We start from the raw sequence: 111505 nt of genomic DNA on the forward strand, positions 1-111505 counted from the left end.
TTCCGGTTGTGTATGCTCAACGCCCATGAAAATCAGGCGAGCTTCTTCATGACCAGAGATAATTTCAATGGAATAGGGGATAACTTCTTTTGCCTGTTGCAGAAATTCTTGTACGTTGGTCGCTTCACGTAAACTATGCGTTCCCACCAAACAGACATTACTTGCGGGAAAACCCTGCAACCGTTCAGCAAACAGAGCGAGGCATTTCAGGCCACGGTTTATGGCATCTGCGCTTAACTCATTTTTACTGTTTAGCCCATCGGCAAGATAAACCCGTTTCTTTAAACGCCCGATAACCTGTAATGCACCGTTGACGATACGGGCGATGACCATGTGAAAGCTATTGGAACCCAAATCAATAGTGGCAATTTCTTGCGGTTTGGGCATTGGCGTGTTGTGTTTCAACGGCATAGATCAGGCTCTTGATTCCGGTTGTTCAAGGTTTTTCAAATAATCATAAACAGCAAGCTGTGCGCGGATTTTACGCTTATTTCCTCGCGGAACATAGCGATTGCTCAATTCCTTATCAATATATCGTGCCTTGACGGTATCACTGAATTGTAGTTCAAGAATATCCATAACTTGTTGTTTTAGTCTGGGGTCGAGCAGACAAACGGCCACTTCAATGCGATAGTCAATGTTACGGGTCATCCAGTCGGCCGAAGAAAGGAAAACTTTTTCATTGCCTTTGTTGATGAAAACATAAACGCGATCATGTTCCAGAAAACGATCCACAATACTGGTGACTTGAATGTTTTCACTAAAGCCAGGTTGATTGGGAACTAAAGAGCACATTCCGCGCACCAGAATGCGGATCTTGACGCCCGCTTCCGAGGCATCATACAGGCGGTCCACCAATTCCTTATCTACCAGATTATTAATTTTCAGCGTGATGCCAGCTAATTCACCGGCTCGTGCATTTTCGATTTCCTGGGTAATCAGTTGATTGAGCATAGCCCGCGAATTTTGCGGCGATACCATTAAATTATCAAATGTGACGGGCCGATAAGGGTTTTCAATAAAGTTAAATACTCGGCGAACTTCATTAGTAACTTCAGGGTTGGCGGTCAGCAGAGAATAATCGGTATAGAGCCGCGCTGTTTTTTCGTTGAAATTTCCTGTACCAATATGGGCATAACGGATAATTTCTTCCCCTTCCAGACGCGAAATGATGAAGAGTTTTGCGTGAATTTTCAGGCCAAGGGCGGAGAAGATAACATGTACACCGGCTTCAGTGAGGCGTTTTGCCCAATGAATATTGGCTTCTTCGTCAAAACGTGCCTGTAACTCGACCACGACAGTCACTTTCTTGCCGTTGTATGCGGCGTGGATCATGGAGTCAATAATGCGAGAGTCTTTTGCGACGCGGTAGATATTAATCTTAATCGAGAGCACACTGGGGTCGAAAGAAGCCTGACGTAGCAATTCCAGCACATGTTCGAATGTGTGATAAGGATAATAAAGCAGAACATCTCTTTCACGGATAGCGTCGAATCCGTTGCGGAAATGGTCGAACCAGGTATGGCGCAGTCGTGGCGTGGGTTTATTCTGGAGATTCCGATTGCCTTCATTGGGAAATTTGATGAAATCTTTAAAGTTATGATAACGGCCACCTGCAATCACCGAGTCATCATTGGATAATCCCAGCTTGCTCCGCAGTAGTTCCACCATTTCATCAGGCATATCACGCTGATAAACAAACCGTACAGGCTCCGCCGTCAGTCTCTGTTTCAGTGTAGAAGACATCAGTTCCAGCAGGCTGGATTCCATCTCTGTTGCCAGATCATATTCGGAATCACGGGTCATTTTCATCGAATAGACGTTTAAGGTATCGTAATCGAAAAATCCTTTGAAAATTTCATCCAGCGTGTAACGCAGAATATTATCAAGTAATATCATTGACTTGCGTTTTTTTGGCATCTCTGGAGGCAAGTTGACGAAACGCGGGACTTTATCTGATGGAATTTCCAACAAAGCATATTGTGTTTCTTGCCCTTGGATAATTTCAACAGCCAAATAGGTGTAATCATCCTTGAGAAATTCAACCAAATTAGTTTCTGGGTTGATGACGATTGGCGTGATATGTGGCCGCAAATGCTGGCGAAAATATTGCCGCATCCAGATCTGTTGATTCGGGGATATCTGCCGTTCATTGATCAAGAAAATCTGGTTACGTGCCATTTCCAGCAGTAAATCGTTATAGAGAGCATCGAACTCTTGATCGATTTTGGCAACCTTAGTCTGAATCTTTTTCAACAATTGGCGGGCAGCGGTGGCTGAACCCCGCTCTTCACTGATAAGAATACGCCGCTTTACATCAGCAAAGCGTACTTTATAAAACTCATCTAAGTTGTTGGAGTAGATCCCTAAAAACCTCATTCTTTCAATCAGCGGGTTACTTTTGTCAGCCGCTTCCTGAAGTACACGTTCGTTGAAAGAGAGCCAACTGAGTTCTTTCTCGTTATAAAGACGATCGTGGGACATTACTACTCCTTTCAACTCCATTGGGTTTTCCACTTAGTTTAATGGCTGGCGTTTAATGAGTCGATGTTGCTGATTTGGGTTTTACGGGTTTTCCTGGCGAAATAGTGGTGCTGGAAAGTACACATCCTGATAGCGGTATGATAAGAGCCGTTTACAAAAAACTCATCGATTAATTCACCTTCAGTATGGAATCCCAATTTATTGTAGATATGAATTGCTTTCGTATTCTCTTTATCAACAACCAGATACAGTTTGTAAAGATTTAAGACAGCAAAAGCGTATTCCATCGCAAGTTTGACGGCTACCGCTGCGTAACCTTGTCCTTGATAAGCCGGAGCGATGATAATCTGAAATTCCGCACGACGGTGGACATAATCAATCTCGACCAGCTCCACCAAACCGACTTTGGAATTCAGGCTTTCGATAATAAAACGGCGCTCACGTTGGTCATGTATATGCTTGTCATAGAGGTCGCATAATTCAACAAAGGCTTCATAAGGCTCTTCAAACCAGTAGCGCATAATACTGGCGTTATTATCGAGTTGATGAACAAAAGGAAGATCTTCTCGTTCAAGAGGACGTAAATTTACCGATGGATTTTCCGAACCACTGGACATTGGATACCTCAGTGTTTTGTAGTGAAATCGATAGGGTATAAATATATTTGATATTGAATAAATAATTATTGCCAGATAAATCAATCCAAAATAGCAACTTACAGCAAAGTCTTACTGGAATATAGCACTTAAAAAACATTATAACAAAATCCGCTAACACAGAGCCGTAAGTTGAAGTCAGCAGGTTAATTATTCTGATGCGTAACCCTGTGGAGGCAGGATCTTGCCATCCATAATGGCGTTACTGCCTTCCATAACCAAACGTTGCTCTAAAAACCAGCCGATGACCAAAGGATAAATACGGTGTTCCTGAGTTTGTACACGCCCGATGATTTCGGCTTCTTTATCTCCCGCAAAAATCGGTACTTTAGCTTGTAAAATAATAGGGCCGCCATCCAATTTTTCAGTAACAAAATGGACGGACGTACCATGTTCTTTATCCCCATTTTCAATGGCCTTCCGATGGGTATGCAGGCCGGGATATTTAGGCAAGAGGGAAGGATGAATATTGAGCAGACGCCCATAGTAGTGCTGGACAAATTCGGGCGATAAGATTTTCATATAACCGGCTAAGACCACTAAATCGGGAGCGTATTGATCAATAGCGCTGAGTAGGGCGATATCATAACTTGTACGATCTGCATAAGTTTTCGGGTTGATAAAGTGGGCAGGGATATCTGCTTGTTCAGCACGTTGCAGGCCATAGGCATCAGCATTATTACTGAAAACCGCAGCAATATATCCATTAATTCGGTTTTGCTGGCAGGCGTCAATAATGGATTGAAGATTGCTGCCATTGCCGGAGACTAAAACGACAATTTTTTTCATAACGGGTTTTCACTGAAGAAATTCATTGATTAATATGCACTTCATTTTTTCAAGCTACAGCTTTATTGGCTGTAACTTGAAATCAATCAGACAAGCTATTTATTTTGTAATAGCTTATTTTGTAATAGCTTATTTTGTAATAGCTTATTTTATAATAACGACAGGTTGCTCATCGGCATTAATTTCAGCAATTGTTCCAATTTGCCATGCATTTTCGCCTGACGCAGTCAGATACGAAATCGCTTGTTCTGCCTGAGACTGAGGAAGTGCGATTATCATACCGACTCCGCAGTTAAATGTGCGGTACATTTCATGCTCGCTGACATTACCGGCTTGCTGTAACCAGGTAAAAATCGCCGGCCATTGCCAACTGTCAGCTTTAATTCTGGCCTGCCTATTTTCTGGCAGAACACGTGGAATATTTTCCCAGAAGCCGCCGCCGGTCAGATGTGCAATCGCATGAACATCCACTTTTTCAATCAGCGCCAGAATGGATTTGACGTAAATTTGGGTTGGGGCAAGTAAGTGATCGGCGAGTGGTTTTCCTTCAAGTTCGGTAGCCTCTGGATCTGTCTGACTTACCTCGAGAATTTTACGGATTAAAGAATAACCATTGGAGTGCGGCCCGCTGGATGCAAGTGCAATCAGGGCATCACCGGTCTGAACCTGACTGCCGTCAATAATTGCCGATTTTTCAACAACACCAACGCAAAAACCCGCGACATCATAATCTTCACCGTGATACATGCCGGGCATTTCTGCCGTTTCACCACCGACTAATGCACAGCCTGCTTGTTTGCAGCCTTCTGCTATGCCCGTGATGACACTGGCGGCTGTGTCGACATCCAGTTTGCCGGTAGCATAGTAATCAAGGAAGAAAAGAGGTTCGGCACCTTGTACAACCAGATCATTGACACACATAGCGACCAAATCAATTCCGATCGTGTCATGGCGTTTCAAGTCCATGGCCAGACGCAGTTTAGTCCCCACGCCATCTGTACCGGAAACTAACACCGGTTCTCGATATTTCTGTGGCAGGGCACATAATGCACCGAAACCACCTAATCCTCCCATCACTTCGGGGCGACGGGTCTGTTTTACGACACCTTTGATACGATTGACTAAGACATTACCGGCATCAATATCGACACCAGCATCTTTATAGCTAAGAGAGGTTTTGTTGGTCACTGCGTAGCTCCCAGGCGGTTGCATTTTTATAAATAAAACAGAACGGCGACAATTCTAACAGCCTAAGCAAACGTTTGCGATAGCTTTATATCGGTTTCCTGTTAGGTCGGGATCGAAGAAAATAACGCGTTAGTGATAAAAATTAATAGATTGGTAGTGGTTTGATACCGAAAAGGAGTTATAATCCCGCGATTTTTTTATCTGCCGGCTATTAGGAGAAACCCATGAAAATCGTTGAGGTTAAACACCCGCTAGTTAAACATAAACTTGGCCTGATGCGAGATCATGATATCAGCACCAAACGCTTTCGTGAACTGGCTTCAGAGGTGGGGAGTCTTCTGACATATGAAGCAACTGCTGATTTGGCAGTCGAGAAAGTGACCATTGACGGATGGTGTGGTCCGGTAGAGATAGATCAGATTAAAGGAAAAAAAATTACGGTAGTCCCTATCCTGCGGGCGGGCCTGGGTATGATGGATGGTGTACTGGAAAATATCCCTAGTGCACGAATCAGTGTTGTTGGTGTATATCGTGATGAAGAAACCCTTGAACCCGTGCCTTATTTTCAGAAATTAGTCTCCGATATTAATGAACGCATGGCATTAGTGGTTGATCCGATGTTGGCAACCGGTGGCTCCATGATCGCTACCATTGATTTGTTGAAAAAAAGCGGGATGCTCTGCCATTAAGGTATTAGTTTTGGTTGCTGCGCCGGAAGGGATCGCAGCACTGGAGAAGGCTCACCCTGATGTTGAACTGTATACCGCTTCAATTGATAACTATCTCAATGAAGATGGCTACATCGTCCCGGGTTTAGGGGATGCGGGTGATAAAATATTTGGCACCAAATAACATTGATAGCCGGCTAATAAGTCGGCTTTTTTGGGTTTCTGGCAAGGTGATATAAGATATAAGAGGATATCAATAATGACCCGTCGGACTATTGGCGTAGAAGAAAGACCGCCTTTGGCACAGATTATTCCTTTAAGTTTGCAGCATCTGTTTGCCATGTTTGGTGCAACCGTTTTGGTTCCCATTTTGTTTAAAGTAAATCCCGCGACAATTTTGTTATTCAATGGCATCGGAACATTGCTGTATTTATTCATTTGCAAAGGAAGAATTCCGGCTTACTTAGGTTCCAGTTTTGCTTTTATTTCTCCTGTATTGTTATTACTGCCTCTGGGATATGAATTGGCATTGGGGGGATTTATTGTCTGTGGTTTGCTGTTTTGTCTGGTGGCCCTGATTGTTAAAGTTGCAGGAAGGGGATGGATCAATGCAATGTTTCCACCGGCCGCGATGGGAGCGATTGTTGCCGTGATCGGCCTGGAATTGGCAGGTGTTGCTGCTGATATGGCGGGATTGCGTCCAGCGGCAGACACTGAAATGAATCTGACCAACCTGACCATATCTATGGTGACGTTAGGTGTGACCATCTTGGGATCGGTGATATTCCGTGGTTTTATGGCGATTATTCCGATTCTGACGGGTGTTTTAGTCGGGTATGCGCTGTCATTTTTTATGGGCGTTGTAGATTTAACGCCAGTCCGTGAAGCACCGTGGTTTGCATTACCGACGTTCTATACGCCGCGTTTTGAATGGTTTGCCATGATGACAATTTTACCTGCGGCGCTGGTGGTTATTGCTGAGCACGTCGGGCATTTAGTGGTAACAGCCAATATTGTGCAGAAAGATTTATTTAAAAACCCCGGTCTGCATCGTTCAATGTTTGCCAATGGTTTTTCAACGATAATTTCGGGTTTCTTTGGTTCAACACCTAACACGACTTATGGTGAAAATATTGGTGTTATGGCGCTGACCCGTGTGTACAGTACATGGGTGATTGGTGGTGCTGCGATAATGGCAATATTGCTTTCTTGTGTCGGTAAATTGTCGGCCGCGATCCAGATGATCCCAGTTCCTGTAATGGGCGGTGTTTCCCTGTTATTGTATGGTGTCATTGGGGCATCAGGTATTCGAGTTTTGATTGATGCGAAGGTGGATTACAGTAAGGCACAAAACCTGATCCTGACTTCCATTATTTTGATTATTGGTGTCAGCGGAGCGAAAATTCAGATCGGTGCGGTAGAATTAAAAGGTATGGCGCTTGCAACGGTTGTGGGGATTGGTTTAAGCCTGTTTTTTAAACTGCTCAACTTTATCCGCCCAGAAGAGCCGTATATTAACTCTTCTGTGGAATCAATCAGAAATGATAAGAAGAGTGAAGTAGTAGAATAAAATACGTCAATGAAAGAAATTGGAAATTTTTTTTAGATTGGAATGTATAAGCAATAAGATCGGCGGCAATTTCCGGTAGAAAACCGGGCTGACGGTGATGTCTTAAATGCTCTATCTGGGGTAAATATTTATTAGAGTCGTTTATGTTTTTTCATAAATATAAACGACTCATAAGCTGACTTAAAAGAAGTTATAGCAAAATCATACTAATATGTCATAATATCCAAATCCAAAATGACAAGGCATAAAGTGAAATGGGTTACAGTCTAGATTTTCGAAAAAGAGTACTGGCATACAAAGATAAGCATTCGTTGACTTTCGAACAAACGAGTGCCCATTTTGAGATTTCTATTCGTACCCTGTTCCGGTGGAGTCATAAAATAGAACCTTGCATGACGCGTGATAAGCCTCCCATGAAAATTCCTGATGAGGTGCTCATCGCGGATGTCCAAAATTTTCCTGATGACTATCAATGGGAAAGAGCAAAGCGCTTAGGGGTCTCACAATCGGCGATTCATTACGCGTTGAAACGGCTTCGCCTCACTCATAAAAAAAACCTTAAAACATCCTCGCGCTGATCCTCAGCTTCGTCAGGCGTTTGTCGAGCGCATCAGCGGCTATAAACAGGAAGGCAAACCGATTGTGTATTTGGATGAAAGTGGTTTCGCGCAGTCAATGCCACGGATATACGGGTATTCAGAGAAAGGGCAGCGTTGTTTTGGTACACAGGATTGGCACGCGAAAGGCCGTATTAACGTGATTGGAGCCATTCTCGAAAATACGTTCATCACCTTAAGCTTATTTACTGGCAACATTAACGCCGATGTCTTTCATGCGTGGGTGACGCAGGATTTATTGCCCAAACTCCCACACGGTGCCGTGATAGTCATGGATAATGCGCGTTTTCATAAACGACTTGATACGATACAAGCGATAGCAGAGAGTCAATATCAATTAGAGTGGCTGCCCGCTTATAGTCCGGACTTGAATCCCATAGAACACAAATGGGGTGGGGCAAAAGCGATAAGAAGACAAAAAAGATGTTCAGTTGATGAGGTGTTCACCGAGCACATCGAGTGTGTCAGGTTATGTTGATTCTGCTATATAAATATAGCAAGAGGTATTAAAATTATTATCGCTATAAAAAAACTTAAAATTTGCTTCACCTGCCATTAAAGAAAAGAATGCTAAGATCATGAATGCTAAATGGGAAATATAACACGCATCCTGAAGTTGGATTGGTAATATTGATTATTGTTGGTCGTAATTTGCTCATTTTATGGGGGCGTGTGCTTTGATGATAATCTCCTGCTTTCACCAAAGCATTCGTTTCATTTATAGAGACTTTTTGTGGTAGACTTAGCACTGTTCGTTATCCATTCTGTTTGAGGTGCTTCTGAATACACCGTCGCAGCTTTCACTACCATTATATTTGCCCGATGATGAAACTTTTGCCAGTTTCTTTGCAGGTGAGAATACTTCCTTATTAGCTGCAATAAAATTGGCCATTAGTCAGTCACACGGTAGTTATATCTATTTCTGGTCCCGCGATGGCGGGGGTAAGAGCCATTTGCTACACGCAGCCTGTGCCGAATTGTCCCAACAGGGAGAAGCTGTAGGGTATGTACCATTGGATAAACGCGCCTATTTTGTCCCTGAAGTCCTTGATGGTATGGAACATTTATCATTAGTGTGCATCGATAATATTGAGTGTATTGCTGGTGATCAGGCATGGGAGATGGCGATTTTCAATCTTTACAACCGCATTGTAGAAATTGGCCGGACTTGTCTTTTGATCACCGGTGATCGTCCTCCTCGGCAAATTAACCTGACACTACCGGATTTGGCATCTCGTCTCGATTGGGGGCAAATTTATAAATTACAACCTCTGTCAGATGATGAGAAAATCCAGGCATTGCAATTACGGGCCAAATTACGGGGTTTTGAATTGCCGGAAGATGTAGGGCGTTTTGTGTTGAAACGACTCGATAGGGAAATGCAAACGTTGTTCAGGACGTTAGATGAACTTGACCGTGCTTCCATTGTGGCGCAACGTAAACTAACGATCCCGTTTGTAAAAGATATCCTTGAGCTTTGAGTCAGTAAAGCAGTAAGGGAATGAGATCAAGATAAAAAAGTGATAGAAATAGGTTCTCTATCACTTTTTTATTGAAAAATATTTACCATAGAATTTCTTTAACTTGTTCAGGGGGACGTCCCAAACGAGCGTTATCACCGACAACAACAATCGGGCGTTCAATTAGTTTAGGGTTTTCAGCCATCGCCTGAAGCAATACGTCTTGGGATAAGGTAGTATCGCCAAGGTTTAATGCCTGGTAGAGATCTTCCTTAGTACGCATCAATTGGCGGGCATCTTTGAACCCCAATTGTTTTAATAGTACGGCAAGTTGTCCTGCTGTCGGAGGGGTATCAAGATAGTGAATGATTTCCGGCGTAATACCCCGCTCTTCAATCAGCTTAAGAGTTTCACGGCTCTTTGAGCAACGGGGATTGTGGTAAAAAGTGACTTTTCGTGCGTCAACATGTTGCATATAAAACCCTTCATTTTTTATATCGTTCATAACTTTGTTGTTGTTGGCGTAATTGATCAATACGGGCATCATATCGTTCTTGTTCATAACTGCCCAGTTTTGCCAATGCACTGGCTTTGCTTAATTGTTCTATCGCGGCGCTAAAATTACCTTGCAATGCCATAACTTCTGCATAGGCGGCGAGTTCATCATTGTTTTTCCCTTGCTCTCCAGCAGTCTTTCTTAACAGTATCCAGCCATTAAGGTCGTCAGGGTAATTAAAGGTATAACGAAACAGAAGTTGTGATGCCAGAAAATACTTTTTATCCATCAAATAGGCATTGGCGAGGTTAATTTGCAATACCCGATGATTTTTCTGTTTCTTAAGTGCATCCTGTAAGCGATTGATAGCATTAGCATACTGTTTTTGCCCGATGTCAATATCCGTCATTGTATCAATAAACCAAATGTTATCTGGTTGTTTATCTAGCAATGGAGAGAGTATAACTCTGGCTTCAGCATACTTTTTATCTTCAGAAAGCAAAATAGCTTGTCCATAGGCCGCCGCAAGCTGTTCTTTGGCCGTTCCCTGACGATATTTCTTTAGCCATTGATCAATATAGGGACGTTGATCAGTTGAATACAGGGTTAAAATACGGATACGGGCGAGCAGAAAATCCTGAGATTCTGGCACCGCTTTCGCTGGATATTGATTTGCCCGATTACGGGCGTCGGCCAAACGGCTGGCAGGGAGTGGGTGAGTATAGAGCATTTCAGGTAGCCTGGAGCTATAGCGAGACTGATCTACCAGTATTTGCATAAAATCAGGCATACCGTTTGGATCAAATCCTGTCCGACTGAGCGTTTGCATTCCGATACGATCAGCTTCTTGCTCATTCGATTGGGTAAAACTGATCATGCCTTGTTGGACGCCTGCCAGTGTACCGCTGAGTGCAGCCATGCCTGCTTGTGGGTTGGCTATCATCAGTAGGATAGAACCCAATGTGCCAGCCCATGCCAGAGGGCTGGTACGTTTTTGTTCTTCCATTGATCGTGCTAAGTGTCGTTGGGTAATGTGGGAAATCTCATGGGCCATGACAGATGCCAGTTCACTTTCATTGTTGCTATAGCGAAACAGGCCTGAATAAAGAACAACATTACCACCGAAAAGTGCAAGGGCATTAATATTAGAGTTATCTAACAGATAGAAATGAAAAGGGGTTTTGACTGCATCGGCATGATTGGCTAGCCTTTGGCCTAATTGATTAATGTATTGAGTCAGCAACGGATCATAAATCAGCGGGGCCTGGCCCCTTATCGAGCGTATATAAAAATCCCCTATAGCCATTTCCTGATTAATGCTGAGGGTGGCCCCTGCTGTGGTGCCGATATCAGGTAGTGAATCTTCAGCCGGTGCAGAGAATACAGGAGAATTCCCCGATAACAACAGGCCGATAAAAAGAGTTATCAAAGATTTTCTGGATGTTTTTCTCATAAAGTGATTCTCATAAAATAGTGTGCTCCGTTTTAGCTATCAATTTCATGAATACTTTTATGATAAAAGAGTACCTTAAAACCATTAATTATAATAAATTTTAGTGAAAAATAATGAAATAAGCCTCTCTCTTCCCCTACACAAAGTGCCGGCGGTCGCTTGGATGTGGGATGACAAAGAGGGTTATGTGAATGGGGCAAGCGTACTCTTAGACGTGGATATAAGCGACATCCTGCCTCAACGTTCACTGGTTAATGGTGCAATAGTAACTGTTTTATCCGCTGAGATCCGGCACAAACGTTGAGTTATGTACTATTGTTAATGTTGTCGTTCCTGTTAAAGTTGTTACTACTATCGTGGTATAGTCGATCAAGAGGAAATTATGAAACGTCTTTTATTGCCCATTTTCCTTACCCCATTCTTCTCATATGCGGCACATGCTAATGCAGATAAGACCGCAGAAACTTATTGTAACTTGTTCGGGAAAGCCTCTGTCGAAGCATTTAAAACCCATGACTCACCCGACACGATAGCGCAAAAGGCGTTCAATGAATTAACTAGCAAGGGATTTGATCTTAAAGAGATCCAAAGCAACAAGGATGAATTTATGACATCCATCAAACAAACGGTCACAGAAGTCAGAAAAAATAAACAAGCCTTTCCAAGCACGCGTCATTTTGACGAATCACTGGATAAATCTGTTGAAGCATGTAAAGTACAAACAAAACATGCTTTATCCGGCAGTACAAAATAGACTCCTGTAGAGCGATTTACTTATGTTGTCGCTCTATTTTTTATTAGTCTTGTTGTCAATAGAGCCGGGCCGGATAGAAACATGACTGTGAAAAAATACAGCATCAACGGATGACTTTTTATCGGGGATGAATTTATTTAAATTAAATCATCCGAAAGGAATTTAATTTCAGCTTATTAATGGCAATGCTATACCGAATATTAAAAACAATAAAAGGACTAAAAAAGTATTTATTAACTCAGAAAAATGATATTGAAACGATAATTTTTTCTCATTGTCCTGGTTAGACTCTGCTTTATCTAACAAGAACTTATTATCCTCAATTTCAGTAAGTATCACTTTTGCGCGTTCTATATCAGCAGAGTGGACAAGCAGTTTAACACCACCAAATGCCTGGGAATACATATAGTTATTCCATACAATGCCTTCATCTATCACGACTGCATAAATATCTTCTGATAATATTCTGCCCAAGACGATGTGAGCATCGATTGGCGATAGAAAATTCGCTAATAACTGCATATTTCCTCTTTGCGGATGACTATTCCACATAAGCACACCATAATCAGATGATTTATAAATCAGTATAGCCTAACACTGCATTGTCCCCCTTCATTATTTAATAGTCAAAAACAACGGGAACCATTAAGCTCCCGTCATCTATTCAGTTAAGTAATTAATTACATATGTGAGATAATTGCATCGCCGAATTCGCTACATTTCAGCAGCTTAGCACCTTCCATTAGACGCTCAAAATCGTAAGTTACGGTCTTGGCAGCAATGGAACCTTCAACACCTTTAACGATTAAGTCAGCAGCCTCGAACCATCCCATGTGGCGTAACAACAGGATACGATGCATATAGTAACTAACTGTATATATTGAGTATTTAAGGTCTGCCACATCGGTTTTATATATATAAAATCACTTAAATAACTTATTGTTTTATATAATCTTAATAAAAGTTTTGCAGAAACAAAAATCTAACCAAATCCACATTAAATCGCTAAAAATCCCAAAAAACACATTGCTAAAATTTCCTGATTTAAAATCGGGGAATCACCACACAGTAGGACTTGAATCCAAGCCCTCTAATAAAGGCACTGGACAAAAAGGATATATTCCTTCTTTTTCAGAATGTTACTTGTGCGCAAGGGGCTGGACAAAACGACTTAATCCCTTGTTTAAAGTCGCTATTTTGAGGGTACCTCTCCATGAATTATCACCTTAATGGGCTTTTAAATCCCATTAACGGAAAGTTTCGCTGAGTGACAGGCCAAACTGAGGATGAATGCAATAATCAATGAGTTAAAAGGGAATAATTATCCTCTTTATGTCACTTTCTGATTTCACTTTGTCATACCAAGCTTTATCAACCATAGGGAAATAGATTTTATTAATTCCCTATCAGCCATTCCGTGCCATCCTAAATCAAGTCGCACTCTCCAGTATTAATGAACCGATTTTATTGATGTTCACAGGCGGAGAAGTCTCCCACCGCCTTCATAACGTTATAAAAACATAATTGGAGGTAATACTATGTATGATTGGTCTGGAGTTGTTCCTGCTAATGCTGAGCAAGGTCAACCTACAGGGCTTTTGCTTAAAGCAGGAGATGTAATATCTGTTGTTGCCAGAGGCTGGATAAAATACGGCTACGGTAATATTAACTGGGCAGCACCTGAAGGTACCATGCCAGTTTACCAACCTGCAAAACCCAGCCTATCTTTAATTGCTAAAATCGCCAACAAAACCTACAAAATAGGAAATGGCGTACTACGCAGAAGAGTCCCCATAGATGGTGAATTGATACTTCTATTTGACGATAGTTCGGACGCATATGGTGATAATTCAGGTGAATTTTCAGTTGATATCATAGTGGAATCTTCCGAGATTTTAAGTTCCCTTGAAGAAATCAATAGATAGATAGCGAAATTACTCAACCCGCAATTTCTGCGGGTTTATTTTACGTTTCAACTTTCTCCTGCCCCGCATTCCACACCGAATCCTCTGGCATCTGGACGCGGACATCTAAGCGACAACCTTCGGGAATGTCGCAGGGTTCGGCATCAGGAGGGTCATTAGACACATGACGCAAATATCGGGTACTGCTCAATCGGGTAGATTGCGCTACCGCCCCGATATCCAATGGCCGGAACAGCCGAAATAAATATAGGGGCTGCGTGCCCCTATTGTTACTTAGGGCTTTAGCCAGTTTAAGAAGCCCTATGCTTCTTAAACATAAAACCACCCGCTATGCGGGTGGAGATCAGGGGGTTATACCAAGAAAAACACCTTTCCGTTACGATATAGATGTTCAAGCTAATATGCGTAACTAAGAAGGAAAGGTGTTTATGGGAATTAAAGCACAAAGCTTGGCCCACACAAAGTGGCTCTGCAAATACCATATCGTCTTTTCGCCGAAATACAGACGTAAAGTTATTTTTGCAAGTTTACGTTCAAGTATAGGTGAGATTTTAAAAAACCTTTGTAAGTACAAAGGGGTAGAAATAATAGAAGGACATTTGATGCCAGATCATGTGCATATGTTGGTGAGTATCCCGCCGAAAATCAGTGTATCGAGTTTCATGGGATATTTGAAAGGTAAAAGTTCACTGATGATATTTGATAAGCACGCGAATCTAAAATACAAATTTGGCAACAGGAAGTTTTGGTCAGAAGGATATTATGTGAGTACAGTAGGACTCAATGAAGCCACGATCCGTAAGTATATCCGAGAGCAGGAAAAGCAAGATTTCATACAGGATAAATTGAGTGCACGTGAGTATGAGGACCCCTTTAAGGGGTAAGCCAAAGAGACAATGACATTTAGCTTGAACAAAGAGAAAGCGGCGTCATTTTGGCGCAGTCGGTAACATGCCCTTATAGGGCGAGAGCAAACCACCCGCTATGCGGGTGGTTTTGATTCTGGCGCTTTAGGCCAGTCGATGTCGGTCATGCTTCCAATCATTAGATTGTTGTAGTAAACTCCCCACTTTTTATTACTGGTGAGATATGGCTAAAGTTGATGTGGTTTGTCGTTACTGTCACAAAGCGGAAGAGGTCAAAGGGCATGGAAAAGGAAGCAGCGGACATCAGCGTTATCACTGTTATGCCTGCCGTAAAACCTTTCAACTGAATTACACCTACCAAGCCTGCAAACCCGGAATGAAAGATCAGATTGTGGATATGGCTGCGAATAATGGCGGTATCAGAGACACCGCTCGTGTCCTGAAGGTGGGTATCAACACCGTTCTTCGTACCCTAAAAAAACTCGAACCCAGACAGGTAACTACACTGCCGCTGGCCGCAAATAATATTCATATTATCTGCGAAATTGATGAACAATGGTCTTTTGTCGGTAACAAGAAGAATCAGCGCTGGCTTTGGTATGCCTGGGAACCGGAGCAAAAGCAAATAATCGCGCACGTATTGGGGGATCGCAGCAGGAAAACACTGAGCAAATTGCTGGCACTTCTGGCTCCTTTCGAAATTCAATTTTTCTGTACCGATAATTATGCCGTTTACGATTGCCTTTCTGAGGAAAAACACTTTAGAGGGAAGAAATTTACTCAACGTATCGAAAGAACCAATCTGACCTTACGTACTCGCATCAAGAGACTGAATCGGAAAACGATCTGTTATTCCAAATCCGAAGAAATGCATGACAAAGTGATAGGCACTTTCATTGAGCGTGAATACTATCTTCCAAAGGTTATCTAACTATTGGGTGCATGACCTTATTTCATCAGGTTTTGAATTAAGATTGGTTTAATACCACTTTTTCGTCTTGTTCAAATACCTCTTTATTCGTTTTTCTCATCAATTGACTAGTGACTGTACCTGCTGTCATAGCGCCATTAACATTTAATGCTGTACGTCCCATATCAATCAGAGGTTCAACAGAAATAAGCAGCGCCGCTAAGGTGACAGGCAGGCCCATAGCTGGTAAAACAATCAGTGCAGCAAATGTTGCGCCACCACCAACACCAGCAACCCCCGCAGAACTGATAGTCACAACGCCCACAAGCGTTGCAATCCATACCGGGTCAAAGGGATCAATACCTACGGTTGGAGCCACCATCACTGCCAACATAGCTGGATAAATGCCGGCACAGCCATTTTGGCCAATAGTCGCGCCAAAAGAAGCGGAGAAACTGGCAATAGACTCAGGCACACCGAGGCGGCGAGTTTGTGTTTCGATATTCAAGGGGATACTTGCAGCGCTTGAACGGCTGGTAAATGCAAATGTCAGTACGGGGCCTGCTTTTTTAAAGAATTTCAGGGGATTGATCCCCGTGAATGCCAAAAGCCCGCCATGTACTACAAACATCAGGCCAAGGGCGATGTAAGAAGCAACAACAAAACTACCTAATTGAGTAATGTCATGGATATTGGAGCTAGCAACAACTTTGGTCATCAAAGCCATTACGCCGTATGGGGTGAGACGCATCACTAATCTAACCAGCTTCATTGCCCATGCTTGCATAGTATCAATGGCAACGAGAGCCAGTTTACCGTGTTCATGATCATCTTTAAGCATTTGTAGCGCAGCGATGCCCAAAAATGTTGCAAAAATTACCACACTAATAATGGAAGTAGGGTGTGCTCCCGTCAAATCAGCAAAGGGATTTTTAGGGATAAAGGAGAGAATGATCTGAGGCACACTCATATCTGCAACTTTGCCAATAAAATTGCTTTCAATTGCTAATAAACGAGCAGTTTCTTGTGTGCCTTGAATAAGTCCTGCTGCACTTAGCCCAAACAAATTGGCAATGACAATGCCAATTAAAGCGGAAATTGCTGTAGTAAACAGTAACGTACCAATGGTAAAAAAACTGATCTTTCCTAGGGAAGATGCTTTATGTAAGCGAGTAACGGCGCTTAGGATAGAAGCAAAAACTAACGGCATGATAACCATTTGTAGTAATTGTACATAACCATTACCAATAATATTGAACCATTTAATTGATTCTTTTACGGTAAGATTATCTGTTCCATAAATGATGTTTAATGCCAACCCAAAAACAACACCTACGACTAGAGCCACAAGAACTTTTTTGGACAAACTCCATTTATTTGAACCCGTTTTTGCTAATAGAATAAGCAGTGCTACAAAAACGAGCACGTTGATGATGAGTGGTAAATTCATCTCTAGTCTCCAAAACTTATATACCGTTATATTTGAGTTGCTGTATGTAGCTTGGATATAGATTTGTCAGTTGTATTTCAATTTGCAATCTATCGTCTACATACCATGAAATGCTTAGGATAGGATATTATCAGTATAATAAGTCTCTTTCTTATAATTAAATAGAATTTAATATAATTATTTTCACTAATTAGTTTGATTGGTTATATCTCCTAATCTATTTCTGTTTTTTGTTCAATTATAACCGTTAATTTTTTATCTTATTGAGTTAACGGTCTTTTTGCAGGCGACAGGAAGTGAATAAAAAATGGTTTATATTTTGCAGATAACCCCATTTTTAAAATGGGGCTACGATATTTGCTGTATGTGAGTAGTGAGCGGTTACTTGTAGAGATTCTGTAGCTTATCGATAGGTAACTTATCAAACTGTATTTTGTTAAATTGTAAGCTGTCGAAATAGCGAGCGAATGAGAAATTGATGTGTTGTGGAAGGATAATAGCGATCACTACTACCAGTACGGCAATAAAACGTTCGGCTTTTTTACGTTCCTTACCTCTAAGAATAGGTAAGCAAAAACGTATTCTTAGCGGCCATAACAGTGGAATACCAGCGGGAGTAAGCATATCAGCAATAAGATGGCTGATATAACCGATAACCATTGCATGGACAAAGTCAGTCGGAATGGGCCAATTAGACGGTATTTCAGTCTGGAATAGAGTAACCCCCACGAGCAGCGCTAATAAACTATGTGTAAATCCACGATGTCCGCATAATCGCGCGATTGGAATGGATATAAAGCGGAACAATCTGCCTAAGGTTGAGCTTGGATGGTCGATATCTGGCAACAATGAAGCCAGAAGTACGCCGGGAAGCATGTGTAACCAATCTCCCTGTGCTATTTCTGGTGTGATTTCTAGCTGGTGAGCCAATACAAGGCTGGCAACGGAAAAAAGAAGATGTCCTTCTGCTGTCATAACGATTTATACTAATTATTTATGCTGATTGCTGTTTATACATACAGTGGGGGAGTATAGAGGGTTTTGCCTGAGGAAGATAGAGGGTAACCAGGAAAATTTTTACATTATGGCTGTGTAGGTTGAGGGGGAGGTTGATATTTGCGCTGCCATATACGAAAAATAGGGCAGCGCGGTGGCTATTAAGTCATATGTTCTATTGTTAATTTTTCCAGAGAATTCAATTTAATGTCAGCTAATGACCAGCGGGGATCATCAAAATGGTGAGAGGCTGGGACGATAATTGAGCGCATTCTTGCTGCTTTGGTTGCTATCATACCGTTAAATGAGTCTTCTAATGTAAGACAGTGAGTTGGGTTGACGCCAAGTTGACTGGCTGCCAGTAAATAAACTTCGGGGTGTGGTTTGCTGTAAGGTAAGTGTGCGGCAGAAACGACAACATCAAAGTAATGTTGTAGGTTAAACAATTCGAGCACTTTTTTGATCATTTCATAGGGTGAGGCGGAGGCCAGGCCAATTTTCAACCCACGTTCACGACAGAGATTTAAAGCATGTTCTACTCCAGGCAGTAAGGGACGGTTTTTTTCAACTGATTGAACTACGTAATCAATGATGCGTTGTCCAACTTCACTTTTAGAGGTGCCTTGCCAGGGGGATGCTTGATACCATAGCTCAACAACGTGATCGATTCGTAACCCCAGTGTATCAGGTAGGTTTTTTGCTAAATTTAAATCTAGCCCTAATTCACTGAATACGCTTTTTTCTCCTTGTTTCCAATAAGGTTCAGAATCAATCAGCAAACCATCCATATCAAAAATAGCCGCTTCCATAGATAAACAAAATGACATCTCAAATCTCTCCGCGATGATAACAGTGATTAAAGAGGTTTGATTGTAACAATTCCAATAAATTAAATCTTGTTATGGGTGATGGCAAACAAAGAGATAGTTTCATCGGTAAGGTAAGATAATGACTCCGTAAATAGGATTAAAGTTGGTTCGTTATGAGCTATTATTGAGTAAAAATAAAATCATTTAGGCCAATGGAGAATGTCATGACGTATCAAGAAGCTAGATATGTTGCTATCGTTAAGCGGATCTTGGGCTGGATTATTTTTATACCCTCCCTGTTGTCGACTTTTGTCTCAGTGATTAATCTGGCCGCAGGGCAGCATGGTATTAAAGGTAATGGTATTAAAGGTGACAGTATCGGGGATGCAGGTATTAACGCCGTATTGAATGATTTTCTTCAGATGATGACAGAAATGATTAAATTCAATACACCATTTTTGGATTTTTTTGGAAGCATTCTCCAACCCCTGAGCGTGTTGCCGGAATTACTGGGGAAAATATCAGTTTTTTTGTCATTTATATGCTGATATTTGTGGGGTTGGCAATGAGTGCGTCTGGTTTGAGAATGTATCGTCAATTTAAATTCATCAAAGAGCGTATTGAAGATCAAATGGTCTTTGAACTCGCGCAGGAAAGTGGAATAACCGAGGAACAATTGAAAGCTAAAATTGCGTTTCCCTCTCATTCTTTATTCAGCCAGATTTTTATTCTTTACATATCACCCATCATTATCGGTGCAATTGCTTGCTTCTTATTCAAACTGTTAGGGTGGTAATGTGAGAGTTAATAACAGCGCAAGGATGCCCAATGTCGCGTTTGGTTTAAAAGGAATTTATATTCTTAATATAATAAATTTTTGAGTGATTGAGCTAAAGTCAATAATTAAATATTAATTTAAGTTATCTTATACCTATTCAGATAAAAGTTTATCAATCATCTTTTGTATTAGAATAAAACTCTCCCCCCCCGAAAAGATTACATCTATTTAATAAATAGTAAAGTTGGTAAATAGGTTGACGTTCAAGGAAATCTTTAGGTAATGGCCAGATACTTTGATAACCGTCAAATATTTGCAAAGGAAGATCTGGGTAAAGTGGCAGCATTGCCAGATCACATTCTCGATCTCCCCAATAGCAGGCAGGATCAAAAGTGACGGCACAATTATCGTTCAATGATGCACAGTTCATAGGCCATAGATCGCCATGCAGAAGAGAGGGTTGAGGGTGATGATTGTGTAGTCTATCGCCGATTACTTGAACAATTTGGTTAATATCTCCAAATACCATTCCTTTATCAGCGGCAAGCTGCAACTGCCATCCGATGCGTTTTTCGGCATAAAAATAATCCCAGCGCTTTTGCCATCCGTTAGGTTGTATGGTAGTTGCCAGCATGTTATCAAAATCAAAACCAAATTTGGGTTGTTCACTCCATTGATGTAACTTCGCAAGGTGTTGACCAAAAAGATATGCACTGTGTGGGGTAAAGGGTTTTATGGGTAAATGCTCCAGCAACAGAAAGCTATAGTTGCGGTCGTGACCTACACCATAAACATCGGGGACACGGGTTGTTTTGCTGCGAGCTAATAATTCCAGTTGTTCTGCTTCTGCTTTAAAAATTGGCAGCATTTCTTTCATGTTGGATTTGATAAAGATATGTTGTTCACCATATCTAATGTGCCAGGCACGGTGAATCTCTCCTCCGGCCAATTCCTCTTTATCGTGAATTTCAGCGTCACCAAAATGCTCACTTAATAGACGGCTCACTGTTTGCCACATGCTTCACCTCATTAAGTTGACAGTTGTCATGTTTATACTACAGACAGATGTAACATTTGAACAGGGTAAAAGGAATTTTAATAGGAATTAATAAGGCCATATCTCAAATTTGATATGGCACTCTATTATTTTTTAATTTGATTTTTCTTGAATTGATGCCTTTTAGTGTGAGATTTTTTCAAACGATCCTTTGTTTGCTTTCTTGTAAGCTAATTTTATTTGGTCATAAGTAAGTGCAATAGTAAAGAAAATTGCCTGAATGATTACGATACAGGGACCTGTTTCACCATCAATATGGAAGCTGATGATTGTTCCAAGTACGCTGGATGATATAGAAGCAACCATTGCCACAATCAGCATGCGGTCAAAACTCCGGCAAAGGATAAAAGCAATAATGCCGGGGGAGATTAACATCGCAATGACCAGAATAATGCCGACGGCCTGCAAAGAGGCAACAATTGTTAGGGCCAGCAGTGATAATAACTCGTAATGGAGAAGTTTCACCGGAAGACCAACAACTCGAGCCTGATTGGGATCGAAGCAGTAGAGCATGAAATCTTTCCTCTTTAGCAGCACAATCGCCAGCGTGATCCCTGCAATGCACAGGGTTTGGAGTAATTCATGCCGGGTAATGCCGAGTATGCTGCCGAATAAAATGTGTGTCAGGTGTTGATCCGTATCTATACGAGTAAACAGAACTAACCCAAATGCAAACATACCTGAGAAAACAATTCCCATGACAGTATCTTCTTTGATTCGGCTATGTTCTTTTAGATACCCGGTAGCGAATGCACAAGATATACCAGAAAGGAAAGCACCTATTGTAAGTGGTATGCCTGTTACAAAAGCGAGCACTATACCTGGCAAAACAGCATGGGAAATGGCATCTCCCATCAATGACCAACCCTTTAAGACTAAGTAACAGGAAAGTACAGCACAAACAGCTCCCACGATAATGGCAGCATAGATAGCTCGTCGCATGAACTCATACATGAAAGGTTCAGTAATTAATTCAATAAATGTGTTCATGAGCGTTGTTCCTGAATCAATGCCAGAGATTCCTTTCTGGCCCGTCTGCGAGAGGCTAACGTGCCATGTTTAGGGGCAAAGAAGAACGCGAGTAAGAAAATCACTGTTTGTATGGTAACAATGACTCCCCCAGTTGCACCGTTGAGGAAATAACTCACATATGCACCGATACCACTCGTGAGTGAACCGATGGTGACGGCAATAATCAACAAATATTTAAATCTATCTGTTAATAAATAGGCGGTTGCACCCGGCGTTACAACCATTGCGATAACCAAGATAGCGCCTACTGTTTGTAATGCAGCAACGGTACAGGCACTTAATAAAGTGAAGAAAATAATTTTCAACCGTAATGGTGATAATCCAATCGAGCGAGCATGGGTTTCATCAAAGAAAACAACCAACAGATCTTTCCAAAGTACCATTAAGATAATGAAGGAAACGGCAATAATGATTTCAACTTGTAAAACATCTTCATCCGCAATTCCCAGAATATTGCCTAAAATAATGGTTTGTACATTTACGGATGTGGGGTTTAAAGAAACGATCAATAACCCGACGGCAAAAAAAGTGGAGAATATAAAACCGATCACCGCATCTTCACGTAACCGAGTGATATGACGTACCAATGTCATTGATAATGCAGCGAGCATCCCTGTAAAAAAAGCACCACCTGCATAAGGTAAACCGAGAGCATATGCACCTGCGACACCGGGCACAACAGAGTGGGAGAGGGCGTCTCCCATTAGTGACCAACCTTTTAGCATCAGATAAGCGGATAAGAAAGCACAGACACCCCCAACAATGGTGCTTACCCACATGGCTTTCACCATGTAGTTGTAATTGAATGGTTGTAAAAGTAGTTCCATCATGGTTGATTTTCCTTTTATTTGGGGTTTTGCCGCGGTGGAATATGATGATCATGTCCGTAAAAGACGGCAGCACGTTCATCATCGGTTATGACTGTCAGCGAGCGGGGATCATCATCTTTATGCAGTTCAGGAGCGGAAAGATTAATATGACGCAAGACACCACCGAAGGTAATTTCCAGATTTTTTTGAGTAAACGTGTTTTCAGTTTGGCCACTTGCGAGCACAGTACGATTGATCAAAATAACGTGATCACAAAATTCAGGCACACTGCCAAGGTTATGCGTTGATACTAAAACCAAATGCCCTTCGTCACGTAGGCCACGAAGTAAGTCAATAATGGCATTTTCTGTTTTAACATCTACCCCAGTAAAAGGTTCATCCAGTAACAAAACTTTCCCTTCTTGAGCCAATGCTCGGGCTAAAAATGCGCGTTTTTTCTGCCCGCCAGAAAGCTCACCAATTTGGCGATCACGCAATTCTGTCAGCCCGACACGTTCAAGGGCTTTATTGACGATTTCATGATCATGCTTGCTGGGACGGCGTAAAAAACCCATTTTCCCATAGCGTCCCATCATTACAACATCAGAAACCAGAACCGGGAAATTCCAGTCTACATCCTCAGTTTGAGGGACATATGCGATGATATTTTGTTTTAATGCCGCTTTGATAGGTTGATTGTTGAGTGTCACTTTTCCATGTGAAGGCGTTACTAATCCCATGATTGTTTTGAATAAGGTGGATTTACCGCTGCCATTCATGCCTACCAGCGCACAAATTGTGCCGCCGGTAATATTAAAACTGGCATCATAAATAGCAGTGTGCCCATTGTTGTAAGTGACAGTGGCATTATCCACAATTAAATGAGGATGCTCAAATAACGGTTGGTGGTTTAATGATGAGCGATTCATTGATTAAATCCTTTTGCGATAGTGTCTACAGTGGTGTTAAGTAGATCAATATAAGTTGGAACCGGTCCTTTTTGAGTGGAAAGGGAGTCTACATAAAGTACCCCGCCGTAACGTGCCCCTGTTTCTTTACTGACTTGTTTTGCTGGTTTATCTGAAACAGTGCTTTCACTGAAAACAACCGGGATCTTATTAGACCTTACTGTGTCAATGACACGGCGAACCTGTTGTGGGGAACCTTGTTCTTCAGCATTAATTGGCCACAAGTAAACTTCTTTGAAACCATAATCTTGTGTGAGATAGCTGAAAGCACCTTCACTGGTGACCAGCCAGCGTTGCTCTTCAGGAATACGAGAAAGACGTTCTCTAAGAGGCGCATCCAATTGAGCCATTTTTTCTGCATAAGCTCTGGCATTACGATTGTAAATTTCGGCATTATCAGGATCGTATTTGACAAAAGCTTGGCGAATATTTTCGATATAGATCAGCGCATTATTCGGCGACATCCAAGCGTGTGGGTTAGGGTTTTTATTGTAAGGCCCTTCACGAATGGGTAAAGGGGTAATGCCTTCGGTTATAATCGCAGCAGGTATGTCTTGCATGTTTTCAAAAAAGCGTTCGAACCAGCGTTCTAAATTTAAGCCATTCCAGAGGATAAGGTCTGCCCGCTGTGCTTTGATGATATCTTTGGGAGTGGGTTGATAATCATGGATTTCTGCGCCCGGTTTAGTGATTGACTCGACAATTGCTGCGTCTCCTGCGACATTTTGAGCCATATCTTGAATAATAGTAAATGTTGTAACCACTCTGAATTTTTTCTCGGCATGAGCATGCTGGCTGAATAACGCCATTGTGAATAGAACAAGGATCAGATTGAATATCGGAAAAGTAGAAAGAGAACATTTTTTATTCATTATAGTAAACCTTACTTGTTGCACATCTAATTATTGATAATGATTATCAGTATCATTTATATAAAGTCAAGGCAATAGAGAACAAAATTGATGATACATTCGATAGAAAAATATTTTTAGTTTATCAGTAAAATTATATATCCTTTATAGGATCAATTTTATTTAGGGGAAGCAACGTGAAATTAAAACTCCGTTACATTGCGGTGGCATTGTTATTGTCAGGATGTGCAAACCAACAAGTACACCAATCAGACAGTAATAGACAAACAACGGTAAAACGTATGCTTGATGGCAATAAGGCTGCTTTTAATACCCGTAAATTGACAAATAGGTTTAAATCTACCCCATTTGATGGTTTGATTGCGCAAGCTGCAAAACGTTATGGTATTGATGAAACGCTTATCAAAGCAATTATTCAGGTGGAATCAGGTTTTCGTCCAGAGGTTGTTAGTCAGTCGAATGCAGTTGGACTCATGCAGATTAAGGCATCTACGGCTGGGCGAGATGCTTACAGAGTGAAAGGAAAATCAGGACAACCAACGATGCGTGAATTGAAAGATCCTGAAATCAACATTGATCTTGGTACAGCTTATATTAGCATCTTGAAAAAACAGCACCTGGAAGGTATTTCTAATCCAGAAACGCTGTACTATGCAACGATAGTTGCTTATGTAAATGGGGCAGGGGCATTATTGCGAACGTTTGATGCAAACCGAGTTTTGGCAATTAATAAAATTAATCGAATGACTCCGAATGAGTTCTATCAATATGTTCAAAATAATCATCCTGCACCACAGGCTTCTCGTTATTTATGGAAGGTTAAAAATGCTTTGGGGGTAATCACTCAATAATCGTAATCTGTAAATTTTCATGAGGGCAGGCCTGATAGCCTGCATTTTTTTGTTTGTTGAATAAAATTTAACAACTCATTGTTATTTTTAGTAACACATATCGTGCGAAAATGTTTTTTCGAAAACGATGCATATTAGTATCCCAAGATGAATATTTTAAAAATAGTATTAATTATTGCTATTTAACTAAATCCACTCCTGATTATTAATGGTTAAAATTATTTTTTGAATAAAATAATCTGGCCAATAAAAAATAATTATCAGTCGATAGAAAAAAGTAATTTGAATTAATTGGATGATAGAGGCATTTTATAGGGAGAATAATATCTATCTTCTGTTTTATCTATAGTCTAGAAGATCAGGTTGTTCATCTTTAAAATTAACAGCCAGAAATCAACACATACTATAACTATAAATGGCAATGATATAAAATCACCGGAGATTTTATTTTAAGGGATTAATATTTCACTTTAATATTTAGATGAGAAATTAAAATAATCATCTCTATGAATATTATTGACAATAAACGAAGAAATTAAGTGATTATATCCTAAAGTTATATATAAAAAACACTCAATTAAGGAGTAATTCATGGAAAATTTAGATAGTATAACGCTCTCTCCACCTACATTTCCGCAGGCACATGGAACAGATACTATTAACATACACGATCTGAGTATAATGGGTACTGAATATATATTAATGGAAGTGCCAAGATATGATGATGCTAAGACTGGCGATGAAATAGAGGGATATCTTTATTTAAGTGATGATAATAGCGTGGTTATAAAAAGTAGACCATACACTGTTGCACCAGATAAATTACATACATCCCCATATACATTACTATTTACTGTGGATGAAATTTCTAAATTTGGCACCTATCAAGCTAAGTATAAAGTAATAAGTCATGGCAATGAACGTGAATCACCAACGGTAAACATTAAATTTATATCCTTTGATTCATCTAAATTATCTGACTATATTCCCAGTGTACCAGAAGCCACAGGTAAACAAGGAACCCTGCTGACAAAAGATGATTATTATCGGCTAGATAAGTTGGAAGTCATTGTGCCGGTTTATGAGGGAATGGCTCCTGGACATGCTGTTAAGATCTTATGGAAAGGACGTCGTAGTGATATTACATATGAACCAGAAACTCAAATAGTAACTGAAGTCATACCGATGACATTCTATATCCCTCGTATGGAGTTTATTGACACTATTGGCGATACTGCTACGTTGTATTTTTCAGTAACAAGAACATCTGGTAGTGATGTTGTTGAGTACTCAGGAGATTTACAGCTTGAAATTGAAGGGCAAGCACTTAATTTACCTGCACCTAACCTTGAATATAATGATGATTCTATTCAAGTTATAATACGTTATCCTGGTATGAGATCAAATCAAACAGTAAACATCCGGTTGGTAGGCCAGACAATGTGGCAAACTAACTATCAAGTACTTGACAATATAGAACGGATAGCAATAGATATCCCTTCTGATTGGGTACAAGAAAATAGCGGAAAACTGGCTCTAATTGATTACGCTGTAGGTGATATATATGGAAACAGAGATAATTTCTCTCATATATTAAGACGAGTTTTATAATGTATTCATATAAAATATAAAGAATCATTTTGATCTCTAACAAACCTCGTTTAAATTAACGAGGTTTTTTTCTTATTTCTAGGTCACATATTCAATCCGTTGATTGATTTAACTGTAGTATTCCCTTTTAATAAAAGGCCCGATGACTTTGTCATGCATCTCAGGGGATTTTGAGTAGCCGAGTGTTTTACGGTTCAATCGTTTAATCCTGTTACGAAATGTCAGATTTTCACGTTCGATACGTTGCGTGAAATTTTTCCCGACGAGGTGTTTATTTTCAGGCAACATATTGTAAGCTTTAAATTTATCTGTACACCGAAAAGCAACATTGAATCGTGATAATCTTTTCAGCCGTTTTTTAAAGTGTTTTCTTGTTCCGCCTTCCAAATGTGTGAGCAATAATGCGCTTTAACCGAGGCTCCCAAGCGTACCATATAGCCGCGCGGGCATACTTTTAACGCCTATTGAATGAACAGTAATTACGTGATCTAATTATTCTTATTTCTTCTTTGAATGCTCACCCATGAATCCGAACCAGACCCTGATTGAATATTTAACCGTTGTGAAAGAAACCCGTTCTGATATCAATCGTCAATACGAGCTGGTTGATGTCATTTTTCTTGTCATCAGTGCCATTCTGGCCGGCGCCGAAGGCTGGCAAGATATTGAAACTTATGGTCGTGCTAAAATTAAATGGCTGAGAAAATATCGTTCTTTTCTCAGTGGAATACCCCGTCGACACACGATTGCCAGGATAGTGCGCGCTATTGAGCTCGATTCCCTGCTGGACGCTTTACTCAACTGGATCAACGAGCAACGTGAACAGGGAGGAAAACCGGTCATTGCCTTTGATGGAAAAGTTCTGCGACACGCCTACCGTAATGAAAGGAAAAATGCCGTTCAGCTGGTCACGGCGTATGATACGGAGCGGGGGTTAGTTCTGAGCCAGAAAGCGACCGCTACGAAAAACGGTGAAATCAGTATCGTACGGCAGATGCTAGAGCTTCTTGACCTGAAAGGCAGCATAGTCACGCTAGATGCCTTGCATTGTCAGCGCCAAACACTGGAGAAAATCAGTGAAAAAAAAGCCCATGTTGTTGTTCAGGTGAAGAAAAATCAGCCCCATCTGTGGGAAGCCGTCCAATCTCAATTTCAGGCGGTGTTTGATGCGGGTAAAGAGAAAATTATCACGGAAGTTAAACAAGAAGCCCATGGCCGACGTGAAGAGCGCTATGTGTTTCAGTTAAAGGCAAAATTCGAGCCAGAACTGGCCGACAAGTGGCCAACGATCCGCAGTGTGATTGCGGTTGAACGTCACCGGACACAAAACGGCAAAGGAACGGTGGAGACTTCTTATTACGTGAGTTCTCTTTCACCCAAGCATAAGTTATTGGGGCACTATATTCGTCAACATTGGCGAATTGAGAATGGTCAGCCCTATATCCTTGATGTAGTTTTTAAAGAAGATGATTCAAGAATTGTTCTGGATGGTGCGGTTGAGAATCTGGCATTATTTCGGCGAATTGTGTTGAATCTGGTCAAACAATGCGATTGTGGGGCACCCAGCCAAAGGAACAAACTTAAAAAAGCGGGTTGGTGTGATGATTATAGGGCTAGAGTTTTCTTTGGTTGAATATTCATCAAAGCATGCTCGCGCCCTGCTCTCAAAATGAAGGAATTATCCACTCAATATTTTCATGCGTAACCCCTGTTACTAAGACCAACCTGTTCTGTACTTGTTGCCAGTATCTATTAAAAACCAATCCTGCACATATTTACTTTGTAATATCTTGTATTTTCTATTTAGAATTCAATAAAAACAGAGATAAAAGCAACGAATATATTCGATAAACTTCAAGTTGCAATCCGCAAGACAACGCGAGGCCTTATATTTCCCAACTGCGCGGGGAAATATAACACGCATCCTGAAGTTGGATTGGTATATAAAATAAGTTGAGTTTTTCCTGGATAAACAAAAAACAATAAAGATGTTAAAATCAATAAAAACTCAAATTATTAGATGTTTTTTAAGCAAAAAACAGCAAAAAAAAGCCATTTTGACGAAAAACAAATCAATTGGTTTTATTTTTAATTTTTTTACTTTACAACATTAAACCATCCACTGTATTATCCGCTCCGTTCCTAGGAACAACTCAATTCCTCCATAGTTCAGTCGGTAGAACGGCGGACTGTTAATCCGTATGTCGCTGGTTCGAGTCCAGCTGGAGGAGCCAAATTTCTGGAAATCCCGATTAGCTTTGCTGGTCGGGATTTTTACTTTTGAGCACAAACTGTTATCCATTCCCTTTTATCTCCATCTCTTTATTTCCCGTTTCTTCTCTATTTCAAATAGCCTTGCCGACGTGATTACCTATGCTAAAAACACAAAAAGATCAAAAACAGCCCGACAAGCGCATATTACGAGCAATCAAACACTTATTGTTATTTTCTGCTTTGACAACCGTGAAAAATGCCGTTATTATTCGAGCCACTTAAACGGAATTCCTCCATAGTTCAGTCGGTAGAACGGCGGACTGTTAATCCGTATGTCACTGGTTCGAGTCCAGTTGGAGGAGCCAAATATTTTGAAGAACCTGATTAGATTAACTAATCAGGTTTTTTGCTTTAGGGCTTTAGCCAGTTTAAGAAGCCCTATGCTTCTTAAACATAAAACCACCCGCTATGCGGGTGGAGATCAGGGGGTTATACCAAGAAAAACACCTTTCCGTTACGATATAGATGTTCAAGCTAATATGCGTAACTAAGAAGGAAAGGTGTTTATGGGAATTAAAGCACAAAGCTTGGCCCACACAAAGTGGCTCTGCAAATACCATATCGTCTTTTCGCCGAAATACAGACGTAAAGTTATTTTTGCAAGTTTACGTTCAAGTATAGGTGAGATTTTAAAAAACCTTTGTAAGTACAAAGGGGTAGAAATAATAGAAGGACATTTGATGCCAGATCATGTGCATATGTTGGTGAGTATCCCGCCGAAAATCAGTGTATCGAGTTTCATGGGATATTTGAAAGGTAAAAGTTCACTGATGATATTTGATAAGCACGCGAATCTAAAATACAAATTTGGCAACAGGAAGTTTTGGTCAGAAGGATATTATGTGAGTACAGTAGGACTCAATGAAGCCACGATCCGTAAGTATATCCGAGAGCAGGAAAAGCAAGATTTCATACAGGATAAATTGAGTGCACGTGAGTATGAGGACCCCTTTAAGGGGTAAGCCAAAGAGACAATGACATTTAGCTTGAACAAAGAGAAAGCGGCGTCATTTTGGCGCAGTCGGTAACATGCCCTTATAGGGCGAGAGCAAACCACCCGCTATGCGGGTGGTTTTGATTTCTGGTCTCCCGTTTTTTATCCTTCTTCTTTTTAGGATCTCCATTTTTCAGGGATCTTCCTTCTTACTTTCCTCTTCGGTTACTTACTCCTATGCCCCATTTCTGCTCCCCGATTTACTATCACCCGTCAATTTTAGTCAAAAAACACACATAACGCACAGATTCTCAGCAATCAAACGGTTATTACTATTTTCTGCTTTGACAAACGCAAAAAATGCCGTTAATATTCGCCCCGTCTTGAAGGAGTTCCTCCATAGTTCAGTCGGTAGAACGGCGGACTGTTAATCCGTATGTCGCTGGTTCGAGTCCAGCTGGAGGAGCCAAATTCAATTCACCCTCGTGTTGTTACTTCTATTTTTTCCTTTTTTGATAAGATAATTTCCTCTGCGTACCCTCACCCCAGATAAACTTAAAATTATAATTTTTTAAAATTTAGAGAGTATTATCATTCAATAATAGCTATTTAGCTATTTTCACTTTATCATTCTCCTCCGGCTTAAGGATTGCTGAATCAGCATCCATCATTTTTCACTTACATTCTGGAGCCGGTTCCATGACCACTGAATCATATACAATTAAAATCCGCCGCCCTGACGACTGGCATGTTCATTTTCGTGATGGCGGTATGCTAAAAACCATTGTACCCCATACCAGCCGTTTTTTTGGCCGGGCTATCGTCATGCCCAACCTTGTCCCTCCAGTGACGGATGTTGCCAGCGCCAAAGCCTATCAAGAGAGGATAATTGCAGCTACACCGTCAGATCATCATTTCCAACCTCTTATGACTTGTTATCTGACAGATTCAACAGCCAGCAATCAAATTGAAATTGGCCATAAAGAAGGCATCTTTACCGCCTGCAAACTTTACCCCGCCAACGCAACAACAAATTCTAGCCACGGTGTTTCCGATATCAGAAAGATCTACCCATTATTGGAAACCATGGAAAAAATAGGTATACCATTGCTGATCCACGGGGAAGTTACCGCTTCTCATATTGATATTTTTGACCGTGAAGCGCACTTTATCGAACAGGTAATGGAACCATTGCGTCAGCAATTTCCTGAATTAAAAATTGTTTTCGAGCATATTACCACCAAAGAAGCCGCAGAATATGTTCTAGAAGGCAACGATAAATTAGGTGCGACATTGACACCACAGCACTTAATGTTCAATCGCAACCATATGCTGGTTGGTGGTATTCGTCCTCACCTTTACTGCTTACCTGTACTAAAACGCAACATTCATCAAGAAGCCCTCCGAGCAGCAGTTACCAGTGGTTGTAACCGCTTTTTCTTAGGCACGGATTCCGCTCCTCATGTACTGCACCGCAAAGAATCTTCTTGTGGCTGTGCGGGCGTTTTCAATGCTCCAACCGCCCTGGCTGCTTATGCTACTGTTTTTGAAGAAATGGGTGCAATGGAATATTTCGAGTCCTTCTGCTCCCTGAATGGCCCTGCATTTTACGGTTTGCCAGTTAATGATGGCTTTATCGAACTCACCCGCAAACCAACCCCTGTTGTTGAATACATTGCGTGTGGTGACGAAAAGTTAATTCCATTCCTTGCAGGGGAAGATGCAAGATGGGATGTAAGGGAATGTAAGTAACTTTAGCACGCTCTTTCGTGCGGAAATTGTTTTTTATTTCCGCACACTATTTCCGCGCACTTCTGGCCTGATAAAAAGCAGAAATACCCCATCATGGTTCTTCTCGGTTCTGATGCAAAAAATCCTGCTTTTTTCACTTCTTATACCAATCCAACTTTAAGATGCGTGTTATATTTCCCCGTGCAGCGGGGAAATATAAGGCCTCGCGTCGTCTTGCGGATTGCAACTTGAAGTTTATCGAGTATAGATTGCCAAAAAGGTTTATACTGCTTAAGGCTTGTCTTAGACGAGGCCTTACTGCTCTTAGTCAATTATATCAATATGATTCTGTAGTCTGATTAGGAGGTTTTATGGGAAAAGAAAATGAAATAATTCAAACACATCCTGTTGTAGGCTGGGATATCAGCATTGTCGATGCCTATGACGCTATGATGATACGCCTTCATTACTCATCCACCCAAGATCAAACAACAGAAAGTGTCAGTGTTGACAAAACGTTGTGGTTAACAACAGGCGTTGCCAAACAGCTTATCCTCATTTTACAAGCTGGGATTGAAAAAATAGAATCCTCAGAATACAGCCAACTTGATCATATTAAACATTAACAATAACTAAATTTAGCCTCCAACACATTGGGACACTCAATATATTGAGTGTCCCAAATGAACAACTGAACACATCTCAACCAATAAAATTATCCATATGGTTTATTATTCTTCAAATATTGTCTTATACGTTCGTGTTCACTCGCCTAATGTTTAGCTATTAAACTGATATTTAAATATAATTACAGTAGAACAAGGATGTTCAAGTAATGAAACCATTAGTCATTAATGAATGCTATTATTCACGCTTTGGAATTATTGAACCCCTAAAAGAAAATACAGATATCCTCTCTTTAGAAGCAGTATCAATGCGTGATACCATAAATAGCTCACCACCTTATATGCAATTGAAAAATAATAATTTTATACAAGAAAGATCTAACGATATTACTTGAACACCTAAAAGAAATGGTATTATATAATGTTCAATGTTGTTTCTCTCATTTCAGTACTCATGGTTCTATTTTTAGTCACCAGAAAGATCGTATCATCTATTATTGGATGTCAGAAATGGATACTCATGAAATTGCCAAAACATTAAAAATCAGCAATAGTACAGTTTATCCCCATCAGAGGATATTATAGAAAAAATAGGTGTATCCAACAAAATAGAGTTACTTTTTATTTACAATATCTTCAAGTGTTTTGTTAGATTTTTGAATAACCTATTCTAGTATAAAATTCCCATTCACATAATAAATTATGTGAATGGGATAAGTAAGCACAGAGAATAAAGCTGCAATTTGAAAGATGGAAACGGCGACGACTTAAAGCACGACTATTTAATAGATTGCAGGGATGTAATATTCAAACCTTCATTTAATCGATAGCGGGACTTATTAAAAATCTTAGCCCCATTCTCTCTTCCTGCACGACGGATACGCTGTTCTTCTTCTGGCAGTTTCATCTCTTCACGGCAAGCATCGCTGCAACAGCCTTCGAAATGTGCTGCACAAGATGGGCACTGGATAAATAACAAATGGCAACCATCGTTCTTACAGTTGGTATGGCTATCACACGTCACTCCGCATTGGTGACAGTGAGCAATAACATCTTCAGTAATGCGCTCACCCATACGCTCATCAAAGACAAAGTTCTTACCAACAAAACGCACTGGCAATTCTTGTTCTTTCGCTTTGCGGGCATACTCAATAATGCCACCTTCCACGTGGTAAACTTTGCTAAAACCACTATGCAACATATAAGCACTTGCTTTTTCGCAACGAATTCCGCCAGTACAGTACATGACAATATTTTTATCTTTATTATCCTTCAGCATCTCTACAGCCATTGGCAGCTGTTCACGAAACGTATCTGATGGAACTTCAATCGCGTTTTCGAAATGCCCAACTTCATATTCGTAATGGTTACGCATATCGACAAAGACGGTATCAGGATCATCCAGCATTTGGTTAACCTGCTCCGCTTTCAGATATTCGCCTGTTTTAGATGAATCAAAAGTTTCATCTTCAATACCATCTGCAACAATGCGCTCACGCACTTTCATGCGCAGGACCCAAAATGATTTACCATCATCTTCTAAGGCAATGTTAAGACGCAGATTATATAATGCCGGATCGGTTTCATCCAATAATGCCTTCAACGCATCGACATTCTTGGAAGGCACACTAATTTGTGCATTGATACCTTCTTTGGCGATATAAACCCGCCCAAAGACAGATAACTCGGTAAATTTTTGATACAGGCTATAGCGAAAAGTCTGTGGTGCGGAAATGGTGAAATATTTATAAAAAGAGATAGTAGTGCGCGGCTCAATTTCAGCCAACATGCGCTCTTTCAACTCTTTATTAGAAATACGGTTATGCAACACTGGCATGGTGTTCTTTCCTGAATTTCGATTAAAAAATGAAAACTTCAATGGTCGTTCCATTGATGGCGGGATATCATAACGAAAATGGCCGTTAGCGGATAGTGCTTTATGCTTTTCCATCACGCCGATACCGTGGGAGGGTGACTACGATGGTCAGAGGCAGCAAAACCTTGCCAGACAGTAAATCTGGCAAACAAATTATTACCAGATTCAATATTTAGTGCCGCAAAATTTCGATATTCCACTAAAAAGTGTCACAATACACCAATATGATTTTTAGAGTCTATCTTAGGCATCTCTAATTCAGACAGATTGAAACCGACTCAAAATAACAAATAACATACAGAAAACACATGATACAAGCACCTCCTTTTTGTCGTTCGCTTTTACATCCCCGCTACTGGCTGACCTGGCTAGGTATTGGCATACTTTATTTACTGGTTTTGCTACCTTATCCAGCGATTTATTGGATGGGAACCCGGCTTGGACGACTTTCACTACGTTTCTTAAAAAAACGGGCCAACGTTGCAGAGCGCAATCTGGCACTCTGTTTCCCTGATATGCCAGCAGAGAAACGACAGGAATATCTAGTCAGAAATTTCGAATCTGTTGGCATGGGCCTGTTTGAGACAGGAATGGCCTGGTTTTGGCCTGACTGGCGCATCAATCGTTGGTTCAAGGTCACCGGAAGGGAGCATATCCAACAAGTGCAATCCACAGGACAGGGGGTTATTGTCATTGGTATCCATTTTTTAACACTGGAATTGGGAGCACGTATTTTTGGTATGCTGAACCCAGGTATTGGTGTTTATCGCCCAAATGACAATCTTGTCATGGATTGGCTACAAACTTGGGGGCGTCTCCGTTCCAATAAATACATGCTGGACAGAAAAGATGTTAAGGGCATGATCCGATGCCTAAAAAATGGTGAGATTGTTTGGTACGCCCCTGATCACGATTATGGCCCTCGTAACAGTGTATTTGCCCCATTATTCGCTGTTGAACACGCTGCAACTACGACCGGAACCTCCATTCTCGTCCGTTTGGCCAAACCTGCACTCATCCCTTTTACTCCGCGAAGGTTACCCAATGGAAAGGGTTATGAGTTAATTATTCAGCCCGCGATAGAAAATTTTCCTCTGCAAGATGAAACAGAAGCCGCAACCTTCATGAATAAAGTGATCGAAAAGGAAATTATGCAGGCACCCGATCAATATATGTGGTTGCATCGCCGTTTCAAAACTCGCCCTAAAGGTATGCCATCTTTGTATGGTGACAACGATAATATTCACTGATAAACATCATCTGGCTGTTATTTCCTAAGTAACAGCCAATACCTTTCCCGTGTCTGAGTCAGGAATATTTAGTAGTATTTTGTCCAGGATTCACATTAGTGACATAAAATTATTATACTCATTAGATGTTTCATTCCATGGAAAACACATCTTGAATAATTACAAGTTATTACCAGCTTTAATATCAATATTGCAAACTCTTAACCTAACTGAGTCTTCAAAGCAATTAGGTGTTACACAATCGGCAATGAGCAAAATATTACATCAGCTGCGTGAAGATTTTCATGACAAAATTATTGTAAGAGAAACAAATCAATTTATTCTCACCCTAAAAGGCGAAAAACTGAAAGAAAAGCTCCCAGTATTGATGCAACAATTAGATAACCTCTATACACCAGAAATCATGGAACCAGATCTTTGTAAGAGGAAATTCACCTTAGCATCCAGTGATTATGTTGCCCAAGCCATCTTGCCATCTATAATTTCTGACATTGAAGTTGATGCTCCTAATGTGAGTATTGAATATAAATTGTGGCATAAAGACAATTTGAATAAGTTTTCTGAACAAAATATTGATTTAGTCGCAACCATTGCCGATACGATACCTGATAATTTATACGGTAAAATGATGGCTGAAGATCAACTTGCCGTTGCATTTAGAAATATACATTCCAAAGCTAATAGTGATATGACTATTAACGACTATATAGAAGGCCGACATATTTTGATTAGTGGTGGCGGAGATAAAGACAGTTCTGTCGATCACATGTTGGCAAAGATGAACCTAAATCGTCACATTTATACTACAGTTCCCTTTTTCCAGGCGGCCATTGAGTTATTGTTAAAAACAGACACCATGCTAACCATACCACTGCATATTGCTGCTGATTTTGCTCAACACTATGATTTACAAATAAGACGCTTGCCTATTGATATTAAAGCACAACAATATTACTTGCTATGGCATGCGAAACATCACCAGGATCCAGAGCATAGATGGTTTAGGGATATCTGTTTTCCTCTGATCAAAGCTCATCTTGAAAGAACTATCGAACAGGGTATGAAATTAATTCATACCTACAAGTAGATTTTTCGTCTTTTATAGATGACCTTGTTACATTAATATAACCAATACTTTTTCATATATACTCGATAAACTTCAAGTTGCAGTCTGCAAGACGACGCGAGACCTTATATTTCCCCGCTCCGCAGGGAAATATAACACGCATATTGAAGTTGGATTGGTATAGATGATAACATCGGTTATTTTTAATTTTATCATGGTAATAAATATGCTTTCTACAGAAACACTTGTTACATTTATCAGTATTTCAACCTTCTTATGCTTCTTACCAGGCCCTGATAATCTTTTAGTTTTAAGTCAGTCTGCAATAAATGGATACAAATCAGGTATATTAATTACCCTTGGCCTATGTATTGGATTAGTAATGCATACCTCTTTAGTTTCATTAGGCATTGCAGCAATAATACAAGCTAATACGGTAGCCTTTGAAATTATCAGGTTATTTGGTGTGTTTTATTTAAGCTATCTGGCTTGGGGAGCCTTTAAGGCAAAACCTATTCATCTCAAAAACAATACCAACAGTTTTAATGACACAAAAAAACTCATTAAAAAAGGTTTGATTATGAATTTATCAAATCCAAAAGTAATTATTTTCTTTTTGGCTTTTCTGCCTCAGTTTACTACTGACAATACAATCGCTATTCCAGTATCTCTTCAATTATTATATTTAGGTTTAATATTTGTCGTAATTGCTTTTATTGTATTTACGATCATATCCTATTTGTCCGGCTTTTTAAATAAAACGATATCCAGTAAACCATCACTACAAACTATTCTTAATAAAATTACCTGTTTGATATTTATAGCATTAGCCATTAACTTATGTATTGATCAGCGTCTACCAATCGTTTAATACCTTTTGTGTCAACCTCACATTTTGATAGTATGTTGGTTAATGTCAGTGGCTGCTAAATTTGCGAATCCTTTCGCTATTTTCAGCATCCTTGCCACTATTTCGCTGCTTTTGTTACATTTAAGAGGCAGTTTTAAACCTGTGTTAACTGGCAGTTAACTCAATTAATAGTAAGAACGACAGGCATCGGCGATATCAGCATTGGAATAACCATTCCCCTGCTCTTTCTCTAATTTCTGCCTTGTTTCCCTATAGCAACGACGTTTATCCTGCTCTCTGACATGGTGCATAAAGTTGTCTCGTGGCTTATGAGAGAACTTAAACTGTTGCTCATTCCAATCATAAGAAAGCTTCCAGCTCTCTTTATCAAGCCCATTGTGATACTTATTAAATCTATTATTAAATCTATCATTATATTCTTTCAGTTCATTTTCCTGTTTTTCAACTAACGCATTGTCTTTAGCCAGTTTTTCCGTGTTCCAATTCCCACGATCCAGTGTGTTCCTCTTTTTTCAGGTACTCTTCTGAAGGTTTATTATCCGCGGGGATACCACTTTGGTAGCTTAAATCCAATGCCAGAGCCTGAGAAAACCACACTGACAAAATTAAAAATAGGCAATGGGATCCTTTGATTTTCATATCTTTCCTTAATGGGAATATAACAATGACGTTTAGTTTGCTCTCTGAAAACGTTCAGACTCCATCCTGAAGCGTTGCATTTCTCGATTAAAGGTCTGCTGCTGCATATGGAAATAAGAACCCTGCGGATACCAATCATGAGGAAGGCTCAGATTCTTTACCCCAAATCTATCATTGTATTCTTTCAGTTCCTTCTCCCTCTTCTCAGCTAAGGTATTACCTTTCGCGAGTTCCTTCATGTCCCAACTTCCGTAGCCCGAACTGCCCAGATTGAGCCTCTTTTTCAGGTATTCTTCTGAAGGTCTGTTATCTGCGGGGATATCATTTTGGTAGCTTAAATCCAAAGCCAGTGCTTGAGAAAACCACACCGACAAAAGTAAAAATAGGCAATAGGATCCTTTGATTTTCATATCCGTCCTTATTGGGACTATAACAACGAATTATTATTTAATAACCATTATCACCTAAGGTCAACACTACAATTTCTGTGTATTTTGCAATTAAACAAAATAACTCTTTACAAATCAATAAGGTTTAAACATTGTATATTTTTCTTTTCATTATAAAAATTAAGTGAGCTTCTGATGCATTCATACCCTATTTATCATGTCGATGCCTTTACGGAAAAATTGTTTTCTGGCAATCCCGCGGCGGTTGTATTGCTGGATAAATGGCCAACAGATGAAACGCTGATTGCTATCGCTGCTGAAATTGGCCTGCCGGAGACCGCTTTTTTGGTCGAAAATCATCTACGCTGGTTTACACCTAAAGTCGAAGTCGATTTATGTGGACATGCAACGCTGGCGACCGCGTTTGTCCTCATAACCCACCGCAACATCCAAGAGAAATTACTCACATTCAAAAGCCGCTCCGGTGAACTCCGGGTTTTTCATCAAGATGGTGTTTTTACATTGGATTTCCCTGTCGCCGATTGCCATGAAGAAAATGACCTCATCCCTGTCATACAAGACGCCCTGGGACAAAATGTTTCCACAGTATTCGCTTCACATGATCGTTATATTTGTGTTTTAGATTCCGTAGAACAAATCATCCATACCCACCCCGATTTTAATAAGATTGCGGCCCTGCCCTTGCCAGGACTGACCATTACCGCTCTCGGTGATTCGCCCACTGATTTCGTTTCTCGCTATTTTGCACCCGCTAAAGGCGTCAATGAAGATCCTGTTACAGGCTCCAGCCATTGTGTTCTTGCTCCTTTCTGGGGAAAGCGGCTCAATAAAACTGAGCTTTATGCCCGTCAATTATCAGAACGAGGCGGTGAGCTGTTATGTCGAATAGATGGAGATCGTATCTATCTGACAGGTAAAGCAAGACTCTTTTCACACGGTGAGATACTGCTTGAGAATATATAATCTTTTATTTTTGATAAATAGGAAAAAAACACCTCAGTTATACATGCTAGCTGAAAATCCTCACCGTCAGCCAGACAAACCTGCATGGCAGAGATATCATCCCATTGGTATTTAAAGGATTAATTAGATATGGTCAGCAAATACATTCTGCTGACCAGCATCGTGCCATCTACCATTAGACTTGATTAAGTACCAACAAATCTGAATTAATCTCCGAGATTGATCTCGCTCCGGTTAAGGTCATCGCTACCCGCATCTCTTTCTCAATCAGATCCAGCAAATTAGAAACGCCCGCTTCACCTGCCGCAGCCAACGCATAAGCAAACGCACGCCCCAGTAAAACACTATCTGCGCCCAGGGCAAGCATTCTCACCACATCTAATCCTGTCCTGATACCAGAATCAGTAAGAATGGTAATGTCGTTTTTGACTGCATTTGCAATCGCAGGTAAAGCTCGTGCCGTTGATAAAACACCATCAAGCTGACGTCCACCATGATTTGAAATCACAATACCATCAGCGCCAAACCGGACAGCATCTTTAGCATCTTCTGGATCAAGGATGCCTTTGATAATCATCGGCCCTTTCCAGAAATCACGGATCCACTCCAAATCTTTCCATGAAATTGATGGATCAAAATTACTTCCCAACCAGCCAATATAGTCTTCCAATTTGGTCGGTTTGCCACGATATACCGAGATATTGCCCAAATCGTGTGGCTTACCCCATAATCCTACATCCCATGCCCATTGCGGATGAGTTATCGCCTGCAAAATACGACGCATGGCTGCATACGGGCCACTCATACCGGAATGGGCATCACGGTAACGCGCTCCTGGTACTGGCATATCAACGGTAAATACCAGATTTTTGACTCCCACAGCCTGTGCCCTTTCCAATACATTGCGCATAAAACCACGATCTTTTAGCACATAGAGCTGAAACCAGATTGGGCGATCGATTGCAGAAGCGACTTCTTCAATCGGGCATACTGATACCGTCGACAAAGTAAATGAGATCCCCTTTTTGGCTGCGGCACGTGCAGCTTGCACTTCACCACGACGCGCATACATTCCTGTCAATCCAACAGGACCAAGTGCTACCGGCATTGACATTTTCTCGCCAAATAAGCGGGTTTCCAGACTTAACTCAGACATATCCTTCAACACACGCTGGCGTAACTCAATATTGGATAAATCTGCGGTATTACGTTTAAGGGTATGCTCTGCGTAGGCTCCGCCATCAATATAGTGGAACAGAAAAGGTGGTAACTTAGCTTGAGCTGCATCCCGATAATCAGTTGAAGCGGAAATAATCATAATACCTACCCTAATGTTGAAAAGTTATTCGCACATTTTTCAAGATGCCAGAATCAAGGCCATGACAGCCACAATTCCCCCACAGACTAGCGTTGGTGATCCCAAAAATAGAGCATTCAACGCGATAGAGTGTTGTATTCCACCAAATGTTAAATGAGAAACCTTATTAGAGCCTGAGAAAAATGATAATCAAACCTTATAACCGACAAACCATATTTAAAATAACGCATTGGTCTCTTATATTTAAGATCTCCCTCCAGAATAAAAGCAATAAACTAATGGGTTAAAAACTACCATTTATCTATATTCGGTCTGATAGCATATTTTCCAGAATATCATAAACAGGTAATAAACGATTGAAGCCATCCCTATCAAGAAAATGTCCACCATTAGCAATATTAATCACTTCCGTTTGCAAAGAATGAGCCAAAGCCTGGGAGAATTGCGGAGAAATAATTTCATCATTAGATGAAATAAGTGAAAAACGGTATTTGGTTACCTCACGCAAGAAAGCATAATCTAACGGCTCAACAGTAAAAGAATCCAATTCTGGTAAAGTCATTTGAGGAACGTCAAATCCAGAAACCAAAATATATCCACCAATACGAAGATGCTGAGAACGCATCGATGCTAAATGTCGCAATAACGTGATACAACCGAGACTATGACCAACAAAAACCGAGTCTTTATCTGCCTCAGGCACAATATCCATCAGCATCTTAGCCCAAACTTCTGGTTTAGGAGATGATGTATCAGGCATGGTAGGTATGATAACTTCCGCACCCTGTTCAATAAGTTTCTCTTTTAACCAAGGGAACCAATGTGAAGAAGGTGAAGCAGTATATCCATGAACAATAATTATTTTTTTGCCAGAAAATCGCCCTTGGTCACTTATTCTTTCTGATATCACTAATTTTCTCCTATTTAATAATTTATCTATTTATGGAGTCAACCATCTAATCATTAAGAGCTTTAAACTGGGATAAGTCAATAATAGTGTACATGACCTTAGTCTTATCCAGCTAGTTCTCTGGCCTGTTTTTCGAGCCAAGAAACCACCGCATGATTATTGAACAAGTAAAAATGCCCTCCTGTGAAAATTTGTTGTTCTATTGGCGCAGTTAACACTCGCCACCATTCCGCCAAACGAGAAACAGGAACTCTATTATCCCGATCTCCTCCTATCACATAAGCTGGGATATTCAACTTTACTTTTGGTAATAAAGACAAAGAGTTCAACAAAATGAGATCATTTTTCATTGTTTTGATCACATAATTACGTAGTTCAGGGTTAGCAAGAATATCTGCCGGTGTTCCGCCACATTGCTCAAGGATATTCAAAACATAAGAGTCAGAATATTCCTCATATGGCTTATTTTTAAACCCTTCAGAATCAATAAAACCACGGGCAGAGATAATAAGTGCTAATTGCTTTTCTGGTAATTCACTCTCCAGTCTACGAGCAACCTGATAAGCCAGTTCCGCTCCTAAACTGTGCCCAAACAGTAATAAAGGTTTATCCTCTCCTAACCTTAAACGCTTTATTGCGGCAAGGATATCAGATAAAACAGTTTCAACATCCACCTGAAAAGGCTCTGAAACACGCATTCCCCTGCCTGCAAGCTCCAAACAATAAACTTCAATAAATTCCGATAACTTGTGAGCCAACTCAATGTAGGAAAAACAAGAGCCTCCGGCGTGATGAAAAAATAACAGCTGCGCTCCGGCCTCTGGCTTTTTAATCGCAGAAAATAAAACTGAATCAGACAAAATGAAGTTCCTTTAGCAGATTGAGAGATATCCCATAAATTTTCAAGCTATTACTTTTTTATTTACAACTGTAACTTAAAATCGATTAATTATAAATAACTTTTAAAAAAATTCATTAGGCAAAGAATAATATTTATTATTATATTATATTATATTATATTATATTGTATTTTATTTTTTTCTATAAAAGAAAATTTGATTATCTTATAATTATTAATTAACTCACAATGTGTGATTCGATGAAATTATGTACAAAGCAAAAGAAAATCAGTAACTGCCTAAGACATATATACCAATCCAACGTCAAGATGCGTGTTATATTTCCCCGCTGCACGGGGAAATATAAGGCCTCGCGTCTTCTTGCGGGTTGTAACTTGAGGTTTATTGAGCATATAACATAAAAATAACTAATATAAAAGACAGATAGTAAGAATAATCACTTATTTTTTGAATAAATCTTTATATTATTCTGAAATTATTTAATATTCAATTTACGACCAATGGCAAATACAGAAACCAATCCCACCAAATCTATAGTGATTAAAGTACCAGCAAATAATATTTCGCCTCTAAAAGCAAAAACAGTCGCAATAATTAAGATAAATAAGGTAATGAAAAAGCCCATCCACTGCCCTCGTCTATCTCTGTTTATCACTCCATTCAATGCCTTATTCTGCTTTTCATGTTGAAAAACCTGCTCTTTTTCTCTGAGAGTAAATACTCTTTCAGCGTAACCAGGTAAGATTGTTTCATAACTCTGCAATACTTCAGGGGATGGAAATGAATCAAGAAAATGAAATATCTCTTTATTTTCGAGTAAATATCCATCTGACGAATCAGCATCTAAAGCGTTGCGGTAATCATTTACGGGCATAATGTCAAGAATGCTCCCTATCGCTCTGAAGTAATGACCAATGTTAACGTTCACGTTTTCTCCCCCAACAATATACACAAAAAACACTTTAATAAAATCAGTGAGATAATTAAGTTCAACCTATAATAGAGATGAATTAATCGTACTTCTGATATCTTCGTTATTCACAATACACCTTGCTTTTGGCTAGGGAACGGGCGGCATTCTTCAGCTTTGTAGGTTCCATCTTCTTGACGAATTAAAAATATTTTCCGGCCTGAACGCAGTGCTTTACTGATCGCTGTTTGATGAACACCGACTAAACGCGCTGCTTTAACTTGGCCATTCAACTTTACATACTCTGATAATGGGATTTTTTCCATACTATTCCTCCTCCCCTCAAGATAATATCTAAAGTACTAAATATTTCAATATTTTTAGTATTTATCATTTTAATAGCGGTGGTATTAAAATGATCCCATGAAAAAGAAACTTACAGCAGAACAACTTGCAGATTCGGCACGTTTAAAAGAGATATTTGAATCCAAAAAAAAGCAGCTCGGCATCTCTCAGGAAACGCTTGCAGAAGACATCGACAAGACACAAAGTGCAATTTCACACTATCTCAACGGAATAAACGCCCTTAACTTGGAGATGGCGGCCTATTTTGCCCAAAAACTGGAAGTCAAAATTGCAGATTTCAGTCCATCGCTGGATAAACAAGCAAGAAAACTTGTCTCTGTTCTCTATGATGATAATGCGGCATTTGCCAGTCATACGCTCCTGCATAGGCAATATCCATTACTCGACTGGGTAAATGCAGGTAATTGGTGCGAAGATCCCACACCAAAATACCAAACAAGCCGTACTGCAAAGGCATATGAAACCTGTATTGAGTGTTCACAACGTGCTTTTTGGCTGGAAGTAAAAAGTGATTCAATGGTATCGCCGAATGGACTAAGCTTCCCGCAAGGCATGATCATTTTAGTTGATCCAGAAGTTAAGCCGACGCCCAACAATTTAGTCGTAGCAAAACTCGATGGAGAGAAGGAACTGACTTTCAAGCAACTGATTACAGAAGGATATGATACATTTTTAAAGCCATTAAATCCTCAATACAATATGATTACCCTTAGTAATCAAGTAAATATTATTGGTGTGGTTGTGGAAGCAAGGATTGGGAAATTACCTTAAAAATAGTCATTTCCCAATGACAGCTGTGTTTTTACAAAACACCAAATCATAAGTTAAGCCAGTTATGAAAACAGCATTATCCGTAATGATCGGGCACTATCTATTTTTCTGTTATAAAATCAAATTAATATATTGATTTAACAAACTATAGAGATCATTGAAGGAATAGATTTATCATTTCTTAATTTTATAACCTTTATCGGTGTTTTAGCTGCTCTTGTCCAAATTTTGGAGATGTTTCTCGATAAATTTATTCCTTCCCTTTATCATTCGCTAGGAATTTTCCTGCCTTACTTACTATTCACTGTGCGATTTTTGGCGCTACCATATTTATGGTTGAGCGAAACTATAACTTTGCTGAATCTATTACTTATGGCGCAGGTTGTGGCATTGGCTGGATGCTAGCGATTATTGCCCTGGCCGGACTACGAGAAAAAATGAAATATTCAAATATACCCAAAGGATTAAACGCGATGCTCGACTTTAACATCCTATAACGTTGGCTTGTTGAAGCCAGTCGCGTTGACTTTTACCTTGTTTAAAATTGGCAAAAATACCCAATGTGTGAGAAAGCAGTTTCCTGGCAATTCGATTACTCAAATGCCACAAATCCCGTGCCCAGCACTTCTCGATAGCAAATTGCCCGGCAAGTTGACCAATGACGGTTTCAATTAAACGGCGTTTGGCGTTAATGACCCTTCTCGTTTTTCTGGGGATGGGATCATCCCTATTGGCACGCACTAGGGTAATCATTTCAATACCCTCTGCCTTCATTTCCTGTTTAAATTCAACGCCTAAATACCCTTTATCACCCAGCAAATAGCCTTTTATCGAACCGATCACATCCCAGGTTGCTTCACGCTCACCGACATTGGCGGGCGTCAGCGTAAACCCGGTTACCACGCCGATTTCGTCTATCATGAGATGTCCTTTGAAGCCGTAGTCAGTTTCGTTTTTGGCGGCACAGTACCCATAATCGGCTTGCCCTTGTATCTTAAAAGTAGGTTAAAATAAATACGATTAGATTTGGCACAGTGTACGCAGTCTGAGTTGCCCTGGGGTTTTAAGCCCGTTTTAAAGCTATTGACGCATACACTGAGCCACTCATCTGAAACCCGAACAGTTGTCCGTCATCCATAACGTATTTGCAAGGCAGGGTAATATGAGTCAGCCAAATCCACTTTGTGTGGGCATCGATGTTTCCAAAGCCTCATTAGATATCGCCGTGAGTACTGGCGTAGAGGCATTCACCGCCAGTAATGATCCTGATGGTTTTGATGCCATTGTGTCCGTACTGAAGCAACATCTCGTGTCCCTGATTCTGATGGAAGCCACCGGTGGACTGGAATCTGCTGTTGCCTGCTCGCTTCAGGCCGAAGGGTTTGATGTCGTTGTTATTAATCCCAGGCAAGCGCGAGATTTTGCCCGGGCCATGGGATATCTGGCAAAGACTGACCGCATTGACGCCAAGGTCCTGACTCAGATGGCAGAAGTGATAAACCGTCATCCCGAACGAGAACGGTTTATTCGGGCGCTGCCAGATGCGGAACGTCAGATTCTTTCTGCCATGGTGGTGCGCAGACGGCAGTTGATTACGATGCTGGTTGCTGAGCGTAATCGCCTACATCCTGCGCATCCTCAGAGCAGAAAGAGCATCAACACTGTCATTAAAGCACTGGAAGCTGAGCTGGCGCGGATCGATGAAGATATGAATAAACATATCCAGATTCATTTTAAGGAACTGGCTGACCGGCTCAGCGCCATCAAGGGCATTGGGGCAATGACAACAGCAGCCCTGCTGGCAGAAGTCCCTGAACTGGGCAAGCTCTCGCGTCGGGAAATCAGTGCACTTGTTGGCGTTGCTCCTGTTAACCGTGACTCGGGAACTATGCGGGGTCGACGAACCATCTTTGGCGGGCGCGCTGGGGTTCGGACAGCGTTGTATATGGCCACACTCGTGGCAACCCGTTTTAACCCGGTAATCAAGACGTTTTACAACCGCCTGCTGGCGGCGGGTAAGGCCAAAAAAGTGGCTCTTGTGGCTTGTATGCGCAAGCTGCTGACCATCTTGAATGCGATGATTAGAAAAAATGAAGAATGGAATAATTCGTATCATCAGATAACGCCATAAAATCGCGTTCAAGACAGTTGCTTGAAGTTGGCACTGCCTTTTGCTCTTTTGAATCCACAGACGGGCAGCGGAAATCCGTCGATAATATGTACCGGCCTGTCGGGCGCACCCAATAACCTCGCCAGCTTTTCTTGCAGTTGTTGTTTAACAACCCAAAGATTCGAAATCTGTTTAGCGAAATTGGCGCGTGAACCCAGTCCCGGAAACCACTCGCGCCAGTGGTCACGAAAGTACGTCCAAATGCCTTTATCCGTTGAAAATTCTAAAAATTCGCCCACGACTTCCATCGTGATGGCTTCCGCATCGCTCAGCTTAGGTGGATATCCCCGGCTTCTGAACCGTGTGCCTTGCTGTAACGCCGTTAGATTTTCATCTACCCAACAAAATACCCAAATGATAAAATCTTGCTGTGACATAGCCTTTTGTTCCTTTATTTCTCTATTTTTGACGACTTAAAGTTATAAAGGAGCGGCTATGTCATTTCAACTCACCATAAAAGTCGAGCATCGCGTTAGGAAAATAAAAATGCAAAAGAATGAGCCAGTAATAATCGCAAATGGAAATACAATTGAGGAAATTTATCAGTGGATGGAACATAAATTAGATGCACGTCGCGATGTAATTTCCCTTGCAAGACAAGTGGAATACCTAAACAAAGCGCGAGAAAAAGTGAATCAGCAATTAGATAATGAAATCAACCAAGCTAAAATAAATCCTTATAAACAAGACCATGATCGGGAAATAAATAATGCTTCTGACCCGATCATGAAATTAGAAAGGGAACGCCACGAAATTATTCGCCAGTTGAATTATCCAGAAGGCGATGAACATGATTACGAATCGCTTGTTCGCGATTGTAAAGCTTGCTGTCACTCTCCTTCATTTCCTTCACAAGAGTAAGGCTAAGACCCTCTAGGTCGCGATAAATGTCTTTCCTTTGCTCCTCATTTAATACTTTGAAAATAGACTGAATGATGCGGTTAAAAGCAGCTGTTTCAACTTCAATCAGTCTTAACAACTCTTCTTGGCTAGAATTTTGAATCATAAAAAGACCTCATGTCTATCGGGGGATCTGGAATATAACAAATTCCTGTCTGTTGGGGAATAGCAGGAGAACCACTGCCGCCTGAGGTGGTTAAATATGCAGGTACATTCCAAATAAACAATATTAATTCTGAGGGTATGAATATGACCACACCAATGCAATTTGCCGCTGAATGCAAAGAGGACTACGAATATTATCGTAAGCGGGCTGCGTCATATGAACCGCGTTCTGTAATGCGTTGTTTTTATGCCAAGCTATGCTGGGGCGCTAGGCAGAACTATCGCAAATGGTCTTCACTCAATTAGCCAATTACAGCTCATTTCTGAGTGGGCTGTGGTGAGTTGAATGCTAATAACTGAGGATATTGTTATGCAGGTAATTCATATTATTCATAAAGGTTCAACCACGATCCGCATAATTGCAACAATGTTCTACGGTATTGGTCTGTCAGAATCTATCAATGTAGATGTATTCAAAAAAGATTTTGACGATTCTAAATTTATTCTGTGTGGGAATAGGCCTCATCCTGAATGGCGTCGGATGTCTGTAGATGAATATATTCAACGTGGTCGTCCTGAGAAATTTAAATATGCTACGTACGCAGAAACAATCAGAGTTGTAAGAGAATTGAGAAATACAAAATAATTAAACAACCTCGCCAATGCGGGGTTTTTTATTACCTGAATATAGGAAAACAATAATGACAGAATTCACACTAACAATAAAATTGATATCGAATGGCAGTAACGAAGTGAAATTGAGCACCAAAGGTGATTTACAAGGTTCGCCTTCCATATATTTTGCTCTGTTTATCAGGTCATTTCAGGAGCACGTGCAGAATAGTTTGCAAGGAACGGCTGAAATTGCCTCAGAAATAGCTGAATTAAGTCAGCGAATTGTCAATTGCGACTGTGATGACGATGAATAACAGGAGGGTTTATGGAGTGGATTAAATGTTCAGATCGGCTACCTGAAATAGATGAAATAGTTTTAGGTTGTGAATTCTATACCAATAATGGCAATTATAAATGCCGATTATATGGGAGAGCTGAGGACGGAGAATACTGGTACTGGGGAGTAGTTAATCGGTTAAACGAAATTGAGATAGATGATGAATATAATGTTGAATATTGGATGCCATTCCCTGAACCACCGAAAGGAGAATAATGATGAATAGAATAACACTTACAGGTAAACAAATATTAGCAGTATGTAAATTTGCTGGAATTCCTCATGGTGAAATGACTAACGAGGAATTAGAGCAGGAATTTACTATCGGCGATAATTTAGCAATTCAGGTTGACGGTGGGATTTATATAGAGCAATTAGGAATTTATTGTACTGATTATCCAGAGGACGGAGCTATGTCACTGGAGAATAACAATGCCTAAACATATACACGCCGATTTAATTATGGGGGTCTTATATAAAAATGAAACCATTAGAACTGACAAATTTAAAATTTGATCGGCTTCTGGTTATTAGCCCCGTCCCAGAAAGGCCCGGAAGATTTTGGAATTGTATCTGTGATTGCGGTAATAAAGTTCAAATTAGAGGAACTAGTTTGAAAGGCGGAAATTCCACATCATGTGGATGCAAATGGAATGACAATAGACCAACCAAACATAAAATGGCAAAGTCGAATGAATATTCTATTTGGTCGGCAATGAGGCAGCGATGCGAAAATAAAAAACACAAAGCATACCCGTCTTATGGAGGGAGAGGAATTAAAGTTTGTGAAAGATGGTCTAGCTTTGAAAATTTTATTTATGACATGGGAGAGAGACCAAGTAAAAATCACAGTGTAGATAGGATAGATAATAATGGGGATTATAGCCCAGAGAATTGTAGATGGGCCGAAAAACTAGTTCAGAGTAATAATACAAGAACAAATGTATTTATTACTATAAATGGAGTATCTATGACATTATCACAATGGGCCAGAATACCAGAGTGTAATGTTCGCCCTCAAACTATCGGGAAAAGATTACGCAAAGGATGGAGCGCCGAAGAGGCTGTCTTCACCAAAAGTGGAGCAAGTCGCGAATCCGCCGAACTGCACGCCCGGGCGCTTATTTCTCTAACCTCTAAATAATCCAAATCAGAAAAACACTAATCGTTTTCACTAACGAGGGGCTGTTACATGCGTAACAACATGTTCGACGGGCGCGCAGTCGTACCCAAACAACCACAGGCAATCAGAAACTGGCGCTGCCATGTGCGCCGTCTCGCACTACTCATCATCTCATCATTTGTATTTATTCCGGTTTAACGGAGGATAATATGCACCCAATCACTCTAAGTTATACCTATGCAGAAACGACCAGTAGAACGCTGCATGGACGTACACAGGTAATATTCAAAGACCCTGCTGACCTGCACATTGATATGACATTTTCAGAGTTTGCCAAACGCTCTAATCCAGAGCCTGGTGAAATGCTGGCCTATCTCATGACTCATTGCGACGAAGAACAAATCGCGGAAGAATTAAAGAAAGCCGGATACGGATATCGGCATCTTATGGCTATCGCCCAGCATATGCACAAGGAGGCCGCATGAGAGGCTTCGGATGTGATCCCTGCTGGATGCAGGATGCAAAATATGAGCGGGACAGAGAGGAAGCTGCATACCAAGATAGTCTCGATGAGGATCTGGACAATAGAGCCAATAACAGACTGGGAAAATTACCCGACAACACGCTATCAGATGAGATTAATTCTCTGTTGGAAATGGCGGGTGATAAACGGCCTGAATTAATGGATACGTACCACACATGGCTGTTTGATGTGTGTCGAGCAGTGGAGGAGCAGAGGCATGAAACCCGGTATCTATTATGACATTTCCAATGAGGACTATCACCGCGGCGAGGGGGTGAGCAAGTCGCAGTTGGATAAAGTGGCAAAATCAACAGCACTTTTAGATTGGGACAGGGACGCCCCAGAGGATGAAGAGAAAAAAAGCGCTCTGGATATGGGGACGGCGCTTCATTGTCTGTTATTAGAACCGGATGAATTTGACAATAGGTTTATTAAAGCACCTCAATTCAATCGCCGCACCAACTCAGGAAAAGAAGAAGAAAAGGAGTTTTTAGAAGAGTGCAAAAAAACAGGAAAGATCGTGATGAACTACGAGCAACACCGGAAATTACAACTAATGCGGGATAGTGTGATGGCTCATCCGGGGGGGAGGCGGCTATTGGAACACGATGGAGTTTGTGAGGCTTCAATTTATTGGAACGACGCTGAAACTGGCGAATTATGCAGGATACGACCGGATAAGTTAATCCCCGATAATGACATCATTGTAGATGTTAAAAAAGTTTCAGATATTAGTCGATTCCCTACTCATATAGAGGAATATCGCTATCACGTTCAGGATGCCATGTATGGCGAAGGTTATCGGCAATATACCGGAACTATCCCTATCTTTTGTTTTCTGGCAGTCAGTGAATCTATCGATTGTGGCAAATATCCTGTTCGTCTGTTTGTTCTGGATCAGTATGACAGGGAGGTTGGTTTTGATTTGTTCAGAAAGAATCTAAATACGTACCACGAGTGCCGAGTAAAAGGAAATTTCGGCTTAGGTTTCGAAGTTGTTCAACGCCCTGAGTGGGCCAGGAGAAGAGATGAATAATGTAATTAATCCATTTGGTTCTAATGCACCGCAAGCGCAGCCAACACAGGGGATGGTAGCCGTTGAACAACAGCGGGCAATACAGGAAACGCGATGCTCGACTTTTATGGTGAGTTGAAATGACATAGCCGCTCCTTTATAACTTTAAGTCGTCAAAAATAGAGAGATAAAGGAACAAAAGGCTATGTCACAGCAAGATTTTATCATTTGGGTGTTTTGTTGGGTAGATGACAATTTAACGCAGTTACAGCAAAGTATGCGATTCAGAAGCCGGGGATATCCGCCTAAACTGAGCGATGCAGAAGCCATCACGATGGAAGTGGTGGGTGAATTTTTAGGACTTTCAACAGATAAAGGCATTTGGACGTACTTTAATGACCACTGGCGCGAGTGGTTTCCGGGGCTAGGTTCGCGCGCCAATTTCGCTAAACAGATTTCTAATCTTTGGGTTGTTAAACAACAACTGCAAGAAAAGCTGGCGAGGTTATTGGGCGCGCCCGACAGGCCGGTACATATTATCGACGGATTTCCGCTGCCCGTCTGTGGATTCAAAAGAGCAAAAGGCAGTGCCAACTTCAAAGGACAAGCCGATTATGGGTACTGTGCCGCCAAAAACGAAACTTACTACGGCTTCAAAGGACATCTCATGATAGACGAAATCGGCGTGGTAACCGGGTTTACGCTGACGCCCGCCAATGTCGGTGAGCGTGAAGCAACCTGGGATGTGATCGGTTCGATAAAAGGCTATTTGCTGGGTGATAAAGGGTATTTAGGCGTTGAATTTAAACAGGAAATGAAGGCAGAGGGTATTGAAATGATTACCCCAGTGCGTGCCAATAGGGATGATCCCATCCCCAGAAAAACGAGAAGGGTCATTAACGCCAAACGCCGTTTAATTGAAACCGTCATTGGTCAACTTGCCGGGCAATTTGCTATCGAGAAGTGCTGGGCACGGGATTTGTGGCATTTGAGTAATCGAATTGCCAGGAAACTGCTTTCTCACACATTGGGTATTTTTGCCAATTTTAAACAAGGTAAAAGTCAACGCGACTGGCTTCAACAAGCCAACGTTATAGGATGTTAAAGTCGAGCATCGCGTTACAGGAAGTTCAAGCCGCAATGGTGATAGCTAAAAAGTTCCCGCGTGACCCCATTATGGCAATGGACAGAATTTTACAAGCATGCACCCGACCTACTCTGGCAGAAAGCGCCTTGTATTCATATTCACGCGGAGGTGCAGAAGTTACAGGGCCTAGTATCAGATTAGCCGAAGCAGTAGCTCAAAATTGGGGGAATATTCAGTTTGGTATCCGAGAGTTGGAGCAAAAAAACGGGGAATCAACCGTTGAGGCGTTCGCATGGGATATCGAGACGAACACCAGACAGGTAAAAACATTCACGGTTCCTCATGTTCGATTTACGCGTAATGGCAAAAAGAAACTGGAAGATCCCCGCGATATCTATGAATTGGTCGCTAATCAGGGTTCCAGAAGATTACGCGCCTGTATCCTCGGTGTAATACCGGGAGATGTTGTTGAGGCTGCGGTTAATCAGTGTGATGTGACTCTCAGGAGTAATGCAGATACATCACCAGAGGCCATTAAAAAAATGGTTGAAGTATTCAAAGCGGAATTTGGCGTAACCAGTGAGCAAATCCAAAAACGCATTCAGTGTCGAGTTGAAGCAATGCGCCCTGCTCAGATGGTTCAGATGAAAAAAATCTATGCGTCTCTGCGTGATGGCATGTCCAGCGTAGATGATTGGTTCGAAAAACCAGAAACAACCCAGAAGCAGGTTGATAAACTGAATAGCATGGGAGATGCGATTGATGACCACGGAGCCGAGTAAATATTTTTACGGTAAACCCTGTCCACACGGGCATACACTGAGATACACCAAAAATCGTCGGTGCGTTGTATGTAGACGAATATGGGCCAATGAGAATCAAGGAAGGTATGTAAGGAAAGACAAAAAACCCGCTCAAAAGACATCTGCCACCGACTTCCAACACCGGGTCTTCGTGCTCGGCAATCCAGACAGAAGTATCTAATTAACCCCAACCCTATCACTACGCTGCTATGCGGCGGGAGGATTATTGTAACCAAATTCGGGAGGACATATGCAGTTCACCCCATGGAACCCCAATCCCATAGCGATTGCAAGAGTCAATGACCCCTATCCCATTCCGACACACTGCCGTTATTGCGGCAGACACGTGATGATTGAGCATCACCTGAATGTTTTTAAACGCATCCATGATAACCGCTGGCCGTGGCTATACCACTGTTGGGCATGTGGTGCGCGTGTCAGTATTCATCCGGGAACGGATATCCCGATGGGGTCACTGGCAGATAAAACGACACGCAGAGCCAGAGCATCGGCTCATCGGTATTTCGATGATGTAGTCAGGAGTCGTAATTTAGAGCGCACGGATGCGTACAGATGGTTAGCAAATCAATTAAATATCAGTTTCAACGAATGCCATTTCGGCTGGTTTGACACTGAAATGTGCGAACGGGCAGCAAATATATGCAGGAGGTTTAGGTGATAGTAATGAATAATCAAAATGAACAACTACCCACCGTTATAAATAGTGGAACTATTAACATCGACAATATTCAGATAACAGTTCATACATTGGATAACGGGCAGCGTGTAATAGATGAAAATAGTATGCAGATATTTTTAAATTGGCTGGGAGGTGATAATAATGAACAATGATGTGATTGAGTTGGCAAACAGATTAAAAACAGCAGCTAATGTAACCAAGATAGATGACGTAAATGAAATTAAAATTGACTGTGATGATTTAATAAAGCTCTGTGAGGCGATAGAAAAACTCGCTGAATATGAAAATATGAAGCCTGTGGCTATATATAATTTAGCTGATGGCGAGGTTTATAAAAGCATTCATGATATAGGTGATGGAAAAAGCGTATTCGCAGTAAACCTATATCCTCACCGCAACAAATAGAGAACCATCATGGATATTATCGATGCAGCGAATGAATTAAATGAGCTGAATATATCTCATGCACTCCAGAACCGGCCACCAGCATTAACCAGCATCAACGGTATGTGCCGATGGCGTGAGACGGAGCCAGCAGTACACGGTGCATTCTGTAGCCGGGAGTGTGGGGAGGATTATGAGAAGAATAGGAGGAAAACGAGGAATATAAACGATGAGTGACTACGGAGGCAGTAACACACCCAAGGAATTTAAAGACTTTTGGCAAACTCCACTCCCGTTATTTCTGGCACTCGATTTAGAATTCGGATTTTATTTAGATGCCGCCGCCAACGCTCAAAATACCCTGTGTGCTCATTATCTCACGGAACGAGATAATGCACTGGAATGTGATTGGGTGAGTTACGGCTCGACATGGGTAAATCCACCCTACTCGAATATCAAGTCGTGGGTAGAAAAAGCTGCTATCGAATGTCAGAAACAGTTACAACCTGTCGTGATGTTAGTTCCCTCTGATACATCTGTAGGCTGGTTTAAATTAGCAATGGAAACTGTCGATGAGGTCAGATTAATAACGGGTGGACGGATTTCATTTGTTAACGCAGAAACACAAAAACCAGTGAATGGAAATAACAAAGGTAGTTTATTGCTAATTTGGCGACCATTCACTAACCCACGCAGAATAATAACAACCGTCGATCGAGATTATTTGATTAATGTCGGCAATGAACAATTGAGGAAAATAGCATGAAAGTAACAATCGAAGTACCGAACAAGAAAGACATTGATATGGTATTTGGATTAGTAGCAGATTTCTTGAAGCAAAAAGATAGGAAAGTAAATGAACCCGTGTTCTTTACCATTAACAATGAACGCTCAGGAGTAATAAGGGAATCGCATAAAGGTAATATTTCCTGCCGTATTAACCCATGACTAGCGAATTCGAGAACGCAAGGAGGACGGTGGCGAGGGAATGCCTGAAAGAGCTTAGAAAGCTACCCAAATACGACGATACCGCAGTCACCGCCATTCTCGATAAATACACACCCCAATTTAAACCACTCAACCATATGCGATTCAGCGCTAAATCAGTGCTGGGATATTATGTGCGAATGATTCAGAAGGAAATGAAAAGAGGTTAAAATATGCAGATGCTAACTCTGGATGAATGGGCAAGCGACAGATATAGGAGTCGCCCGCCTAGTTTAAGCACCCTTCAACGTTATGCTAGAAATGGTTTTTTTTACCCACCAGCACAAAAAGAAGGCGGCATTTGGCGGGTTAGAGAAGATGCAGAACTAGTTGGACGGTTAGCTACTCCAACTATAAATAAGTCGGATAATCCTAAATTACAGAGGATCTTAAATGATGGCTGCTAGACCTCGCAAAAACAATATCAATATCCCCAACTTATACCCATTGTTTAGTCGCAAAACCAATAAGGTGTATTGGCGCTATCGACATCCCATTACAGGAAAATACCATGCTTTAGGCGACGATGAGCAAGAAGCAAAAGAAATTGCTATTGAAGCCAACAATAGACTAGCTGAACAACGTAGCCGGCAAGTCATGGCAATTGGTGATCGTATAGCAAACATTAAGGGAAAAGAAATTACTGTTGATACGTGGCTGGATAGGTACTGGAAAGTTCAGGAAGAACGCCTAGAAACTGGTGATATCAAACTCAATACGTTCAAACAGAAACGCAAGCCGGTAGATTTAATGCGGCAAGCTCTAGCAATGAAGTCTCTTCCTGCCGTGGATGCCAGAGATATAGCTGAAATACTGGATCAATATAAATCAGCCGGACAACCTCGTATGGCTCAAGTTATCCGTTCTGTTTTGATTGATGTCTTTAAAGAAGCTCAGCATGCCGGGGAGGTTCCTCCGGGTTACAATCCCGCCCTAGCAACTAAGCAGCCAAGGAGGAGAGTGACTCGTCAGTGTCTCAATCTGGATGAGTGGCAAAAAATATTTGAAGTCGCTGACTCACACTACAAGTACATGGGTAATGCAATGTTGTTAGCAATAGTAACAGGCCAGAGATTAGGTGATATTTCTGAGATGAAATTTAGTGATATTTGGGACGATCATCTGCATGTTTCTCAAGAAAAAACAGGAACCAGATTAGCTATCCCCTTAGCGTTACGATGCAATGCTCTCAATATTTCTCTCAGAGAAGTTGTTGCGCGCTGCCGCGACCGTGTTGTTAGCCCGTATTTAATTCACTACTTTCACACCACATCACAGTCTAAACGCGGAGAAAAAGTAACAGCTAATACATTAACAACAAACTTCAAAAAAGCACGTGATAAAACAGATATTGATTGGAGAGAAGGAACTCCAGCGACCTTTCATGAGCAGCGCTCATTATCAGAGCGTCTATATCGCGATCAGGGTATTAATACGAAAGATTTATTGGGGCATAAAACGCAGCAACAGACAGATAAATACCATGATGACCGTGGCAAAGATTGGATAAAAATTGTCGTCTAAGTTGCTCAAAATTTGATGGGTTTTGATAACTGGTTTTGATAATGTTTTGATAACCGTTTCCATTGTGATAATAAAACAACGGGAACCATTAAGCTCCCGTCATCTATTCAGTTAAGTAATTAATTACATATGTGAGATAATTGCATCACCGAATTCGCTACATTTCAGCAGCTTAGCACCTTCCATTAGACGCTCAAAATCGTAAGTTACGGTCTTGGCAGCAATGGAACCTTCAACACCTTTAACGATTAAGTCAGCAGCCTCGAACCATCCCATGTGGCGTAACATCATTTCAGCGGAAAGGATCACCGAACCCGGGTTGACCTTATCCTGGCCTGCATACTTAGGTGCGGTACCGTGTGTTGCTTCGAACAGTGCGCACTCGTCACCAATGTTTGCTCCTGGAGCGATACCGATGCCACCCACCTGTGCAGCCAAAGCATCAGAAATGTAGTCACCATTCAGGTTCATACAAGCGATAACATCATACTCTGCTGGCCGCAGCAGGATCTGTTGCAAGAAAGCATCTGCAATGACATCCTTGATGATGATATCTTTGCCATTTTTAGGATTCTTGATCTTAACCCACGGGCCACCATCCAACAATTCTCCGCCGAATTCAGTGCGAGCCAGTTCATAACCCCAGTCTTTGAAAGCACCTTCGGTGAATTTCATGATATTGCCTTTATGAACCAGAGTGACTGATTCACGGTCATTATCAATAGCATATTCAATCGCGGCACGTACTAAACGTTTAGTGCCTTCTTCTGAGCAAGGTTTTATACCGATACCACACTGTTGAGGGAAACGGATCTTATTAACACCCATTTCATCTTGCAGGAATTTAATCACTTTGTCCGCTTGCGCTGAACCTGCTTTCCACTCAATACCCGCGTAAATATCTTCCGCGTTTTCGCGGAAAATAACCATATCGGTTAATTCAGGCTGCTTAACAGGGCTTGGCGTACCTTGGTAGTAACGAACCGGACGCAGGCAGACATACAGATCCAATTGCTGACGCAGTGCTACATTCAGCGAACGGATACCACCACCTACTGGCGTTGTCAGAGGACCTTTGATAGCAACACGATATTCACGAATCAAATCTAGCGTTTCATCGGGTAACCAAACATCTTTACCATAGACATGCGTGGATTTTTCACCTGTGTAGATTTCCATCCAGGAAATTTTGCGCTCACCGCCATACGCTTTCTGAACCGCAGCATCAACAACTTTTAGCATGACCGGCGTAACATCAACACCAATGCCATCCCCTTCGATATAAGGGATAATCGGGTTATTCGGAACACTTAATTTACCTTTGACATCAATAGTAATTTTTTTACCTTCCGCTGGAACAACAACTTTGCTTTCCATTAACCTCTCCTTTCAAATAAGCGCAATGCCTTGTTAATTTTTTGTAAGGGACGTGTCAATACTACTTGAATATTCTGCAAACGCCAACGGTCACAGATTTTAAGGTATAATACGCACCCTTATTTTTAACGATGGCTTATCATGACAAATATCTCTTTTAAAAAACGCCAACTTAACCGATTCAGCCAGAGAAAAAATAACAGAGCTATAAAAAAAACAATTAGCCCTCGTCGGGTATTGATTTTGAACAAACCTTATGATGTCTTACCTCAATTCACCGATGCAATGGGCAGAGCAACGTTAAAAGATTTTATCCCGTTTCCTGATGTTTATGCCGCGGGTCGTCTGGATCGTGATAGTGAAGGTTTACTGGTGCTGACCAATGATGGCAAATTGCAAGCTAAACTGACCCAACCCGCTAAAAAAAGCGCTAAAGTTTACTATGTTCAGGTAGAAGGCATTCCTGATGAAACGGCCCTGAATAAACTGCGTAGCGGCGTTTTATTGAAAGATGGCCCAACCTTATCCGCTGGCGCTGAATTAGTCGAAGAGCCTGAGTGGCTTTGGGAGAGAATTCCCCCTATTCGGGAACGAAAAAGCATTCCGGTAAGTTGGCTTAAAATTACGTTATATGAAGGGCGCAATCGGCAGGTACGCAGAATGACTGCCCATGTGGGATACCCTACATTGCGCCTAATCCGTTTTAGTATGGGTTCGATACAATTAGACACATTATCCCCTGGAGAATGGAGAGAAATTAATCTTGTTTAGTCCACACGTCACGGTTGCCTGCATTGTTCATGCAGAAAATAAATTTTTGATTGTTGAAGAATTGATCAACGGCAAGCTCCTCTGGAACCAACCGGCAGGCCACCTTGAAGCGGATGAAACATTACTGGCTGCTGCTGAACGGGAACTGTGGGAAGAAACCGGAATTTGTGTACAACCACACGCATTTTTAAAATTGCACCAATGGGTTGCGCCGGACAGAACCCCATTTATCCGTTTTCTATTCCTGGTTGAAATGGAAAAAGTCATAGATACCAATCCACAAGATAACGATATCCATTGCTGCCATTGGTTAAGTGCAGAAGAAATCCTTAACAGTTCACAGTTACGCTCCCCTCTGGTCGCCGAAAGTCTTCTTTGCTACCTGGAGCACAAAACTTATCCACTCTCGATACTGGATTATTATGGTTCACCTTTCGCCAAATGAAGACGCTTGGTGCACCTTGGTTGCCAACGTGCTAAAGTATTGCGTTTGTTTTTTTCCGCAGTGAGATATATCCATGTCAGATAACAGCCAGAAAAAAGTCATTGTCGGCATGTCCGGCGGTGTTGATTCATCCGTTTCCGCCTACCTTCTGCAACAGCAGGGCTACCAGGTAGCTGGCCTGTTCATGAAAAACTGGGAAGAAGACGATAGTGAAGAGTATTGCTCGGCGGCTACCGATCTTGCCGATGCCCAGGCCGTTTGTGACAAACTGGGCATAGAACTGCATACCATTAATTTTGCAGCCGAGTATTGGGATAATGTATTCGAACATTTTCTGGCTGAATATCAAGCCGGCAGAACCCCAAACCCGGACATTCTTTGCAATAAAGAAATCAAATTTAAAGCATTTCTGGAGTTTGCCGCAGAGGATTTAGGGGCTGACTATATTGCAACTGGGCATTATGTCCGTCGTCGGGATGTGAACGGCATGAGCCAATTGCTCCGTGGCCTGGATGATAATAAAGATCAAAGCTATTTTTTATATACCTTAAGCCACCAGCAAGTTGCCAAGAGCCTGTTTCCGGTAGGGGAATTGGAAAAACCCGAAGTACGCCGCATTGCCGAAGAAATTGGCCTGGTCACCGCAAAGAAAAAAGATTCGACGGGCATCTGTTTTATTGGTGAGCGTAAGTTCCGTGATTTCCTTGGGCGCTATTTACCCGCCCAGCCCGGCCCGATAATGACGGTTGATGGACAGACCATCGGCCAACATACCGGCTTGATGTACCATACACTCGGTCAGCGCAAAGGACTGGGGATTGGGGGGACGAAAAACGGTAGTGAAGAACCCTGGTATGTCGTCGATAAAGATGTCGAAAATAACATACTGATTGTGGCCCAAGGCCATGAACATCCTCGTTTGATGTCGCTCGGTTTGATTGCCCGGCAACTGGATTGGGTGGATCGCCGACCACTGCAAGCAGAAATACGCTGTGTAGTCAAAACACGCTACCGTCAGCATGATATTCCCTGCACTGTCGTCCCTCTGGGCGAAGATAACATTGAGGTTCGTTTTGATAGCCCTGTTGCCGCTATCACCCCAGGTCAATCAGCCGTGTTTTATCAAGGTGAAGTTTGTCTCGGTGGTGGTGTGATCGAACAACGTATACAGGAGTAGTTGTGGCTAAAAATTATTACGATATTACACTGGCGCTGGCAGGTATCTGCCAGTCAGGCCGTCTGGTACAAAAACTTGCCCATGAAGGCCAGTGTGATACGGATGCTTTTGAAATCATGATCAACAGTGTCCTGAACATGAATCCAACCTCCACACTGGATGTCTTTGGCAATGATGCCTGCAACCTGCGTGTTGGCCTTGATGCCATGTTGGGTATGTTCAATGGTTCACATAGTGGCGTTTCTGCCGATCTTACCCGCTATATGCTGAGTTTGGTGGCACTGGAACGCCGCTTGAGTAAAAATCCGTCTGCCGTCAATCAATTGGCAAATCGCATTGAACAATTAGAACGTCAGCAAGCCTATTTTGAACCTATGTCAGAGGGAATGTTCAACGCCCTGGCTGGCATTTATGTCGATGTTATCAGCCCGTTGGGACCACGCATTCAAGTGACGGGTTCACCTGATGTATTACGTAATTCGTTGATTCAGGCAAAAGTCAGATCGGTGTTACTGGCCGGTATCCGTAGTGCCGTTTTATGGCAACAAGTTGGCGGTAGCCGCCTGCAAATCATGTTTTCTCGTCAACGTCTGATCCGACAGGCAAAAGAGATCCTTGCTAACGGTTAGATGGTAAAGACTGTCAGCGAAAAACTGTTAAATCTAAATTATTAAACATAAATCTGTTAAACATACATTGTTAAATAAAATCCGGGAGTTGCTACCAATGGAATTATCCTCACTGACCGCTGTTTCTCCAATTGATGGCCGCTACGGCGATAAAGCCAGCGCATTACGCGCTATTTTTAGTGAGTTCGGCTTACTAAAATTCCGTGTGCAAGTCGAAGTACGTTGGTTGCAAAAACTGGCTGCAACCACAGAAATCCGAGAAGTTCCTGCTTTTGACGCCCACGCAAACGCTTACCTTGATGAAATTATTGCAAATTTCAATGAGCAGGATGCACTGCGTATCAAAGAGATTGAACGCACAACCAACCACGATGTTAAGGCTGTTGAATACTTTCTGAAAGAGAAAGTCGCGCATATTCCTGCCCTGCATCAGGTTGCAGAATTTATTCATTTTGCCTGCACATCAGAAGATATTAATAACCTGTCACATGCCTTGATGCTTAAAACAGCCCGTGAGGAAGTTCTGCTGCCGCAATGGTGCCAAATAATCGATACCATCACACGCATGGCACATGATTATCGCGATCTGCCACTGCTATCGCGGACACACGGTCAACCTGCCACACCTTCCACGGTCGGCAAGGAATTTGCTAACGTGGCCTATCGTATGAAGCGCCAATTCCGTCAGCTTGAGCAGGCAGAAGTTCTGGGCAAAATCAACGGGGCGGTGGGTAACTATAATGCGCACTTATCCGCCTATCCACAAGTTGACTGGCATCAATTCAGTGAGTCATTTGTGACCTCTTTAGGTATTCAGTGGAACCCGTATACCACTCAGATTGAACCCCATGATTACATTGCAGAACTGTTTGATTGTGTGGCGCGTTTCAACACCATCCTAATCGATTTTGATCGCGATATCTGGGGTTACATCGCCTTGAACCATTTCAAGCAAAAAACCATGGCCGGGGAAATTGGTTCTTCTACCATGCCACATAAAGTCAATCCGATTGATTTCGAAAACTCAGAAGGCAACCTGGGCCTGGCAAATGCGGTTCTGGGGCATCTTGCCAGCAAACTGCCGGCTTCTCGCTGGCAGCGTGACCTGACAGATTCAACCGTATTGCGTAATCTGGGCGTTGGTCTGGGATATGCATTGATTGCTTATCAATCCACTATGAAGGGGTTGAATAAGCTGGAAGTCAATGAACAGCACTTACTGAATGAACTGGATTGCAATTGGGAAGTATTGGCAGAGCCTATCCAAACTGTTATGCGCCGTTATGGCATTGAAAAGCCCTATGAAAAACTGAAAGAACTGACTCGTGGTAAACGTGTTGATGCTGAAGGGATGAAAGCGTTTATTGATGGCCTTGAGCTTCCTGAAGTGGAAAAAGAGCGCCTCAAATCCATGACGCCAGCAAATTACATTGGATACGCTGCTTCGCTGGTTGACCAGTTAAAATAATCTGTATTTATCCCTACAAATGGGCGGGTTCTATTCCGCCCATGCGCAATTTTCGTGCTGCAATTTCCTGCTAACTGCGTAATCCCAGCAGACTCCCGATCGTCACGTAGCAACCTGAATGCTATGGAGTATATGAACTTATATAGAAGTTAAATAAATTGTATATTTATTTACTATTTCAACCTAACCATTTGTTTTTAAACGCACCAATCATTAATATACCAACAAAAGCTAAATTGTTACTATACTTAGTTTATTCATAATCATATACCTATAATTCTATTTAATTTTTATTGACGAAATTGGTTACTTAGCTATTTTAAATTTATTTGATAAACATTAATTACTGATTAGCATAAGGAATCATTATGCGGATATTGATCGTTGAAGATAATGCATTACTTCGCCATCACTTAACCGTGCAATTACGGGATATCGGACATCAAGTTGATGCTGCGGAGAATGCTAAAGAAGCAGATTATTATCTTAAAGAAAGTCACCCTGATATTGCTATCGTTGATTTAGGGTTACCGGGAGAAGATGGTCTTAGCATGTTACAGCGCTGGCGCAGTGAGCAAGTTAATTTACCTATCCTTGTTCTTACCGCTCGTGAGAGCTGGCAAGAAAAAGTCAACGTGCTAAACGCGGGTGCCGATGATTATGTTACTAAGCCCTTTCATCTGGAAGAAATTAATGCCCGCATACAGGCATTAATGCGACGTAATAGTGGTTTGGCATCACAATTAGTTGAGATATCACCATTTTTAATCAACCTCTCAAGAAAGGAGTTTTCTATCAATGAAACCAATATTAAGTTGACCGCCTTTGAATACATTATTATCGAGACCTTAATGCGCAATAATGGCAAAGTTGTCAGTAAAGAAACACTAATGCGCCAATTGTATCCGGACGCTGAATTACGCGAGAGTCACACAATTGATGTATTGATGGGGCGTTTGAGGAAAAAAATATTGAATGAATGGCCGGAAGAGGTCATTGTCACTGTTCGTGGTCAAGGGTATCGCTTCGATGTGAAGTCTTATAATGTTTAAGTTCTCTGAAAAACCTTTTTCTTTGAGAACACGGTTTCTCATGGCTACGGCTGCTATTATTCTTGCATTGACTCTATCATATGGCATTGTTGCTATCGCCGGATATTTAGTCAGCTTTGATAAAACAAGCTATTCCATACTCCGTAGCCAAAGTAATTTATTTTTCACATTAGCCAGATGGGAAAATAACAAGCTAGAAATCCTTGTTCCCAAAGATTTTTCCATGAATTACCGCGCATTAGCACTGATCTATGATAATGATGGAAATATTCTTTGGCGCCAGAATAATGTGTCTGAATTGGAAAAAATGATTGATCCTGACTGGCTGAAAAAAGAGGGCTTATATACACTAGAAGCGTATTTTAAAGAAAAAGGGGATTTTTTCTATAATCCAACGGCAAATCAAGATAATGCAAAAAAGGCAGAAAATAGTAAGGACGTGTTATTAACCTACTCAGTTGCTGTAAATATTTATCCTGCCACTGACAAACTGCCTGCCATGACCATTGTTATCATTGATACCATTCCACAAGATGTACAGGAATCAGCAAAAGTATGGGAATGGTTTGGGTATGTACTCATCGCTAACTTACTTCTCATCATTCCATTAATCTGGCTTGCTGCTGACTGGAGTCTTAGGCCAATAAAATCCGTAATTACCCAAATCAGTTCATTAGAAAATGGGGAAAGGAAAGAACTGGATGAGAATCCTCCTACTGAATTAAGAGGGCTGGTCAGAAACTTAAATAACTTGTTATCCAGTGAACGTAAACGTTATGCAAAATATCACACAACCCTCTCGGATTTGACGCATAGCCTGAAAACGCCCCTGGCGGTATTGCAGTCAACCCTGCGCTCTCTGCGCCCCCCTCAAAAGCTGACCATTGAACAAGCTGAACCCATTATGCTTGAACAAATTGACCGGATATCCCAACAAATCGGCTATTATCTACACAAAGCCAATATGCGCAGCGACCATAGCTTACTTCTGAGGCAGATTTCTTCTGTCCCCATCTTGCTCGATGGCCTAATCAGTGCCTTAACTAAGGTATATCAACATAAGGGCATCAAAATTATGCTCGATGTCTCTCCTGAAGTCACATGGCTGGGGGAAAAAAATGACTTCCTGGAAGTGATGGGAAACATTCTGGATAATGCTTGTAAATATTGCCTGAAATTGGTCAAAATCACCGCCACAATGGGAGGAAGTTCAGTCACTATTATTGTCGATGATGATGGATTAGGTGTCCTCCCTGAGCAGCGAGAAATGATTTTTCAGCGTGGCTTACGCGCCGATACGCTGCGATCAGGCCAGGGTCTTGGTTTGTCGATAGCGTCTGAAATTATCGAGCAATATGAAGGTGATATCAGTATTGATGATAGTCCACTTGGTGGCGCCAGGGTGAGCGTAATATTTCGTGCCCAAAACAATGCCCATCAAAACAATGCTCATCAAGACAATGCCCATCAAAATAATAACTCATCAACATAAAGCAGCGGCCAACACAATGCGTTCACCATGCGATAATGATTAGGTGTTTGCTAAGCATTTTCCATTGAATAACAATGCAATAAATACCAAACAAATTAACTGAGTTGCCACTTTGTTAATAAAGTGGCAACTCAAGACTTACTGTGTCTATATTGACAGTGAAGGTTGGTTTAGGTAATCCAGCACAACTTGATGATGATCACTGGTTTTGAATTGATTAAAAACGTGTTCAATCTCACCTTGTGGATTAATTAAGAAACTGATGCGATGAATGCCATCATAGGTTTTCCCCATGAACTGCTTTTCTCCCCACACACCAAACTGTTCGGCAACCTGGTGGTCAATATCAGAAAGCAGCGTGAAATTCAGCATGTCTTTTTCTACAAAGCGGGATAGTTTTTCAGGTGCATCTGGGCTGATACCCAAGACTTCAACATTGGCGTTTTTTAGCTCATCCATAGAATCACGTAAGCCACAGGCTTGAGTTGTGCAGCCCGGTGTCATTGCTTTGGGATAAAAATAAACTAAAACACGTTGACCTTTGAAGTCTGATAAATTAATGGGTTCGCCATCTTGGTCAGGAAGGCTGAATTGTGGTGCCTTGTCTCCGGCTTTCAATGGACTCATCACTTATTCTCCGGTTAATCGTTTTGATTTAAATGGTCTTGTACGATAATACTGCCTTGTGCATTTAATTCTGTACATAGATGATGAAAATTTTCTTTAAATATCGTGCCATTATCATCAACTGGGTTGTGACCAGTGATTTGGATTTGCAGACGAGCAGGGTGATTTTCTTCGGCTGGGTGAGTTTTTGATACCAGTTCCGCGATATTAAGATCCTGGGCTGTGAATAAACTGGTAAAGCGCTCAACAATTCCCGGTGAATCAACTACGTCTACCTTAACGGTGATGGTTGAAGGAAATTTTTTCTGGACACCGCAACGGGTACGCTTCATCACGATGAGTAATTCAAGTTCTGCGCCCTTTTGTGGCAAGGTGGATTCGATCAAAGTAATGGCATTCCAGCTACCCGATAGCAACATGATAAAAGTAAATTCTTCGCCAAACATAGCTAAACGGCTGTCTTCAATATTACAGCCACATGTGCTGACGAGGCGGGTAATGGTATTGACGATGCCGGGACGATCGGTACCGAGGGCGGTGATCACTAAAAAATGCTGTTCTGATGTTGGCAAAGCGGTTTTCCTTTAATTTTAGTTGGTGTTTGCTGTGTATGTTGTGTTTTAACATAAAAAATGATCAGGAGAAGGTCAATCGCCTTTATCAAGGGAACGAAATTATAATTTATGTTTAATCAGCTACACTTGATATTAACAAAATTCATTGAAATCGCGTGGTTAAAGAGTTTTCTTCTGTATAGCAAGAAAGTACCATGAACCTCTCATTTGCAGTTTTAGGTTTAACTAAGAGGAAATGGCAATGGTAGGCAATCATTCTGGTTTTACAGGCAGTATAGTTGCATTGATAACACCGATGGATTCAGCTGGCCGGATTGATAAGGCCAGTTTGAAAAAATTGATTGATTATCATATCGCCAGTGGTACATCTGCGATTGTGTCTGTTGGAACAACGGGCGAGTGTGCAACACTTAACCATGACGAACACGTTGATGTTGTACTGACAACCCTGGAAATGGCTGACGGGCGTATTCCGGTGATTGCCGGCACAGGGGCAAACGCGACAGCAGAAGCTATCTCTCTGACCAACCGTTTCGAAAACACGGGTGTTGTGGGTTGCCTGTCAGTCACACCTTATTATAATAGACCCTCACAGGAAGGTTTATATTTGCACTATAAGGCCATCGCTGAGAATACTGACTTACCACAAATTCTGTATAATGTGCCATCCCGTACCGGATGTGATTTATTGCCACCGACGGTCGCGCGTTTAGCAAAACTGAAAAATATTGTTGCGCTTAAGGAAGCGACAGGGAACTTAAGTCGTGTTAGTCAGATCCAAGCATTGGTTAGTGATGAAGATTTCATTCTTCTGAGTGGTGATGATGCAAGTTTTGTCGATTTCATGCAGCTTGGTGGCAAAGGGGTTATTTCTGTCACTGCAAATGTTGCCGCAGCGGAAATGGCGCAGTTGTGTGAATGGGTTGAGCAAGGTGAATTTTTGCAAGCTCGTGAACTGAACAGCAGACTGATGGAATTGCATCATCAATTATTTGTTGAACCTAGCCCGACGCCAGTTAAGTGGGCTTGCCGTCAATTGGGGTTGATTGCCGATGATACATTGCGTTTGCCAATGGTTCCGCTAACGCAGGAAGGGCAAATTCCAGTTGGTAGTGCCTTGAAAATAGCTGGATTACTGTAAAATTTTAGGGAATTTTAATGGCAACATTATTGCAAAAATCGAAGGTCATGAAGATTGCTGGACTGTCATTGGTCGTTTTTTTAGCTGCCTGCTCCAGTGATCAGCGCTATAAACGTCAGGTAAGCGGGGATCAAACCTATCTTGACACGCCTCCTCTGAAACTATTGAACATCCCTGCGGGAATGACATTACCACTGCAAAATGGTGAATATAATCTTCCGACAACGTCGGCAACGGGGGCTGTGGGTAAAGATTTGGATATACGTCCTCCATTGCAAGCGCTTGCATTGTTGACGGGTTCCCGCGTTGAAAATAGTGCTAACAGCAGTAAGTTGTTGTTTGAAAATACTCCTGAATACAGTAGCTTATGGTCTCAGGTAAATAATCTTCTGGCGGAAAAAGGGTATAAAATCAGCCAGAAAGATGATGCTGCACAAACCTTAACGACAGATTGGATTACATGGCACCGAGCGGATGAAAATGTTCCTTATCAGGGGCGTTACCGTATTTCAGTTTCCAAACAGGATTACCAAATAGCACTATCTGTTGCGAACGAAGGTTTGAAACAGGGAGAAAAGGAAATTACCGATCCGGTACAAATCCAGCGTTACAATGTTGTGATGCTGAATAAATTGGCAAGTGACTTAAGCCAGCAACAAGAAGCAGCGAGCCTGAGCGGTGCTAAAAACTCAGGTCCACTCTCTGTACAAAGCGGTAGTGATAATACCGGATTACCGCAAATTATCGTGCGTGCACCATACAACATAGTCTGGAACAGATTGCCATACGTGTTGGAAAACATCGGTATGAAAGTCACGGATCGTACTCGTTCTACCGGAGCGATAGAGGTGACTTATGAAGAACGTAGTTCTTCTGACTGGAAAGCGCTGGGAGTAGACGCGCCTTCCATCCTCGGAGGAAATTATAAGTTGCAGGTGGGTGATTTGGATAACCGAAGCAGCCTGCAATTTATCAGCGACAAAGGTAAGCCGCTGACTCAATCTGAAAATGATCAGATGGTGGCGGTGCTGGAAGCCGCGTTTAGCCAATCCAGGGATAAGTAATATACAAAAGGGGCCTAGGCCCCTTTTATATTTTGGATGTGTTTTTTGTTTAATTAGTTACGTTTAAAGACGTTATATTTCTGGAGTGTAAAATGCAGAAAAAAGCTGAGTTGTATCGTGGAAAGGCAAAAACAGTGTATGCCACTGACAATCCTGACTTACTTGTGCTGGAATTCCGTAATGATACATCAGCATTGGATGGTGAACGCATTGAACAGTTCGATCGCAAGGGAATGGTGAATAATAAATTTAATCATTTCATTATGAGTAAACTGGAAGACGCGGGCATTCCGACGCAAATGGAACAACGGTTGTCAGATAATGAATCCCTGGTGAAAAAACTGGATATGGTGCCTGTTGAGTGTGTTATTCGTAACCGTGCCGCAGGTTCCCTTGTTAAGCGTTTGGGAGTGGAAGAGGGAATGGTGCTTAATCCGCCACTGTTTGACCTGTTTCTGAAAAATGATGCCAAACACGATCCTATGGTTAATGAATCCTATTGTGAGACATTCGGCTGGGTGAGCAAAGAGCATTTAGCTGAGATGAAACGTCTGAGCTACAAGGCCAATGAAGTATTGAGCAAACTGTTTGATGATGCGGATTTGATTCTGGTGGATTTTAAGTTGGAATTTGGCTTGTTTAAGGGCAAGGTCATATTAGGGGATGAGTTTTCACCGGATGGTAGCCGCTTATGGGATAAACAGACGATGGATAAAATGGATAAAGATCGTTTTCGCCAAAGTCTCGGTGGCCTGATCGAAGCATATGAGGAAGTTGCACGCCGTATTGGCGTTATTTTGGATTAATGACGCAAACGATTACTTAAAAAATATAATGTAAAATAGGCAGGATGCTCCGATAACCAAAAGGGCATCCTGTCCCTGTCTTGCAGGTTGAATAAGTTTTAAAGCAGGGATTTGGTTATTTGCTTCCAGCCCTTTTGGTGCATACAGCCGTAATAAAATTCGCTTCTAGAACCCGCGTTGACATCCGTCACATAGCTTTCGACCATAGGAACATTTTGACTGTAGTAACCGTTTTTTCCACATTGCTCTTTATTGATACAAGGTTGCTGCACCATTTTCAGTGTTGATCTTTGGGCGACTTCATTTTTGACAGGAAATTGTTGTAATGCTGATAATCTGCATTCAACTTTTGCTTCACTAAAAGGAACAGGATTACTGGTTGCAGGAACCCACTGAGTGGTGCAACCCGCTAAAGAGAGACAGATTATCATGGAGGAGGTTAATTTTTTCATATTTATATCGCTTATACGAACGCATATTAGTTGCAAGGCACTTCTTACAACCTTTCTGCTTTACCTTAGTAAAAAGGCGTTGGTGTTTAAAAGGCTAATTATCAAGAAACAGGGGTTGTATCTTGATCTATATGGCTAATTATTTATCAATGTGATTGTTTAAGGCAAGGATGTTAACAAACTACCCATTGTTGCGCTATTACCCAAATTTGGGATGGTACTTGATGAATATTTTTGATTAAGTGCAAAAATTTTAAGTTATCCTCTTTTCCATGCCAGAATTTATGTTGCCTGGTTTAAAAATAGTCAAACATTGTTCTATCGGAGTTTACAGGAAATAAAAGCTCATGAGTCATATTGATCCTACTCTACTTATTTTACTCGTGCTTGCGGGGCTGGGCATCATCAGCCATAACATGACAGTGACACTTGCCATGTTATTTCTACTGGTAGTGCGTATCACGCCTTTGGATCAGTTTTTCCCTTGGGTGGAAAAGTACGGCTTGGCGATAGGTATCCTGATTCTGACTGTCGGCGTCATGGCACCTATCGCAAGTGGGAAAATCTCCGCTCAGGAAATTTTTAGCTCGTTCTTAAATTGGAAGTCCCTGCTGGCTATTGCTGTTGGTGTCCTTGTGTCATGGTTGGGAAGCCGTGGCGTGACTTTAATGTCTGGCCAGCCTTCTACCGTGGCTGGATTATTGGTCGGCACTGTATTGGGCGTGGCTCTATTTAAGGGGGTTCCGGTAGGCCCTCTGATTGCCGCTGGCATTTTATCACTGATGATTGGTAAATCGTGACCATGCCGGTAGCCATTTTAGCCATCAGATATTTCACATGTTATGCAGTTCATTTTATGGATAGTTCGCACTATGTATAGCGTATGGGCAATGTTGCAGGCACAAATGCAACAACAGGGACAGCGCCGTTTAGTTGTTTTGAGTGGTGATCCGCAATGGAGTGAATTGATTATCAATCAGCTAACAGAACAGTTTCAAGGGGATTGGCTAACGGTTTCAGCGCATGTAGCGGGGGCCATTGATCCCACAAAAGCCGTCAGCTTGCTTGGCCGTGAATTCTTACATGGTGTTTTTGATGCGACTCAAGGGCTTAATGCTGAGGCATTAGCGATACTGGCTGGCACATTAAAAGCGGGAAGCTGGTTGGTGATGCGCGTACCCGCCTGGTCACAATGGCCCGAACAGCCTGATGAAGATAGTTTGCGCTGGAGTGAATCGTCAGGCGTCATTTCGACGCCTCATTTTATTCGCCATATTCAGCAGCAAATCCGTGCCTTTCCTGAAGTATTATTATGGCGTCAGGAAATACCTTTTCAGATATCTCAGATACCACCATTGCCTGCAACCGGAGTCTGGCAGATGCCCGATGGCAACCCAACGGTAAGTCAGCAATCTCTTCTTGACGAACTGTTACAGGCCACACGAGGCGTTTGGGTGATCACCGCATCTCGGGGGCGGGGAAAGTCGGCGCTGGCAGGAATGTTAGTGCGATATTGGCAAGGAAAATGCTGGTTATGTGCTCCTGCCAAAATAACCACAGACGTTATTCGACGTTATTCCGCTATCTCAGGTTCGGCTGAACAGAAATTTTTGGAGCAAGAAACGCCGTTTTGGTCAGTAGACAATTTGTTGAAATATTGCCGGACGAAAAAAGGTCGACAAAAAAAATAAAAGCGATGCTGATTGGTTATTGATTGACGAAGCCGCAGCGATCCCAACGCCACAATTAGCAGAATTAATCCGCCATTTTCCACGAGTATTGTTGACTTCAACAGTCCAGGGTTATGAGGGAACAGGACGCGGTTTTTTGTTGAAATTGTGTGCCGAATTGCCTGACTGCCATATTCGTGAATTGAAAACGCCTATGCGCTGGGCTGAAAATGATCCATTGGAAGCGTGGCTGGATAGTGCTCTGTTATTCGATGATAAATCGCTCGTGTATGACACACGATTAAACTCAGAAGAATTGCATTTTCACCTGATATGTCAGCCTGAATGGTTACAACACCCGACATTATTATTGCGCCAATTTTATGGCTTATTAACCAGTGCACATTACCGGACATCTCCCCTTGATCTGCGGCGATTAATGGATGGTAACGGAATGACATTTTTGGCTGCCCTTTCGGGTTCTCCAGAACATCATCAATCATTGGTTGGCGCTTTGTGGATGGTGAACGAAGGTGGTTTGTCACAGACATTAGCACATGAGATCTGGGCAGGACGTCGGCGGCCAAGAGGCAATTTGGTGGCTCAATCCCTGGCGGCACATAGTGGTTTTCCGCAGGCTGCAACTTTACGATCACAGCGGATCAGCCGTATTGCTGTACAAGCTCAATATCGCCGTCGTGGTATCGCACGACATTTGATCATTCAACAATGTCAGGCAGCCAGTCAACAAAAGCTGGATTTCCTCTCTGTTAGTTTTGGTTATACCGCTGATTTATGGGGTCTTTGGCAAAAATGTGGTTTTCGCCTGGTAAGAATGGGCACTCACCGGGAAGCGAGTAGTGGTTGTTATACCGCGATGGCTGTTTTGCCTTTGAGTGAGCAGGGAGAGCGATTTGCTCAATCCGCACAACAGCGATTATCCAGAGATGCCAAAGGATTAGGATCGTTACTTGGCTTTACCTTGCCAGTTGAGCATGATGGTGACGAACAGATCAATGACAGTGACTGGCAGGAATTGGCTGGGTTTGCCTTTGCTCATCGTCCTCTGTCAGCCTCTTATTTTGCATTACAGAGAATACTGTTGAAGAGCAATTTGGCCTTGCCTGCGTTGAGAAAGCATCTTCAACAGCGGCTAAGTATCGAACAATGTGTCAGTGAATTATCGCTGAATGGCCGTAAGGTTCTGTTAAAACTCTGGCGTGAAGAGGCGGCTGAGGCATTGGCAAGCATCGACAAAATACTTGCCAGCCACTGGAGAGATTGGGTTATTTCTTGCGATCCCGCTGTGGCCAATCATCCTCATCATCCCATTGATCATTAAGATCCCGGTGCGGGGGCAATTCGGGTTTGTTATCTAAGAAAGATTTCTTATCGACGCGACTCAGTGCTTTTACTGCGTTAACAATAATGCCGACGAGCACTAACAGAACAATCCACCAATAATCTATCAACCAATGCATGGTATTTTCCTCAGAATGTTTAGAGCCTCTTCCGTGAGGCTCAGGAGCCTAATGTGTGAAGCAGCTATTTTGCTGATCTGTTATTTTCCTGATTTATATACCCATCCAACGTCAGGATGCGTGTTATATTTCCCTGCTGCGCGGGGAAATATAAGGTCTCGCGTCGTCTTGCGGAGTGCAACTTGAAGTTTATCGAGTATCGTTTTTTTAATCTATTATCCTGATGTATTTTTCAAATATATAGGATAGATTGGTTTTTAACCAGTTTATGCCGGCAATATCACGATCTTCCCAGGCATTTAATAGAACGTGTTCATCGAATAAATTTTCGGCTTCATGGGATAATGGCCAGTAGCTGATATGCCACGGTTCATAAGCGATACCTGCATCGTGGCGCGTAAAGGGACGGTAGAAATCATACTGAGACATGTTTTCTGTCAACCAATGGGTTAATGGCTCAAAGTATCCGCCGTTTTCATACTCCCACGGTTCTAGCTGCAATTTTTTACCTTCTGGTAGCAGAAAGGGATCATAAATATCCAGCTCTGTCCCCCAATGATGGCGGCTTGCTCCTGGCAAAGCTGACCAGCGAAGAATGGCTTTACAGCGTTCTCCTTCATCCATTTTCGAGATATCAAGAGGCTGGCTATTTTCATCTAATACTGGACGCTGACCACAGAATTTTTCATTCCAGATAGTTTGCTGGCGAGTGAAATCACGGAACGAACTGGCAGGTTGTAGCTTAAAACCTGCTTTGGCCGCTTCTTTCTGCATGGCAAGAAACGCTTTGGTGGCATTAAACTGCAAACGGTGATTGCCGGTAAGAGTGATCAGGTGATCAGTGGACAGGCCGGTCAACGCTTCAGGTGTCATCATTTGATTAATTGCTCCATGATACGTTGATAAATCAGGCTCAATTTTTGTAAATCAGTCACTTTGACACATTCATTGGTTTTATGGATGGTGGCATTAATTGGTCCCAACTCCACGACCTGAGTCCCCATCTTAGCGATAAAACGTCCATCTGATGTACCGCCACTGGTTGATAGCTCTGGTTTATATCCACAATAGTGCTCAATGGATTCAACTACAGTGTCAACAAGAACCCCCTTGCACGTCAGAAAAGGCTGACCTGATAACCACCAGTCAATCTCATATTTTAGATGATGCTTTTTCAGCATATCTTCAACCTGTTGGCGGATCTCGCTGTCTGTCAGTTCAGTGCTGAAACGGAAATTAAATTGCACCCACAATTTACCAGGAATAATGTTATTACTGCCGGTTCCCGCCTGAATATTGGCGATTTGCATACTTGTGGACGGGAAAAATTCATTACCGTTATCCCACTGAGTATTGACGAGTTCTTGCAGGAAAGGTATTGAACGATGGATCGGGTTATCTGCCAACTGTGGATAGGCAACATGTCCTTGGGTGCCAAAGAGAGTTAAGCTGGCGGTTAGTGACCCCCGTCGCCCGTTTTTGATCATATCCCCAAGGCAGTTCTGGCTGGATGGCTCTCCGACCAGGCAATAATCCAGACGTTCGTGGCGAGAGATTAACGTTTCAACGACCTTGACGGTACCATTGGTGGCTTTGGCCTCTTCGTCGGAGGTGATCAGAAAAGCCAGACGGCCTTTATGCGCAGGATTTTCTGCGACAAAACGTTCAGCAGCAACAACCATTGCAGCCAGAGAGCTTTTCATATCTGCGGCACCACGGCCATACAGCATTCCATCACGGATAGAAGGTTCGAAGGGCGGCGTTTGCCATTGTGAGATATCGCCGGCAGGAACAACATCGGTGTGCCCGGCAAGGGCTAAAGTGACTCCGCTTCCGCGATAAGCCCAAAAATTCAGGGTATCGCCAAAAGGCATTGGTTCGATTGTAAAACCAATGTCTTGCAGGCGCTGGATAAGCAGTTCCTGACAACCTTGATCATCTGGACTGACAGAAGGACGTTTGATTAACTGTTGAGCAAGTTCAATTACCGGACAGATCATGGTGCTCTCCTTATCTAGTCATGCGAGAAAAATTGTTGATACTGCTCTGCCTTGAAACCGAGTAAATACTTTTCTGTTCCTTCGCTTTTTGAACTTTCTGAGCCTGAAACCAAGAGAGGGCGTTTTATGATTGAAGGGTGTTCCAGCATGAGTGCCTTAGCCGCTTCTGCATTGTTAATAGCTGCTTTTTGCTCGTCGGGCAATTTGCGCCACGTTGTACCGCGGGTATTCAGGAGAGATCCCCAGCCAACTTGCTCAATAAATGCTTGAAGTAGCTCAGGGGATAGACCATCAACCCGATAGTCATGGAATTGATAAGGTATTTTTTGATCTTCTAACCAACGACGTGCTTTTTTTATGGTATCGCAGTTTTTGATGCCGTAGAGAATGGATATTTTGTGAGAAAGGGTATCCGGATACAAAGAGGTATTTGACATGATGAGAGCCTTAGTTTTGTCTTGTTCAACATATCCGACATAATGCGGGAAATTGGCTATTTTATCCAGATAACGCGTTTTTGCGCAGACTTTCTGTCTGCTTTTTCCTGGCATTGACGTTACGGGTGTTCAAATTATCGACAAAAATAGATTGCCTGCATTTCAAGTAATAAATTTATAGATAATATCCTTGATTATTATATGCAAAATTAATTTGTTCCTAATTAATTTATAATTCTTGATAACTCACAATTTCCCCATTGGTAAAAATGAGGGAAATTGTGTTTTGTATTGGGGCGTTAAGCAACAAGCCAATGTTAAATGAACTCTGTTTTTCTGTGTTTCAGATAGATGATAGTGGCTTCGAGACGGGAACGTGATTTAAGTTTTTTCAATAAGTTACGGGTATGAACTTTCACCGTTTCTTCTGAAATAAAAAGAAAATCAGCAATTTCTTTATTTGTCATTCCTTCTGCTATTTCTTTTAAAACATCTAATTCACGTTTGGTTAATTTTGATAACGGATCAACATAAAGATGGCGAGTGGATAAATATTGATGGACGTTTTCACTGAACACCGCATGACCATCTATGGCTTTTTTTATGTTGTTCAATAGAGAGGTCAGCTCGATATCTTTTAATAAATAACCATTCGCACCAGCATCAACTGCATCGTAAATATCACTTCTGTGATCTGAATCAGAAAGTACCAGGATATAGGAATCAAGCCCTTTGCGGCGGAGAGATTTAATCGTATCAATTCCTGAAAGACCATTGATTTTCAAATCTATCAGAATAATGTCAGGCTTTATTTGGCAAGCGATATTAATTGCGTCTTCGCCATTGCCAGTTTCGGCTGTCACAATGAGTTCTCGTTCTAATTCAATCAACCCTTTTAAGCCGTGACGAATGATAGGATGATCATCCACTATCATGACTGAATGATTATGCATATTCTTTCTCCCATATAGAAATGCAACTTTATGTTTAATAAAACATAAAAGACAGGTTTCTGCTTTATGTTAAATCGCTGTGTGATTTTTATGGAGTATATTGAATCATCATTAATGAGATTCTGAAAATATATCCTGATATAAAAATAGAAATGGCGCAAACAGGTTTAACCACTCAGATGAAATTCACTTTCATAAGAAAATGTGTTTCCTTAATTGCTAATAATTTTCCAAATAAATTTGGATGAATATTTTATAGATTAATTTTTGTTTTTGTAAACTTATTTTAAATGTTAATTTTAAAATTCATCTTTAATTAATTTATCAGGTTATTAATTGAAGATAAAATACCCCTATATAGGTATCATTAAGAGAGTATCTATATAATATTGATTAACGTAACGTCATCATTTGTTTGTTTTTGCACCTTGATTTTAAAGATTATGAACAAAATGCTACTGATATCATGATTTAACCTTCTGTAACTATTATACTGAAACGGTTTTCACTAAGACATGACGCGTAAAGGATCTGATGATGGATGAAAAATTAAAACAAAGTGCTCTTGATTTTCATGAGTTCCCACAACCTGGAAAAATTACGGTTACACCAACCAAGCCATTGGCAACGCAACGTGATTTGGCGTTGGCATACTCACCGGGGGTTGCTGCACCGTGTCTTGAAATAGCAGAAGATCCTTTGGCGGCTTATAAATATACTGCACGTGGCAATCTTGTTGCGGTTATTTCTAACGGCAGCGCTGTCTTAGGGCTGGGTAATATCGGTGCATTAGCCGGTAAACCTGTTATGGAAGGGAAGGGCGTTTTATTTAAGAAATTCTCTGGTATTGATGTTTTTGACATCGAAGTGGATGAATCCAATCCTGATAAATTGATTGATATCATCGCCGCGCTGGAACCCACTTTTGGTGGTATCAACCTGGAAGATATTAAAGCACCGGAGTGTTTCTACATTGAGCAGAAACTCCGTGAGCGCATGAAAATTCCTGTATTCCACGATGATCAACATGGCACAGCCATTATCTGTACCGCAGCCGTGCTGAATGGATTGCGGGTCGTTAATAAAGACATTGGCAAGGTGCGCATGGTGGTATCGGGGGCGGGTGCTGCCTCAATTGCCTGTATGAACCTGCTGGTAGCATTGGGTTTGAAACGTGAAAATATTGTCGTCTGTGACTCAAAAGGGGTTATTTATCGTGGCCGCGAAGAGAACATGGAAAAGACCAAGGCGGATTATGCCATTGAGGATCATGGCAGCCGTACATTGGCAGATGTGATCCCTGATGCTGATATTTTCCTCGGCTGTTCCGGGCCGGGCGTATTGACCCAAGACATGGTGAAAACCATGGCAAAAAATCCGCTCATTATGGCATTAGCCAATCCAGAGCCAGAAATTTTGCCACCATTGGCAAAAGCAGTACGTCCCGATGCCATTATTTGTACTGGCCGTTCTGATTTTCCTAATCAGGTGAATAACGTTCTTTGCTTCCCGTTTATTTTCCGTGGCGCATTGGATGTGGGGGCCACAACCATCAATGAAGAGATGAAACTTGCCTGTGTGCATGCCATTGCTGATCTTGCACTGGCTGAACAAAGTCAGGAAGTGGCTTCTGCTTATGGCGATCAAGACCTGTTCTTTGGTCCCGATTACATCATTCCGAAACCGTTTGATCCTCGCTTGATTGTAAAAATTGCACCGGCTGTAGCGAAAGCGGCGATGGACTCCGGTGTGGCAACCCGACCTATTACCGATTTCGGGGCATATATTGAGAAACTCAATGAGTTTGTCTATAAGACCAACTTATTTATGAAACCCATCTTTTCCCAAGCCAAAAAAGAGAAGAAACGGATTGTATTGGCAGAAGGGGAAGATGTTCGCGTACTACATGCGACCCAAGAACTTGTCTCACTTGGGCTGGCATTTCCTGTCCTGATTGGCCGCCCTGGCGTCATTGAAATGCGGATTAAAAAGCAAGGGCTGCATATTGAAGCGGGTAAAGATTTTGAAGTGGTGAACAATGAAAATGATCCACGTTTCAAAGAATATTGGCAGGAATATTATCAAATGATGAAACGCCGTGGTGTTTCGCAAGAGCAAGCACGTCGTGCAGTGATTGGTAACCCAACGCTGATAGGTACAATTATGGTGCACCGTGGTGAAGCAGATGGCCTGATTTGTGGCACTGTTGGCAGCTACAGCGAACATTATCAGGTCGTAAAAGATGTCTTTGGTTTTCGCCCGGGAGTGCATACCGCAGGTGCCATGAACGCCTTAATGTTACCGATGGGAAATACATTTATTGCCGATACTTATGTTAATGAAGATCCAAGCCCAGAAGAGTTGGCAGAAATCACACTGATGGCGGCTGAAACGGTTCGCCGTTTTGGTATTGAACCTAAAGTGGCCTTGCTATCACGCTCAAGTTTTGGCGCTTCTGAATGTGATTCTGCGCAAAAAATGCGTAAGACATTGGCATTGGTTCAGCAAATGGCACCAACACTTGAAATTGATGGTGAAATGCACGGTGATGCTGCGCTGGTGGAAAGTATCCGCCGCGATATTATGCCGGACAGCCCGCTCAAGGGTTCAGCAAATCTGTTAATTATGCCGAATATGGAAGCGGCTCGTATCAGCTATAACTTGCTGCGTGTGACTAGTTCAGAGGGGGTAACTGTTGGCCCGGTTTTGATGGGGGTTGCGAAGCCGGTTCATATCCTGACACCGATTGCTTCTGTACGTCGTATCGTGAATATGGTGGCGTTGGCGGCGGTTGAAGCACAAACAGATCCACTATAAAAATAACTCGCCATTCTAACCGTGGTTTGGAATAAATCGGTGAATTACCCTGTTAGGTTTATGCCTGACAGGGTTTTTTAATTTGTAAATAATTCTCATTATCTATAATATGCGGGCAATTTTTTGATGATTAATTTTTTTAATGACTGACAGTTATGCAAACATCTACCCGTATAAAATCGACTTTTTTAACCGGTTCTCTCCTGCTTGGTGGTTGTTTTCTCGCAGGTTGTACCGCAGTTCTAAACAACGCTCAAAATAGCGCTCAGGCAGCGCTGCAAACTCTCCCCGGCGAGTTGATGCGATCGGGTGTGGTGCTTGATATGAAAACAGGCAAAGCGATCACGCCAGATCAACTGCGGGAGCAATTGGCAAATTATCCTCGCGTCATTGTTGGTGAAAAACATGACAATCCTTACCATCACCAAATCGAGTTATGGTTAGTGCAACAACTTGGGAAAAAGCGTCCCCAGGGTTCCGTATTACTGGAAATGATTAATCCAAACCAGCAAGAAAAAGTGAATAAAGTGAAAAGTTGGTTGCAGAGTAATCCGATCGTCAGGGAAGAGCGGATCCAGAATTTATTGGCATGGCAACAGGGCTGGCCGTGGAAATGGTATGGTGATTTGGTTATGGAACTGATGAGGGCGCCTTATCCTCTGCTGGCAGCAAATTTGGATCGCAGTGAAGTTGAACAAGCGTATAGAAATCATGATGTAGAAGATAAAAATTCCTTGGTTTCTGATGAGGTCAAAAAGCTGATTGAAGCCACGATTAGCCATTCCCATGGCGGAAAGATAGAGCCACAACTGCTTTCTGGCATGACTAAGATTCAGCAAATGCGGGATCAACGGATGGCAGAGCAGCTAATGAAGGCTCCATCACCTGCCTTACTGTTTGCCGGGGGATACCACGCGGTAAAAACTATGGGGGTTCCTCAGCACGTCAAAAAAATAGCGCCAAATGAAAAAATAGCTGTCTTTGTCATCGCGGAAGAGGGCGTTTCGTTAGATAACGAATATGCTGATTTTGTCTGGTTTACACCTAAAGTAAGCGAAAATATAACCCAATAAGAGTAAGTGTCACAAGGAAGTGACTAATTAACAAATAAAAATAGTTTTCATTTATATATTGAATTGATTATCATTCATCTCCATTTATCATTGACATAATGTGCTATAAGAGATGTTGACGTACATCACGTATCAAAATGCTCACACGGGTCATGTGACAAAATCCTTCCTCGCTGCGATCGCACTTCATGCCTTGTTCGTAGGATGGCTGGTTTACAAACCAAAGGATGTGGATCTTGAGGAGCTTCTTCCTCCGCCGGCGGTGATGGTGGAATTGTCAACGCAGACAGAAGCGCTACAAAAAATACAAAAACAGCCGATTGGCATTGAACAGCAGCTATCCGTTGCCAGTAAGCAGCAGGAGAGCAAAATTGACGAAATAAACATGCCCAAATTGGATGTAAATGAAAACGCCCTGCTTTTGGTGGATAAGCAGAAGAAAAAAAGAAAAAACAAGATGCACCGAAGAAAACTCAGCCTGTTAAGCGCGTGAAAGCAAAAGAGCAGGAAAGCGAAAAATCCCACAGTAGTGCCGCGCCAGCAACCAGCAATACGACGGCCGATAATGTGACCGCTCGTACCGCGGCATCCTACGAAAGCAATTCTGATGCTATTGCTGATGCCAAAGCCGTTTGGCAGGCAGAGGTAGCCGGGCACTTAAACCGCTATAAAAAATACCCAGAAGATGCCCAGAGAAGAAGACGAACAGGGCGTCCGATGGTGAAATTTATGGTTAACCCATTGGGTGTCGTAATGAACAGCGAACTCACTCGACGTTCAGGGACTAATTCACTGGACAGGGAAGCAAGGATGGTGTTGGAAAGGGCACAGCCTTTGCCTAAGCCACCTGAAGTTATTTTAACTAATGGTAGTGTTACGGTTGAACTGCCGATAGATTTTTATTTATCTCAATAAAAATACAGGATTGATGGCATGTCACAGCATAAGGCGGCGTTTTCATTAGATACGAAAAAGTCGAATAAAGAAAAGAAAGTTTGCAGTAAGGCAGTGCGTGGTAAAAGAGTAATGCTTAGCTTGTTACTCAGTGGTAGTTTATGGAATCACAGTTTTGCTACTACTGCAATGGAGGAAAACAGGGTGCTACCGATGGCCGCAAAACAGCCGCATAAAATGGAACTCCACGGGGATGTGCGGGTTGATAACTATTATTGGCTGCGCGATGACAGCCATCAGGATAAAAACGTCATTGATTACTTAAAGGCTGAGAATCAATACGCCGAGCAGATGCTGAAATCAGGTCAGGAATTGCGCGAAACTCTCTATAAAGAAATGGCTGATAGAATGAGCAAAGACGATCAGTCCGTTCCTTATACCTATAATGGGTATATTTATCGTACTGTTTACGAGGCAGGAAAAGATTTCCCGATCTATCAGCGCAAACCAGTCGATAATTCAACGGATTGGCAGGTCATGGTTGACGGCAATGAGCGGGCAAAAGGCCATAAGTTCTATCAACTGGGTGGCTTTGCGGTTTCATTGGATAACAAGCGCATCGCAGTGGCAGAGGATACCCAAGGGCGCCGTAACTACAAGATCTCATTTAAAAATTTCAGTAATACCGATTGGCAGAATAATGTCATAGAGAATACTTCTGGCAACATTGTGTGGGCAAATGATGGCGTGACGCTGTTTTATGTGCGCAGAGATCCACAAACGTTGCTGCCTTATCAGTTATTCCGCCACCAATATGGCACTGATAGCCAACAAGATAAAAAGATCTATCAAGAGGAAGATGAACGTTTCTATCTATCGATATCGGAGAGTACGTCACTTGATTATATTTTGATTTCGAGTACCAGTTACACGAGTTCAGAATATCGACTCATTGATGCTAACCACCCACAATCAGAGCCGCAGGTTTTTTCTGCTCGGCAAGTTGGGCATGAATATGATCTAGACCATTTCCGTGGGCAATTCTATATCCGCTCTAATCGTGAACATCTGTTGTTTGGCCTGTATCGGACAGATGCCATTAATAATCCCTGGGAAACCGTGATTGCCCCACAGGAAAATACCGATCTGGAAAATTTTGCCCTGTTCAACGAGGGGTTGGTTGTACAGGAACGGGCTAAAGGATTGCCGTCGATCCGCCAGATTGATTGGAAAACCCGGCAGGAAAAACGGGTTCAATTCGATGATCCGGCCTATATGGCATCATTGGGTTTTAACCCAGAACCCGATACCCATTTCTTGCGCTATAGCTATTCATCAATGACCACACCAAGTTCAGTATTCCAGTGGAATATGCAAACAGGTGAGCGTGAATTGTTGAAACAACAGGCAGTAAAAGGATTCAACAAAGAAAACTATGAAAGCCAGCGCATCTGGGTAAAAGCCCGTGATGGCGTGGACGTCCCTGTTTCTCTGGTATACCGCAAATCTTTGTTCAAAAAAGGCGAGAACCCGATCCTGATTTATGGGTATGGTTCTTACGGTATCAGCATGGATCCTTATTTTAGTTCTGCCTTGCTGAGTTTGTTGGATCGTGGCTTTGTCTATGCCTTGGTGCATGTCCGTGGTGGTGGTGATTTAGGCAAAAACTGGTACTTGCAGGGGAAACTCAAAAATAAGATAAACAGTTTCCACGATTTTACTGATGCGACCAAAACCTTGATTGCTGATGGGTATGGTCATCGCAAGCGCGTTTATGCGGAAGGGGGCAGCGCGGGCGGTTTATTAATGGGTACGGTTATTAATCAGGCACCAGAATTATACCGTGGTGTGATTGCAAAAGTGCCTTTTGTGGATATTTTGACAACCATGCTTGATCCCTCTATTCCATTGACCACGGGTGAATATGAAGAATGGGGTAATCCAAATAACAAAGAAGATTACTTCCGTATTAAGTCTTATAGCCCATATGACAATATTCAACATCAGCGTTACCCTCATTTATTGGTTACGACAGGTTTGCATGATTCTCAAGTACAATATTGGGAGCCGGCAAAATGGGTAGCAAAATTAAGAGAAATGAAACAAGGCGACAGTCTGTTATTGTTAGAGACTAATATGGATACGGGGCATGGTGGAAAGTCAGGGCGTTTTAATCGCCTGAATGATATTGCCTTTGATTATAGTTTCTTATTAATGTTAGATGACGCTAAAACCTATTTTCCAGAATTAGAAGATTAATAAAAATAACTAATTATCACTCAGGATACTGATAATTTTATCAGTGTCTTGGGTGTTTTATGACATAAATTTGTGAAGCAATGTGAGCGGAAATAAATATTCTTCAATTTAGGATAATAGATTAATGAAAACTGTGGCAAAAATAGCTGGAGCCAGCGCAATGCTGATTGGGCTTCAGGGTATCGCTTATGCTGAAAATGGCAATGACGAAAAAAAAGAGAAGGTCATACGATTCAGCAGCCTGAAAGTTTCAGGCTCTCAGGATAATCATCATTCTCCTCAGATTGAGTCCATGGAAAAACCAGGGGCTTATAGTTCTGTAGGGGAAGATCATAAATTAGAATCCGTAGATAGCGTATTGCGTAGCTTACCAGGCACTTATACCCAGATGGATGCGAGCCAGGGGCAAGGGGTTGTAAGTGTTAACATTCGTGGTTTAAGTGGCTTCGGTCGCGTTAATATGATGGTGGATGGTGTCAGCCAAACCTTCTACGGTACGGCGCCGAATGAATTTGCACATGGAGGCCAGCCTTATAATCAGTTTGGGGCTTTGATTGATCCCAATTTTATTGTTCGGGTTGACGTTGCCCGGGGGCAAGCTGATGATGCTGACTCCATTAATGCCTTAGTTGGCAGTGCTAATTTCCGTACCATTGGTATTGATGATGTGATATTAGAAGGCAATAATCTGGGCGTTCGTACTAAATGGACATATGGTAATAATGGTATCGGTCGAAGTGGCATGATGGCTATTGCAGGAAAAACCCAAGCATTTAGCTCAGAAGGTTCTTTAGGTGCACTATTTGCTGTTAGTGGGCACAATATTGAAGCGCATTATAGAAATGCGGATGGTATCAGTAGTGAAGAATTTGGTACCAGAAAAACATTTAAACAAAAACCAAATTCTCAATTGATGAAACTCAATATTAAACCCAATGACTTTCATGATCTGGAATTAAGCAGCCGTCTTTACCATAATAAATTTAATCAACGTCATATTGATAATTATGATTATTATTTAAAGTATCATTACACACCATTTAGTGAATTGATCGATGCCAAAATTTTGCTTAGTAAGGCAAATGGAGATCAACGTTTCCAGGGTAATACCTTAAGTGGCTTGGGTAAAAGTGAATCACATAATAAATCTCACGCTATTGATGTTAAAAATACGAGTAGATTTAATTATGCTGATACTGACTTTTCATTTACTCTTGGTAGTAAACTGATACGTACTACATATAATAAGAAAACAGGTATAGACTTGGCTGAAGGAAAAATATCTACAGAGAAAAATAATTCCTTTGCGCCAAGTGGCGAGCAAGATATTGCCAGTATTTATAGTAGGTTAAAAATAGAACGTGGTATTTATACCGCTGATCTGGGATTAAATTATCTGGATTATAGTATGAAAGGATTCAAACCCGCCTGTGACGAGCGTGTAGATTGTTTTCCACAAGGTGAGGCACAATTAAACCTAAAAGAGCGTGGATTTAATCCAAGTATCTTATTATCAGCAGAAATTATTCCTGAATTTCAACCTTTTGTAAGCTATACCCATTCAATGCGAGCACCAAATGCTCAGGAAGTTTTTCATTCCAATGACGGTGGTACTTCTATTAATCCATTCCTGAAAGGGGAGAATGCGGATACCTATCAAATCGGATTTAATAGCTACCACCCGAATTTAATTGTAGATGGAGATACTTTCCGTTTAAAAGCAACGTACTTCCATACCAAAATTAAACATTATATCAGTAGTGATCAGTATATGCTTTGTACTGAAAAGAAACTGTGTAAACTTGATGGAAAATTGACAGCCGAAGAAGAGGGTTCACTTAACCCGAATGTTAGTGCTTATATCTATACCAATAGCGTGAAACCAGTAACTATGAAAGGTTATGAGATTTCCGCTAATTATGATGCGGGTATGTTCTATAGTTTATTGGCATATAGCCAACAGAAAACACAGCAACCGACATCATTAGCGACACATTATATGGGCGCAAGCCCGGAATCACAATTACCAGAACGTTATTTGACATTAGATACCGGTGTTCGTTTCTTGGATGAAAAATTTCGGGTAGGAACTATTATAAAATATACAGGGCAATCTTATCATCAGAGTCCTGAAGATGAGCGGGATGATGATAATAAAATTGTAATGGAAGAATCGGATAAAATTCCAACAATTATTGATCTGTATAGTGATTATCAGATTAACAAAAATTTATTGATTAAATTCTCTGTGCAGAATCTGACAAATCGAAATTATTCTGATGCATTGAACCGTATGAACTCATCACCGATGATGGGGGAGCAAGATGCTAAAACCCAAACTGCCCGTGGCCGAACCTACGTCATGGGCGCAGAAATTCGCTTCTAATTTCTCTAATGGAAAATAACATTTAAATAGGCATATAACGATAGCGGTGAAAATTCACCGCTATCTCAGAAATCTATTTTAATTTCTTTCTTTTATTGACTTTTGTAACCTGCGTTACCTGACTCTCAACCCAGCCATCCTGCAACCGCGTTTTCAGCATATCGCCTGCTTTTACTTGTTTGACTTGCTTTAATAATTTTCCATCAGATACTTCGCTGATACTGTAACCGCGACTCAATGTTGCCAGTGGACTGACTGCTTCCATACGTGAACAAGAAACGGCAAATTTTTCCCGATAACGCCCTAATTGCCGTTCAATGGACTGTCTCAAACGAAAGTCAAGTTGCTGGATAAATGAGTTATAACGCTGAATTTCCCGCTCAGGATGGCGTTGCAACAATCGCTGGTTCAACTTCTCATATGAAATTGAGTTCTGTTTTAGACAACGTAAGACACTATCGGTCAGTTTTTGCCGTAACTCAGCTAAATGATTCTGCTGGCGCACCAATTGCAAATCAGGGCGTTGCTGCCGGAGGCGGTGCTGCAATACATTCACTCTCTGTTGTTTTTGGGCAAAGAAATAATCCATTGCCATTTCCAGACGTTGTTGCAGGGATTGTATTTGTCGTAATAACTCTGTCTGATTGCGGCTGACCAATTCTGCAGCCGCAGAAGGCGTTGGTGCCCGTAAGTCAGCGACAAAATCCGCAATGGTGACATCGGTTTCATGGCCGACTGCGCTGACAATGGGAATACGGCTTTGAAATATTGCCCGTGCCACGTGTTCATCATTGAAGCACCATAAATCTTCCAGTGACCCTCCGCCACGACCGACAATCAAAACATCACACTCGTGTCGCACATTTGCCAGTTCGATTGCCCGAATAATCTGTAATGGCGCTTCGGCTCCCTGAACGGCCGTGGGATAAATGACAATTGGCAAGACAGGATCACGGCGTTTCAGGATATGCAGAATATCATGCAGTGCTGCGCCACTGGTGGAAGTGATGACACCGAGTCGTTTGGCAGGAGAGGGGAGTAATTTTTTATGAATTTGATCAAACAAGCCTTCGGTGGAAAGCTTTTGTTTTAACATTTCAAACTGTTGTTGAAGCAAACCCTCTCCGGCAGGCTGGATACTTTCTACAATCAGCTGATAGTCACCCCTAGGCTCATACAAGGTGATTTGTGCCCGAACCAATACTTGCTGACCATTTTGTGGACGAAACGTTGCCCTCAAATTGTGACTGCGAAACATGGCAGCACGAACTTGTGCCCGTTCATCTTTTAACGTGAAGTACCAATGCCCTGACGATGGCTGAGAAAAATTGGATATTTCGGCGGATAGCCAAATTCTGCCCATTTCCAGCTCAAGTAACTGACGAACAGTTTGGTTTAAACGGCTGACGGAAAAAATTCCGGTATTGATTGGTAGTGACATGTGAGCTAGATCAAATTTTAAAACAATGACTTAATTGACTGATATTAATCCCATCATATTACGAATCAAGAATTTTTTTCAAAAAATGCTGGAGGCAACCGATTTCGGCCTGTATAATGCCGCGGCAATATTTTATCCCTCTTATTGCTCCATAGCCTGGTGAGATATTGCCCATGTTACGAATTAAAAAAGAAGCATTAACTTTTGACGATGTATTGTTGGTTCCTGCCCACTCAACAGTCTTGCCTAACACAGCAGATTTGTCCACTCAATTAACTTCCACTATTCGCCTGAACATCCCTATGCTTTCTGCCGCTATGGATACTGTGACGGAATCTTCACTGGCAATCGCACTGGCACAGGAAGGGGGCATCGGCTTCATTCATAAAAATATGTCAATCGAACGCCAGGCTGAAGAAGTCAGCCGCGTGAAGAAACATGAAAGCGGCGTAGTCACTGATCCTGTCACGGTCACGCCACAAACGACCCTGCGCGGAGTCCATGAACTGGCTAAACGTAATGGTTTTGCGGGTTACCCGGTGGTAACAGAACAAAACGAACTGGCGGGTATCATTACTGGTCGTGATGTGCGCTTTGTGACTGATTTGGATCAGCCTGTGACTGCGGTGATGACGCCTAAAGAACGTTTGGTGACGGTAAAAGAAGGCGAAGCCCGCGAAGTTGTTTTGCAGAAAATGCACGAAAAACGCGTGGAAAAAGCACTGGTTGTTGATGATAGCTTCCACCTGCTTGGCTTGATTACGGTGAAAGATTTCCAGAAAGCAGAACGTAAGCCAAACGCATGTAAAGATGAACAAGGTCGTCTGCGTGTTGGCGCTGCCGTGGGTGCAGGTTCTGGCAACGAAGAACGGGTTGATGCATTAGTTGCTGCGGGGGTCGATGTCCTGCTTATTGACTCCTCTCATGGCCATTCGGAAGGTGTGTTGCAGCGTATTCGTGAAACTCGCGCTAAGTATCCTGATTTGCAAATCATTGGGGGTAACGTAGCGACGGGTGAAGGTGCTAAGGCTCTGGTAGAAGCGGGTGTAAACGCAGTTAAAGTGGGTATTGGTCCGGGTTCTATTTGTACAACCCGTATCGTAACCGGTGTGGGGGTTCCTCAAATCACGGCTATTGCAGATGCGGTTGAAGCACTGGAAGATACGGGCATCCCTGTTATTGCCGACGGTGGTATCCGTTTCTCTGGTGATATTGCCAAGGCGATTGCGGCGGGGGCATCCTGTGTCATGGTTGGCTCTATGCTGGCAGGAACTGAAGAATCTCCGGGTGAAATCGAACTTTATCAGGGCCGTTCATTCAAATCTTACCGCGGCATGGGTTCTTTGGGCGCGATGTCTAAAGGGTCTTCTGATCGTTATTTTCAGACTGATAACGCCGCCGACAAACTGGTTCCTGAAGGTATTGAAGGTCGTGTGGCTTACAAGGGCCTGCTGAAAACCATCGTTCACCAGCAAATGGGCGGTTTGCGTTCTTGTATGGGGCTGACGGGTTGTGCCACGATTGATGAACTGAGAACTAAAGCCGAATTCGTTCGTATCAGTGGTGCGGGCATTCAGGAAAGCCACGTTCATGATGTGACGATCACCAAAGAATCACCAAACTATCGTTCAGGTCTGTAATTTATTGAGAGTGGCCCACCATTGGGTCACTGACTTTTTTATTTTTTAATTGCCACTTGTTTTGGGAATTCACCTCAAATGACGACTAATATCCATCAGCATCGCATTCTGATCCTTGATTTTGGTTCGCAATATACCCAGCTTATTGCCCGCCGCATTCGTGAACTTGGTGTTTATTGTGAACTTTGGACATGGAATGTCACTGAAGAACAAATCCGTGAGTTTAATCCGAATGGTATTATCCTTTCTGGTGGACCAGAAAGTACGACTGAGCACAATAGCCCACGTGCGCCGGAGTATGTTTTCAATGCAGGTATACCTGTGCTGGGTATCTGTTATGGTATGCAAACCATGTCCACACAATTGGGTGGTCAGGTTTCCAACTCTGATGAACGTGAATTTGGTTATGCGCAGGTTGAAATCAAGAATGATTGTGAACTATTCCGCGATATTCAAGATGCCCTGAGCGAAACAGGCAAACCGCTGCTGGATGTATGGATGAGTCATGGTGATAAAGTGACAGCGATCCCGGCTGATTTCACAACCATTGCCAGTACGGATACTTGCCCGTTTGCCATCATGGCCAACGAAGCGAAACGTTTTTACGGCGTACAGTTCCACCCAGAAGTGACTCATACTCATCAGGGTTTGAATATCCTGAAACGCTTCGTGCAGGATATTTGTCAATGTGAAGCGTTGTGGACGCCTGCCTCTATCATCGACGATATCGTAGAACGTCTGCGTGCGCAGATTGGGGATGACCATGTTATCCTGGCACTGTCTGGCGGCGTGGATTCTTCGGTGACTGCACTGTTGTTAAACCGTGCGATTGGTAAGCGCCTGACTTGCGTTTTCGTCGATAATGGCTTGCTGCGTTTGAACGAAGCGGATCAGGTGATGGCGATGTTTGCCGGTAAATTTGACCTGAACATCGTGCATGTTAAAGCGGAAGACCGCTTCTTATCTGCACTGGCAGGCATTGATGAACCAGAAGCTAAACGCAAAACCATTGGTCACGTATTTATTGATGTATTTGATGAAGAAGCATCGAAACAAACTCAGGTTAAGTGGCTGGCCCAGGGCACGATTTATCCGGATGTTATCGAATCAGCCGCATCTGCAACTGGCAACGCCCATGTGATCAAATCTCACCACAATGTCGGTGGTTTGCCAGAAGATATGAAACTGGGTCTGGTTGAACCGCTGAAAGAGTTGTTCAAAGACGAAGTGCGCCGTATCGGTCTGGAATTAGGCCTGCCATACGACATGTTGTATCGTCATCCATTCCCGGGACCGGGCCTTGGTGTTCGCGTATTGGGCGAAGTGAAGAAAGAATATTGTGACTTGCTGCGTCGCGCGGATGCGATCTTTATTGAAGAACTGCATAAAGCGGATTTATACAATAAAGTCAGCCAGGCATTTACCGTGTTCCTGCCGGTTCGTTCTGTTGGTGTTATGGGTGACGGTCGTAAATACGACTGGGTTGTGTCCCTGCGTGCGGTAGAAACCATTGACTTTATGACCGCGCATTGGGCGCATCTGCCCTATGACTTCTTGGGTCGTGTCTCGAACAGAATTATTAATGAAGTAGGTGGTATTTCGCGGGTAGTCTATGACATCAGCGGCAAGCCCCCCGCAACAATTGAGTGGGAATGATTTAAAGCTATCCCAAGCCTCACCAAATCATCATGATTTTCTAATTAACGCCCTGATTTCAGGGCTTTTTTGTTTCCATACCTCACCAAGTCACGCCATATAAGCAGGTAATTTTTGACGGTATTTTTGACGGTATTGTAAAATACTTTATAGTATCATGCTCAAAATACCGTCAGAGTTTTTCTTGAGAGTGACGGTATCAAATCAACAAGAATGGTGCCGCTATGCTGACAGATACAAAGATAAAAAACCTTAAACCAGTCGATAAATTATACAAAGTTTCTGACCGTGATGGACTGTATGTAGCCGTAACAAAGTCAGGCACAGTCTCATTTCGTTACGACTATCGCATTAATGGGCGACGAGAAACCGTTACGTTCGGCAAATATGGTGCTGACGGTATTACACTGGCAGAAGCGAGAAGAATGTTAGTTGACGCCAAAAAAATGATTTCTGGTGGTTTATCTCCGTCCACACAAAAGAGAACTGAAAAAAAATTATCTGATAAATCAAATACATTTTCCTTATACGCTGAACTCTATTTTGAGAATGTCAGACTAGCAGACAGCACCAGAAAGATGAAAGTGTCGGTACTGGAGAGAGAAATCCTGACGGTACTAGGACGGTATTTGATGACAGAAATAAATACCATTATGGTCAGAGATTTATGTGAAAAGATAAAGGCGAGAGGAGCTAGAGCTACGGCACTGCAAGCAAGGGAAATAATACAATCGGTATATAATTTTGCTATAGCTCGCGGAGAAACCTTCCAGAACCCAGCGGTGAATATCCGAGCATCTTCTATTGCGACCTTTGAGGAACGAACTCGGACGCTAACACAAAAAGAAATAGGGATATTTTTAAATGCCTTGAATGAGATAGGGGCTATGCAAAGTGTCAAAGCGGCAGTGTGCTTGGTTTTTCTGACTCTAGTAAGAAAAAGCGAGTTGATTAAAGCTAAGTGGAGTGAGGTTGATTTTTCTGATGGTATATGGACCATTCCAGAGGGAAGAATGAAAGCTCGCCGCCCGCATAATGTGTATTTGTCACAGCAAGCACTAGATCTGTTTATTGCATTGAAAACATTTTCAGGAGCATCGGAGTTTGTCTTGCCGTTACGCTATGAATTACGGCGGCACATGTCTAATGCTACTCTTAATAATGCAATAAATACAACCATAGCTCACATTAATAAGAAAGGGTATGAATTTGAGCATTTCACAGTACATGATATCCGTCGAACAGGCTCAACTTTACTGCATGAGCTAGGATTTAACACCGATTGGATTGAAAAATGCCTAGCTCATGAACAAAGCGGTGTGAGGGCTGTGTATAACAAGGCTGAATATTCTACACAGAGAGCAGATATGTTGCAGCAATGGGCTAACATGCTTGATTCTTGGAAGTCAGCATACCGTCTCTGAGCATGTTATAGGTGGTCTGTGTTGATGGTTGCAAACCGTGTTCTCTGGCTTGTGTTTTCACTGCAATCATCCATGTCTCTACTTCCGCCTCATCCCATACTACTTTTTTACACACTAAAGGAAATCGAGCCGGAAATAATCCGGCTTTTTCCAAACGATCCACTTGAGTCATTGATAACTTAGTTTTTTGAACCAGTTCTTTTTTGTCTAAAAAGTTCATTTCATCTCCTTCTGAATAACCCACACATAATACGCCAGCACTGATTTAGCGCTGAATCGCATATGGTTGAGTGGTTTAAATTGGGGTGTGTATTTATCGAGAATAGCGGTGACTGCGGTATCGTCGTATTTGGGTAGTTTTTCCAGTTCTTTGAGGCATTCCCTCGCCACTGTCCTCCTTGCGTTCTCGAATTCGCTAGTCATGGATATTGACTGTGACATCCTCCTTTTTTAAATATATTCCCTCAGCATCAAGAACGTTGATGATATGTGCCTTAAGAAAATCAGAGTCAGACTTATTTTCCTTGCGTAATTCCTCGACATAATCATCAAATCTATTTATATACTTGATAGTTCTTATCGCTACGTCAGCTTCATGCTGACTCATTGTGAAACTTGCTTTATTAGCTTTCATGCTATTTTCCTCAATTGTTCATTGCCGACATTAATCAAATAATCTCGATCAACGGTTGTTATTATTCTGCGTGGGTTAGTGAATGGTCGCCAAATTAGCAATAAACTACCTTTGTTATTTCCATTTGCTGGTTTTTGTGTTTCTGCGTTAACAAATGAAATCCTGCCACCCGTTATTAATCTGACCTCATCGGCAGTTTCCATTGCTAATTTAAACCAGCCTACAGATGTATCAGAGGGAACTAACATCACGACAGGTTGTAACTGTTTCTGACATTCGATAGCAGCTTTTTCTACCCACGGCTTAATATTCGAGTAGGGCGGATTTACCCATATTGCACCGTAACTCACCCAATCACATTCCAGTGCATTATCTCGTTCCATGAGATAATTTGTGCACAGGGTATTTTGAGCATCGGCGGCGGCATCTAAATAAAATCCGAATTCTAAGTCGAGTGCCAGAAATAACGAGAGTGGAGTTTGCCAAAAGTCTTTAAATTCCTTGGGTGTGTTACTGCCTCCGTAGTCACTCATCGTTTATATTCCTCGTTTTCCTCCTATTCTTCTCATAATCCTCCCCACACTCCCGGCTACAGAATGCACCGTGTACTGCTGGCTCCGTCTCACGCCATCGGCACATACCGTTGATGCTGGTTAATGCTGGTGGGCGGTTCTGGAGTGCATGAGATAACCTCAGCTCATTTAATTCATTCGCTGCATCGATAATATCCATGATGGTTCTCTATTTGTTGCGGTGAGGATATAGGTTTACTGCGAATACACTTTTTCCATCACCTATATCATGAATGCTTTTATAAACCTCGCCATCAGCTAAATTATATATAGCCACAGGTTTCATATTTTCATATTCAGCGAGTTTATCGCCTAACCTGCCATTACATGGCCTAAGTTCAAACGAACGATATAAAAATTCACGGCCTAATTTGGTTAATTTGTCCCTTTCTGTAATTAACCCCATTTTAATTAATATTGATTTCGTGGTTCCGCCATTACTATATCCCGCCATGGTTTTTAAACATCCTTGTTCAATTATAGCTCGATAATTTTCGTGCCCGTAATTAGTTCCTTTAAAATGTTCAGTAATATATTCATCGGTGATATTGCTAACTGATTCTCGCGCCAACTCAATTACATTATTGTTCATGATTATTCTCGCTCAATTCTTCTATTATATAAAAATTATCAGCGCCGCATTTTGGACACGTCTGAATAAATGCAAAATTTGGGAATTCAGGGTCTGGAACTCCAACCCGATCGTTTTCATAATGAATATGTTTACATTGACGTTTGGCGCATACTACTTTGTCATTTCTCATTCAATCCTCCGAAACTCAATTACCCAAACCCACGGACTAGCGTCCCAGCTATCAATGCCGTAGATGGATATCCAAAGCTCATCAAACACATCAATAGCCTGGCAGTTTATTTCTCCGGTCAGCCAGTCAGTCACCAGTCCATAACCTGAAACACCCTCAGCTATTGCATCCTCTTCGCTGATATCATGCAACAGCTCAAGCCGTAAATGCCTATATCAGAGAGCGAGACCGCGATTTACCGTGCGTTTCCTGTGGTACGTACACCTCTGCTCAGTGGGATGCAGGGCATTATCGGACAACGTCAGCAGCACCTCAACTGAGATTTAACGAGAACAACATCCATCGCCAGTGCATCGTCTGTAATCAGCATAAATCGGGGAATCTGGTTCCGTACAGGGTGGAGCTAATCCGGCGTATCGGTCTGGCAGCGGTTGACGCCATTGAATCCAACCATGACCGCCACCGATGGACGATTGAGGAATGCAAGGCTATCAGGGATGAATATAAGAAAAAGCTCAAGGAGTTAAAAGCACAGGAGGCGGCATGAATATTATCTTCGATGATTTTTATGAGGCTCTGGAGGATGCCAGACATAAAAAAGAAAAGTACGGCAAAGATTACAACATCATCCAGTTCAAAGACCGGGCTATTGTAGTTGGGGAAGTCCTGCCCGGCGTCAGGGTTATGTTTAGCACTGCCAATGATAGTTATCACACAGTATTGCCGGGGGTGAGATGAAAAAGGGAAGTTTTAGGGAATTAGCCTATTTTCGGTCTGAGAATCAACTTCGCCAGAAATGGTGCAAAGGAGTAGAAAAAATAACTCAATCCGATCGCACGTGGACGCGATATATGCTGATGCTATGGGGGGCCGCTAACCAGGGTGATGATTTGCCAAGTGGAAATATCAATGTCATTGGTCGCTTAATGGTGCGTGATAATTGGGATGATGGAACGACTGCCGCAATTAAACTGGTAATGACCAATTATGCGAAATTAGGCTACACCGGAAAAGAGTTATTAGAGAAAGTGAAAGAAGTCATTATGCTTAATAAATCAACACTCGGCGCACTTCGCCTCGCCAAAGAAAAAGATGACGCCGAATTTGTTGAAAAGTGTATGACTGAAATATTCACAATCGATAACCCAATTCGCGATGTAGTTATTAAACGATACAAGGACTGCAAAAGCTCGCAAAACATTTTAGAAGACCTTTCTCGGAAAACAGGCATTGATCTTGATTCAGCAAAAAGGCGAATCAGATGGGCGAATAAAGCTGCTGAGGATATGCTTTATTCCATTATGGCGGCAAGAAAGTAAAAATATTTTCTATATATAAATAAAAAAGGAGAAAATTATTTGACAAATACGCCTAAAAACTATATGTTTCATGTTATGCTCGGGCAGTAAAACCGAAAAGCAAATAAAGCCTCACTAATCACGTGGGGCTTTTCTATTTCTATCAGTTGTCAACTCAGTATTCACAGCTCGATCGGGGTCGATCAATACCTACATCACTTTTAAATCAATAGGTTATATTCAATATTAACCATTCCGATCAGCACCTCGAATGGGTATAGAGAGTATCCCATGAAAGATGAATTCGATGGCTTTATCCAACTCCTGCAAAAAATGCAGTAGTTCAAAATGCCGATACCGGAATTCCGGCATCGGAATTAATTCAAGTAGTTACTCCAAGGCTGCGCATGGCGTGGCCTTTTTAGTTTTTGGTCGCCAACTACCGAAGATTTTCAGGTAGTTCAAAATACCGCGAGTCAGGGATGTTTAGATGAATATTCCAATTTCTCGATATCGGAATTCCGATATCGGAGCTAATTCATACAGTTAAGGCTGGCGCTCCGGCGTGGCCTTTTTAGTTTTTGGTCGCCAACTACCGAGACAGTGTTGGGTGCGTTGCGGATTTACCTATTCCAGCCGACCGCAAACGCTCATATTGGCAGGATCACAATTTAACATCTGAAATTATGCAGGGTTATACCTGCTATCAGTACGCACTGCGTATCTACCGCCCTCAATTCTGAGGGCTGCATCTCCTATTAACTCAACTCACAGGGGTAACCATCGTTCACCCCACGGACGCCCATTGTTCAAATGGGGTGGAATATGAAGATGAAAGAAAACCCAGATTTATGGGCTGACATGTTAAATGGCCTGAAAAACTCATGGCCACAGATATCCGGCTCTGCTTTAGCTATCGTAATTTGTTACGGACGCCTGATTTACGACGGCGTGGAACGAAAGAACCGCTGGGTAGAGGCGCTGCTCTGTGGTGCTTTGTCATGGAGCGTATCCAGCGGGCTAGAGATGTTTGGCATTCCTATCAGTTTTGCACCCGCTATCGGTGGCGCTGTTGGATTTATTGGCGTTGAGAAAATACGCGAGTTTGCTGTTCGTGCCATCAATAAACGGTTGGGAGACAAACAGTGAACAGAGGCATTCGTAATAACAATCCTGGCAATATCCGCCACGGGGATAACTGGCAGGGTCTGCGCAAGACTCAGACTGATAACGCGTTCTGCCAGTTTATCGCGCCGGAATGGGGTATACGGGCGATGCTCAAAATCCTGCGTACTTACGAGCGCAAATATGGTGACAGGACTATCCGCCAGTTTATATCCCGTTGGGCACCAGAGACAGAAAACGATACTGAGGCCTACATTGCCTATGTGAGTCGTTCAGTCGGTATCGATAGTCGTGCAGGGATTGACGTTAACAATAAATCCATCATGACAGCACTGGTCAAGGCGATGATACAGATGGAGAACGGCAAGCAACCTTATTCCGATGATGTATTTGAAAAAGCCTACAGCTTAATCTGAATTCCATAGCCTCGCATTTGCGGGGCTTCTTTTTATCTGCGTACTGACGTGCGCGAAACCCAATCATGAGCTTATAGAAATAGAGCCTGAGAATTATCGCCAGGTGGCGACCTCTCATGGGCGATATTTCTACGTCAGCAGGCTCTTATTTCTATAGGAATACGCAAGATGAGACTTTTAGTTAAAAAATCCAATGGTCAGACTGTAGTCACAACAGATGTTATTGCCAATGAGTTTGGTAGAGATCATAAGAACGTCTTGCAGAACGTAAGAGAATTAATAGAAAGCAGTCATTTAGGAGGGCTTGATTTCAAGCCCTCCTCATATATTAGCAAACAAAACAAAGAATTACCTTGTTATGAATTAACTGAACGGGGATTCCTGATTGCCATGCCGTTTATTGGCGGTGAGAAAGCCCGTGATGGACAAGTACGCTTGGTTGACAGTTTCATTAAGTTTCGTGAAAAGGCAACAAAAGAATCTCAAATTCAACTGGAGCGGGAAAGAGCCAGAGTTGAATACCGACCGATGACTGATGCTATTAAAAATAGCCGGGAACAGGACGGGAAAGAAACGGAGCATTTTCATTACAGCAATGAAGCCGACCTGATTAATGATGTCGTCCTCGGAATGAAGTCGGCCAAGTTTAAGAAGCACAATGATATTGGCAAAAGCGAAGCAGTCAGGGATTACTTGACTGAGTGGCAGATTAAAGCCATTACCGAATTACAGCGGGCAAATACGGTTCTTATTTCAATGGGCTGGGATCGTGAACAAAGAAAACAGGCGTTAAAAGGGATTTTTGATAAAAACTATCGTACCCCTCTGATAGAAGAGCAAGCAAGGTTAAATTCATAGCGATGAAACTCAATAGTCAGTACTTCACCCTGATTGTGATGGTGATTGTCTCTGGCCTGCTCTGGTTCTACTACGGTGAGTATCAGGACAAGGCCAAAGAATACCGTAGCTTAAAGCTACAGTATGACGAGCAGGTCGCCATCAACACCAACCAGCAAGAGCGCATCCAACAACTCGCAGAACTAGATACCCGACACACTCAGGAACTCGCCAATGCCAAGACTGAAATCGACACTCTTCGGGCTGATGTTGCCGCTGGTCGTCGCAAGCTGCGCATCAAGGCCACCTGTCCCGTGTCTGAAACCACTTCCTCCGGCAGCGTGGGCGATGCAGGAACCGTCGAACTCACTGGAGAAACTGGATCAACTGTTCTCGATATCCGAGCAGGCATCATCAACGACCGGGCAAAACTGAGATATTTGCAGGATTACATAAAAACTGAATGTCAACAACCGATCGAATAATTGATATTTTATTGTTTGAGCAGGCATCATTTATTTAATATAAATTAACTATTCTGTTTTGAGTTAAATCAATGTACACTGTGTTTTTATACAGTCACAAAAAAAGGGAGGTGAAAATGTTTTTAAGCAAACTTGCTCGCTTTGCATTAACTGCAACCTCTGTGGCTCCTGTATGCATCACATTGGCTTATTTAGCTTTTATTCAGAAAAAATACATCATGCTCAGTATGTATATACTTGTAGGTGTCGTAAGTGTTTGTCTCTGCATTTTTATATTAAAGTATTCTGTCCTCAATTCTGGGCGCACAAAAAAGAATATAAAAACAGCCACTCCTGCCAACAAGGAAGTAACTAGTTATTTTTTAACATATTTATTTCCATTACTCAGCACGTCAGGGACATTTTTTGATTGGAAGATTGCTATATTCTTTTACATTAGTTTACTTGTTTATGTTTCTTTTTCTGAGGGTTATAGTTTTAATCCATTATTATCATTCTTCGGATATAAATTCTATGAGGCGGAAGATGATACAGGTGTTAGCTTTGTGTTAATTACTAAAAGAGATTTATTTTCAGTGAATAATGACAGATTAGATGTTATAAAATTAACAGCTCATACATATATTGCTGTTTAATTCACAAAGGAAATGATTTATGGAATTATTTGCTATAACCGATACTGGTAAAATTGTGAAGATTCTCACTGATGCACAAACACAAATATCTGTAACTTCCTTGTTTAAAAGGCAAAAAGATTATTTTGAAAATAATTACACAACATCTGTAGAATTTAGTGGTGGTTATATCACCAGTCCTGCGGAATATTTTTGCATTGATAATTTTGATGATGTTATAGGTGTTCTTGATGCAATACAAACTCCTGACTCTATTCAGGAGTGGAGTCCGCAGGATATATCTATTTTTAACATAAAGGCATTATTTTCCGGCGAGATAGTTTCATCTGGCGCAGTGGGTAATATAAAAGCGTACCTCCAATGTTTTGATAAAAGACAAATAATAGATAATAAAAAAACAATATTTCATAGTATTCTTCAAGATGACAATACTTTTAAATTATCTGACTCTGACGGGTTGGTTATCGATAACAAGCTAACGGCAATACTTGAGAATGATAAATTAAAATTCAAAAGCTTTCATATGCTGAGGAGAATATTTGATGTTGATGGATATTTTAAAGAAGCAACCGATGATGACTTGAGAGAATTTGCCAATCATGAGCACTTCCATATTTCAAGCGATTTTGACCTTACAAACATTGCTGATACTGTGATAAGAAAGAAAGTATCATTAATAAATAAATCAAGAGTTTTAGAGGATTACACTGTAGATGATTTATTATCCATAGCGAAAGTAAATGACGTAACTCTTGATTTGGAGATATATGAAGATGGTGGTGAAAAGAAAATTACAATGCCACAAGAAAAAAAACACATTAAGAGGCTGTTGAGTTTTTTGGATGAGGACTATTTCACCTCACAAATCACCCGGACATTATATCAGACAAACTCTAAGAAAAAAGTGAAGATAATTTAGTGTAATTGCTATCATTACAATGAATGATAACCATTAAATCACTCTAACGATTTAGTTATCACCCAACCCCAAGCCATCACCTCCCGTGGTGGTTTTTTTTATTTCTGTGTCCATTCCCTGAGTGGCTACAGGAATAACCCATGCTGCCACCCCGTTCCTACCGCGTACCCAACGCACACGGGCTGGTGGCATTTTTATTTTCACCGCGCACCGCAGCGCCAATCTAAACATCGAGCCTTTATTTAGGAGTGAGCCTTTGAGGAATCAGCTAAAACTGATGCTACTCGATGGGCTGATCTCCTATTGCGGCAAAGGTTCATTACCTAAGTAAGGATAAGCATCGTGAGTACAGCATTAATCTTCAAAGAAAAAGAAGTGATCCCTTTTGATAATGGCGATGGGAAAATTTGGTTTACGGGTAAACAAGTTGCTCAGTCATATCCCATCTGGAAAGCTATCGCAAAGAGTGGGACGACAAGCGCGGCTGTTGGAAAGATAAGCCACTGCATGACTTCACATCGCACGGCGCTGACAGTTTCCGCTATTTTGCTGTTGCCAAGAACAACCGCAAGACAGTTGGAGCATTTTTCTTTTAAGGAGAGTCTTTCGTGAGTGAAAGCAAAACAATTCTTGTTAATAGTCTAGCTGACACTATCGCCAAACGGATGATTTAAAGAAACTGATTTAAACAATATCACCACTGCGGCGGTTCAGGCAGGCTATCCAGATCTGGGGGCAGCACTGGAAGATAAAATCCATAAGCTAAACAGGGGGACGGACTCAGCCGCTGTTATGCAAGCAGGTAAGCTGAATGTGTTATCAGTCACGCCGGGTGACCCAACTCCAACATGGGAAGTCACTACGCGTGAGTTTTGCGCCTCTGTTCAAGTGCCGTTCACGATCCTGTTTGGTACTCAGACAGGGAAATTGGCTGGTGATAAAGATGATGCTACATGGAAGGTACGCCTGAACGGTCGCCGCTGGGGATTTCTGACGCAGTATGTCACTCAGCTAATAAAGAGACTGTGGGAGATTGGCATTATCGAACCGCCAACATCGGGTGAGGTCACCATTGCATGGTCTGACATGCTCGCAGCCAGTGAGCAAGAGAAGATCGACAACATGATTAAGATGGCTGAGGCAGCATTGAAAACTCAGCAGGCATTCGGCACACCAATATTTACACCGAATGAAATACGTACCGTGGGTGAGCTGGAACCATTGGAAGATGAACCCGAACCACAGGGCATAACAGGAGATCCGCTAACCGATGACCCAGACCAGAATCGGAACCCCGATAATACCGAGGAATAAACACGACCCTACTCAATCATACCGTTCGGTTAATAAAATGTTCCGTGATATCGAGCAGCGGTATTACAGCATCAAGAAGGCTCTCAGGCAATTATTTGACAGTACTCTAATCGGACATCAACAAGATGGAAAGCCGGATTGGTTATTAGCTAAAAACGGGGTAGGACGGCCGGATTGCTTATTTCGTGTTAATAAAGAGGCTTTCATCTATGACATGTCAGCTACTGCTTTAGCGTTATTGCTGGAAAAAATCCAGGCAATTCTTGATGAGCATTTGCTGGATGGCGGGAAAACTCAGTTATGGGCGTTTGATTATGTGTCTGATGAATATAAACGCGGAACCCTAAACGCCCACACGAATCTGGCTATACAGTCAGAGATCTACGCACAGCAAACTACGCTATCAGCCTTGTTATCAATGCCAGCCTACCAAAATCAGATTGCTACGGCATTTGTAGCAACCTATAGCGACTGGACAGGGATCTCTGATGCAGCAAGGGCGGACTTATCGCATGTAATCGCTGAGGCTATCGCTCGTGGGGTTAACCCCAGAGAGACAGCGGCTATTGTCAGCAAACGCCTTGATGTGTCAATGAGTATGGCTCAAAACATCGCCCAGACGGAGCAGGTTGGCGCATTGCGAAATGCTAACTGGAATGAAATGGAGTGGGCTAAAGAACGGTTAGGGCTGAATACTAAACTGCTTTGGTTATCAGCCCTGAAACCCACCACCAGATCATGGCACGCTGCGAGGCACGGGAAGATCTACACTAAGCAGGAAGTTGAAGCGTTTTACTCTAAAAACGGGAATCGCTATCGCTGCTACTGCGCTCAACAACCTGTGGTGCTGGGCGATGACGATAAACTGTATAACACGGGTCTGACTGAGCGCCTGACGGAAGAGCGCAAGACGTGGGAACCTGAACCATCTAAGTAACAATTCAAAGAGGTCAAAGCATGGGGCTATCTAGCGTTCATGTTAAGTCACTGGCCCTAAATTCCTCCAATATCTCAACTGAAACTATCGATGGTGATGATCATATCGTCATTCGTGGCGTGGTGCCCGTTGTCGATGATGTTGTGATGAACGGAGGGTTATATCCTGCCAGTGAGATTAACAAGAGTTATCAGTCAATGGAGGGGAAACAGGTTCCTTACGGACACCCTAAAATTGATGATCAGTATATATCTGCTGACACACCAAGAGCAGTCAATCAATTCCATATCGGCGCATGGGCTGAGAACGTCCGTAAGGATGGCGACAAAGTTGTTATGGATGTAAAAGTTAATCGTCGGTTCGCGGGTTCAACCAACAAGGGGGCGGAATTTTTATCCCGTATTGATGACATTATCGCGGGGAATAGCGCTGAATCAATCCATGTTTCAACCGGTCTGTTGTTGCAGAGAGAGCAGAACAAAGGAAAATCAAAGGGCAAAGCGTATACGTGGGTTGCCCGCAATATGCAGTTTGACCATATCGCAGTATTGCCAGCCAGTGAGCCGGGTGCAGCCACACCAGAAGAAGGCGTGGGAATGTTTGTCAATGCCGAAGGTGAAAAGATAGTCCTCTTGGTTATAAAGAGCCGCAAATCATCATGTGTGATTATCAAGGTGGGCTGTCTAGCAAAATATCAGGTATTGGTACTGAGATTGTCGCTAAAAACACATTCTGGACTGAGTTTGCTGATGCATCTACAGGTGATTACATATTGATTGGCGAATCATCAAATCCGAACCCTATAGAGGAAGGAGCCGACGAAATCAAACACATCGCTCGTTATGCGGATACATTCGAACGTTTGGCAGATGATTATGCGCTAGTGACAGGAGTCTGATATGGGCGTCAAAGTCACAGGTATTCGTGAGGCCAAATCCCGGCTCAGTGTCTTAATCGGCGATATCCGGGGACGGAAAGTGGTTCGGGCTATGTATAAGGCTCTGTATATCGGCAGTGCTCAGGCCGCGCTTTATACCCCTATCGATACTTCCACACTGATTAATTCTCAGTTCCGCGATGTTCGTTTTGACGGGGTGCGACTGACAGGGAGGGTGGGCTATTCTGCGAATTATGCAGTTTACGTTCATGATCCGAAAATTAAGCAAAACTTCCGTAGAGCAACAGCGAAGAAGGCGTTCCTGAAACTGGGATTTGATGAGATGAGGCAACAGATCGACAAGGCCGTAACGGAGGAATTGAAATCACTATGAGTGTATTTGAACAATTCCGCCATTATCTGGCTAATGCCGGACTGACTGATGGATTCACAATCCAGATGCTCACTTGGATTGAGCAAAAAGGCGATGGCGGCCAGATGCAATACATGGTCTTCCAGCCTGCGGGCGGAACTGGTCGGCTGGATGATTTAGGGGCTGATGACAATGTACAGGTAATTTTGGTCAGTGGACAAAATAACCCACAGCCAGTCATTCAACGGGCACAAGAAATTCTCGATTACGTCGCCTCTCACCCCGATGATGATTGCTTAACATCTGTTTTTAATCTTGGCGGCTTGACAACCCCTATCCCCACCCAAGAGAACCGGTACGTCATCCGGTTACTATTCCGTTGTACATCATAACAGGTCGCATAAAGCGGCCTTTTTAATATCTATTAATCGAGGTTATTCACATGGCAGATTGCCCGGTAGAAACCAATAAATTGATTGGTCGTAACGCTATTATTCGCATTGCGCAGGGTTGCCCTGATGCAGTGCCAGATCAATCTGCATTTTTTCGGATAGGTGCATTGACCACCAAATCATTTGACCTGTCACCCAACACACTGACATCTGAGGCTGATGATTCAAAAGGGCTGGTGGAAAGCGTCGTAACCAGTATGGACTTAACCATTAGTTTTGATGGTGAGTACCGCAAGCGGGACAAGAACGATGACTTTGGGCCATTGCGTTTATTGAAGGAAATCCCGAAGGAGGTTCAAGCGGGCCGCCAGCCGGCGTATTGGGTACAAATGGATTTCACCGGCGAAGATACACTGGTACTACAGGCGTACATGGTGTTTACATCATGGTCATCTCAGTTTGGCTCTAGCGAGTTTGCTACATACTCTGGCGAACTGAAAGTCAGTGACGCTGATACGGTTGAATGGTTAATTGAAGAGGTTGCGGTGCAATCAGTTTCTGTTAACCCTCAGTCATTGACAGTAGCAGTAGGGAAAACTGGCTCATTCGTAGTTAATTTCAATCCTACTGATGCTACTGACAAAACCTATACCTCAGTATCAGACAAGCCCGGCATTGCGACAGTGAGCCAGATAGGTAACGTGGTAACAGTAAAAGGCATTACGGAAGGAACCGCCAATATCACAGTGAAAACACGGGACGGCAATAAATCCGCAAAATGTGCAGTGACCGTCACGGCATAACATTACAAAGGGTGCTTACGAGTGCCCTTGATAATGTTCAGGAGGAGGAGTTATGACGCCCATTATTGATATTGGTGAGATGATTATCTCTACTAATAAACGAGATTTTTTTCTACGGCCATCCTTTGCAGCAATGACACGTATCGGTACACCTCACCAGATTGTGGCGACTTACACTTTTCTCAATGGGGCAGAAACTCAGGAGTTAATTAACCGAGCGCTGGCGGTTTACGGCACACTTCCCGATTGGCTGATTAAACTGATGCGCAAACCTGCATTTGGCCGCAATGTCCTGTCAACTGCCATGATAGTGATACAGGCGTGCTGTAACGATGACGTGGAAGAGCTAATCGGTGAATGGCGTCCGGGGCGAAAAGGAGTTGTGTATCGTCCGGGTAGTTTGCCAATTAATGACATCATTGTCATTGCTTGCGAACTGATAACGCATGGTGTTATCGGTCGGGTCAAAATCCGCAAACTCCAGCGACATGAAGGAGCGGAAGCGTTTTCTGACCAGTTTAAGGCCATTGAATATATCAACGCAGCACGCACCCATTTCAATATGCCCCGCGAAGAAGCCGAGCAGTTAACGATGACCGAATTTCAGATGATGTTGAAAGCCAAGTTCCCTGATGAGAAAGGCTTCACTCGTGAGGAATATGACGCCGTTATTGATGCCGATGATCAGCGTACTAATGACCTGATGAGCGGTAAGCGAAGACTGGTGAGTATGAAGAAATAGACACCAATCTTTCAAATTTTGCTCGCATATACGCCATTGACTTATGTTATAAATAAGCCTATTATTGTATCAATCATACACCATTGGCGCACTTAGATATGATATTTATCGAGACATCTATCTTTACCGAAGATTGCAAAGAGCTGTTAGGCGATGATGAATATCGTGAATTTCAGCAATACCTTGCAGACAATCCCACGGCGGGTGATGTTATCCAACACACAGGTGGACTACGTAAAGTCAGGTGGGCATCCAGAGGTAAAGGCAAGCGTGGTGGTGTGCGTGTTATTTACTATTACAAAGTCGATGTCTCACATATCCGACTGTTGCTGATTTACAAAAAAGGCGTCAAAGACGACCTCAGTGAATCAGAAAAGAAAGTCCTGAGAGCATTAAATGAGAGGTGGTAACAATGGATAGCAAATTATTTGCCAGACTCACCGAAAGCATGGCACAAATGAATGAGATTATTGATGGCGAGCGTGCGCCTTCTCGTGAAACACTTGTTGAGGCGGTGAAGGTAAAAAGCATTCGTCAGGCGACTGGCTTAAGTCAGACGGGTTTTGCTAAGTTAATTTCCGTTAATGTTGGAACTCTACGTAATTGGGAACAAGGAAGGAGAGAACCGACTGGCCCAGCAAAAGCCCTGTTGAAAGCGATAGAGAAAGATCCTGTCAATGTTCTGAAAGCGTTATCTATGTAAACAGCCCCTTACGGGGCTTTTTTGTTGCAGTTTTCAGATGGTTATTTTTCATCCGGTATGACGACAAAAATGCCATCAGCATCGGATGCTTTTTCTGATATTTCATAGCCAAGATCATTTAGTTGATCGAGTGTTGGTTTGAGCACAGAATCAAACTCATCCTCATCGAGGAGATCTAGCTCCAAATCATCAAGAGAGACAGAGAATTGTGTGTGTCCAATGCGGATTTTTTTGTTTATCTCATTAAATGTTCTTTTGAGGATAACACCTGATAATTTCTCCCTTGCTTTGCTTGCAATGTGAACAGCATCTTTAGCTGAAATTAGTTCTTCTGTAGGTGGCTCGTTTAAAAAACTAACATCCAGCCTCTGCACGATTTCTGCATTCATAGAACGAGAGTTCGCCTTTGCTGTTTCCTCAATTTTTTCTTTTAATTCAATGGGAAGCCTAATTCGTAATTGCGGGTCTTCTCTGCTCATAATGAATTCCGGTTGTGGTCAAATAACTAATTTTAAAATTATGCCGCACGGTGGGGTTGACTTCAATGACGCACGGTGTGACAATTAGATTGTGACGCACGGTGTGACAATTAAATAGGAGAGTAAAAGTGCAGAAAGCAAAAGATATGTACCAACGCAAGATTCGATTCCCTGAAGATATTTGCAAGGCTATTCAGGAGAACGGAGAGAAAGAGAGTCGGCAATTCAATACTGAAGTTATTTATCAGTTAAAAAAGGCGTATGGATTGATAGAGAAGATGCAACATGAGGCTCAATAAAAGCGAAACCCCAACTGTTGGAGCAGTTGAGGCTTCTAATTTGTCAGTAACGTTCGAAGAAACCAACGTGTCAACCCATAACAGAGAGTGACAATATGAATAATGTAGCAAATAAAAATCTTCCTGTCATTGCAGGCGTAGAAATCACTACCGATTCAGAAGGTCGTTTTAATCTGAATGCGCTTCATAAGGCTAGTGGTGGTAAAGATGCCAAGCGCCCTAAGACTTGGCTCGAAACAAAACAGGCTCAGGAGCTTGTTGATGAGCTAAGGCAGAATTCCGCCTTAGGTCAAGAAGTGCTCAAAGTACAAAAAGGCGGTACTAACCCCGGCACATTCGCACATGAACTTCTCGCTGTTTCATATGCAGGGTGGATCAGCCCATCATTTCAATTGCAGGTAAACCAGACTTTCATTGATTACCGTTCTGGTAAGTTGGTTGATCAAGTTCAGATGCAGATCCCCCAATCCTTACCCGAGGCACTTCGCTTGGCCGCTGATTTAGCAGAACAGAAAGCGGAACTTGAGCACAAGGTCGAAGAAATGAAACCGGATGTAGACGCCTTCGAACGTATCGCCAAAAAAATCAACTGGCAGTATGTGCGTTACAGACGCAGCGAAACATCTACAAATCAAGCCTAAAACTCTTTTCGATACTCTTTCTTCAAACAAGTGGATTTATCGCCGTTTAGGTAAAAAGTCTTGGGTTGGCTATCAAGACAAATTACAGCAAGGGTTATTGGAGCACAAAATAACCATTATCGCTAAAGACGATGGAACCGAACGAGTTTGCGAACAAGTTCTTGTGACTGCAAAAGGAATTTCCAAACTGGCTAAATTACTGAGTGTGGATAAAGCAGCTTAAGGATTGAGCGCCACGAACAGTGATCAAATACTGATCTTTTCAACAGGATTAACCAATTTAACAGTGATTGCTAGGGTTAACAATACAAATTTACACGTATTTCGTGTGTAAATGGTTGAAAATACGAGGTGTCTCGCAATTCGAAATATATCGTCTTTACAAAAGGTTACAATTACGTAATAAATAGTACCGCTCTAAAACAACGAAGCCCCCGACTACTGGTAATAGTCAGAGGGCTTCTAAATCGTCTAATACCATCTCAAGGAAAATAGACATGTCTATTATAGCAACTAAAAGCGTTAGTAAAACTATTAACGTTCCATTTTATGGCTCAGATCTCTATGTTGTTAATTATAATGGTGAGCCGTATGTACCGATGATGAACTCAACTGTTATTGACATTATAAACATTGCTTTATACACTTGTCTTAGAGGCGTCAGAACCTCAAGTAAGCGGTCAAAACCAACCCCGTCAGTGTTGGATTTTTTATGCCTAATTTTTGATGGTAGCCTTACGGCTATCACTCCCCTGACTCAAAGTCGGGAGGGCGACGAATACAACACCCGAAAGGGGAATGAGTCCGCGGCGCTTACTGCCGTTCTGAACCTCCCGGCACCATTTTATGGTTGTTCACTTTTCAGAAAAAAGTAAGGAGTCATTTATGGCTAATCAAATTATCATCTCTGATATCACTATTCACCAAGACGCCAAAGGGCGTTATTCCATTAATGACCTTCATCAGGCTTCTGGCGGAGAGCGTAAACATGAACCTGCGGCTTGGCTTAGACTTGATCAAACCAATGAATTAATTCAGGAAATTTTAAATACACAGATCTGCGTATTTAATCCTGTCGAATCCCGTAAAGGTCGCTATGGCGGCACTTATGTTTGTAAAGAGCTTGTTTATTCCTATGCAATGTGGATTAGCGCCACATTCGCCCTAAAAGTCATTAGGGCATATGATAACTTGGTTAATGGTCGTATTAATGCAGTAGAAAGTAAAACCACAGTCCAACAACGCAACCCGTTAAAGAACGCCGTTAATCTGCTGGTAAGCAAAAAAGGTATTTTATATCCAGAAGCATATTCACTGGTTCACCAGCGCTTCAATGTTGAGCATATAGATGAGTTAACTACTGAGCAGTTACCACAGGCTATTGAGTATATTCATAAGCTGGCACTTGAAGGCGAGTACATCCCGAAAGCAGAGCCTAGCGGATTAGTTGATAATGTTAATGCTGCATATAGGGAACTGGGTACGTTGATAGATGTTTGGGACAGACTTGACCCGCATTTATCTGTCCTAACTCCTGATATAGCCAAGGTGTTTAATACTGCACTTTCTAATATAGACGGCTCTTTATTTTCTCTCAAGACTGCAATTGAGCGGAACTCTAAGGTGTTGTTGAACTAACACCAAGCCAAGGACGACCTTAATCAAATAACCATCACATAAATGCCACTTAACCGTGGCATTTTGCGTTATTTTTCTTTATGTAAAAAGGCGGAATAACCGCCTTTATTATCAAACAGAGGATTTTATTGATGGATAGTACTGATTTAAAAAACAATCAAGGTGATCAAAAACCCAAACGATGCCCTCAATCTCTGAGGCCTGAAATGTTACGCAAAATTTCTCGTAGGTTTTCCCATATATCTCAAGAGGCGTCCACTCCCAGACAAGTACAGACTGAGCATATTCGATGGCCTGCTGAGGGTTTTCCATTCCCTGTGAGATCATTGAATCACGGAGATATTGAATAAATAACTCATCCATTATCTTGATATCTGACCTGTATTCTACTGGGGATTCCGGTCTTAACGATAAATCTACATAACCCAGTATTGAGTTGTTATCTCCAGAACCTTGAACACAACCAAAGGACATGAAAAGCTTGTCATTTGAGTTAGTGTTGATAATGAAGTTTTTTAACCATAAAGCTCCATTTAGTTCATGTATCTCTGATATTCGATGTGGTTCTTTTACTAAATCTATCCCTCCATTATTGATATCGTCATCCCTCACTTCTTTTCTGTATGGGAATTTTGTGAAGTGATCATTATATTTAGAACGTTCCATGCGCCCTCCGAATTGGTTATTAGGCGCACTAAACTTAATAGATAATGATTAATTGTATAGCCTGATATTTGTACAGTAGGTGGCATTTTGCGTTGTTTTGCGCTAATTGGTTGGTATTATGAGCAAAACTTAACGATGAGAGATTGTGATGAGAAAATTATTAATAGTTGGAGTGGCCCTATCAACGTTGATGTTGTCTGGATGCTTGGCAACCCCCAATGAAGCCAGAAGCGAAACTCCACGGTTTGAAGGAAATAGTAATAAGACTGCAAAAGAGCTTGCAGGATGTATATATAACGGATGGACTAATACAAGAGTTTTGCTGGAAAGGGATAATACAACTCATACTGAATCTTTCGGTGACAAAATTACTATATTTACTGTCAATGATGTCATGTTTGCAGATGTAAAAAGCTCTGCAAATGGGTCGAATGTGAAATTCTACAAAACAACATCTGGAGGCTTTCCTGTTGAATGGAATAGAAAAGAGGTTGTAGAAAAATGTCTTTAATGATTTTAGTGTGAGAAAAATTTAATTTTGGAGATGATTATGTCGGAAGTATTAATACCGGGTGAACCAAGAGATTACTACAAAATTTTCACGAAGAATGATGATAGCGAATGCTATCAGGCCAATAGGCGTACAATAAGAGAGTTAATGTCAGAGATAAATAAAGCCACTGGACAATATCAATATAATGGTGACCTTAATGCGGTAATGCTAACTCATCAAGATTATTATGACGCCTTTGATGCTTTTATTCTCAATGAACCTGACGATGCAAAGATGGCTATGCGTAATGTGTTGGCAGAAGAAATGAAAGCCAAAGAATGCGAGTTGAATGTTAATGATGTCTCTATGCTGAAAGGGATAGGCGTTATATTAGCACTCATTGGCATTTGTATTTGTTTTTATGCTATTACCATGAGTGTAACCATTAGTCGTTATGATGAGGTGATTAATGCTGGATTGATTGCAGATAGACAACTCTATATGACGGGTGGAGTATCAATAACTATCATTGGCTCGTTGGCAACTCTATTTTCTTTGCTTTTAAGTAAAATGGGAAAACGTTTTATAGCAAGATAATAAGATCATCAAACTGCCAGTTTGGTAACTGAAGCCCCTTATGGGGCTTTATTTGTTTGTTTTATCAGGATATCGGCAGGTATTCCGAACATGCCATGTAAATTGCGGATCATGGGCAGCGTTAGATTACGCTTTCTGCTCAGAACCTCATAGACACGATTAGACTTACCAATGGCTGGCTCTAAATCTTTTACAGTCAGGCCAGATTGTTCCATTCTGAATTTAATAGCCTCAATCGGATCTGGCGGGTCAATGGGGTAATGTTTTTCTTCATAGGCTTCAATCAGTAATACCATAACTTCCATATAATCAAACTCAGGCGTGCCAGTTCCGGGTTGGTTATCGAATAGTGGCGCAATGGCTTTCAGTGCGTCCTGATAATCCTGTTCTGTTCTGATAGGTTTAATATTCATTTTTACTCCATATCTACGGTATTAGCATCTATGGCATCGTACTGTTTGTGAGTACCGATAAATTTAACGTATACCCATCCAGCGGGGTAAAAGATGGAGACGATTAATCGATAATCATTTCCCTTAATG

Annotated in this window: 130 protein-coding genes, 3 tRNA genes and 13 pseudogenes (2 of these 146 only partly in view); 95 read left to right on the forward strand and 51 right to left on the reverse strand. The window is 41.9% G+C overall.

Annotated elements, in window-relative coordinates:
• From ppx to purM, 5 genes are all read right to left on the reverse strand, one after another.
• Positions 1-411 carry the beginning of an exopolyphosphatase gene (gene ppx / locus PXH59_RS03085; RefSeq protein WP_047767447.1) on the reverse strand. The gene continues 1122 nt to the left of window position 1, outside the view, so only the first 411 of its 1533 coding nucleotides appear in the window; its start codon is at positions 409-411; its stop codon lies off the left edge, out of view.
• A 3-nt stretch (positions 412-414) separates the two neighbouring features.
• Positions 415-2484, reverse strand: a complete 2070-nt coding sequence (gene ppk1 / locus PXH59_RS03090) for a polyphosphate kinase 1 (RefSeq protein WP_047767449.1) — start codon at positions 2482-2484, stop codon at positions 415-417.
• A 38-nt stretch (positions 2485-2522) separates the two neighbouring features.
• A complete protein-coding gene (gene speG / locus PXH59_RS03095) occupies positions 2523-3101 on the reverse strand; it encodes a spermidine N1-acetyltransferase (RefSeq protein ID WP_285810300.1) in 579 nt (192 codons plus the stop codon).
• 189 nt (positions 3102-3290) lie between these two features.
• Positions 3291-3929: a phosphoribosylglycinamide formyltransferase gene (gene purN / locus PXH59_RS03100; RefSeq protein WP_285810301.1), complete on the reverse strand. Its 639-nt coding sequence runs from the start codon at positions 3927-3929 to the stop codon at positions 3291-3293.
• A 144-nt stretch (positions 3930-4073) separates the two neighbouring features.
• On the reverse strand, positions 4074-5117 hold the full coding sequence (purM, locus tag PXH59_RS03105) for a phosphoribosylformylglycinamidine cyclo-ligase (RefSeq protein ID WP_285810302.1): 1044 nt from the start codon (positions 5115-5117) through the stop codon (positions 4074-4076).
• A gap of 224 nt (positions 5118-5341) precedes the next feature.
• Between purM and upp the strand changes: the two are divergent.
• The 5 genes and pseudogenes from upp to hda all read left to right on the forward strand — a co-directional run bounded on the left by upp (position 5342) and on the right by hda (position 9453).
• Positions 5342-5969 (forward strand): annotated as a pseudogene (gene upp, locus PXH59_RS03110) (uracil phosphoribosyltransferase).
• Between the two features lie 75 nt (positions 5970-6044).
• Positions 6045-7355 (forward strand): uracil permease, encoded by a 1311-nt coding sequence (gene uraA, locus PXH59_RS03115; protein WP_285810303.1) that lies wholly within the window; start codon positions 6045-6047, stop codon positions 7353-7355.
• A 254-nt stretch (positions 7356-7609) separates the two neighbouring features.
• Positions 7610-7933 (forward strand): IS630 transposase-related protein, encoded by a 324-nt coding sequence (locus PXH59_RS03120; protein WP_285808283.1) that lies wholly within the window; start codon positions 7610-7612, stop codon positions 7931-7933.
• On the forward strand, positions 7902-8450 hold the full coding sequence (locus tag PXH59_RS03125; protein ID WP_285811610.1) for an IS630 family transposase: 549 nt from the start codon (positions 7902-7904) through the stop codon (positions 8448-8450). Before PXH59_RS03120 ends, PXH59_RS03125 begins: the two co-directional genes overlap by 32 nt.
• Before the next feature lie 295 nt (positions 8451-8745).
• On the forward strand, positions 8746-9453 hold the full coding sequence (hda, locus tag PXH59_RS03130) for a DnaA inactivator Hda (RefSeq protein ID WP_047767461.1): 708 nt from the start codon (positions 8746-8748) through the stop codon (positions 9451-9453).
• Positions 9454-9535: 82 nt separating this feature from the next.
• Here the strand turns inward: hda and arsC are convergent, their stop codons facing one another.
• A complete protein-coding gene (arsC, locus tag PXH59_RS03135; RefSeq protein WP_285810304.1) occupies positions 9536-9907 on the reverse strand; it encodes an arsenate reductase (glutaredoxin) in 372 nt (123 codons plus the stop codon).
• A 10-nt stretch (positions 9908-9917) separates the two neighbouring features.
• Positions 9918-11381, reverse strand: coding sequence for a beta-barrel assembly-enhancing protease (gene bepA / locus PXH59_RS03140; RefSeq protein WP_047767465.1), 1464 nt, complete (start codon positions 11379-11381; stop codon positions 9918-9920).
• Between the two features lie 163 nt (positions 11382-11544).
• Between bepA and PXH59_RS03145 the strand changes: the two genes are divergently transcribed.
• Both PXH59_RS03145 and PXH59_RS03150 read left to right on the forward strand, forming a co-directional pair.
• On the forward strand, positions 11545-11685 hold the full coding sequence (locus PXH59_RS03145) for a hypothetical protein (RefSeq protein ID WP_285810305.1): 141 nt from the start codon (positions 11545-11547) through the stop codon (positions 11683-11685).
• Between the two features lie 78 nt (positions 11686-11763).
• Positions 11764-12135 carry a hypothetical protein gene (locus PXH59_RS03150; protein WP_047767467.1) on the forward strand — a complete coding sequence of 124 codons (372 nt, stop codon included), beginning with the start codon at positions 11764-11766 and terminating at the stop codon, positions 12133-12135.
• A gap of 168 nt (positions 12136-12303) precedes the next feature.
• Here PXH59_RS03150 and PXH59_RS03155 read toward each other — a convergent pair whose 3' ends face one another.
• Together PXH59_RS03155 and PXH59_RS03160 are read right to left on the reverse strand one after the other, a co-directional pair.
• Positions 12304-12687: a putative signal transducing protein gene (locus PXH59_RS03155; RefSeq protein ID WP_047767469.1), complete on the reverse strand. Its 384-nt coding sequence runs from the start codon at positions 12685-12687 to the stop codon at positions 12304-12306.
• A 128-nt stretch (positions 12688-12815) separates the two neighbouring features.
• Positions 12816-12983: pseudogene (locus tag PXH59_RS03160) on the reverse strand (isocitrate/isopropylmalate family dehydrogenase); the annotation flags it as partial.
• 690 nt (positions 12984-13673) lie between these two features.
• Here PXH59_RS03160 and PXH59_RS03165 point away from each other — a divergent pair.
• Positions 13674-14060 carry a LecA/PA-IL family lectin gene (locus PXH59_RS03165; protein WP_047767473.1) on the forward strand — a complete coding sequence of 129 codons (387 nt, stop codon included), beginning with the start codon at positions 13674-13676 and terminating at the stop codon, positions 14058-14060.
• A gap of 40 nt (positions 14061-14100) precedes the next feature.
• Here the strand turns inward: PXH59_RS03165 and PXH59_RS03170 are convergent, their stop codons facing one another.
• Positions 14101-14223 (reverse strand): hypothetical protein, encoded by a 123-nt coding sequence (locus tag PXH59_RS03170; RefSeq protein WP_255334780.1) that lies wholly within the window; start codon positions 14221-14223, stop codon positions 14101-14103.
• 265 nt (positions 14224-14488) lie between these two features.
• Between PXH59_RS03170 and tnpA (PXH59_RS03175) the strand changes: the two genes are divergently transcribed.
• Together tnpA (PXH59_RS03175) and PXH59_RS03180 are read left to right on the forward strand one after the other, a co-directional pair.
• Positions 14489-14944: an IS200/IS605 family transposase gene (gene tnpA / locus PXH59_RS03175; RefSeq protein ID WP_047767579.1), complete on the forward strand. Its 456-nt coding sequence runs from the start codon at positions 14489-14491 to the stop codon at positions 14942-14944.
• A gap of 205 nt (positions 14945-15149) precedes the next feature.
• On the forward strand, positions 15150-15857 hold the full coding sequence (locus PXH59_RS03180) for an IS1 family transposase (RefSeq protein ID WP_285808336.1): 708 nt from the start codon (positions 15150-15152) through the stop codon (positions 15855-15857).
• A gap of 37 nt (positions 15858-15894) precedes the next feature.
• Here the strand turns inward: PXH59_RS03180 and PXH59_RS03185 are convergent, their stop codons facing one another.
• The 3 genes from PXH59_RS03185 to hxpB form a co-directional block, all read right to left on the reverse strand.
• Positions 15895-17286 carry an L-cystine transporter gene (locus PXH59_RS03185; protein WP_047771074.1) on the reverse strand — a complete coding sequence of 464 codons (1392 nt, stop codon included), beginning with the start codon at positions 17284-17286 and terminating at the stop codon, positions 15895-15897.
• Positions 17287-17667: 381 nt separating this feature from the next.
• On the reverse strand, positions 17668-18261 hold the full coding sequence (locus tag PXH59_RS03190; RefSeq protein WP_047771073.1) for a metal-dependent hydrolase: 594 nt from the start codon (positions 18259-18261) through the stop codon (positions 17668-17670).
• A 182-nt stretch (positions 18262-18443) separates the two neighbouring features.
• Entirely contained in the window at positions 18444-19109 is a 666-nt protein-coding gene (gene hxpB / locus PXH59_RS03195) for a hexitol phosphatase HxpB (protein ID WP_047771072.1), read from the reverse strand.
• Between the two features lie 206 nt (positions 19110-19315).
• Between hxpB and PXH59_RS03200 the strand changes: the two are divergent.
• A pseudogene (locus PXH59_RS03200) lies at positions 19316-19887 on the forward strand (YniB family protein).
• A 135-nt stretch (positions 19888-20022) separates the two neighbouring features.
• Here PXH59_RS03200 and PXH59_RS03205 read toward each other — a convergent pair.
• The 5 genes and pseudogenes from PXH59_RS03205 to PXH59_RS03225 all read right to left on the reverse strand — a co-directional run bounded on the left by PXH59_RS03205 (position 20023) and on the right by PXH59_RS03225 (position 24607).
• Positions 20023-20887, reverse strand: a pseudogene (locus PXH59_RS03205) (fructosamine kinase family protein).
• Positions 20888-21049: 162 nt separating this feature from the next.
• On the reverse strand, positions 21050-21916 hold the full coding sequence (locus tag PXH59_RS03210) for a metal ABC transporter permease (RefSeq protein WP_285810306.1): 867 nt from the start codon (positions 21914-21916) through the stop codon (positions 21050-21052).
• Positions 21913-22788, reverse strand: a complete 876-nt coding sequence (locus tag PXH59_RS03215; protein WP_047771068.1) for a metal ABC transporter permease — start codon at positions 22786-22788, stop codon at positions 21913-21915. Before PXH59_RS03215 ends, PXH59_RS03210 begins: the two co-directional genes overlap by 4 nt.
• 14 nt (positions 22789-22802) lie before the next feature.
• A complete protein-coding gene (locus tag PXH59_RS03220) occupies positions 22803-23696 on the reverse strand; it encodes a manganese/iron ABC transporter ATP-binding protein (protein ID WP_047771067.1) in 894 nt (297 codons plus the stop codon).
• Positions 23693-24607 (reverse strand): metal ABC transporter substrate-binding protein, encoded by a 915-nt coding sequence (locus PXH59_RS03225; RefSeq protein WP_047771066.1) that lies wholly within the window; start codon positions 24605-24607, stop codon positions 23693-23695. Before PXH59_RS03225 ends, PXH59_RS03220 begins: the two co-directional genes overlap by 4 nt.
• Positions 24608-24783: 176 nt before the next feature.
• Between PXH59_RS03225 and PXH59_RS03230 the strand changes: the two genes are divergently transcribed.
• Together PXH59_RS03230 and PXH59_RS03235 are read left to right on the forward strand one after the other, a co-directional pair.
• Complete coding sequence (locus PXH59_RS03230) at positions 24784-25458, forward strand: transglycosylase SLT domain-containing protein (protein ID WP_047771065.1); 675 nt, start codon at positions 24784-24786, stop codon at positions 25456-25458.
• Positions 25459-26049: 591 nt separating this feature from the next.
• Positions 26050-27069, forward strand: coding sequence for a hypothetical protein (locus PXH59_RS03235; RefSeq protein WP_285810307.1), 1020 nt, complete (start codon positions 26050-26052; stop codon positions 27067-27069).
• A 108-nt stretch (positions 27070-27177) separates the two neighbouring features.
• Here PXH59_RS03235 and PXH59_RS03240 read toward each other — a convergent pair.
• A pseudogene (locus tag PXH59_RS03240) lies at positions 27178-27505 on the reverse strand (IS1 family transposase); the annotation flags it as partial.
• 87 nt (positions 27506-27592) lie between these two features.
• On the opposite strand from PXH59_RS03240, the gene PXH59_RS03245 reads away from it, so the two are divergent.
• The 9 genes from PXH59_RS03245 to PXH59_RS03285 all read left to right on the forward strand — a co-directional run bounded on the left by PXH59_RS03245 (position 27593) and on the right by PXH59_RS03285 (position 33029).
• Complete coding sequence (locus PXH59_RS03245) at positions 27593-28702, forward strand: ISAs1 family transposase (RefSeq protein WP_285810308.1); 1110 nt, start codon at positions 27593-27595, stop codon at positions 28700-28702.
• A gap of 525 nt (positions 28703-29227) precedes the next feature.
• Positions 29228-29303 (forward strand) — tRNA-Asn (locus PXH59_RS03250).
• Between the two features lie 269 nt (positions 29304-29572).
• Positions 29573-29648 (forward strand) — tRNA-Asn (locus PXH59_RS03255).
• Between the two features lie 6 nt (positions 29649-29654).
• On the forward strand, positions 29655-29834 hold the full coding sequence (locus PXH59_RS03260; protein WP_285810309.1) for a hypothetical protein: 180 nt from the start codon (positions 29655-29657) through the stop codon (positions 29832-29834).
• Positions 29835-29849: 15 nt separating this feature from the next.
• On the forward strand, positions 29850-30305 hold the full coding sequence (gene tnpA / locus PXH59_RS03265; RefSeq protein ID WP_047767579.1) for an IS200/IS605 family transposase: 456 nt from the start codon (positions 29850-29852) through the stop codon (positions 30303-30305).
• A 365-nt stretch (positions 30306-30670) separates the two neighbouring features.
• A tRNA-Asn gene (locus tag PXH59_RS03270) sits at positions 30671-30746 on the forward strand.
• A gap of 230 nt (positions 30747-30976) precedes the next feature.
• Positions 30977-32029, forward strand: coding sequence for a dihydroorotase (gene pyrC / locus PXH59_RS03275; RefSeq protein WP_285810310.1), 1053 nt, complete (start codon positions 30977-30979; stop codon positions 32027-32029).
• Between the two features lie 350 nt (positions 32030-32379).
• Positions 32380-32634: a biofilm formation regulator BssS gene (gene bssS / locus PXH59_RS03280; protein ID WP_285810311.1), complete on the forward strand. Its 255-nt coding sequence runs from the start codon at positions 32380-32382 to the stop codon at positions 32632-32634.
• A gap of 209 nt (positions 32635-32843) precedes the next feature.
• Entirely contained in the window at positions 32844-33029 is a 186-nt protein-coding gene (locus PXH59_RS03285) for a hypothetical protein (RefSeq protein ID WP_285810312.1), read from the forward strand.
• Between the two features lie 383 nt (positions 33030-33412).
• Here the strand turns inward: PXH59_RS03285 and trhO are convergent, their stop codons facing one another.
• Positions 33413-34471, reverse strand: a complete 1059-nt coding sequence (gene trhO, locus PXH59_RS03290; RefSeq protein WP_285811611.1) for an oxygen-dependent tRNA uridine(34) hydroxylase TrhO — start codon at positions 34469-34471, stop codon at positions 33413-33415.
• 347 nt (positions 34472-34818) lie between these two features.
• Here trhO and PXH59_RS03295 point away from each other — a divergent pair, with 347 nt between their 5' ends.
• The 3 genes from PXH59_RS03295 to PXH59_RS03305 all read left to right on the forward strand — a co-directional run bounded on the left by PXH59_RS03295 (position 34819) and on the right by PXH59_RS03305 (position 37697).
• Entirely contained in the window at positions 34819-35760 is a 942-nt protein-coding gene (locus tag PXH59_RS03295; RefSeq protein WP_285810313.1) for a Kdo(2)-lipid IV(A) acyltransferase, read from the forward strand.
• Between the two features lie 151 nt (positions 35761-35911).
• Positions 35912-36847: a LysR family transcriptional regulator gene (locus PXH59_RS03300; RefSeq protein ID WP_285810314.1), complete on the forward strand. Its 936-nt coding sequence runs from the start codon at positions 35912-35914 to the stop codon at positions 36845-36847.
• A 205-nt stretch (positions 36848-37052) separates the two neighbouring features.
• A complete protein-coding gene (locus PXH59_RS03305) occupies positions 37053-37697 on the forward strand; it encodes a LysE family translocator (RefSeq protein WP_285810315.1) in 645 nt (214 codons plus the stop codon).
• A 164-nt stretch (positions 37698-37861) separates the two neighbouring features.
• Here the strand turns inward: PXH59_RS03305 and PXH59_RS03310 are convergent, their stop codons facing one another.
• The 3 genes from PXH59_RS03310 to PXH59_RS03320 all read right to left on the reverse strand — a co-directional run bounded on the left by PXH59_RS03310 (position 37862) and on the right by PXH59_RS03320 (position 38746).
• Complete coding sequence (locus tag PXH59_RS03310) at positions 37862-37987, reverse strand: hypothetical protein (RefSeq protein ID WP_285810316.1); 126 nt, start codon at positions 37985-37987, stop codon at positions 37862-37864.
• Positions 37988-38156: 169 nt separating this feature from the next.
• A complete protein-coding gene (locus PXH59_RS03315; protein ID WP_285810317.1) occupies positions 38157-38336 on the reverse strand; it encodes a hypothetical protein in 180 nt (59 codons plus the stop codon).
• A gap of 32 nt (positions 38337-38368) precedes the next feature.
• A complete protein-coding gene (locus PXH59_RS03320; RefSeq protein ID WP_285810318.1) occupies positions 38369-38746 on the reverse strand; it encodes a hypothetical protein in 378 nt (125 codons plus the stop codon).
• A 174-nt stretch (positions 38747-38920) separates the two neighbouring features.
• Here PXH59_RS03320 and PXH59_RS03325 point away from each other — a divergent pair, with 174 nt between their 5' ends.
• Positions 38921-39709: a PhzF family phenazine biosynthesis protein gene (locus tag PXH59_RS03325; protein ID WP_285810319.1), complete on the forward strand. Its 789-nt coding sequence runs from the start codon at positions 38921-38923 to the stop codon at positions 39707-39709.
• Between the two features lie 175 nt (positions 39710-39884).
• On the opposite strand, the gene lldD is transcribed toward PXH59_RS03325, so the two are convergent.
• The 5 genes from lldD to PXH59_RS03350 form a co-directional block, all read right to left on the reverse strand.
• Positions 39885-41027, reverse strand: a complete 1143-nt coding sequence (gene lldD, locus PXH59_RS03330) for an FMN-dependent L-lactate dehydrogenase LldD (protein WP_285810320.1) — start codon at positions 41025-41027, stop codon at positions 39885-39887.
• Between the two features lie 301 nt (positions 41028-41328).
• Positions 41329-41937 carry an RBBP9/YdeN family alpha/beta hydrolase gene (locus PXH59_RS03335; RefSeq protein ID WP_285810321.1) on the reverse strand — a complete coding sequence of 203 codons (609 nt, stop codon included), beginning with the start codon at positions 41935-41937 and terminating at the stop codon, positions 41329-41331.
• A 104-nt stretch (positions 41938-42041) separates the two neighbouring features.
• The gene (locus PXH59_RS03340) at positions 42042-42797 is read right to left on the reverse strand and encodes a thioesterase II family protein (protein WP_285810322.1); all 756 of its coding nucleotides are present in this window, start codon (positions 42795-42797) and stop codon (positions 42042-42044) included.
• 475 nt (positions 42798-43272) lie between these two features.
• Positions 43273-43725, reverse strand: coding sequence for a DUF2335 domain-containing protein (locus tag PXH59_RS03345; RefSeq protein WP_285810323.1), 453 nt, complete (start codon positions 43723-43725; stop codon positions 43273-43275).
• A gap of 110 nt (positions 43726-43835) precedes the next feature.
• Complete coding sequence (locus PXH59_RS03350; protein ID WP_047771141.1) at positions 43836-44033, reverse strand: Cro/CI family transcriptional regulator; 198 nt, start codon at positions 44031-44033, stop codon at positions 43836-43838.
• 97 nt (positions 44034-44130) lie between these two features.
• Here PXH59_RS03350 and PXH59_RS03355 point away from each other — a divergent pair, with 97 nt between their 5' ends.
• The gene (locus tag PXH59_RS03355) at positions 44131-44844 is read left to right on the forward strand and encodes a LexA family protein (protein WP_285810324.1); all 714 of its coding nucleotides are present in this window, start codon (positions 44131-44133) and stop codon (positions 44842-44844) included.
• Between the two features lie 153 nt (positions 44845-44997).
• Positions 44998-45320 (forward strand): annotated as a pseudogene (locus PXH59_RS03360) (Rnf-Nqr domain containing protein); the annotation flags it as partial.
• A gap of 7 nt (positions 45321-45327) precedes the next feature.
• Here PXH59_RS03360 and PXH59_RS03365 read toward each other — a convergent pair.
• A pseudogene (locus PXH59_RS03365) lies at positions 45328-45834 on the reverse strand (IS982 family transposase); the annotation flags it as partial.
• Positions 45835-46006: 172 nt separating this feature from the next.
• Between PXH59_RS03365 and PXH59_RS03370 the strand changes: the two are divergent.
• Entirely contained in the window at positions 46007-46975 is a 969-nt protein-coding gene (locus PXH59_RS03370) for an IS110 family RNA-guided transposase (protein ID WP_285808913.1), read from the forward strand.
• A 20-nt stretch (positions 46976-46995) separates the two neighbouring features.
• Here PXH59_RS03370 and PXH59_RS03375 read toward each other — a convergent pair.
• A pseudogene (locus PXH59_RS03375) lies at positions 46996-47391 on the reverse strand (transposase family protein); the annotation flags it as partial.
• A 58-nt stretch (positions 47392-47449) separates the two neighbouring features.
• Between PXH59_RS03375 and PXH59_RS03380 the strand changes: the two are divergent.
• The 19 genes from PXH59_RS03380 (at position 47450) to PXH59_RS03470 (ending at position 57117) form a co-directional block, all read left to right on the forward strand.
• Positions 47450-47875 carry a hypothetical protein gene (locus tag PXH59_RS03380; protein WP_285810325.1) on the forward strand — a complete coding sequence of 142 codons (426 nt, stop codon included), beginning with the start codon at positions 47450-47452 and terminating at the stop codon, positions 47873-47875.
• A 490-nt stretch (positions 47876-48365) separates the two neighbouring features.
• Complete coding sequence (locus tag PXH59_RS03385) at positions 48366-48665, forward strand: hypothetical protein (protein WP_285810326.1); 300 nt, start codon at positions 48366-48368, stop codon at positions 48663-48665.
• A gap of 55 nt (positions 48666-48720) precedes the next feature.
• Positions 48721-48948, forward strand: a complete 228-nt coding sequence (locus tag PXH59_RS03390; protein WP_285810327.1) for a hypothetical protein — start codon at positions 48721-48723, stop codon at positions 48946-48948.
• Between the two features lie 11 nt (positions 48949-48959).
• The gene (locus tag PXH59_RS03395) at positions 48960-49187 is read left to right on the forward strand and encodes a DUF551 domain-containing protein (protein WP_285810328.1); all 228 of its coding nucleotides are present in this window, start codon (positions 48960-48962) and stop codon (positions 49185-49187) included.
• Between the two features lie 2 nt (positions 49188-49189).
• Positions 49190-49411 carry a hypothetical protein gene (locus tag PXH59_RS03400; RefSeq protein WP_285810329.1) on the forward strand — a complete coding sequence of 74 codons (222 nt, stop codon included), beginning with the start codon at positions 49190-49192 and terminating at the stop codon, positions 49409-49411.
• 41 nt (positions 49412-49452) lie between these two features.
• Positions 49453-50115: a hypothetical protein gene (locus PXH59_RS03405; RefSeq protein WP_285810331.1), complete on the forward strand. Its 663-nt coding sequence runs from the start codon at positions 49453-49455 to the stop codon at positions 50113-50115.
• A 188-nt stretch (positions 50116-50303) separates the two neighbouring features.
• Positions 50304-50579 (forward strand): hypothetical protein, encoded by a 276-nt coding sequence (locus PXH59_RS03410; RefSeq protein ID WP_285810332.1) that lies wholly within the window; start codon positions 50304-50306, stop codon positions 50577-50579.
• Positions 50576-50857, forward strand: a complete 282-nt coding sequence (locus tag PXH59_RS03415; protein ID WP_285810351.1) for a hypothetical protein — start codon at positions 50576-50578, stop codon at positions 50855-50857. Before PXH59_RS03410 ends, PXH59_RS03415 begins: the two co-directional genes overlap by 4 nt.
• Positions 50835-51653 (forward strand): PD-(D/E)XK nuclease-like domain-containing protein, encoded by an 819-nt coding sequence (locus tag PXH59_RS03420; protein ID WP_285810353.1) that lies wholly within the window; start codon positions 50835-50837, stop codon positions 51651-51653. Before PXH59_RS03415 ends, PXH59_RS03420 begins: the two co-directional genes overlap by 23 nt.
• The gene (locus PXH59_RS03425) at positions 51646-51771 is read left to right on the forward strand and encodes a hypothetical protein (protein WP_285810355.1); all 126 of its coding nucleotides are present in this window, start codon (positions 51646-51648) and stop codon (positions 51769-51771) included. The genes PXH59_RS03420 and PXH59_RS03425 overlap by 8 nt, the downstream gene beginning before the upstream one ends.
• A gap of 66 nt (positions 51772-51837) precedes the next feature.
• The gene (locus tag PXH59_RS03430; protein WP_285810357.1) at positions 51838-52737 is read left to right on the forward strand and encodes an IS982 family transposase; all 900 of its coding nucleotides are present in this window, start codon (positions 51838-51840) and stop codon (positions 52735-52737) included.
• Positions 52731-53501: a hypothetical protein gene (locus tag PXH59_RS03435; protein ID WP_285810359.1), complete on the forward strand. Its 771-nt coding sequence runs from the start codon at positions 52731-52733 to the stop codon at positions 53499-53501. Before PXH59_RS03430 ends, PXH59_RS03435 begins: the two co-directional genes overlap by 7 nt.
• Positions 53502-53772: 271 nt before the next feature.
• Entirely contained in the window at positions 53773-54201 is a 429-nt protein-coding gene (locus tag PXH59_RS03440) for a zinc-finger-containing protein (RefSeq protein ID WP_285810360.1), read from the forward strand.
• A gap of 5 nt (positions 54202-54206) precedes the next feature.
• Positions 54207-54374, forward strand: a complete 168-nt coding sequence (locus PXH59_RS03445; protein ID WP_160300184.1) for a hypothetical protein — start codon at positions 54207-54209, stop codon at positions 54372-54374.
• Positions 54364-54627, forward strand: coding sequence for a hypothetical protein (locus PXH59_RS03450; RefSeq protein WP_285810362.1), 264 nt, complete (start codon positions 54364-54366; stop codon positions 54625-54627). The genes PXH59_RS03445 and PXH59_RS03450 overlap by 11 nt, the downstream gene beginning before the upstream one ends.
• Positions 54628-54835: 208 nt before the next feature.
• The gene (locus PXH59_RS03455; protein WP_285810363.1) at positions 54836-55372 is read left to right on the forward strand and encodes a phage N-6-adenine-methyltransferase; all 537 of its coding nucleotides are present in this window, start codon (positions 54836-54838) and stop codon (positions 55370-55372) included.
• Positions 55369-55554, forward strand: coding sequence for a hypothetical protein (locus PXH59_RS03460; protein ID WP_285810365.1), 186 nt, complete (start codon positions 55369-55371; stop codon positions 55552-55554). Before PXH59_RS03455 ends, PXH59_RS03460 begins: the two co-directional genes overlap by 4 nt.
• 212 nt (positions 55555-55766) lie before the next feature.
• On the forward strand, positions 55767-56000 hold the full coding sequence (locus tag PXH59_RS03465) for an excisionase (protein WP_047768002.1): 234 nt from the start codon (positions 55767-55769) through the stop codon (positions 55998-56000).
• Positions 55990-57117 (forward strand): site-specific integrase, encoded by a 1128-nt coding sequence (locus tag PXH59_RS03470; protein WP_285811616.1) that lies wholly within the window; start codon positions 55990-55992, stop codon positions 57115-57117. The genes PXH59_RS03465 and PXH59_RS03470 overlap by 11 nt, the downstream gene beginning before the upstream one ends.
• A 123-nt stretch (positions 57118-57240) precedes the next feature.
• Here PXH59_RS03470 and icd read toward each other — a convergent pair whose 3' ends face one another.
• Positions 57241-58494: an NADP-dependent isocitrate dehydrogenase gene (gene icd, locus PXH59_RS03475; RefSeq protein WP_285810369.1), complete on the reverse strand. Its 1254-nt coding sequence runs from the start codon at positions 58492-58494 to the stop codon at positions 57241-57243.
• Between the two features lie 141 nt (positions 58495-58635).
• On the opposite strand from icd, the gene rluE reads away from it, so the two are divergent.
• The 7 genes from rluE (at position 58636) to phoQ (ending at position 65528) form a co-directional block, all read left to right on the forward strand.
• Positions 58636-59265 carry a 23S rRNA pseudouridine(2457) synthase RluE gene (rluE, locus tag PXH59_RS03480; RefSeq protein ID WP_047767998.1) on the forward strand — a complete coding sequence of 210 codons (630 nt, stop codon included), beginning with the start codon at positions 58636-58638 and terminating at the stop codon, positions 59263-59265.
• On the forward strand, positions 59258-59710 hold the full coding sequence (locus PXH59_RS03485; RefSeq protein WP_285810371.1) for an NUDIX hydrolase: 453 nt from the start codon (positions 59258-59260) through the stop codon (positions 59708-59710). The genes rluE and PXH59_RS03485 overlap by 8 nt, the downstream gene beginning before the upstream one ends.
• Before the next feature lie 73 nt (positions 59711-59783).
• Entirely contained in the window at positions 59784-60887 is a 1104-nt protein-coding gene (mnmA, locus tag PXH59_RS03490) for a tRNA 2-thiouridine(34) synthase MnmA (protein ID WP_047767995.1), read from the forward strand.
• A 2-nt stretch (positions 60888-60889) separates the two neighbouring features.
• On the forward strand, positions 60890-61516 hold the full coding sequence (gene hflD / locus PXH59_RS03495) for a high frequency lysogenization protein HflD (RefSeq protein WP_047767994.1): 627 nt from the start codon (positions 60890-60892) through the stop codon (positions 61514-61516).
• 97 nt (positions 61517-61613) lie between these two features.
• A complete protein-coding gene (gene purB / locus PXH59_RS03500) occupies positions 61614-62984 on the forward strand; it encodes an adenylosuccinate lyase (RefSeq protein WP_285810372.1) in 1371 nt (456 codons plus the stop codon).
• A gap of 368 nt (positions 62985-63352) precedes the next feature.
• Entirely contained in the window at positions 63353-64036 is a 684-nt protein-coding gene (gene phoP, locus PXH59_RS03505) for a two-component system response regulator PhoP (RefSeq protein ID WP_047767992.1), read from the forward strand.
• Complete coding sequence (phoQ, locus tag PXH59_RS03510; RefSeq protein ID WP_285810374.1) at positions 64029-65528, forward strand: two-component system sensor histidine kinase PhoQ; 1500 nt, start codon at positions 64029-64031, stop codon at positions 65526-65528. The genes phoP and phoQ overlap by 8 nt, the downstream gene beginning before the upstream one ends.
• 147 nt (positions 65529-65675) lie before the next feature.
• Here the strand turns inward: phoQ and bcp are convergent, their stop codons facing one another.
• Together bcp and PXH59_RS03520 are read right to left on the reverse strand one after the other, a co-directional pair.
• Positions 65676-66155 (reverse strand): thioredoxin-dependent thiol peroxidase, encoded by a 480-nt coding sequence (gene bcp / locus PXH59_RS03515; RefSeq protein WP_047767988.1) that lies wholly within the window; start codon positions 66153-66155, stop codon positions 65676-65678.
• 14 nt (positions 66156-66169) lie between these two features.
• A complete protein-coding gene (locus PXH59_RS03520; protein WP_285810377.1) occupies positions 66170-66727 on the reverse strand; it encodes a glycine cleavage system transcriptional repressor in 558 nt (185 codons plus the stop codon).
• Positions 66728-66971: 244 nt separating this feature from the next.
• Here PXH59_RS03520 and dapA point away from each other — a divergent pair, with 244 nt between their 5' ends.
• The 3 genes from dapA to purC all read left to right on the forward strand — a co-directional run bounded on the left by dapA (position 66972) and on the right by purC (position 69741).
• The gene (gene dapA / locus PXH59_RS03525) at positions 66972-67871 is read left to right on the forward strand and encodes a 4-hydroxy-tetrahydrodipicolinate synthase (RefSeq protein ID WP_285810378.1); all 900 of its coding nucleotides are present in this window, start codon (positions 66972-66974) and stop codon (positions 67869-67871) included.
• Positions 67872-67888: 17 nt separating this feature from the next.
• Positions 67889-68935, forward strand: coding sequence for an outer membrane protein assembly factor BamC (bamC, locus tag PXH59_RS03530; RefSeq protein WP_285810379.1), 1047 nt, complete (start codon positions 67889-67891; stop codon positions 68933-68935).
• 92 nt (positions 68936-69027) lie between these two features.
• On the forward strand, positions 69028-69741 hold the full coding sequence (gene purC / locus PXH59_RS03535) for a phosphoribosylaminoimidazolesuccinocarboxamide synthase (RefSeq protein WP_047767981.1): 714 nt from the start codon (positions 69028-69030) through the stop codon (positions 69739-69741).
• Between the two features lie 98 nt (positions 69742-69839).
• Here purC and PXH59_RS03540 read toward each other — a convergent pair whose 3' ends face one another.
• Positions 69840-70193, reverse strand: coding sequence for a hypothetical protein (locus PXH59_RS03540; protein ID WP_285810381.1), 354 nt, complete (start codon positions 70191-70193; stop codon positions 69840-69842).
• Positions 70194-70540: 347 nt separating this feature from the next.
• On the opposite strand from PXH59_RS03540, the gene PXH59_RS03545 reads away from it, so the two are divergent.
• Both PXH59_RS03545 and PXH59_RS03550 read left to right on the forward strand, forming a co-directional pair.
• Positions 70541-70993, forward strand: a complete 453-nt coding sequence (locus PXH59_RS03545; protein ID WP_047767979.1) for a DUF441 domain-containing protein — start codon at positions 70541-70543, stop codon at positions 70991-70993.
• A 72-nt stretch (positions 70994-71065) separates the two neighbouring features.
• Positions 71066-73205, forward strand: a pseudogene (locus tag PXH59_RS03550) (tRNA(Met) cytidine acetyltransferase TmcA).
• Here the strand turns inward: PXH59_RS03550 and PXH59_RS03555 are convergent.
• From PXH59_RS03555 to PXH59_RS03575, 5 genes are all read right to left on the reverse strand, one after another.
• Positions 73150-73344 (reverse strand): YpfN family protein, encoded by a 195-nt coding sequence (locus tag PXH59_RS03555; RefSeq protein ID WP_072059750.1) that lies wholly within the window; start codon positions 73342-73344, stop codon positions 73150-73152. The pseudogene PXH59_RS03550 and the gene PXH59_RS03555 sit on opposite strands and share 56 nt — an antisense overlap.
• 207 nt (positions 73345-73551) lie before the next feature.
• Positions 73552-74220 carry a M15 family metallopeptidase gene (locus PXH59_RS03560; RefSeq protein ID WP_285810383.1) on the reverse strand — a complete coding sequence of 223 codons (669 nt, stop codon included), beginning with the start codon at positions 74218-74220 and terminating at the stop codon, positions 73552-73554.
• Positions 74217-75344 (reverse strand): succinyl-diaminopimelate desuccinylase, encoded by a 1128-nt coding sequence (gene dapE, locus PXH59_RS03565; RefSeq protein WP_047767973.1) that lies wholly within the window; start codon positions 75342-75344, stop codon positions 74217-74219. Before dapE ends, PXH59_RS03560 begins: the two co-directional genes overlap by 4 nt.
• Positions 75345-75358: 14 nt before the next feature.
• Positions 75359-75781, reverse strand: coding sequence for an ArsC family reductase (locus tag PXH59_RS03570; protein WP_285810386.1), 423 nt, complete (start codon positions 75779-75781; stop codon positions 75359-75361).
• 317 nt (positions 75782-76098) lie between these two features.
• Positions 76099-76734, reverse strand: coding sequence for a response regulator (locus PXH59_RS03575; RefSeq protein WP_047767971.1), 636 nt, complete (start codon positions 76732-76734; stop codon positions 76099-76101).
• Between the two features lie 537 nt (positions 76735-77271).
• Between PXH59_RS03575 and maeB the strand changes: the two genes are divergently transcribed.
• From maeB to PXH59_RS03605, 6 genes are all read left to right on the forward strand, one after another.
• Complete coding sequence (gene maeB / locus PXH59_RS03580) at positions 77272-79551, forward strand: NADP-dependent oxaloacetate-decarboxylating malate dehydrogenase (protein ID WP_285811618.1); 2280 nt, start codon at positions 77272-77274, stop codon at positions 79549-79551.
• 155 nt (positions 79552-79706) lie between these two features.
• Positions 79707-80624 carry a ChaN family lipoprotein gene (locus PXH59_RS03585; RefSeq protein ID WP_047767968.1) on the forward strand — a complete coding sequence of 306 codons (918 nt, stop codon included), beginning with the start codon at positions 79707-79709 and terminating at the stop codon, positions 80622-80624.
• Positions 80625-80736: 112 nt separating this feature from the next.
• Positions 80737-81117, forward strand: coding sequence for a hypothetical protein (locus PXH59_RS03590; RefSeq protein WP_285810389.1), 381 nt, complete (start codon positions 80737-80739; stop codon positions 81115-81117).
• On the forward strand, positions 81114-81539 hold the full coding sequence (locus tag PXH59_RS03595; protein WP_285810390.1) for an energy transducer TonB family protein: 426 nt from the start codon (positions 81114-81116) through the stop codon (positions 81537-81539). The genes PXH59_RS03590 and PXH59_RS03595 overlap by 4 nt, the downstream gene beginning before the upstream one ends.
• 18 nt (positions 81540-81557) lie before the next feature.
• On the forward strand, positions 81558-83777 hold the full coding sequence (locus tag PXH59_RS03600) for a S9 family peptidase (RefSeq protein ID WP_434223338.1): 2220 nt from the start codon (positions 81558-81560) through the stop codon (positions 83775-83777).
• Positions 83778-83901: 124 nt separating this feature from the next.
• Positions 83902-86163, forward strand: a complete 2262-nt coding sequence (locus PXH59_RS03605; RefSeq protein ID WP_285810392.1) for a TonB-dependent receptor domain-containing protein — start codon at positions 83902-83904, stop codon at positions 86161-86163.
• A gap of 73 nt (positions 86164-86236) precedes the next feature.
• On the opposite strand, the gene xseA is transcribed toward PXH59_RS03605, so the two are convergent.
• Positions 86237-87604: an exodeoxyribonuclease VII large subunit gene (gene xseA / locus PXH59_RS03610; RefSeq protein WP_285810394.1), complete on the reverse strand. Its 1368-nt coding sequence runs from the start codon at positions 87602-87604 to the stop codon at positions 86237-86239.
• 173 nt (positions 87605-87777) lie between these two features.
• On the opposite strand from xseA, the gene guaB reads away from it, so the two are divergent.
• The 3 genes from guaB to PXH59_RS03625 all read left to right on the forward strand — a co-directional run bounded on the left by guaB (position 87778) and on the right by PXH59_RS03625 (position 92324).
• The gene (guaB, locus tag PXH59_RS03615) at positions 87778-89244 is read left to right on the forward strand and encodes an IMP dehydrogenase (protein WP_285810396.1); all 1467 of its coding nucleotides are present in this window, start codon (positions 87778-87780) and stop codon (positions 89242-89244) included.
• A gap of 78 nt (positions 89245-89322) precedes the next feature.
• On the forward strand, positions 89323-90900 hold the full coding sequence (gene guaA, locus PXH59_RS03620) for a glutamine-hydrolyzing GMP synthase (protein WP_047767960.1): 1578 nt from the start codon (positions 89323-89325) through the stop codon (positions 90898-90900).
• A 224-nt stretch (positions 90901-91124) separates the two neighbouring features.
• A complete protein-coding gene (locus tag PXH59_RS03625) occupies positions 91125-92324 on the forward strand; it encodes a tyrosine-type recombinase/integrase (protein WP_285810397.1) in 1200 nt (399 codons plus the stop codon).
• Here the strand turns inward: PXH59_RS03625 and PXH59_RS03630 are convergent.
• The 6 genes from PXH59_RS03630 to PXH59_RS03655 all read right to left on the reverse strand — a co-directional run bounded on the left by PXH59_RS03630 (position 92284) and on the right by PXH59_RS03655 (position 94485).
• Positions 92284-92544, reverse strand: a complete 261-nt coding sequence (locus tag PXH59_RS03630) for a helix-turn-helix transcriptional regulator (protein WP_285810398.1) — start codon at positions 92542-92544, stop codon at positions 92284-92286. The two genes, PXH59_RS03625 and PXH59_RS03630, sit on opposite strands and share 41 nt — an antisense overlap.
• Complete coding sequence (locus tag PXH59_RS03635; protein WP_285810399.1) at positions 92541-92714, reverse strand: hypothetical protein; 174 nt, start codon at positions 92712-92714, stop codon at positions 92541-92543. Before PXH59_RS03635 ends, PXH59_RS03630 begins: the two co-directional genes overlap by 4 nt.
• A gap of 25 nt (positions 92715-92739) precedes the next feature.
• Positions 92740-92958: a hypothetical protein gene (locus tag PXH59_RS03640; protein ID WP_285810400.1), complete on the reverse strand. Its 219-nt coding sequence runs from the start codon at positions 92956-92958 to the stop codon at positions 92740-92742.
• Complete coding sequence (locus tag PXH59_RS03645) at positions 92955-93491, reverse strand: phage N-6-adenine-methyltransferase (RefSeq protein ID WP_285810401.1); 537 nt, start codon at positions 93489-93491, stop codon at positions 92955-92957. Before PXH59_RS03645 ends, PXH59_RS03640 begins: the two co-directional genes overlap by 4 nt.
• A gap of 208 nt (positions 93492-93699) precedes the next feature.
• Positions 93700-94122, reverse strand: a complete 423-nt coding sequence (locus tag PXH59_RS03650; RefSeq protein ID WP_285810402.1) for a hypothetical protein — start codon at positions 94120-94122, stop codon at positions 93700-93702.
• Positions 94123-94290: 168 nt separating this feature from the next.
• Positions 94291-94485: a morphogenetic protein gene (locus PXH59_RS03655; RefSeq protein WP_285810403.1), complete on the reverse strand. Its 195-nt coding sequence runs from the start codon at positions 94483-94485 to the stop codon at positions 94291-94293.
• Between the two features lie 5 nt (positions 94486-94490).
• Here PXH59_RS03655 and PXH59_RS03660 point away from each other — a divergent pair.
• From PXH59_RS03660 to PXH59_RS03700, 9 genes and pseudogenes are all read left to right on the forward strand, one after another.
• A pseudogene (locus tag PXH59_RS03660) lies at positions 94491-94841 on the forward strand (recombination protein NinG); the annotation flags it as partial.
• Complete coding sequence (locus PXH59_RS03665; RefSeq protein ID WP_285810404.1) at positions 94838-95032, forward strand: hypothetical protein; 195 nt, start codon at positions 94838-94840, stop codon at positions 95030-95032. The pseudogene PXH59_RS03660 and the gene PXH59_RS03665, both read left to right, overlap by 4 nt.
• A complete protein-coding gene (locus PXH59_RS03670) occupies positions 95029-95613 on the forward strand; it encodes a hypothetical protein (RefSeq protein WP_285810405.1) in 585 nt (194 codons plus the stop codon). Before PXH59_RS03665 ends, PXH59_RS03670 begins: the two co-directional genes overlap by 4 nt.
• Before the next feature lie 804 nt (positions 95614-96417).
• Positions 96418-96741, forward strand: coding sequence for a phage holin, lambda family (locus tag PXH59_RS03675; RefSeq protein WP_434223339.1), 324 nt, complete (start codon positions 96418-96420; stop codon positions 96739-96741).
• Positions 96738-97133, forward strand: a complete 396-nt coding sequence (locus PXH59_RS03680) for a structural protein (protein WP_285810406.1) — start codon at positions 96738-96740, stop codon at positions 97131-97133. The genes PXH59_RS03675 and PXH59_RS03680 overlap by 4 nt, the downstream gene beginning before the upstream one ends.
• A 168-nt stretch (positions 97134-97301) precedes the next feature.
• Positions 97302-97991, forward strand: a complete 690-nt coding sequence (locus PXH59_RS03685; protein ID WP_285810407.1) for a Rha family transcriptional regulator — start codon at positions 97302-97304, stop codon at positions 97989-97991.
• A gap of 2 nt (positions 97992-97993) precedes the next feature.
• Positions 97994-98455 (forward strand): lysis protein, encoded by a 462-nt coding sequence (locus PXH59_RS03690; protein WP_285810408.1) that lies wholly within the window; start codon positions 97994-97996, stop codon positions 98453-98455.
• Between the two features lie 116 nt (positions 98456-98571).
• Positions 98572-99090 (forward strand): KwaA family protein, encoded by a 519-nt coding sequence (locus tag PXH59_RS03695; protein WP_285810409.1) that lies wholly within the window; start codon positions 98572-98574, stop codon positions 99088-99090.
• Between the two features lie 19 nt (positions 99091-99109).
• On the forward strand, positions 99110-100009 hold the full coding sequence (locus tag PXH59_RS03700; protein ID WP_285810410.1) for a Kiwa anti-phage protein KwaB-like domain-containing protein: 900 nt from the start codon (positions 99110-99112) through the stop codon (positions 100007-100009).
• Between the two features lie 51 nt (positions 100010-100060).
• Here the strand turns inward: PXH59_RS03700 and PXH59_RS03705 are convergent, their stop codons facing one another.
• Complete coding sequence (locus PXH59_RS03705; RefSeq protein ID WP_285810411.1) at positions 100061-100201, reverse strand: hypothetical protein; 141 nt, start codon at positions 100199-100201, stop codon at positions 100061-100063.
• A 236-nt stretch (positions 100202-100437) separates the two neighbouring features.
• Here PXH59_RS03705 and PXH59_RS03710 point away from each other — a divergent pair.
• The 11 genes and pseudogenes from PXH59_RS03710 to PXH59_RS03760 all read left to right on the forward strand — a co-directional run.
• A pseudogene (locus PXH59_RS03710) lies at positions 100438-100605 on the forward strand (terminase); the annotation flags it as partial.
• A gap of 196 nt (positions 100606-100801) precedes the next feature.
• A complete protein-coding gene (locus tag PXH59_RS03715) occupies positions 100802-101323 on the forward strand; it encodes a hypothetical protein (protein WP_285810412.1) in 522 nt (173 codons plus the stop codon).
• A gap of 37 nt (positions 101324-101360) precedes the next feature.
• Positions 101361-102260 carry a phage minor head protein gene (locus tag PXH59_RS03720; protein WP_434223340.1) on the forward strand — a complete coding sequence of 300 codons (900 nt, stop codon included), beginning with the start codon at positions 101361-101363 and terminating at the stop codon, positions 102258-102260.
• Between the two features lie 20 nt (positions 102261-102280).
• Positions 102281-102883: pseudogene (locus PXH59_RS03725) on the forward strand (DUF2213 domain-containing protein); the annotation flags it as partial.
• Positions 102884-102888: 5 nt separating this feature from the next.
• Positions 102889-103158, forward strand: a pseudogene (locus PXH59_RS03730) (hypothetical protein); the annotation flags it as partial.
• A 1-nt stretch (position 103159) separates the two neighbouring features.
• Positions 103160-103531 carry a hypothetical protein gene (locus tag PXH59_RS03735; RefSeq protein WP_047767308.1) on the forward strand — a complete coding sequence of 124 codons (372 nt, stop codon included), beginning with the start codon at positions 103160-103162 and terminating at the stop codon, positions 103529-103531.
• Positions 103528-103902, forward strand: coding sequence for a phage tail termination protein (locus PXH59_RS03740; protein ID WP_285810414.1), 375 nt, complete (start codon positions 103528-103530; stop codon positions 103900-103902). Before PXH59_RS03735 ends, PXH59_RS03740 begins: the two co-directional genes overlap by 4 nt.
• Positions 103903-103952: 50 nt before the next feature.
• Entirely contained in the window at positions 103953-104705 is a 753-nt protein-coding gene (locus PXH59_RS03745) for an Ig-like domain-containing protein (protein WP_285810415.1), read from the forward strand.
• Positions 104706-104757: 52 nt separating this feature from the next.
• Entirely contained in the window at positions 104758-105447 is a 690-nt protein-coding gene (locus tag PXH59_RS03750) for a DUF6246 family protein (protein WP_285810416.1), read from the forward strand.
• A gap of 98 nt (positions 105448-105545) precedes the next feature.
• The gene (locus PXH59_RS03755) at positions 105546-105857 is read left to right on the forward strand and encodes a type II toxin-antitoxin system RelE/ParE family toxin (RefSeq protein WP_047767317.1); all 312 of its coding nucleotides are present in this window, start codon (positions 105546-105548) and stop codon (positions 105855-105857) included.
• A gap of 2 nt (positions 105858-105859) precedes the next feature.
• Complete coding sequence (locus PXH59_RS03760) at positions 105860-106150, forward strand: helix-turn-helix domain-containing protein (protein ID WP_285810417.1); 291 nt, start codon at positions 105860-105862, stop codon at positions 106148-106150.
• 41 nt (positions 106151-106191) lie between these two features.
• Here PXH59_RS03760 and PXH59_RS03765 read toward each other — a convergent pair whose 3' ends face one another.
• The gene (locus PXH59_RS03765) at positions 106192-106629 is read right to left on the reverse strand and encodes an Arc family DNA-binding protein (RefSeq protein WP_285810418.1); all 438 of its coding nucleotides are present in this window, start codon (positions 106627-106629) and stop codon (positions 106192-106194) included.
• Positions 106630-106757: 128 nt separating this feature from the next.
• Between PXH59_RS03765 and PXH59_RS03770 the strand changes: the two genes are divergently transcribed.
• From PXH59_RS03770 to PXH59_RS03785, 4 genes are all read left to right on the forward strand, one after another.
• Positions 106758-106928 (forward strand): Arc family DNA binding domain-containing protein, encoded by a 171-nt coding sequence (locus PXH59_RS03770; protein ID WP_285810419.1) that lies wholly within the window; start codon positions 106758-106760, stop codon positions 106926-106928.
• Between the two features lie 95 nt (positions 106929-107023).
• Positions 107024-107569 (forward strand): KilA-N domain-containing protein, encoded by a 546-nt coding sequence (locus PXH59_RS03775; protein ID WP_285810420.1) that lies wholly within the window; start codon positions 107024-107026, stop codon positions 107567-107569.
• Complete coding sequence (locus tag PXH59_RS03780; protein ID WP_285810421.1) at positions 107526-107792, forward strand: phage antirepressor KilAC domain-containing protein; 267 nt, start codon at positions 107526-107528, stop codon at positions 107790-107792. The genes PXH59_RS03775 and PXH59_RS03780 overlap by 44 nt, the downstream gene beginning before the upstream one ends.
• Positions 107793-108454: 662 nt before the next feature.
• Positions 108455-109207, forward strand: coding sequence for a KilA-N domain-containing protein (locus PXH59_RS03785; protein WP_285810422.1), 753 nt, complete (start codon positions 108455-108457; stop codon positions 109205-109207).
• Between the two features lie 111 nt (positions 109208-109318).
• Here the strand turns inward: PXH59_RS03785 and PXH59_RS03790 are convergent, their stop codons facing one another.
• On the reverse strand, positions 109319-109873 hold the full coding sequence (locus PXH59_RS03790; protein ID WP_285810423.1) for a hypothetical protein: 555 nt from the start codon (positions 109871-109873) through the stop codon (positions 109319-109321).
• 148 nt (positions 109874-110021) lie between these two features.
• On the opposite strand from PXH59_RS03790, the gene PXH59_RS03795 reads away from it, so the two are divergent.
• On the forward strand, positions 110022-110384 hold the full coding sequence (locus PXH59_RS03795; protein ID WP_285810424.1) for a hypothetical protein: 363 nt from the start codon (positions 110022-110024) through the stop codon (positions 110382-110384).
• A gap of 39 nt (positions 110385-110423) precedes the next feature.
• Positions 110424-110963, forward strand: coding sequence for a hypothetical protein (locus PXH59_RS03800; RefSeq protein WP_047767327.1), 540 nt, complete (start codon positions 110424-110426; stop codon positions 110961-110963).
• A 38-nt stretch (positions 110964-111001) separates the two neighbouring features.
• Here PXH59_RS03800 and PXH59_RS03805 read toward each other — a convergent pair whose 3' ends face one another.
• Both PXH59_RS03805 and PXH59_RS03810 read right to left on the reverse strand, forming a co-directional pair.
• Positions 111002-111376, reverse strand: coding sequence for a helix-turn-helix domain-containing protein (locus PXH59_RS03805; protein WP_285810425.1), 375 nt, complete (start codon positions 111374-111376; stop codon positions 111002-111004).
• Between the two features lie 2 nt (positions 111377-111378).
• Positions 111379-111505, reverse strand: partial view of a type II toxin-antitoxin system HigB family toxin gene (locus tag PXH59_RS03810; RefSeq protein ID WP_047767331.1) — the 3' end only. Its footprint extends 176 nt past the window's final position; only the last 127 of its 303 coding nucleotides appear in the window; its start codon lies beyond the right edge, outside the window; its stop codon occupies positions 111379-111381.

The organism is Xenorhabdus bakwenae, from assembly GCF_030272115.1.
Lineage (GTDB): Bacteria > Pseudomonadota > Gammaproteobacteria > Enterobacterales > Enterobacteriaceae > Xenorhabdus > Xenorhabdus bakwenae.

Excerpts from the sequence above, each read along its gene's own strand:
- PXH59_RS03805 (WP_285810425.1), bottom strand. The coding sequence starts at position 111,376 with ATGAATATTAAACCTATCAGAACAGAACAGGATTATCAGGACGCACTG.
- PXH59_RS03645 (WP_285810401.1), bottom strand. The coding sequence starts at position 93,491 with ATGAGTGACTACGGAGGCAGTAACACACCCAAGGAATTTAAAGACTTT.
- PXH59_RS03435 (WP_285810359.1), top strand. The coding sequence starts at position 52,731 with ATGTTAAAGTCGAGCATCGCGTTACAGGAAGTTCAAGCCGCAATGGTG.
- PXH59_RS03465 (WP_047768002.1), top strand. The coding sequence starts at position 55,767 with ATGCAGATGCTAACTCTGGATGAATGGGCAAGCGACAGATATAGGAGT.
- PXH59_RS03295 (WP_285810313.1), top strand. The coding sequence starts at position 34,819 with ATGATACAAGCACCTCCTTTTTGTCGTTCGCTTTTACATCCCCGCTAC.
- bepA (WP_047767465.1), bottom strand. The coding sequence starts at position 11,381 with ATGAGAAAAACATCCAGAAAATCTTTGATAACTCTTTTTATCGGCCTG.
- arsC (WP_285810304.1), bottom strand. The coding sequence starts at position 9,907 with ATGCAACATGTTGACGCACGAAAAGTCACTTTTTACCACAATCCCCGT.
- PXH59_RS03370 (WP_285808913.1), top strand. The coding sequence starts at position 46,007 with ATGAGTCAGCCAAATCCACTTTGTGTGGGCATCGATGTTTCCAAAGCC.
- PXH59_RS03165 (WP_047767473.1), top strand. The coding sequence starts at position 13,674 with ATGTATGATTGGTCTGGAGTTGTTCCTGCTAATGCTGAGCAAGGTCAA.
- PXH59_RS03760 (WP_285810417.1), top strand. The coding sequence starts at position 105,860 with ATGGATAGCAAATTATTTGCCAGACTCACCGAAAGCATGGCACAAATG.
- PXH59_RS03355 (WP_285810324.1), top strand. The coding sequence starts at position 44,131 with ATGAAAAAGAAACTTACAGCAGAACAACTTGCAGATTCGGCACGTTTA.
- PXH59_RS03740 (WP_285810414.1), top strand. The coding sequence starts at position 103,528 with ATGAGTGTATTTGAACAATTCCGCCATTATCTGGCTAATGCCGGACTG.
- PXH59_RS03245 (WP_285810308.1), top strand. The coding sequence starts at position 27,593 with ATGAATCCGAACCAGACCCTGATTGAATATTTAACCGTTGTGAAAGAA.
- PXH59_RS03310 (WP_285810316.1), bottom strand. The coding sequence starts at position 37,987 with ATGCACCATGTCAGAGAGCAGGATAAACGTCGTTGCTATAGGGAAACA.
- dapE (WP_047767973.1), bottom strand. The coding sequence starts at position 75,344 with ATGATCTGTCCGGTAATTGAACTTGCTCAACAGTTAATCAAACGTCCT.
- bamC (WP_285810379.1), top strand. The coding sequence starts at position 67,889 with ATGGCAACATTATTGCAAAAATCGAAGGTCATGAAGATTGCTGGACTG.
- PXH59_RS03690 (WP_285810408.1), top strand. The coding sequence starts at position 97,994 with ATGAAACTCAATAGTCAGTACTTCACCCTGATTGTGATGGTGATTGTC.
- bcp (WP_047767988.1), bottom strand. The coding sequence starts at position 66,155 with ATGAGTCCATTGAAAGCCGGAGACAAGGCACCACAATTCAGCCTTCCT.
- PXH59_RS03430 (WP_285810357.1), top strand. The coding sequence starts at position 51,838 with ATGTCACAGCAAGATTTTATCATTTGGGTGTTTTGTTGGGTAGATGAC.
- purC (WP_047767981.1), top strand. The coding sequence starts at position 69,028 with ATGCAGAAAAAAGCTGAGTTGTATCGTGGAAAGGCAAAAACAGTGTAT.
- mnmA (WP_047767995.1), top strand. The coding sequence starts at position 59,784 with ATGTCAGATAACAGCCAGAAAAAAGTCATTGTCGGCATGTCCGGCGGT.
- PXH59_RS03420 (WP_285810353.1), top strand. The coding sequence starts at position 50,835 with ATGAAACCCGGTATCTATTATGACATTTCCAATGAGGACTATCACCGC.
- maeB (WP_285811618.1), top strand. The coding sequence starts at position 77,272 with ATGGATGAAAAATTAAAACAAAGTGCTCTTGATTTTCATGAGTTCCCA.
- PXH59_RS03715 (WP_285810412.1), top strand. The coding sequence starts at position 100,802 with ATGCAAGCAGGTAAGCTGAATGTGTTATCAGTCACGCCGGGTGACCCA.
- PXH59_RS03775 (WP_285810420.1), top strand. The coding sequence starts at position 107,024 with ATGAATAATGTAGCAAATAAAAATCTTCCTGTCATTGCAGGCGTAGAA.
- PXH59_RS03790 (WP_285810423.1), bottom strand. The coding sequence starts at position 109,873 with ATGGAACGTTCTAAATATAATGATCACTTCACAAAATTCCCATACAGA.
- PXH59_RS03795 (WP_285810424.1), top strand. The coding sequence starts at position 110,022 with ATGAGAAAATTATTAATAGTTGGAGTGGCCCTATCAACGTTGATGTTG.
- PXH59_RS03665 (WP_285810404.1), top strand. The coding sequence starts at position 94,838 with ATGAATATTATCTTCGATGATTTTTATGAGGCTCTGGAGGATGCCAGA.
- tnpA (WP_047767579.1), top strand. The coding sequence starts at position 29,850 with ATGGGAATTAAAGCACAAAGCTTGGCCCACACAAAGTGGCTCTGCAAA.
- PXH59_RS03585 (WP_047767968.1), top strand. The coding sequence starts at position 79,707 with ATGCAAACATCTACCCGTATAAAATCGACTTTTTTAACCGGTTCTCTC.
- PXH59_RS03380 (WP_285810325.1), top strand. The coding sequence starts at position 47,450 with ATGTCATTTCAACTCACCATAAAAGTCGAGCATCGCGTTAGGAAAATA.
- PXH59_RS03185 (WP_047771074.1), bottom strand. The coding sequence starts at position 17,286 with ATGAATTTACCACTCATCATCAACGTGCTCGTTTTTGTAGCACTGCTT.
- PXH59_RS03720 (WP_434223340.1), top strand. The coding sequence starts at position 101,361 with ATGTTCCGTGATATCGAGCAGCGGTATTACAGCATCAAGAAGGCTCTC.
- PXH59_RS03555 (WP_072059750.1), bottom strand. The coding sequence starts at position 73,344 with ATGCATTGGTTGATAGATTATTGGTGGATTGTTCTGTTAGTGCTCGTC.
- pyrC (WP_285810310.1), top strand. The coding sequence starts at position 30,977 with ATGACCACTGAATCATATACAATTAAAATCCGCCGCCCTGACGACTGG.
- PXH59_RS03780 (WP_285810421.1), top strand. The coding sequence starts at position 107,526 with ATGTGCGTTACAGACGCAGCGAAACATCTACAAATCAAGCCTAAAACT.
- PXH59_RS03225 (WP_047771066.1), bottom strand. The coding sequence starts at position 24,607 with ATGAATAAAAAATGTTCTCTTTCTACTTTTCCGATATTCAATCTGATC.
- phoP (WP_047767992.1), top strand. The coding sequence starts at position 63,353 with ATGCGGATATTGATCGTTGAAGATAATGCATTACTTCGCCATCACTTA.
- PXH59_RS03155 (WP_047767469.1), bottom strand. The coding sequence starts at position 12,687 with ATGTGGAATAGTCATCCGCAAAGAGGAAATATGCAGTTATTAGCGAAT.
- PXH59_RS03755 (WP_047767317.1), top strand. The coding sequence starts at position 105,546 with ATGATATTTATCGAGACATCTATCTTTACCGAAGATTGCAAAGAGCTG.
- PXH59_RS03445 (WP_160300184.1), top strand. The coding sequence starts at position 54,207 with ATGAATAATCAAAATGAACAACTACCCACCGTTATAAATAGTGGAACT.
- PXH59_RS03540 (WP_285810381.1), bottom strand. The coding sequence starts at position 70,193 with ATGAAAAAATTAACCTCCTCCATGATAATCTGTCTCTCTTTAGCGGGT.
- trhO (WP_285811611.1), bottom strand. The coding sequence starts at position 34,471 with ATGCCAGTGTTGCATAACCGTATTTCTAATAAAGAGTTGAAAGAGCGC.
- PXH59_RS03285 (WP_285810312.1), top strand. The coding sequence starts at position 32,844 with ATGAAACCATTAGTCATTAATGAATGCTATTATTCACGCTTTGGAATT.
- PXH59_RS03640 (WP_285810400.1), bottom strand. The coding sequence starts at position 92,958 with ATGAAAGCTAATAAAGCAAGTTTCACAATGAGTCAGCATGAAGCTGAC.
- uraA (WP_285810303.1), top strand. The coding sequence starts at position 6,045 with ATGACCCGTCGGACTATTGGCGTAGAAGAAAGACCGCCTTTGGCACAG.
- PXH59_RS03440 (WP_285810360.1), top strand. The coding sequence starts at position 53,773 with ATGCAGTTCACCCCATGGAACCCCAATCCCATAGCGATTGCAAGAGTC.
- PXH59_RS03590 (WP_285810389.1), top strand. The coding sequence starts at position 80,737 with ATGTTGACGTACATCACGTATCAAAATGCTCACACGGGTCATGTGACA.
- PXH59_RS03390 (WP_285810327.1), top strand. The coding sequence starts at position 48,721 with ATGACAGAATTCACACTAACAATAAAATTGATATCGAATGGCAGTAAC.
- PXH59_RS03350 (WP_047771141.1), bottom strand. The coding sequence starts at position 44,033 with ATGGAAAAAATCCCATTATCAGAGTATGTAAAGTTGAATGGCCAAGTT.
- PXH59_RS03735 (WP_047767308.1), top strand. The coding sequence starts at position 103,160 with ATGGGCGTCAAAGTCACAGGTATTCGTGAGGCCAAATCCCGGCTCAGT.
- PXH59_RS03450 (WP_285810362.1), top strand. The coding sequence starts at position 54,364 with ATGAACAATGATGTGATTGAGTTGGCAAACAGATTAAAAACAGCAGCT.
- PXH59_RS03675 (WP_434223339.1), top strand. The coding sequence starts at position 96,418 with ATGAAGATGAAAGAAAACCCAGATTTATGGGCTGACATGTTAAATGGC.
- guaB (WP_285810396.1), top strand. The coding sequence starts at position 87,778 with ATGTTACGAATTAAAAAAGAAGCATTAACTTTTGACGATGTATTGTTG.
- PXH59_RS03325 (WP_285810319.1), top strand. The coding sequence starts at position 38,921 with ATGCATTCATACCCTATTTATCATGTCGATGCCTTTACGGAAAAATTG.
- PXH59_RS03785 (WP_285810422.1), top strand. The coding sequence starts at position 108,455 with ATGGCTAATCAAATTATCATCTCTGATATCACTATTCACCAAGACGCC.
- PXH59_RS03460 (WP_285810365.1), top strand. The coding sequence starts at position 55,369 with ATGAAAGTAACAATCGAAGTACCGAACAAGAAAGACATTGATATGGTA.
- PXH59_RS03405 (WP_285810331.1), top strand. The coding sequence starts at position 49,453 with ATGAAACCATTAGAACTGACAAATTTAAAATTTGATCGGCTTCTGGTT.
- PXH59_RS03575 (WP_047767971.1), bottom strand. The coding sequence starts at position 76,734 with ATGCATAATCATTCAGTCATGATAGTGGATGATCATCCTATCATTCGT.
- PXH59_RS03705 (WP_285810411.1), bottom strand. The coding sequence starts at position 100,201 with ATGCCACCAGCCCGTGTGCGTTGGGTACGCGGTAGGAACGGGGTGGCA.
- PXH59_RS03215 (WP_047771068.1), bottom strand. The coding sequence starts at position 22,788 with ATGATGGAACTACTTTTACAACCATTCAATTACAACTACATGGTGAAA.
- PXH59_RS03670 (WP_285810405.1), top strand. The coding sequence starts at position 95,029 with ATGAAAAAGGGAAGTTTTAGGGAATTAGCCTATTTTCGGTCTGAGAAT.
- purN (WP_285810301.1), bottom strand. The coding sequence starts at position 3,929 with ATGAAAAAAATTGTCGTTTTAGTCTCCGGCAATGGCAGCAATCTTCAA.
- icd (WP_285810369.1), bottom strand. The coding sequence starts at position 58,494 with ATGGAAAGCAAAGTTGTTGTTCCAGCGGAAGGTAAAAAAATTACTATT.
- PXH59_RS03700 (WP_285810410.1), top strand. The coding sequence starts at position 99,110 with ATGGAATTATTTGCTATAACCGATACTGGTAAAATTGTGAAGATTCTC.
- guaA (WP_047767960.1), top strand. The coding sequence starts at position 89,323 with ATGACGACTAATATCCATCAGCATCGCATTCTGATCCTTGATTTTGGT.
- PXH59_RS03305 (WP_285810315.1), top strand. The coding sequence starts at position 37,053 with ATGCTTTCTACAGAAACACTTGTTACATTTATCAGTATTTCAACCTTC.
- PXH59_RS03150 (WP_047767467.1), top strand. The coding sequence starts at position 11,764 with ATGAAACGTCTTTTATTGCCCATTTTCCTTACCCCATTCTTCTCATAT.
- PXH59_RS03400 (WP_285810329.1), top strand. The coding sequence starts at position 49,190 with ATGAATAGAATAACACTTACAGGTAAACAAATATTAGCAGTATGTAAA.
- phoQ (WP_285810374.1), top strand. The coding sequence starts at position 64,029 with ATGTTTAAGTTCTCTGAAAAACCTTTTTCTTTGAGAACACGGTTTCTC.
- PXH59_RS03570 (WP_285810386.1), bottom strand. The coding sequence starts at position 75,781 with ATGTCAAATACCTCTTTGTATCCGGATACCCTTTCTCACAAAATATCC.
- PXH59_RS03745 (WP_285810415.1), top strand. The coding sequence starts at position 103,953 with ATGGCAGATTGCCCGGTAGAAACCAATAAATTGATTGGTCGTAACGCT.
- PXH59_RS03630 (WP_285810398.1), bottom strand. The coding sequence starts at position 92,544 with ATGAACTTTTTAGACAAAAAAGAACTGGTTCAAAAAACTAAGTTATCA.
- PXH59_RS03320 (WP_285810318.1), bottom strand. The coding sequence starts at position 38,746 with ATGAAAATCAAAGGATCCTATTGCCTATTTTTACTTTTGTCGGTGTGG.
- PXH59_RS03235 (WP_285810307.1), top strand. The coding sequence starts at position 26,050 with ATGGAAAATTTAGATAGTATAACGCTCTCTCCACCTACATTTCCGCAG.
- PXH59_RS03625 (WP_285810397.1), top strand. The coding sequence starts at position 91,125 with ATGCTGACAGATACAAAGATAAAAAACCTTAAACCAGTCGATAAATTA.
- PXH59_RS03650 (WP_285810402.1), bottom strand. The coding sequence starts at position 94,122 with ATGAACAATAATGTAATTGAGTTGGCGCGAGAATCAGTTAGCAATATC.
- PXH59_RS03470 (WP_285811616.1), top strand. The coding sequence starts at position 55,990 with ATGGCTGCTAGACCTCGCAAAAACAATATCAATATCCCCAACTTATAC.
- rluE (WP_047767998.1), top strand. The coding sequence starts at position 58,636 with ATGACAAATATCTCTTTTAAAAAACGCCAACTTAACCGATTCAGCCAG.
- PXH59_RS03695 (WP_285810409.1), top strand. The coding sequence starts at position 98,572 with ATGTTTTTAAGCAAACTTGCTCGCTTTGCATTAACTGCAACCTCTGTG.
- xseA (WP_285810394.1), bottom strand. The coding sequence starts at position 87,604 with ATGTCACTACCAATCAATACCGGAATTTTTTCCGTCAGCCGTTTAAAC.
- PXH59_RS03415 (WP_285810351.1), top strand. The coding sequence starts at position 50,576 with ATGAGAGGCTTCGGATGTGATCCCTGCTGGATGCAGGATGCAAAATAT.
- PXH59_RS03180 (WP_285808336.1), top strand. The coding sequence starts at position 15,150 with ATGGCTAAAGTTGATGTGGTTTGTCGTTACTGTCACAAAGCGGAAGAG.
- PXH59_RS03425 (WP_285810355.1), top strand. The coding sequence starts at position 51,646 with ATGAATAATGTAATTAATCCATTTGGTTCTAATGCACCGCAAGCGCAG.
- PXH59_RS03385 (WP_285810326.1), top strand. The coding sequence starts at position 48,366 with ATGCTAATAACTGAGGATATTGTTATGCAGGTAATTCATATTATTCAT.
- tnpA (WP_047767579.1), top strand. The coding sequence starts at position 14,489 with ATGGGAATTAAAGCACAAAGCTTGGCCCACACAAAGTGGCTCTGCAAA.
- PXH59_RS03455 (WP_285810363.1), top strand. The coding sequence starts at position 54,836 with ATGAGTGACTACGGAGGCAGTAACACACCCAAGGAATTTAAAGACTTT.
- lldD (WP_285810320.1), bottom strand. The coding sequence starts at position 41,027 with ATGATTATTTCCGCTTCAACTGATTATCGGGATGCAGCTCAAGCTAAG.
- PXH59_RS03560 (WP_285810383.1), bottom strand. The coding sequence starts at position 74,220 with ATGATGACACCTGAAGCGTTGACCGGCCTGTCCACTGATCACCTGATC.
- PXH59_RS03120 (WP_285808283.1), top strand. The coding sequence starts at position 7,610 with ATGGGTTACAGTCTAGATTTTCGAAAAAGAGTACTGGCATACAAAGAT.
- bssS (WP_285810311.1), top strand. The coding sequence starts at position 32,380 with ATGGGAAAAGAAAATGAAATAATTCAAACACATCCTGTTGTAGGCTGG.
- PXH59_RS03545 (WP_047767979.1), top strand. The coding sequence starts at position 70,541 with ATGAGTCATATTGATCCTACTCTACTTATTTTACTCGTGCTTGCGGGG.
- speG (WP_285810300.1), bottom strand. The coding sequence starts at position 3,101 with ATGTCCAGTGGTTCGGAAAATCCATCGGTAAATTTACGTCCTCTTGAA.
- PXH59_RS03750 (WP_285810416.1), top strand. The coding sequence starts at position 104,758 with ATGACGCCCATTATTGATATTGGTGAGATGATTATCTCTACTAATAAA.
- PXH59_RS03800 (WP_047767327.1), top strand. The coding sequence starts at position 110,424 with ATGTCGGAAGTATTAATACCGGGTGAACCAAGAGATTACTACAAAATT.
- PXH59_RS03220 (WP_047771067.1), bottom strand. The coding sequence starts at position 23,696 with ATGAATCGCTCATCATTAAACCACCAACCGTTATTTGAGCATCCTCAT.
- PXH59_RS03315 (WP_285810317.1), bottom strand. The coding sequence starts at position 38,336 with ATGAAAATCAAAGGATCCCATTGCCTATTTTTAATTTTGTCAGTGTGG.
- PXH59_RS03210 (WP_285810306.1), bottom strand. The coding sequence starts at position 21,916 with ATGAACACATTTATTGAATTAATTACTGAACCTTTCATGTATGAGTTC.
- ppk1 (WP_047767449.1), bottom strand. The coding sequence starts at position 2,484 with ATGTCCCACGATCGTCTTTATAACGAGAAAGAACTCAGTTGGCTCTCT.
- dapA (WP_285810378.1), top strand. The coding sequence starts at position 66,972 with ATGGTAGGCAATCATTCTGGTTTTACAGGCAGTATAGTTGCATTGATA.
- hxpB (WP_047771072.1), bottom strand. The coding sequence starts at position 19,109 with ATGTCATTTTGTTTATCTATGGAAGCGGCTATTTTTGATATGGATGGT.
- PXH59_RS03145 (WP_285810305.1), top strand. The coding sequence starts at position 11,545 with ATGTGGGATGACAAAGAGGGTTATGTGAATGGGGCAAGCGTACTCTTA.
- PXH59_RS03600 (WP_434223338.1), top strand. The coding sequence starts at position 81,558 with ATGTCACAGCATAAGGCGGCGTTTTCATTAGATACGAAAAAGTCGAAT.
- PXH59_RS03605 (WP_285810392.1), top strand. The coding sequence starts at position 83,902 with ATGAAAACTGTGGCAAAAATAGCTGGAGCCAGCGCAATGCTGATTGGG.
- PXH59_RS03190 (WP_047771073.1), bottom strand. The coding sequence starts at position 18,261 with ATGACAGCAGAAGGACATCTTCTTTTTTCCGTTGCCAGCCTTGTATTG.
- PXH59_RS03685 (WP_285810407.1), top strand. The coding sequence starts at position 97,302 with ATGAGACTTTTAGTTAAAAAATCCAATGGTCAGACTGTAGTCACAACA.
- PXH59_RS03395 (WP_285810328.1), top strand. The coding sequence starts at position 48,960 with ATGGAGTGGATTAAATGTTCAGATCGGCTACCTGAAATAGATGAAATA.
- PXH59_RS03410 (WP_285810332.1), top strand. The coding sequence starts at position 50,304 with ATGCACCCAATCACTCTAAGTTATACCTATGCAGAAACGACCAGTAGA.
- purB (WP_285810372.1), top strand. The coding sequence starts at position 61,614 with ATGGAATTATCCTCACTGACCGCTGTTTCTCCAATTGATGGCCGCTAC.
- PXH59_RS03765 (WP_285810418.1), bottom strand. The coding sequence starts at position 106,629 with ATGAGCAGAGAAGACCCGCAATTACGAATTAGGCTTCCCATTGAATTA.